At 61.1% G+C, this 112,341-nt stretch carries 110 protein-coding genes and 2 tRNA genes (1 of these 112 only partly in view); 89 read left to right on the forward strand and 23 right to left on the reverse strand.

What is annotated here, in order from left to right; all coding sequences use genetic code 11:
• Positions 1 to 137 precede the first annotated feature (137 nt).
• Positions 138 to 214 (forward strand) — tRNA-Arg (locus ACW4TB_RS08875).
• A 376-nt stretch (positions 215 to 590) separates the two neighbouring features.
• A complete protein-coding gene (gene mgtE, locus ACW4TB_RS08880) occupies positions 591 to 2,033 on the forward strand; it encodes a magnesium transporter (RefSeq protein WP_012315589.1) in 1,443 nt (480 codons plus the stop codon).
• 94 nt (positions 2,034 to 2,127) lie between these two features.
• On the opposite strand, the gene ACW4TB_RS08885 is transcribed toward mgtE, so the two are convergent.
• Positions 2,128 to 2,454, reverse strand: a complete 327-nt coding sequence (locus tag ACW4TB_RS08885; RefSeq protein WP_003254499.1) for an Arc family DNA-binding protein — start codon at positions 2,452 to 2,454, stop codon at positions 2,128 to 2,130.
• 344 nt (positions 2,455 to 2,798) lie between these two features.
• Here ACW4TB_RS08885 and phnN point away from each other — a divergent pair, with 344 nt between their 5' ends.
• Complete coding sequence (gene phnN, locus ACW4TB_RS08890; RefSeq protein WP_279929789.1) at positions 2,799 to 3,386, forward strand: phosphonate metabolism protein/1,5-bisphosphokinase (PRPP-forming) PhnN; 588 nt, start codon at positions 2,799 to 2,801, stop codon at positions 3,384 to 3,386.
• A 113-nt stretch (positions 3,387 to 3,499) separates the two neighbouring features.
• Positions 3,500 to 3,576 (forward strand) — tRNA-Arg (locus ACW4TB_RS08895).
• A gap of 22 nt (positions 3,577 to 3,598) precedes the next feature.
• Here the strand turns inward: ACW4TB_RS08895 and ACW4TB_RS08900 are convergent.
• The 5 genes from ACW4TB_RS08900 to ACW4TB_RS08920 form a co-directional block, all read right to left on the reverse strand.
• Positions 3,599 to 4,570: an endonuclease gene (locus tag ACW4TB_RS08900; RefSeq protein WP_279929792.1), complete on the reverse strand. Its 972-nt coding sequence runs from the start codon at positions 4,568 to 4,570 to the stop codon at positions 3,599 to 3,601.
• A 191-nt stretch (positions 4,571 to 4,761) separates the two neighbouring features.
• Positions 4,762 to 6,141 (reverse strand): dihydrolipoyl dehydrogenase, encoded by a 1,380-nt coding sequence (gene lpdA / locus ACW4TB_RS08905; protein WP_279929793.1) that lies wholly within the window; start codon positions 6,139 to 6,141, stop codon positions 4,762 to 4,764.
• A gap of 2 nt (positions 6,142 to 6,143) precedes the next feature.
• Entirely contained in the window at positions 6,144 to 7,406 is a 1,263-nt protein-coding gene (locus tag ACW4TB_RS08910; RefSeq protein ID WP_279929794.1) for a dihydrolipoamide acetyltransferase family protein, read from the reverse strand.
• Complete coding sequence (locus ACW4TB_RS08915) at positions 7,407 to 8,465, reverse strand: alpha-ketoacid dehydrogenase subunit beta (protein WP_012315573.1); 1,059 nt, start codon at positions 8,463 to 8,465, stop codon at positions 7,407 to 7,409.
• Between the two features lies 1 nt (position 8,466).
• Positions 8,467 to 9,699, reverse strand: a complete 1,233-nt coding sequence (locus ACW4TB_RS08920; RefSeq protein WP_012315572.1) for a 3-methyl-2-oxobutanoate dehydrogenase (2-methylpropanoyl-transferring) subunit alpha — start codon at positions 9,697 to 9,699, stop codon at positions 8,467 to 8,469.
• A 197-nt stretch (positions 9,700 to 9,896) separates the two neighbouring features.
• Here ACW4TB_RS08920 and bkdR point away from each other — a divergent pair, with 197 nt between their 5' ends.
• The 3 genes from bkdR to ACW4TB_RS08935 all read left to right on the forward strand — a co-directional run bounded on the left by bkdR (position 9,897) and on the right by ACW4TB_RS08935 (position 13,285).
• Positions 9,897 to 10,382, forward strand: coding sequence for a Bkd operon transcriptional regulator BkdR (gene bkdR / locus ACW4TB_RS08925; protein WP_012315571.1), 486 nt, complete (start codon positions 9,897 to 9,899; stop codon positions 10,380 to 10,382).
• A 97-nt stretch (positions 10,383 to 10,479) separates the two neighbouring features.
• A complete protein-coding gene (locus tag ACW4TB_RS08930) occupies positions 10,480 to 11,823 on the forward strand; it encodes a glutamine synthetase family protein (RefSeq protein WP_455842953.1) in 1,344 nt (447 codons plus the stop codon).
• A 130-nt stretch (positions 11,824 to 11,953) separates the two neighbouring features.
• The gene (locus ACW4TB_RS08935; RefSeq protein ID WP_012315569.1) at positions 11,954 to 13,285 is read left to right on the forward strand and encodes an MFS transporter; all 1,332 of its coding nucleotides are present in this window, start codon (positions 11,954 to 11,956) and stop codon (positions 13,283 to 13,285) included.
• A gap of 242 nt (positions 13,286 to 13,527) precedes the next feature.
• Here the strand turns inward: ACW4TB_RS08935 and ACW4TB_RS08940 are convergent, their stop codons facing one another.
• The 4 genes from ACW4TB_RS08940 to flgA all read right to left on the reverse strand — a co-directional run bounded on the left by ACW4TB_RS08940 (position 13,528) and on the right by flgA (position 16,083).
• Positions 13,528 to 14,271 carry a flagellar brake protein gene (locus ACW4TB_RS08940; RefSeq protein ID WP_012315568.1) on the reverse strand — a complete coding sequence of 248 codons (744 nt, stop codon included), beginning with the start codon at positions 14,269 to 14,271 and terminating at the stop codon, positions 13,528 to 13,530.
• Between the two features lie 80 nt (positions 14,272 to 14,351).
• A complete protein-coding gene (locus ACW4TB_RS08945; RefSeq protein ID WP_115274169.1) occupies positions 14,352 to 14,819 on the reverse strand; it encodes a flagella synthesis protein FlgN in 468 nt (155 codons plus the stop codon).
• A gap of 49 nt (positions 14,820 to 14,868) precedes the next feature.
• Positions 14,869 to 15,180, reverse strand: a complete 312-nt coding sequence (flgM, locus tag ACW4TB_RS08950; RefSeq protein WP_046785380.1) for a flagellar biosynthesis anti-sigma factor FlgM — start codon at positions 15,178 to 15,180, stop codon at positions 14,869 to 14,871.
• Positions 15,181 to 15,330: 150 nt separating this feature from the next.
• Positions 15,331 to 16,083, reverse strand: a complete 753-nt coding sequence (flgA, locus tag ACW4TB_RS08955) for a flagellar basal body P-ring formation chaperone FlgA (protein WP_012315565.1) — start codon at positions 16,081 to 16,083, stop codon at positions 15,331 to 15,333.
• Positions 16,084 to 16,173: 90 nt separating this feature from the next.
• Here flgA and ACW4TB_RS08960 point away from each other — a divergent pair, with 90 nt between their 5' ends.
• Positions 16,174 to 17,091, forward strand: coding sequence for a chemotaxis protein CheV (locus ACW4TB_RS08960; RefSeq protein WP_455842954.1), 918 nt, complete (start codon positions 16,174 to 16,176; stop codon positions 17,089 to 17,091).
• Positions 17,092 to 17,142: 51 nt separating this feature from the next.
• Entirely contained in the window at positions 17,143 to 17,970 is an 828-nt protein-coding gene (gene cheR, locus ACW4TB_RS08965; protein ID WP_012315563.1) for a protein-glutamate O-methyltransferase CheR, read from the forward strand.
• A 59-nt stretch (positions 17,971 to 18,029) separates the two neighbouring features.
• Here the strand turns inward: cheR and ACW4TB_RS08970 are convergent, their stop codons facing one another.
• The gene (locus ACW4TB_RS08970; protein ID WP_190273313.1) at positions 18,030 to 18,191 is read right to left on the reverse strand and encodes a hypothetical protein; all 162 of its coding nucleotides are present in this window, start codon (positions 18,189 to 18,191) and stop codon (positions 18,030 to 18,032) included.
• Between the two features lie 102 nt (positions 18,192 to 18,293).
• On the opposite strand from ACW4TB_RS08970, the gene flgB reads away from it, so the two are divergent.
• The 47 genes from flgB to flhB all read left to right on the forward strand — a co-directional run bounded on the left by flgB (position 18,294) and on the right by flhB (position 67,059).
• Positions 18,294 to 18,704, forward strand: coding sequence for a flagellar basal body rod protein FlgB (flgB, locus tag ACW4TB_RS08975; RefSeq protein WP_012315562.1), 411 nt, complete (start codon positions 18,294 to 18,296; stop codon positions 18,702 to 18,704).
• A gap of 2 nt (positions 18,705 to 18,706) precedes the next feature.
• Positions 18,707 to 19,150: a flagellar basal body rod protein FlgC gene (flgC, locus tag ACW4TB_RS08980; RefSeq protein WP_012315561.1), complete on the forward strand. Its 444-nt coding sequence runs from the start codon at positions 18,707 to 18,709 to the stop codon at positions 19,148 to 19,150.
• A 15-nt stretch (positions 19,151 to 19,165) separates the two neighbouring features.
• The gene (gene flgD / locus ACW4TB_RS08985) at positions 19,166 to 19,873 is read left to right on the forward strand and encodes a flagellar hook assembly protein FlgD (RefSeq protein ID WP_012315560.1); all 708 of its coding nucleotides are present in this window, start codon (positions 19,166 to 19,168) and stop codon (positions 19,871 to 19,873) included.
• Between the two features lie 30 nt (positions 19,874 to 19,903).
• On the forward strand, positions 19,904 to 21,259 hold the full coding sequence (gene flgE / locus ACW4TB_RS08990; protein WP_254466241.1) for a flagellar hook protein FlgE: 1,356 nt from the start codon (positions 19,904 to 19,906) through the stop codon (positions 21,257 to 21,259).
• 73 nt (positions 21,260 to 21,332) lie between these two features.
• Complete coding sequence (locus ACW4TB_RS08995; protein ID WP_012315558.1) at positions 21,333 to 21,518, forward strand: hypothetical protein; 186 nt, start codon at positions 21,333 to 21,335, stop codon at positions 21,516 to 21,518.
• A gap of 340 nt (positions 21,519 to 21,858) precedes the next feature.
• The gene (flgF, locus tag ACW4TB_RS09000) at positions 21,859 to 22,590 is read left to right on the forward strand and encodes a flagellar basal-body rod protein FlgF (protein WP_277818119.1); all 732 of its coding nucleotides are present in this window, start codon (positions 21,859 to 21,861) and stop codon (positions 22,588 to 22,590) included.
• A 47-nt stretch (positions 22,591 to 22,637) separates the two neighbouring features.
• Entirely contained in the window at positions 22,638 to 23,423 is a 786-nt protein-coding gene (gene flgG, locus ACW4TB_RS09005; RefSeq protein ID WP_012315556.1) for a flagellar basal-body rod protein FlgG, read from the forward strand.
• A gap of 34 nt (positions 23,424 to 23,457) precedes the next feature.
• Positions 23,458 to 24,153, forward strand: a complete 696-nt coding sequence (gene flgH / locus ACW4TB_RS09010) for a flagellar basal body L-ring protein FlgH (RefSeq protein WP_012315555.1) — start codon at positions 23,458 to 23,460, stop codon at positions 24,151 to 24,153.
• Positions 24,154 to 24,165: 12 nt separating this feature from the next.
• Positions 24,166 to 25,275 (forward strand): flagellar basal body P-ring protein FlgI, encoded by a 1,110-nt coding sequence (locus tag ACW4TB_RS09015; RefSeq protein WP_241804600.1) that lies wholly within the window; start codon positions 24,166 to 24,168, stop codon positions 25,273 to 25,275.
• A gap of 11 nt (positions 25,276 to 25,286) precedes the next feature.
• Positions 25,287 to 26,453 carry a flagellar assembly peptidoglycan hydrolase FlgJ gene (flgJ, locus tag ACW4TB_RS09020; RefSeq protein WP_254466240.1) on the forward strand — a complete coding sequence of 389 codons (1,167 nt, stop codon included), beginning with the start codon at positions 25,287 to 25,289 and terminating at the stop codon, positions 26,451 to 26,453.
• A gap of 12 nt (positions 26,454 to 26,465) precedes the next feature.
• Positions 26,466 to 28,511, forward strand: a complete 2,046-nt coding sequence (gene flgK, locus ACW4TB_RS09025; protein WP_279929814.1) for a flagellar hook-associated protein FlgK — start codon at positions 26,466 to 26,468, stop codon at positions 28,509 to 28,511.
• A 13-nt stretch (positions 28,512 to 28,524) separates the two neighbouring features.
• Positions 28,525 to 30,096, forward strand: a complete 1,572-nt coding sequence (locus ACW4TB_RS09030) for a flagellar hook-associated protein 3 (protein ID WP_254466238.1) — start codon at positions 28,525 to 28,527, stop codon at positions 30,094 to 30,096.
• A 74-nt stretch (positions 30,097 to 30,170) separates the two neighbouring features.
• Positions 30,171 to 33,743, forward strand: a complete 3,573-nt coding sequence (locus ACW4TB_RS09035; protein ID WP_254466237.1) for a glycosyltransferase — start codon at positions 30,171 to 30,173, stop codon at positions 33,741 to 33,743.
• 146 nt (positions 33,744 to 33,889) lie between these two features.
• Positions 33,890 to 34,663 carry a glucose-1-phosphate cytidylyltransferase gene (gene rfbF / locus ACW4TB_RS09040; protein ID WP_254466236.1) on the forward strand — a complete coding sequence of 258 codons (774 nt, stop codon included), beginning with the start codon at positions 33,890 to 33,892 and terminating at the stop codon, positions 34,661 to 34,663.
• Positions 34,645 to 35,727 carry a CDP-glucose 4,6-dehydratase gene (rfbG, locus tag ACW4TB_RS09045; protein ID WP_254466235.1) on the forward strand — a complete coding sequence of 361 codons (1,083 nt, stop codon included), beginning with the start codon at positions 34,645 to 34,647 and terminating at the stop codon, positions 35,725 to 35,727. Before rfbF ends, rfbG begins: the two co-directional genes overlap by 19 nt.
• Positions 35,724 to 36,284, forward strand: coding sequence for a dTDP-4-dehydrorhamnose 3,5-epimerase family protein (locus tag ACW4TB_RS09050; protein ID WP_254466234.1), 561 nt, complete (start codon positions 35,724 to 35,726; stop codon positions 36,282 to 36,284). Before rfbG ends, ACW4TB_RS09050 begins: the two co-directional genes overlap by 4 nt.
• Positions 36,281 to 37,507, forward strand: a complete 1,227-nt coding sequence (locus ACW4TB_RS09055; RefSeq protein ID WP_279929820.1) for a class I SAM-dependent methyltransferase — start codon at positions 36,281 to 36,283, stop codon at positions 37,505 to 37,507. Before ACW4TB_RS09050 ends, ACW4TB_RS09055 begins: the two co-directional genes overlap by 4 nt.
• Positions 37,504 to 38,382, forward strand: coding sequence for an NAD-dependent epimerase/dehydratase family protein (locus ACW4TB_RS09060; protein ID WP_254466232.1), 879 nt, complete (start codon positions 37,504 to 37,506; stop codon positions 38,380 to 38,382). The genes ACW4TB_RS09055 and ACW4TB_RS09060 overlap by 4 nt, the downstream gene beginning before the upstream one ends.
• A 33-nt stretch (positions 38,383 to 38,415) precedes the next feature.
• Positions 38,416 to 39,153 (forward strand): cephalosporin hydroxylase family protein, encoded by a 738-nt coding sequence (locus tag ACW4TB_RS09065; RefSeq protein WP_254466231.1) that lies wholly within the window; start codon positions 38,416 to 38,418, stop codon positions 39,151 to 39,153.
• A 36-nt stretch (positions 39,154 to 39,189) separates the two neighbouring features.
• On the forward strand, positions 39,190 to 42,117 hold the full coding sequence (locus ACW4TB_RS09070) for a TIGR00180 family glycosyltransferase (RefSeq protein WP_254466230.1): 2,928 nt from the start codon (positions 39,190 to 39,192) through the stop codon (positions 42,115 to 42,117).
• Between the two features lie 260 nt (positions 42,118 to 42,377).
• A complete protein-coding gene (locus ACW4TB_RS09075; RefSeq protein ID WP_279929826.1) occupies positions 42,378 to 43,313 on the forward strand; it encodes a ketoacyl-ACP synthase III in 936 nt (311 codons plus the stop codon).
• A 248-nt stretch (positions 43,314 to 43,561) separates the two neighbouring features.
• Positions 43,562 to 44,413, forward strand: coding sequence for a flagellin domain-containing protein (locus tag ACW4TB_RS09080; protein ID WP_254466228.1), 852 nt, complete (start codon positions 43,562 to 43,564; stop codon positions 44,411 to 44,413).
• Positions 44,414 to 44,485: 72 nt separating this feature from the next.
• Positions 44,486 to 44,860: a flagellar protein FlaG gene (locus tag ACW4TB_RS09085; RefSeq protein WP_254466227.1), complete on the forward strand. Its 375-nt coding sequence runs from the start codon at positions 44,486 to 44,488 to the stop codon at positions 44,858 to 44,860.
• Positions 44,861 to 44,939: 79 nt separating this feature from the next.
• Complete coding sequence (fliD, locus tag ACW4TB_RS09090; protein ID WP_254466226.1) at positions 44,940 to 46,343, forward strand: flagellar filament capping protein FliD; 1,404 nt, start codon at positions 44,940 to 44,942, stop codon at positions 46,341 to 46,343.
• A 131-nt stretch (positions 46,344 to 46,474) separates the two neighbouring features.
• On the forward strand, positions 46,475 to 46,870 hold the full coding sequence (gene fliS / locus ACW4TB_RS09095; protein ID WP_046785357.1) for a flagellar export chaperone FliS: 396 nt from the start codon (positions 46,475 to 46,477) through the stop codon (positions 46,868 to 46,870).
• A 14-nt stretch (positions 46,871 to 46,884) separates the two neighbouring features.
• On the forward strand, positions 46,885 to 47,181 hold the full coding sequence (gene fliT / locus ACW4TB_RS09100; protein WP_254466225.1) for a flagellar protein FliT: 297 nt from the start codon (positions 46,885 to 46,887) through the stop codon (positions 47,179 to 47,181).
• Between the two features lie 165 nt (positions 47,182 to 47,346).
• The gene (gene fleQ / locus ACW4TB_RS09105) at positions 47,347 to 48,822 is read left to right on the forward strand and encodes a transcriptional regulator FleQ (RefSeq protein WP_012315528.1); all 1,476 of its coding nucleotides are present in this window, start codon (positions 47,347 to 47,349) and stop codon (positions 48,820 to 48,822) included.
• A 251-nt stretch (positions 48,823 to 49,073) separates the two neighbouring features.
• Positions 49,074 to 50,291 carry a sensor histidine kinase gene (locus ACW4TB_RS09110; protein ID WP_254466224.1) on the forward strand — a complete coding sequence of 406 codons (1,218 nt, stop codon included), beginning with the start codon at positions 49,074 to 49,076 and terminating at the stop codon, positions 50,289 to 50,291.
• Positions 50,291 to 51,667 carry a sigma-54-dependent transcriptional regulator gene (locus tag ACW4TB_RS09115; RefSeq protein ID WP_012315526.1) on the forward strand — a complete coding sequence of 459 codons (1,377 nt, stop codon included), beginning with the start codon at positions 50,291 to 50,293 and terminating at the stop codon, positions 51,665 to 51,667. Before ACW4TB_RS09110 ends, ACW4TB_RS09115 begins: the two co-directional genes overlap by 1 nt.
• 142 nt (positions 51,668 to 51,809) lie before the next feature.
• Positions 51,810 to 52,142, forward strand: a complete 333-nt coding sequence (fliE, locus tag ACW4TB_RS09120) for a flagellar hook-basal body complex protein FliE (RefSeq protein WP_012315525.1) — start codon at positions 51,810 to 51,812, stop codon at positions 52,140 to 52,142.
• Positions 52,143 to 52,157: 15 nt separating this feature from the next.
• Positions 52,158 to 53,936, forward strand: a complete 1,779-nt coding sequence (fliF, locus tag ACW4TB_RS09125) for a flagellar basal-body MS-ring/collar protein FliF (protein WP_012315524.1) — start codon at positions 52,158 to 52,160, stop codon at positions 53,934 to 53,936.
• Positions 53,929 to 54,948, forward strand: coding sequence for a flagellar motor switch protein FliG (gene fliG / locus ACW4TB_RS09130; RefSeq protein WP_012315523.1), 1,020 nt, complete (start codon positions 53,929 to 53,931; stop codon positions 54,946 to 54,948). Before fliF ends, fliG begins: the two co-directional genes overlap by 8 nt.
• 118 nt (positions 54,949 to 55,066) lie before the next feature.
• Complete coding sequence (fliH, locus tag ACW4TB_RS09135; RefSeq protein WP_012315522.1) at positions 55,067 to 55,831, forward strand: flagellar assembly protein FliH; 765 nt, start codon at positions 55,067 to 55,069, stop codon at positions 55,829 to 55,831.
• Entirely contained in the window at positions 55,821 to 57,179 is a 1,359-nt protein-coding gene (gene fliI, locus ACW4TB_RS09140) for a flagellar protein export ATPase FliI (protein WP_279929836.1), read from the forward strand. Before fliH ends, fliI begins: the two co-directional genes overlap by 11 nt.
• Before the next feature lie 6 nt (positions 57,180 to 57,185).
• Positions 57,186 to 57,638 carry a flagellar export protein FliJ gene (gene fliJ / locus ACW4TB_RS09145; protein ID WP_012315520.1) on the forward strand — a complete coding sequence of 151 codons (453 nt, stop codon included), beginning with the start codon at positions 57,186 to 57,188 and terminating at the stop codon, positions 57,636 to 57,638.
• A 77-nt stretch (positions 57,639 to 57,715) separates the two neighbouring features.
• A complete protein-coding gene (locus tag ACW4TB_RS09150) occupies positions 57,716 to 58,021 on the forward strand; it encodes an STAS domain-containing protein (RefSeq protein ID WP_012315519.1) in 306 nt (101 codons plus the stop codon).
• A gap of 5 nt (positions 58,022 to 58,026) precedes the next feature.
• Complete coding sequence (locus tag ACW4TB_RS09155) at positions 58,027 to 59,721, forward strand: fused response regulator/phosphatase (protein ID WP_254466223.1); 1,695 nt, start codon at positions 58,027 to 58,029, stop codon at positions 59,719 to 59,721.
• Between the two features lie 57 nt (positions 59,722 to 59,778).
• Positions 59,779 to 60,117, forward strand: coding sequence for an Hpt domain-containing protein (locus tag ACW4TB_RS09160; RefSeq protein WP_012315517.1), 339 nt, complete (start codon positions 59,779 to 59,781; stop codon positions 60,115 to 60,117).
• A 72-nt stretch (positions 60,118 to 60,189) separates the two neighbouring features.
• Positions 60,190 to 61,497, forward strand: a complete 1,308-nt coding sequence (locus ACW4TB_RS09165; RefSeq protein WP_279929841.1) for a flagellar hook-length control protein FliK — start codon at positions 60,190 to 60,192, stop codon at positions 61,495 to 61,497.
• Positions 61,498 to 61,628: 131 nt separating this feature from the next.
• The gene (fliL, locus tag ACW4TB_RS09170) at positions 61,629 to 62,126 is read left to right on the forward strand and encodes a flagellar basal body-associated protein FliL (protein WP_012315515.1); all 498 of its coding nucleotides are present in this window, start codon (positions 61,629 to 61,631) and stop codon (positions 62,124 to 62,126) included.
• Between the two features lie 9 nt (positions 62,127 to 62,135).
• Complete coding sequence (gene fliM, locus ACW4TB_RS09175) at positions 62,136 to 63,104, forward strand: flagellar motor switch protein FliM (protein ID WP_012315514.1); 969 nt, start codon at positions 62,136 to 62,138, stop codon at positions 63,102 to 63,104.
• A 47-nt stretch (positions 63,105 to 63,151) separates the two neighbouring features.
• Entirely contained in the window at positions 63,152 to 63,616 is a 465-nt protein-coding gene (fliN, locus tag ACW4TB_RS09180; protein WP_012315513.1) for a flagellar motor switch protein FliN, read from the forward strand.
• Complete coding sequence (fliO, locus tag ACW4TB_RS09185) at positions 63,617 to 64,072, forward strand: flagellar biosynthetic protein FliO (RefSeq protein ID WP_279929845.1); 456 nt, start codon at positions 63,617 to 63,619, stop codon at positions 64,070 to 64,072.
• A complete protein-coding gene (gene fliP, locus ACW4TB_RS09190) occupies positions 64,072 to 64,839 on the forward strand; it encodes a flagellar type III secretion system pore protein FliP (protein WP_012315511.1) in 768 nt (255 codons plus the stop codon). Before fliO ends, fliP begins: the two co-directional genes overlap by 1 nt.
• A 21-nt stretch (positions 64,840 to 64,860) precedes the next feature.
• Positions 64,861 to 65,130, forward strand: coding sequence for a flagellar biosynthesis protein FliQ (gene fliQ, locus ACW4TB_RS09195; protein ID WP_012315510.1), 270 nt, complete (start codon positions 64,861 to 64,863; stop codon positions 65,128 to 65,130).
• Between the two features lie 7 nt (positions 65,131 to 65,137).
• Complete coding sequence (fliR, locus tag ACW4TB_RS09200) at positions 65,138 to 65,914, forward strand: flagellar biosynthetic protein FliR (protein ID WP_012315509.1); 777 nt, start codon at positions 65,138 to 65,140, stop codon at positions 65,912 to 65,914.
• 2 nt (positions 65,915 to 65,916) lie between these two features.
• On the forward strand, positions 65,917 to 67,059 hold the full coding sequence (gene flhB / locus ACW4TB_RS09205; protein WP_279929849.1) for a flagellar biosynthesis protein FlhB: 1,143 nt from the start codon (positions 65,917 to 65,919) through the stop codon (positions 67,057 to 67,059).
• 155 nt (positions 67,060 to 67,214) lie between these two features.
• Here flhB and ACW4TB_RS09210 read toward each other — a convergent pair whose 3' ends face one another.
• Genes ACW4TB_RS09210 through ACW4TB_RS09230 form a run of 5 tightly spaced genes read right to left on the reverse strand, consistent with a single transcriptional unit; the run spans position 67,215 to position 73,013 of the window.
• Positions 67,215 to 68,129 (reverse strand): D-alanine--D-alanine ligase family protein, encoded by a 915-nt coding sequence (locus tag ACW4TB_RS09210; protein WP_279929851.1) that lies wholly within the window; start codon positions 68,127 to 68,129, stop codon positions 67,215 to 67,217.
• A gap of 1 nt (position 68,130) precedes the next feature.
• Complete coding sequence (locus tag ACW4TB_RS09215; RefSeq protein WP_012315506.1) at positions 68,131 to 69,291, reverse strand: cysteine desulfurase family protein; 1,161 nt, start codon at positions 69,289 to 69,291, stop codon at positions 68,131 to 68,133.
• A gap of 10 nt (positions 69,292 to 69,301) precedes the next feature.
• On the reverse strand, positions 69,302 to 70,180 hold the full coding sequence (locus ACW4TB_RS09220; RefSeq protein ID WP_012315505.1) for an LPD16 domain-containing protein: 879 nt from the start codon (positions 70,178 to 70,180) through the stop codon (positions 69,302 to 69,304).
• A 36-nt stretch (positions 70,181 to 70,216) separates the two neighbouring features.
• Positions 70,217 to 71,392 carry a PLP-dependent transferase gene (locus tag ACW4TB_RS09225; protein ID WP_279929855.1) on the reverse strand — a complete coding sequence of 392 codons (1,176 nt, stop codon included), beginning with the start codon at positions 71,390 to 71,392 and terminating at the stop codon, positions 70,217 to 70,219.
• Entirely contained in the window at positions 71,385 to 73,013 is a 1,629-nt protein-coding gene (locus ACW4TB_RS09230; RefSeq protein ID WP_012315503.1) for a B12-binding domain/radical SAM domain-containing protein, read from the reverse strand. Before ACW4TB_RS09230 ends, ACW4TB_RS09225 begins: the two co-directional genes overlap by 8 nt.
• A 93-nt stretch (positions 73,014 to 73,106) precedes the next feature.
• On the opposite strand from ACW4TB_RS09230, the gene ACW4TB_RS09235 reads away from it, so the two are divergent.
• Complete coding sequence (locus ACW4TB_RS09235) at positions 73,107 to 74,201, forward strand: D-alanine--D-alanine ligase family protein (RefSeq protein ID WP_279929858.1); 1,095 nt, start codon at positions 73,107 to 73,109, stop codon at positions 74,199 to 74,201.
• On the opposite strand, the gene ACW4TB_RS09240 is transcribed toward ACW4TB_RS09235, so the two are convergent.
• Positions 74,161 to 74,853 carry a GntR family transcriptional regulator gene (locus tag ACW4TB_RS09240; RefSeq protein ID WP_455842955.1) on the reverse strand — a complete coding sequence of 231 codons (693 nt, stop codon included), beginning with the start codon at positions 74,851 to 74,853 and terminating at the stop codon, positions 74,161 to 74,163. The genes ACW4TB_RS09235 and ACW4TB_RS09240 overlap by 41 nt on opposite strands.
• Positions 74,854 to 75,266: 413 nt before the next feature.
• Here ACW4TB_RS09240 and flhA point away from each other — a divergent pair, with 413 nt between their 5' ends.
• The 14 genes from flhA to ACW4TB_RS09310 all read left to right on the forward strand — a co-directional run bounded on the left by flhA (position 75,267) and on the right by ACW4TB_RS09310 (position 89,343).
• Positions 75,267 to 77,396, forward strand: coding sequence for a flagellar biosynthesis protein FlhA (flhA, locus tag ACW4TB_RS09245; protein ID WP_012315500.1), 2,130 nt, complete (start codon positions 75,267 to 75,269; stop codon positions 77,394 to 77,396).
• Between the two features lie 11 nt (positions 77,397 to 77,407).
• Positions 77,408 to 78,715, forward strand: a complete 1,308-nt coding sequence (flhF, locus tag ACW4TB_RS09250; RefSeq protein WP_455828325.1) for a flagellar biosynthesis protein FlhF — start codon at positions 77,408 to 77,410, stop codon at positions 78,713 to 78,715.
• Between the two features lie 93 nt (positions 78,716 to 78,808).
• Positions 78,809 to 79,642: a flagellar synthesis regulator FleN gene (gene fleN, locus ACW4TB_RS09255; protein ID WP_011534890.1), complete on the forward strand. Its 834-nt coding sequence runs from the start codon at positions 78,809 to 78,811 to the stop codon at positions 79,640 to 79,642.
• Positions 79,639 to 80,379: an RNA polymerase sigma factor FliA gene (gene fliA, locus ACW4TB_RS09260; RefSeq protein ID WP_012315498.1), complete on the forward strand. Its 741-nt coding sequence runs from the start codon at positions 79,639 to 79,641 to the stop codon at positions 80,377 to 80,379. The genes fleN and fliA overlap by 4 nt, the downstream gene beginning before the upstream one ends.
• Positions 80,380 to 80,483: 104 nt before the next feature.
• Complete coding sequence (locus ACW4TB_RS09265; protein WP_085984883.1) at positions 80,484 to 80,858, forward strand: chemotaxis response regulator CheY; 375 nt, start codon at positions 80,484 to 80,486, stop codon at positions 80,856 to 80,858.
• A gap of 18 nt (positions 80,859 to 80,876) precedes the next feature.
• A complete protein-coding gene (locus ACW4TB_RS09270; RefSeq protein WP_254466221.1) occupies positions 80,877 to 81,665 on the forward strand; it encodes a protein phosphatase CheZ in 789 nt (262 codons plus the stop codon).
• A gap of 12 nt (positions 81,666 to 81,677) precedes the next feature.
• A complete protein-coding gene (locus ACW4TB_RS09275; protein WP_012315495.1) occupies positions 81,678 to 83,897 on the forward strand; it encodes a chemotaxis protein CheA in 2,220 nt (739 codons plus the stop codon).
• A 46-nt stretch (positions 83,898 to 83,943) separates the two neighbouring features.
• Positions 83,944 to 85,068 (forward strand): protein-glutamate methylesterase/protein-glutamine glutaminase, encoded by a 1,125-nt coding sequence (locus ACW4TB_RS09280; protein ID WP_254466220.1) that lies wholly within the window; start codon positions 83,944 to 83,946, stop codon positions 85,066 to 85,068.
• Positions 85,068 to 85,808 (forward strand): flagellar motor protein, encoded by a 741-nt coding sequence (locus tag ACW4TB_RS09285; protein WP_279929871.1) that lies wholly within the window; start codon positions 85,068 to 85,070, stop codon positions 85,806 to 85,808. The genes ACW4TB_RS09280 and ACW4TB_RS09285 overlap by 1 nt, the downstream gene beginning before the upstream one ends.
• A 3-nt stretch (positions 85,809 to 85,811) precedes the next feature.
• A complete protein-coding gene (gene motD, locus ACW4TB_RS09290; RefSeq protein WP_254466219.1) occupies positions 85,812 to 86,669 on the forward strand; it encodes a flagellar motor protein MotD in 858 nt (285 codons plus the stop codon).
• A 91-nt stretch (positions 86,670 to 86,760) separates the two neighbouring features.
• On the forward strand, positions 86,761 to 87,552 hold the full coding sequence (locus tag ACW4TB_RS09295; RefSeq protein WP_012315491.1) for a ParA family protein: 792 nt from the start codon (positions 86,761 to 86,763) through the stop codon (positions 87,550 to 87,552).
• On the forward strand, positions 87,549 to 88,424 hold the full coding sequence (locus ACW4TB_RS09300; RefSeq protein ID WP_254466218.1) for a CheW domain-containing protein: 876 nt from the start codon (positions 87,549 to 87,551) through the stop codon (positions 88,422 to 88,424). Before ACW4TB_RS09295 ends, ACW4TB_RS09300 begins: the two co-directional genes overlap by 4 nt.
• 42 nt (positions 88,425 to 88,466) lie before the next feature.
• A complete protein-coding gene (locus ACW4TB_RS09305; protein ID WP_003254393.1) occupies positions 88,467 to 88,946 on the forward strand; it encodes a chemotaxis protein CheW in 480 nt (159 codons plus the stop codon).
• Position 88,947: 1 nt separating this feature from the next.
• A complete protein-coding gene (locus tag ACW4TB_RS09310; RefSeq protein ID WP_254466217.1) occupies positions 88,948 to 89,343 on the forward strand; it encodes a DUF2802 domain-containing protein in 396 nt (131 codons plus the stop codon).
• A gap of 142 nt (positions 89,344 to 89,485) precedes the next feature.
• Here the strand turns inward: ACW4TB_RS09310 and ACW4TB_RS09315 are convergent, their stop codons facing one another.
• The 3 genes from ACW4TB_RS09315 to fliK all read right to left on the reverse strand — a co-directional run bounded on the left by ACW4TB_RS09315 (position 89,486) and on the right by fliK (position 94,478).
• The gene (locus tag ACW4TB_RS09315) at positions 89,486 to 92,296 is read right to left on the reverse strand and encodes a dermonecrotic toxin domain-containing protein (RefSeq protein ID WP_279929878.1); all 2,811 of its coding nucleotides are present in this window, start codon (positions 92,294 to 92,296) and stop codon (positions 89,486 to 89,488) included.
• 284 nt (positions 92,297 to 92,580) lie between these two features.
• Entirely contained in the window at positions 92,581 to 92,925 is a 345-nt protein-coding gene (locus tag ACW4TB_RS09320) for an EscU/YscU/HrcU family type III secretion system export apparatus switch protein (protein WP_254466215.1), read from the reverse strand.
• Positions 92,922 to 94,478, reverse strand: a complete 1,557-nt coding sequence (gene fliK / locus ACW4TB_RS09325; protein WP_254466214.1) for a flagellar hook-length control protein FliK — start codon at positions 94,476 to 94,478, stop codon at positions 92,922 to 92,924. The genes ACW4TB_RS09320 and fliK overlap by 4 nt, the downstream gene beginning before the upstream one ends.
• Positions 94,479 to 94,611: 133 nt before the next feature.
• On the opposite strand from fliK, the gene ccmA reads away from it, so the two are divergent.
• The 16 genes from ccmA to ACW4TB_RS09405 all read left to right on the forward strand — a co-directional run bounded on the left by ccmA (position 94,612) and on the right by ACW4TB_RS09405 (position 107,002).
• On the forward strand, positions 94,612 to 95,244 hold the full coding sequence (gene ccmA / locus ACW4TB_RS09330) for a cytochrome c biogenesis heme-transporting ATPase CcmA (protein WP_254466213.1): 633 nt from the start codon (positions 94,612 to 94,614) through the stop codon (positions 95,242 to 95,244).
• On the forward strand, positions 95,241 to 95,909 hold the full coding sequence (ccmB, locus tag ACW4TB_RS09335; RefSeq protein WP_039601257.1) for a heme exporter protein CcmB: 669 nt from the start codon (positions 95,241 to 95,243) through the stop codon (positions 95,907 to 95,909). The genes ccmA and ccmB overlap by 4 nt, the downstream gene beginning before the upstream one ends.
• Before the next feature lie 46 nt (positions 95,910 to 95,955).
• The gene (locus ACW4TB_RS09340) at positions 95,956 to 96,720 is read left to right on the forward strand and encodes a heme ABC transporter permease (protein ID WP_046785333.1); all 765 of its coding nucleotides are present in this window, start codon (positions 95,956 to 95,958) and stop codon (positions 96,718 to 96,720) included.
• Positions 96,720 to 96,896 carry a heme exporter protein CcmD gene (gene ccmD, locus ACW4TB_RS09345; protein WP_254466212.1) on the forward strand — a complete coding sequence of 59 codons (177 nt, stop codon included), beginning with the start codon at positions 96,720 to 96,722 and terminating at the stop codon, positions 96,894 to 96,896. Before ACW4TB_RS09340 ends, ccmD begins: the two co-directional genes overlap by 1 nt.
• Positions 96,893 to 97,348 carry a cytochrome c maturation protein CcmE gene (gene ccmE, locus ACW4TB_RS09350; RefSeq protein ID WP_177010796.1) on the forward strand — a complete coding sequence of 152 codons (456 nt, stop codon included), beginning with the start codon at positions 96,893 to 96,895 and terminating at the stop codon, positions 97,346 to 97,348. The genes ccmD and ccmE overlap by 4 nt, the downstream gene beginning before the upstream one ends.
• 11 nt (positions 97,349 to 97,359) lie before the next feature.
• Positions 97,360 to 99,333 (forward strand): heme lyase CcmF/NrfE family subunit, encoded by a 1,974-nt coding sequence (locus ACW4TB_RS09355; RefSeq protein WP_279930021.1) that lies wholly within the window; start codon positions 97,360 to 97,362, stop codon positions 99,331 to 99,333.
• Positions 99,330 to 99,866 carry a DsbE family thiol:disulfide interchange protein gene (locus ACW4TB_RS09360; protein WP_012315479.1) on the forward strand — a complete coding sequence of 179 codons (537 nt, stop codon included), beginning with the start codon at positions 99,330 to 99,332 and terminating at the stop codon, positions 99,864 to 99,866. Before ACW4TB_RS09355 ends, ACW4TB_RS09360 begins: the two co-directional genes overlap by 4 nt.
• Positions 99,863 to 100,339 (forward strand): cytochrome c-type biogenesis protein, encoded by a 477-nt coding sequence (locus ACW4TB_RS09365; RefSeq protein WP_012315478.1) that lies wholly within the window; start codon positions 99,863 to 99,865, stop codon positions 100,337 to 100,339. Before ACW4TB_RS09360 ends, ACW4TB_RS09365 begins: the two co-directional genes overlap by 4 nt.
• Positions 100,332 to 101,522, forward strand: coding sequence for a c-type cytochrome biogenesis protein CcmI (gene ccmI, locus ACW4TB_RS09370; RefSeq protein WP_279929889.1), 1,191 nt, complete (start codon positions 100,332 to 100,334; stop codon positions 101,520 to 101,522). The genes ACW4TB_RS09365 and ccmI overlap by 8 nt, the downstream gene beginning before the upstream one ends.
• 12 nt (positions 101,523 to 101,534) lie before the next feature.
• Entirely contained in the window at positions 101,535 to 101,954 is a 420-nt protein-coding gene (locus ACW4TB_RS09375) for a hypothetical protein (protein WP_012315476.1), read from the forward strand.
• Positions 101,955 to 102,106: 152 nt separating this feature from the next.
• Complete coding sequence (locus ACW4TB_RS09380; RefSeq protein ID WP_279929891.1) at positions 102,107 to 103,045, forward strand: 2-hydroxyacid dehydrogenase; 939 nt, start codon at positions 102,107 to 102,109, stop codon at positions 103,043 to 103,045.
• Between the two features lie 51 nt (positions 103,046 to 103,096).
• Complete coding sequence (locus ACW4TB_RS09385) at positions 103,097 to 103,885, forward strand: PhzF family phenazine biosynthesis protein (RefSeq protein ID WP_279929893.1); 789 nt, start codon at positions 103,097 to 103,099, stop codon at positions 103,883 to 103,885.
• 177 nt (positions 103,886 to 104,062) lie between these two features.
• The gene (locus tag ACW4TB_RS09390) at positions 104,063 to 104,470 is read left to right on the forward strand and encodes a GFA family protein (protein ID WP_012315473.1); all 408 of its coding nucleotides are present in this window, start codon (positions 104,063 to 104,065) and stop codon (positions 104,468 to 104,470) included.
• A gap of 72 nt (positions 104,471 to 104,542) precedes the next feature.
• Positions 104,543 to 104,881: an FKBP-type peptidyl-prolyl cis-trans isomerase gene (locus ACW4TB_RS09395; protein WP_279929896.1), complete on the forward strand. Its 339-nt coding sequence runs from the start codon at positions 104,543 to 104,545 to the stop codon at positions 104,879 to 104,881.
• 219 nt (positions 104,882 to 105,100) lie between these two features.
• Positions 105,101 to 105,763 carry a hypothetical protein gene (locus ACW4TB_RS09400; protein WP_012315471.1) on the forward strand — a complete coding sequence of 221 codons (663 nt, stop codon included), beginning with the start codon at positions 105,101 to 105,103 and terminating at the stop codon, positions 105,761 to 105,763.
• Positions 105,764 to 105,808: 45 nt separating this feature from the next.
• Positions 105,809 to 107,002 carry a D-amino acid dehydrogenase gene (locus ACW4TB_RS09405; protein ID WP_279929900.1) on the forward strand — a complete coding sequence of 398 codons (1,194 nt, stop codon included), beginning with the start codon at positions 105,809 to 105,811 and terminating at the stop codon, positions 107,000 to 107,002.
• A gap of 161 nt (positions 107,003 to 107,163) precedes the next feature.
• Here the strand turns inward: ACW4TB_RS09405 and ACW4TB_RS09410 are convergent, their stop codons facing one another.
• The 3 genes from ACW4TB_RS09410 to ACW4TB_RS09420 all read right to left on the reverse strand — a co-directional run bounded on the left by ACW4TB_RS09410 (position 107,164) and on the right by ACW4TB_RS09420 (position 110,329).
• Positions 107,164 to 107,892, reverse strand: coding sequence for an aspartate/glutamate racemase family protein (locus ACW4TB_RS09410; protein ID WP_012315469.1), 729 nt, complete (start codon positions 107,890 to 107,892; stop codon positions 107,164 to 107,166).
• Positions 107,893 to 107,908: 16 nt separating this feature from the next.
• Positions 107,909 to 109,441: an NCS1 family nucleobase:cation symporter-1 gene (locus ACW4TB_RS09415; RefSeq protein WP_279929904.1), complete on the reverse strand. Its 1,533-nt coding sequence runs from the start codon at positions 109,439 to 109,441 to the stop codon at positions 107,909 to 107,911.
• Positions 109,442 to 109,891: 450 nt separating this feature from the next.
• Positions 109,892 to 110,329: an Lrp/AsnC family transcriptional regulator gene (locus ACW4TB_RS09420; RefSeq protein ID WP_012315467.1), complete on the reverse strand. Its 438-nt coding sequence runs from the start codon at positions 110,327 to 110,329 to the stop codon at positions 109,892 to 109,894.
• A 132-nt stretch (positions 110,330 to 110,461) separates the two neighbouring features.
• On the opposite strand from ACW4TB_RS09420, the gene ACW4TB_RS09425 reads away from it, so the two are divergent.
• A complete protein-coding gene (locus tag ACW4TB_RS09425) occupies positions 110,462 to 111,361 on the forward strand; it encodes a DMT family transporter (RefSeq protein WP_279929908.1) in 900 nt (299 codons plus the stop codon).
• Positions 111,362 to 111,514: 153 nt separating this feature from the next.
• On the forward strand, positions 111,515 to 112,341 hold the 5' portion of the coding sequence (locus ACW4TB_RS09430; protein WP_279929911.1) for a class I SAM-dependent methyltransferase. 109 nt of this gene lie beyond the right edge of the window; 827 of the gene's 936 nt are visible here — the first part of the coding sequence; the start codon lies at positions 111,515 to 111,517; its stop codon lies beyond the right edge, outside the window.

The following is a 112,341-nucleotide window of genomic DNA, read 5'->3' on the forward strand; positions in this document are numbered from 1 at the left end:
CAGCTGGATAGAGTACTCGGCTACGAACCGAGCGGTCGGAGGTTCGAATCCTCCTGAGTCCGCCACTTTTGAAGTGGTTCTGCTTGCAAAGCGACTTCAGTAAGCCAGTGGTAATCTGGCCTAAAACTACCAACTACGGACTCATAGCTCAGCTGGATAGAGTACTCGGCTACGAACCGAGCGGTCGGAGGTTCGAATCCTCCTGAGTCCGCCACATATCAAGAAGCCCGCTCAATTGAGCGGGCTTTTTGTTTTCTGTCGTTCACTGATTTATCAGTGATGCCCGCTAGACTGAAAATAACCCGCCCGACACTTCTTTGCGCGCCGCATGTGTTTTTTCTTTGGCTCGTGCCGTCGCACACATGGCTTCGAGCGTTGTCATAGCTTTATCGCGCAAACGATTGTTCTGGCCAAAAATTTAAGCGATCTGACAGCTTAGGCAGTGTATGATTGCGCCCGTCAGCCCCGCCGGGGCTTGTGGAATACCACCATGGACTTACCCAGTAGTTACTTCTTAACAAGATTCTTACAGCCTGATCTGACCGATTGAATCCCCCGGCGTGCTCCGCTGCTGGGAGTGGAGTTCGCCTATGACTGAAGTAGAAGTAAAGAAAGCGCAAGAGAGCCTGCAGGATCGCCTGGCCCAGGTGGTCGAACTGTTGCAGCGCCAACGCGTGGTTGAGGACCTGACCCACCGTCAGGAAGGTCATCACCACGACCTGGTGGAAAACCTCGTCCACCGTCAAAACCTCGTCGAGTTGCAGCGCAAGCTCGACGACCTGCACCCTGCAGATATCGCCTATATCCTCGAAGCATTGCCCCTGGAAGACCGCCTGACGGTCTGGCAGCTGGTGCGCTCGGATCGTGACGGCGACATCTTGCTTGAAGTTTCCGACTCGGTTCGTCAATCGCTGATCGCCGACATGGACGATCACGAGATTCTCGCTGCGGCCAAGGAAATGGACGCCGATGAGCTGGCGGACCTGGCGGCGGAGCTGCCGCGTGATGTCGTTCACGAGCTGATGGAAAGCCTCGATGCCCAGCAGCGCGAGCGTGTGCGCTCGGCGTTGAGCTACGACGAGGAGCAGGTCGGTGCGCTGATGGACTTCGAGATGGTGACCATCCGTGAAGATGTCAGCCTGGAAGTGGTTCTGCGTTACCTGCGCCGCCTTAAAGAGCTGCCCAACCACACGGACAAACTGTTCGTAGTCGACTACGACGGCATCCTCAAGGGTGTGTTGCCGATCAAGCGTCTGTTGGTCAACGATCCGGACAAGAAGGTCGCGGAGGTCATGGCGATTGATCCGGTTTCCTTCCACCCTGACGAAGATGCCTACGATGCGGCGCAGGCTTTCGAGCGTTATGACCTGGTTTCGGCACCGGTGGTGGACAAGAGCGACCGCCTGATCGGCCGTTTGACCATCGATGAGATGGTCGACCTGATTCGTGAAGAGAGCGAGAGTGAAGTTCTCAACATGGCTGGTCTGCGTGAGGAGGAAGACATCTTCGCCTCAGTCTGGCGTTCATTGCGAAACCGTTGGGCCTGGCTGGCGATCAACCTGATAACCGCGTTTCTGGCCTCGCGTGTGATCGGCCTGTTCGAGGGTTCGATCGAGAAGCTCGTGGCACTGGCGGCGCTGATGCCGATCGTAGCGGGTATTGGCGGCAATTCAGGCAACCAGACCATTACCATGATCGTTCGCGCCATGGCGTTGGACCAAGTGTCGCCGGGTAATACAAGCCGTCTTATGCGCAAGGAGCTGGCGGTGTCGCTGCTCAATGGCCTGATCTGGGGTGGAGTGATCGGTGCTGTGGCGTTCTGGCTGTATGACAGCTGGTCGTTGGGGTTGGTGATGACTGCGGCCATGACCTTGAACCTGCTGCTGGCCGCGCTCATGGGGGTGTTGATCCCGATGACTCTGACGCGCCTGGGGCGCGACCCTGCCATGGGGTCCAGTGTGATGATCACTGCCGTGACCGACAGTGGTGGGTTCTTCATCTTCCTGGGGCTGGCTACGCTGTTCCTGCTTTGATATTGGGAAGTGCACGCCAGAGCGACCAAGGCCTGTGCGCAACCCAACAAAAAAGCCAGCTTACGCTGGCTTTTTTTTGTTCTCGCTACGCGCCTCAGGAGGCGTCGGCTGCCATTTCCACATCGTGAGCGATGAGGGCGACCAGCGCGTTCTGCTGTCGGTGGGACAGCTGGCGGAAGCGTTGCAACAACTCGCGCTCATGCAGCGACAGCTCGGGGCTGTCCAGGCGCATGCTCAGCTCGTCGCCCAGCGCACCTTCCTGGATAAGGCTCTGCTCCAGGCGTGCGATGATCTCGGAGTTCATGCTGCGGTGATGGTTGCGCGCTACCTCGGCAATGCGCTCACGCATTCCGTCTGGCAGGCGGACGACGAACTTGTCAGCGGTGCGGCTCGAATAAATAGCCTGTTTCATTGGGCGCATATAAATTAACCGGTTTTTGGTTCAGGGGAAGCGGTTCACAAATTGGCCGCACGGGATGCTGGTACGACCGTGGCGACGACAAAATGTTCAACCGCCTGGAAAATTTGGTGCTCATCTTGCCTCAAGGTCGCCGTTTCCTTGGCGTCAATTCTGTGACAAATAGTGATCCCGGTAAAGGCTTTTTGCCAGTACCAATTATCAGAAATGAGTACTGGTTGGAAAAGTTTTGCATTTCCAGGCTCGCCTTACCGTCAGCCCTTTGCCGTCAAAAACCCGTAAAACGCGGCAAAGGGTAGAGAAAACCCTTAAAATGCGCAGGTTTCCTTCCATAGAGCATAGTGGCTATGCAACATGACGCAAGCTCCCAAGGTAAAGCCTCAGGTGTCCTGATATATCTGATAGGACCCTCTGGTTCAGGAAAAGATTCCCTGATCGAGGCCGCTCGCGCGCAACTGGCTGGCGCAGGTGTGGAAATTGCCCGGCGAGTCATCACACGTTCTGCAGAGGCCACAGGTGAGGCGGCGCAAAGCGTCACGCCAGAGCGCTTCGAAGCGATGAGTGCGGCAGGCGAATTTGCCATGCATTGGCAAGCCAACGGTCTGGAGTATGGGATACCCAAGCAAGTGGACGTTTGGCTCGCGCAAGGGCGATCAGTGCTGGTCAATGGTTCCCGAGGCTATCTGGACGAGGCGCGTAGGCGCTATCCCGGTCTGCTTGCAGTGCGCCTGGAGGTTAAGCCGGAGGTGCTGCGCGCGCGCCTGCTTGCCAGAGGCAGGGAGGCACCGCAAGAGATCGATCAGCGCCTGGCGCGCAGTGCCAGGCTCCAGGCATGTCCCGATCCCAGCGTGCATGTGTTAGACAACTCCGGCTCCCTGGCCACGGCGGTCTGCACATTGATCGACCTGCTGCGTCAGCAGGGGGTGTCCGTTTGACAAGCATCGGAAAAACCCTACGTGCAAAAAGCCCGATAGATGCATGACAAACGGCTGCCCTCTGGTTAACATGCTCGCCGTCCAGCTGCGCAGCATTCGCTGCCGGTTCTTGTGTCTCAGTAGCTCAATTGGATAGAGCATCCCCCTCCTAAGGGGAAGGTTGGCAGTTCGAACCTGCCCTGGGACGCCATATTTTCTCTCGCTCCATTCGCCTACTTGCAGTTACCCGCCTTGCGGTAACCTGCACTCTGCGCTTCTGCTTCACTGCCAAATGCCACCTGATTTTTCTGAGCGACCTGGCTATACCCTGGGCAACCGCTGGCCAGGTAGTACACGTGACTGTTGCGGTTGCCAATGATCGCACCGCCAGTTGACGCACTCGCCAGGGTCGGCTTGCCGATATCCCTGGCAGCCGTTTTCGGGGTTGCCGAAGCTACCACGTCCATAGCCCCGGCAGGCTTGTAGCCCAGCGTCCATTTCCGCTCGCCGGTGACGAAGGGGTTCGAATGCCCCATGATCGCGGCGATTCGCTGATTGCGCTGCTTTTCCCACGCCGACACCGGGTGCTGCTTATCCCAGGCCATGAGCACCTGCTGCTGCTGTCGCGACATGCTCAATTTGTACCGGTCGAACATGTAGAACGTGGTACGCGCAACCAGGCCTTTCACTTCGTCACGCGGCTCGGCGGTTTTCTGCTGGAAGTCGACCTTGGTGGTGCACTGTCCATACTGGCGCGCAACGCCTGAAACCATGCCGTAGTTGAAATTGCTGCGGTCACCGTTCACTTCACCCACGGACGGATAGAGGTTGAACAGGTCTGCCTCCATGGCGCGGAAGGTCGGGTCTTCATTGACACAATGCTCGCGACCACCGTTCTGCCAGCATTTACGTTGGTGGCCAAAAGTCCAGGCCGGCACGATGTGCTCCCATTCGGTACGTTCGGCGCGGGTCTGTACCTTGCGGGTTTCGTAGCCGCAGGATTTGGGGTCGACCCGGCCACCGGACTTGCCGACCCAGGTCCATTTGCAGCCACAGTACAGTTCGCCCATTGGGCTGTTTGCCTGGTCGAGGAAGATTTTCTGCTTGGCGACAACCTTGGCTTCGGTAAACGTTGCGGGGGGATTGGCGAAGGCGGCAGGGATGACAGAGAGGGCGAGGGTAACGACGTACAGCAGTTTCTTCATGAGAAAACATCATCGGATTTCGGGGGGCAGAATTATACGGCGTGCTGACGTCAATTGAGGAAATGTCCTATCACGTCGCCGTATTGCGCCTATATTCCTCCGTGCTTGGTCTGGTCTTGAGCATGTTAGCGCCTTTGAGATCTAGCGTCGTGAGGGGGTGCTAGATCTCAAAGGCCGCAGCCGCTTCAGTGTCAGATATGCAATGCGTGGCCCAGCGCGCGCAATGCCGCTTCCTGCACCGCTTCGCCCAGGGTCGGGTGAGCGTGGATAGTGCCCGCGATATCCTCCAGTCGCGCGCCCATCTCCAGTGACTGGGCAAACGCTGTGGACAGCTCTGAAACCGCCACGCCCACTGCCTGCCAACCCAGGATCACGTGATTGTCACGCCGCGCCACCACGCGCACGAAGCCGGTTTTCGACTCCAGGCTCATGGCGCGGCCATTGGCGGCGAAGGGGAACTGCGCGACGATGCAGTCCAGCCCTTGCTGGCTGGCCTGTTCCGGGGTCTTGCCGACCACAACGACTTCCGGGTCTGTAAAACACACTGCTGCAATTGCGCAGGGTTCGAACCGTCGTGCCTTGCCGGCAATGATTTCTGCGACCATTTCACCTTGCGCCATTGCTCGGTGTGCCAGCATCGGTTCGCCGGCCACGTCACCGATGGCCCAGACGTTGCGCATGCTGGTCTGACAGCGTGCGTCGATGGCGATGGCCGCACCGTTCATTTTCAGTTCGAGGCTTTCCAGGTTGAAGCCCTGCGTGCGCGGGCGGCGGCCGACGGCCACCAGCACCCGGTCGGCATCCAGGCGCAGCTGTGCACCTTGAGCATCGCGGGCCAGCAAGCAACCGCTGTCGTAACCTTCGACGCTGTGCCCAAGGTGCACAGCGATGCCCAGCTTCTTCAGCGATTCGGCCACCGGCGCGGTCAGCTCGCTGTCGTAGGTCGGCAAGATGCGCTCACGCGCCTCCACCACGCTCACCTGCGCGCCCAGTTTGCGGTAGGCGATGCCTAGCTCCAGGCCGATATAGCCGCCGCCAACCACCACCAGATGCTGGGGCAATGTTCGGGGGGCCAGGGCTTCGGTCGAAGAGATGATCGGCCCGCCCAGCGGCAGCATGGGCAGTTCGACGCTGTTCGAGCCGGTGGCCAGCAGCAGGTGCTCGCACTGGATGCGCTGGCCATCGACGTCGACGTGCTTGCCGTCGAGGATCTTCGCCCAGCCATGGATGACCTTGACCCCGTGTTTTTTCAGGAGTGCAGCGACGCCAGTGGTCAGTCGGTCAACGATGCCGTCCTTCCAGGCCACGCTGCGGCCGATGTCCAGGCGTGGCGTGGAGACGCTGATGCCGAGTTCGGACGGCTCGGTGTAGCGGGATGCCTGATGGAACTGCTCGGCCACATGGATCAGTGCCTTGGACGGGATGCAGCCGATGTTCAGGCAGGTGCCGCCCAGCGCCTGGCCTTCCACCAGCACGGTGGGGATGCCCAGTTGCCCGGCGCGGATGGCGGCCACGTAGCCGCCAGGGCCGCCGCCGATGATCAGCAGGGTGGTGTCGGTAGTCTGTTGCATGCTCACTCCACGAACAGGCAGGCGGGTTGTTCAAGCAGGCCACGTACAGCCTGTATGAACAGCGCGGCATCCATGCCATCGACCACACGGTGGTCGAACGAGCTGGACAGGTTCATCATCTTGCGAATAACGATCTGGCCATCGATCACCATCGGCCGCTCGACGATACGGTTGACCCCGACGATCGCCACTTCCGGCGTGTTGACCACCGGCGTGCTGACGATGCCACCCAGGGCGCCGAGGCTGGTCAGGGTGATGGTGGAGCCGGACAGTTCCTCGCGGCTGGCCTTGTTGTTACGTGCGGCGCTCGCCAGTCGGGAAATCTCGCTGGCGTTGCCCCACAGGCTGCCCGCTTCGGCGTGGCGCAGCACCGGTACCATCAGCCCGTTGTCGCCCTGTGTGGCGATCCCCACATGTACCGCGCCATGGCGGGTGATGACCTGGGCTTCGTCGTCGTAGGTCGCGTTGATCTGCGGGAAGTCGCGCAGTGCCACGACCAGGGCGCGGACCAGGAATGGCAGCAGGGTCAGTTTGCCGCGGCTATCGCCGTGCTTGCTGTTGAGCTGCTGGCGCAGGGCTTCGAGTGCAGTAACATCGATTTCCTCGACATAACTGAAGTGCGCCACACGGCGCTTGGCATCCTGCATGCGCTGGGCGATCTTGCGGCGCAGGCCGATCACTTGCACCTGTTCGCTGTCGGTGCGTTTCGCGTAGCCGCCCGGCGCCTGGCCCGCAGGGCTCTGCGGCTTGCTGATGAATGCATCCAGGTCTTCGTGCAGGATGCGCCCGGCCGGGCCGCTGCCATGCACGTAACGCAGTTCGATGCCGGCATCCAGGGCGCGCTTGCGCACGGCAGGCGAGGCCAGAGGTTTTTCGTCGGCCTGGCGCGCCACGATCGGCGCGGCGGTGTGCGCCGAGACAGCCGGGCTGGCTACCGGTTGCGGTTCGACACGCGGTTCTGCCTTGGCGGCTGCCGGGGCTTCTACCGGCTTGGCCTGCGGCACATCGACATGGTTGCCGCTGCCTTCCACTTCGATGCGGATCAGCTCGCTGCCGACCGCCATCACTTCACCCGGCTGGCCGCCCAGGGCCAGCACCTTGCCGCTGACCGGCGAAGGGATTTCCACGGTGGCCTTGTCAGTCATGACATCGGCCACCACCTGGTCTTCGGCGATCACATCGCCGACCTTGACGAACCATTCGACCAGCTCGACTTGCGCGATGCCTTCGCCAATGTCCGGCATCTTGATGACGTGCGTGCCCATTCAGACCTCCATGACCCGTTTCAATGCCGCGCCTACCCGCGAAGGGCCTGGGAAATACGCCCATTCCTGTGCGTGAGGGTAGGGCGTGTCCCAACCGGTGACGCGCTCGATGGGCGCTTCGAGGTGATGGAAGCAATGCTCCTGCACCAGCGCTACCAGTTCGGCGCCGAAGCCGCAGGTACGGGTGGCTTCATGCACCACCACGCAGCGGCCGGTCTTCTTCACCGACGCGACGATGGTGTCCAGGTCCAGCGGCCAGAGGCTGCGCAGGTCAATCACTTCGGCATCCACGCCGGTTTCCTCGGCGGCCACCTGGGCCACGTAGACCGTGGTGCCGTAGGTCAATACGGTGACGTCGTTGCCCGGGCGGGTGATGGCCGCTTTGTCCAGCGGCACGGTGTAGTAACCGTCCGGCACGGCACTTTGCGGGTGCTTGGACCACGGGGTCACCGGGCGGTCGTGGTGGCCGTCGAACGGGCCGTTGTACAGGCGCTTGGGCTCCAGGAAGATCACCGGGTCATCGCATTCGATCGAGGCGATCAGCAGGCCTTTGGCATCGTACGGGTTGGAGGGCATGACCGTGCGCAGGCCGCACACCTGAGTGAACATCGCTTCGGGGCTCTGGCTGTGGGTCTGGCCACCGTAGATGCCGCCACCGCAGGGCATGCGCAGGGTCAGTGGCGAGATGAATTCGCCGGCCGAGCGATAGCGCAGGCGCGCCATTTCCGAGACGATCTGGTCGGAGGCGGGGTAGAAGTAATCGGCGAACTGGATTTCCACCACCGGTCGCAGGCCATAGGCACCCATGCCCACGGCGGTGCCGACGATACCGCTCTCGGAGATCGGCGCGTCGAACACGCGCGACTTGCCGTACTTGGTCTGCAGGCCCTCGGTGCAGCGGAACACGCCGCCGAAGTAACCCACGTCCTGGCCGTAGATCACCACGTTGTCGTCGCGCTCAAGCATGACATCCATGGCCGAGCGCAGGGCCTGGATCATGGTCATGGTAGTGGTGGCCATGGCGGTTTCCGGTTTGATGCTGTTGTTGTGGTCGTTCATCTCAAACCCCCAGTTCCTGGCGCTGACGGCGCAGGTGATCGGGCATTTCCTTGTACACGTCCTCGAACATCGAGGCTGCACTCGGGATGTGGCCGTTGGCCAGGGTGCCGTATTGTTCGGCTTCCTTTTGCGCGGCGATGACGGCCGCTTCGAACTCGGCGGTGACGGCCTGGTGTTCTTCCTCGGACCAGTGGCCGATCTTGATCAGGTGCTGCTTCAGGCGGGCGATCGGGTCGCCCAGCGGGAAGTGGCTCCAGTCGTCGGCAGGGCGGTACTTGGACGGGTCGTCGGAGGTTGAGTGCGGGCCGGCGCGGTAGGTGACCCACTCGATCAGGCACGGGCCCAAGCCGCGGCGGGCGCGTTCGGCGGCCCAGCGCGAGGCGGCATATACAGCGACGAAATCGTTGCCGTCCACCCGCAGGGAGGCGATACCGCAACCCACGCCACGGCCGGCGAAGGTGGTCGATTCACCGCCGGCGATGGCCTGGAAGGTGGAGATCGCCCATTGGTTGTTGACCACGTTGAGGATCACCGGGGCGCGGTATACGTGGGCGAAGGTCAGCGCGGTGTGGAAGTCCGACTCGGCCGTGGCGCCATCGCCGATCCAGGCCGAGGCGATCTTGGTATCGCCCTTGATCGCCGAGGCCATGGCCCAGCCGACCGCCTGCACGAACTGCGTCGCCAGGTTGCCGCTGATGGTGAAGAAGCCGGCTTCGCGCACCGAATACATGATCGGCAGCTGGCGGCCTTTGAGCGGGTCGCGTTCGTTGGACAACAGCTGGCAGATCATTTCCACCAGAGACACGTCGCGGGCCATCAGGATGCTTTGCTGGCGGTAGGTGGGGAAGCACATGTCGGTGCGGTTCAGCGCCAGCGCCTGGGCGCTGCCGATGGCTTCTTCGCCCAGGCTCTGCATGTAGAAGGACATCTTCTTCTGGCGCTGGGCGACCACCATGCGGCTGTCGAAGATCCGCGTCTTGAGCATGGCGCGCATGCCTTGGCGCAGTAGCTGCGGATCGATGTCTTCGGCCCATGGGCCAAGCGCATCGCCGTGCTCGTCGAGCACGCGGACCAGGCTGTTGGACAGGTCGGCAGTGTCGGCAGCATCGACATCGATGGGCGGTTTACGGACTTGACCCGCGTCGTTCAGGCGCAGGTAGGAAAAATCGGTCTGGCAGCCTGGCCGGCCGGTAGGCTCGGGCACATGCAAACGCAGGGGGGCGTACTCGTTCATGCTTTTTACGCTCGCTCGGATGTTGTTTTTGTGAGCTCTGAAGCGGCCGCCGCTGATCACCGGCTTGTGACTGGCAGGTCAGCGTCAATTACATAGTAGTGACACGCCGGGAGAATTTTTCTCTCAAGTTGATTGCCTTTAGCGAGCGGCGCAGATAAACATTCCGCATAAACACAAAAAACCGGTGATTTTGTCTCATGCGCAAACTCGATCGTACCGATATCGGCATTCTCAACAGCCTTCAGGACAACGCCCGCATCACCAACGCAGAACTTGCGCGGTCGGTGAACCTGTCGCCCACGCCCTGTTTCAACCGGGTCAAGGCCATGGAAGAGCTGGGTGTGATCCGCCAGCAGGTGACCTTGCTGTCGCCAGAGGTGCTGGGGCTGGATGTCAATGTGTTCATCCATGTCAGCCTGGAGAAGCAGGTAGAGCAAGCGCTGCACCGCTTCGAGGAAGAAATCGCCGAGCGGCCGGAGGTGATGGAGTGCTACCTGATGACTGGCGACCCCGACTATTTGTTACGGGTGCTGTTGCCGAGCATCCAGGCGCTGGAGCGGTTTCTCGATTACCTGACACGACTGCCGGGGGTGGCGAACATACGGTCGAGCTTTGCCTTGAAGCAGGTGCGGTATAAAACGGCGCTGCCATTGCCGTCCAATGGCATGACCCTGCGCGAGTGAGGGGGCAAGATCTGCGTCGTTGCGGATGCAGGTGCTTGATATTTTAAACACCCCCAGCCTATGTTGTTGCCAGCCCATAACAACAAGGACAAGCGTCATGACCACCGCAGCCCCGCGCTCGCTCGCCGAGCACCTCCAGGGCATCGACCAGATCGAATGTGTCACTCCCGACCTTAACGGTGTCCCTCGTGGCAAGGTCATGACTGCCGAAGGCTTCCTCGAAGGCAGGCGCCTGCAAATGGCACGTGGCGTCTTGTTGCAATGCATCATGGGGGGCTACCCGCCAGCGAAGTACTACGGCAGCGACGATGGTGATCTGGCCCTGGTGGCGGAGCCTGCGCAGATCCACCGCTTGCCCTGGAGCGAAGAGGGCCTGGCGCTGGCGATCTGCGATGCCAATGAGCTCGATGGCCGGCCGTCAGGGCTGTCCACCCGCGGGCTGCTCAAAGCGGTGATCGCCAGCTACGCCGCTTTGGGCCTGGCGCCGGTCGTTGCGACCGAGCTGGAGTTCTTCGTCTTTGCGCCCAACAGTGACCCTGTACAGCCATTTTCTCCGCCGTTGGGCAAGGACGGCCGTCGCGAGCTCGGCCACTCGGCATTCAGTGTCAGTTCCAACAACGGCCTGCGGCCGTTCTTTCAGGAGGTTTATCAGTGCATGGCGGCGCTGGGCCTGCCGCGCGACACCTTCATGCATGAAATGGGCGTCAGCCAGTTTGAAATCAACCTGCTGCACGGCGACCCCTTGCTGCTGGCCGACCAGACCTTCCTGTTCAAGCACCTGCTCAAGGAAGTCGCGCTCAAGCATGGCCTGACAGTGGTGTGCATGGCCAAGCCCCTGGCGCATACGCCGGGCAGCTCGATGCATATTCATCAGAGCCTGGTGGAGATCGCCACGGGGCGAAACGTGTTCAGCGATGACCAGGGGCGGCCGAGCCAGACCTTCCATCATTTCATAGGCGGCCTGCAGGCGTGCATGGCCGATTTCACTGCGCTGTTCGCGCCCAATGTCAACTCGTACCAGCGGCTGTGCCATCCCTATGCGTCGCCGAACAATGCCTGTTGGTCGGAGGATAATCGCGCTGCGGGGCTGCGTATTCCGGCCAGCGCCCCCGTGGCGCGGCGCGTCGAGAACCGCCTGCCGGGCGCTGATGCAAACCCCTACCTGGCCATTGCCGCCAGCCTGGCAGCCGGCCTGCACGGCATCGAGCAGCACCTGGAGCCTGCACCGGCCATCCAGGGTGAGTTCGAGGTGCCTGAGCACCTGAGCCTGCCATGCACCCTGCATGCGGCGCTGGAGCGCCTGAAGGGCAGCGCCTTGGCCCGGGAACTGTTCGGGGCTGAGTTCATCGAAGGTTACGCTGCCACCAAGGCGCTCGAGTTGACTGATTTCTACAACGAGATCACGCCGTGGGAGCGGCGAGTGTTGGCGGCACAAGCCTGAGCGCGACACGAACGCTACTGCACGCGCCCCTGTTCTGCTATTTCGCAGGCAGGGGACTGCGCCGCGGACGATTTGCTTTTATGCTTGCCAGCAAGCCAACGCCACCTGACCAGGGAGCCCGACGGGACGTATGCGAAACATCTGGAAGCCGTTTCAGTCGTTGTATTTCGCTGCCTTGATGATGCTTATCGGCTCGGGTCTGCTCAGTACTTACCTGGCACTGCGCCTGGCGGCCGATCATGTCGACAGCTTATGGGTCGGTGCCTTGATGGCGGCCAACTATTTCGGCCTGGCTGTTGGCGGCAAGGTTGGCCACCGACTGATCGGCCGGGTAGGGCACATCCGGGCCTATACCACCTGCGCCGGAATCGTCTGCGCGGCAGTGCTGGGCCATGGCATGACCAACTGGCTACCGGCCTGGGTCGGGCTGCGGATGCTCGTTGGCCTGGGCATGATGTGCCAGTACATGGTCATCGAAAGCTGGCTCAACGAGCAGGCCGACGCCAAGCACCGCGGCGCGGTGTTCGGCGGCTACATGATTGCCTCCTACCTGGGGCTGGTGCTCGGTCAGCTGATTCTGGTGGTGCACCCCGAACTTGGCCCTGAACTGCTGATGCTGGTCGCGATGTGCTTCGCCCTGTGCCTGGTACCGGTGGCGATGACCCGGCGCATTCACCCGGCGCCGCTGCGCCCGGCACCGATGGAGCCGAAATTCTTCATCAAGCGCGTGCCGCAGTCGCTGAGCACTGTGCTCGGTTCTGGGTTGATCGTCGGCTCCTTCTACGGCCTGGCGCCGCTATATGCGTCCAGCCAGGGGCTTTCCACCGAGCAGATCGGCTTGTTCATGGGTAGCTGCATCTTTGCCGGGCTGCTGGTGCAGTGGCCGTTGGGCTGGTTGTCCGACCGTTATGACCGGGCCGTGCTGATCCGCAGCGTGGCTGTGGGCCTGGCGCTGGCGGCGGCGCCGCTGGCGATCCTGCCCAATGTGCCACTGGAGTTGCTGTTCGGCATCGGCTTTCTGATTTCGCTGCTGCAGTTCTGCCTTTATCCCCTGGCTGTCGCATTTTCCAATGACCACGTGGAAAGCGAGCGGCGTGTCTCCTTGACCGCCATGCTGCTGGTCACCTACGGCGTGGGTGCGTGCATCGGGCCGCTGGCGGCGGGGGTGCTGATGAAGGTGCTGGGCGCGCAGATGCTGTATGCCTTCTTCGTGTTCTTCGCGCTGGTGCTGGTGTGGCGGATTCGTCCGAAGGCGGTCACCGGGCTGCACCAGGTACAGGATGCACCGTTGGGGCACGTGGCTATGCCGGCGGCGGGTTCGCCATTGTCGGCCGCGCTCGACCCGCGTGTGGATGAACAGACCGTGCAGGAGGTAATGCAGGCGCCGGTGGCGGCTGAGGATACCGAGGCTGAAGAGAGGGCCGAACCGGCTGATCCGGGCGAGGTCAGCAAGCCGGTTTGATCGGGGCCAGAGTAGGCATAAACAAAAATGCCACCTGTAGGTTGATGCCAGTGATTTGGCTTCAATGGGGCTGCTGCGCAGCCCATCGCCGGCAAGCCGGCTCCTACAGGTACAGCGCAGACCTCAAGAGCTGCGCAGACCCTGTGGGAGCCGGCTTGCCGGCGATGGGCCGCAAAGCGGCCCTAAATCGCGTGAAAGACTGGCATTAGTCTTGAGGTGGCGTTTGCGCGTTCGGCAGACGATCAATAATCGTCTTTATCGAACCGCCGCGCTTCGCGCTGCAGCTGGTACACGAAGCTCTCTATCTTGCGCTGCGCCTGGCCATTGAGGTTATGGAAACGCACGCCGGCAAAGGTGGTGTTGATCCGCTCTTCGTAATGCAGATGGCGCAGCTCGACCATGGTGTCCACCAGCCCCAGCGGGTTGCTGGCCTTGAAGCGCTCGTAAACCTGGCCCAGTTGCAGGCGCTCCTCGACATTGCCTTCAAAGCGTAGTTTGCAGCCCGTGGCGGAGATGTCCAGCAGCTTGCCGCGCAAAGCACCATTGCCCTTGAGGTGGGTGCCGTCGAGAATCACATCGACCAGCTGCGACAGCTTCAGCGCGGCGCGGAATGCATTGCGGCGCTGGTGGTAGGTCATTTCGTCCGGCAGGGCACCGCGATAGGATCGATGGCCATCGACCTCGGTGATCCTCAGTTCGTGGTTGCATTCCCACGCAATGCGTACGCCGTCGTGGAAACCTTCGACGCGGAATGGCTCGCCGTTCTCGATGAATTTTTCGCCATCGCGCGGGATCATCTCGTCCAGCGCCAAGGTATTGCTGTCACGGTCCACATGAACCACGTAGCTCTGAAAGCGCTGGCTGCGCTCATGGAAGGTAATGATCAAAGGATCATGGCTCTCCATCAATTGGCGCAGGTTGGCCGCAATCTCCAAAGGAGTGTTCAGCACCTTTGGCGGCTGCGGAGCATCGGTCTCATTGAACACGGGTTATCAATCTCCAGGCAAAAACGACACACGCAAGTAACGGCATTTTGCCAGTATGTTCCGTGCCTTGATAGAACTAATCACACTTGGCTGAGCGCCCGGGGCTTGGCCAATGGCGAGGTGGCGCCACGGCTGTCGTAGAGCGACGGAGAATCGCCGCCCATGAGGATTCTGATCTGGTTGGCCGTGACGTGCTGTTGTACCTGGATGATCCGGCCATTGGTCTCATTGACCTTCTGGCAGGCGTCCATCAACTGGGTCAGCACATTGAGCTGTTGCATGATCACTTCACCGTTTGGCGACTGCGCAGCTACGGCCTGAACCCCGGCGCGGTCGGCGCTGAGGCCGAGGCTGGTGAGCAGGTGATTGCGACGCAGGCCTTGCTGCTCGAGCAGAACGATAAGCGACTGCTTGCGGGCCAGGATGCCCTCCAGCGGCGCCATATCGCGCCCGTGCAGGGCGACTGCCTCCTGCTGAAGCAGGTCGAGCAGCTCCTGGGTAGGGGCGATGTCGTCTTCGATCAGTTGCAGCAATGTGATGTCGTGCATGGCTAACTCTTGGCTTTTTTAGCGTCCGTGAAGTCAGCGCGCCGAACGGTCAGCGCTGGGCTTCGAAATCGAGCAGTTTGCTGGCGACCCGGCCGGCATCGACCTGGTAGCTGCCATCTGCGATCGCCTGTTTCAACTGTGCCACGCGGGCATTGTCGACAACGGGCTGGTCGCGCAGCTTGTCGCTGACCTTTTGCAACTGCTGGGCCTCTTGGCTGAGGTGTACCGCTTCTCCGCTGGCGCTTGCGCTTTTCGGCGCGGTGGTTTCGCCGGACTTGTCGGCGTTGCCGGGCGCGGCATTGCCGCGAACGCCGCCCGTGATGGACGGAGAGTTATTCAAACGACTGAAGTCGATGACCATGATCAGAAACCCCTGGGTATTTGGACGCTTGCCATGTTTTCGGCCATCCCGAAAGAAACTTTAGGCACAAATGCTTAGCCGCCTGTCGGCAAGCCCGCGAACCCGTTCTGACACAGTTTAGGAAAAGCGGTTGTACACCGCCAGCCCAATCTACATGGCGACCTCCACTTGGCCGGGGGCCGTGACACGGGCCTTCACTACCCGCTGCGAATTCAGGTTGCGCACCCGGATCTGTTCGCCCTGGCCACCCTTGCTTAGGGCCTCGCCGGGCATGCGTACGGCGAGGCTGCCGCTGCGGGCGATGATCACCACATGATCACCCTTGCGTATCACTTCGGCCTGCTCCAGGTGCTGCGGGGTCAGGACCTGGTCGATCACTGTGGGGCGCAGCATCTTCATGCCAACCGCCTGGTCGAGATCGGTGAGAAAGCCTTGGGTGAGGGTGCCAACGTCACGTTCGCGCAGGGCCACGTCACCTTCGGCAACGATATTCTGGCGCTTCAGCGGGCGGGTAACCACCACCACATCGCGGAACAGCCGCACTGTTGCCGGTACGAAGACGGTCCACGGCGCGGCGCCGTTGCAGCGTACACGTACCGTTACACGCCCCAGTGGCTGCGCCGGGCTTTCCAGCGAGGCGTCCAGTTGCTGGCTGCACAGGGGCATGCGCAGCCGTGGGTCGAGCGAGTTGACCTGTATCTCATAGCGGCCTGCCGTCTGGGTCGTGGCCAGGTAATCCTCTACGGTGAATTCAAGAAACCCTTGGGTGACACCGATAAGCTGTTCAGGCAAGGTAACCGCGTCCGCCAGCGTGCGAGCGCCGGGTGCCAGCAGGCACAGCGCAGCCAGCGAGCCGCTCAGCAGGTGCGTCAGTCGTCGGAAAATTGTCGTTTTCGTGTACATGACGCTCAAAAAAGCAAAGCCCGTGCCGACTCGCTGTAGGAGTGGCTACGAAATGGCAGAAAGAAAAAGGAGTCAGGCATGGCGGGGGTTATGGATTCAGTCAACCAGCGCACACAGCTGGTTGGGCAGAATCGCCTGGAATTGCTGCTGTTCCGCCTCAACGGCGCGCAGCTTTACGGCATCAACGTATTCAAGGTCCGCGAGGTGCTGCAATGCCCTGAGCTGACCGTGCTGCCCAAGTCCCATCCTGTGGTACGTGGTGTAGCCAACATTCGTGGGGCGACCATTCCGATTCTCGACCTGTCGATGGCCACCGGCTTGCCCGGGCTGAAGGAAGAGACTCGCAACAGCTTCGTGATCATCACCGAGTACAACACCAAGACCCAAGGTTTTCTGGTGCATTCGGTCGAGCGCATCGTCAACATGAACTGGGAAGAGATCCACCCGCCACCCAAGGGCACCGGCCGCGATCACTACCTGACTGCGGTCACCCGGGTGGACAACCGCATGGTTGAAATCATCGACGTGGAAAAGGTGCTGGCCGAGGTGGCGCCGTCGTCCGAGTCGGTGTCAGCCGGTGTGGTCGATGCCGATACGCAGGACAAGGCTGTACTGCTGCGTGTGCTGACCGTCGATGATTCGTCGGTGGCGCGCAAGCAGGTCAGTCGCTGCCTGCAGACGGTCGGTGTCGAGGTGGTGGCGCTCAATGATGGGCGCCAGGCCCTGGACTACCTGCGCAAGCTGGTGGACGAGGGCAAGCGGCCGGAAGAAGAGTTCCTGATGATGATTTCGGACATCGAGATGCCAGAGATGGACGGCTATACGCTGACGGCCGAGATCCGCAGTGACCCGCGCATGCAAAAACTGCATATCTGTCTGCATACTTCGTTGTCCGGGGTGTTCAACCAGGCGATGGTCAAGAAGGTCGGTGCCGATGACTTCCTGGCCAAGTTCAAGCCGGACGACCTGGCCCAGCGCGTGGTCGACCGGATCAAGGCAACGCATTGAAGTAGCCGGGAGGCGACTCCCGGTATCTGTGATTGAAAAGAGGCCGCAGTAGTGTCTACGGGTAATTTGGATTTCGAACAGTTCCGGGTATTCCTGGAGAAGGCCTGTGGCATCCTGCTGGGTGAGAACAAGCAGTACCTGGTCTCCAGCCGTCTGAACAAGCTGATGGAGCAGCAGGGCATCAAGAGCCTGGGTGAGCTGGTGCAGCGCATCCAGGCTCAGCCGCGTGGCGGCTTGCGCGAGCAGGTGGTGGATGCGATGACCACCAACGAAACCTTGTGGTTTCGCGATACCTACCCATTCGAAGTGCTGAAGAACAAGGTCATTCCCGAGTTCATCAAGAACAACCCCGGCCAGCGCCTGCGCATGTGGTCGGCGGCCTGCTCGTCGGGCCAGGAGCCGTACTCCATTTCGATGGCCATCGATGAGTTCGAGCGCAGCAACCTGGGCCAGTTGAAGATGGGTGCGCAGATCGTTGCCACCGACCTGTCCGGTTCGATGCTGAACAACTGCAAGACCGGCGAGTACGACAGCCTGGCGATCGCCCGTGGCCTGTCCCAGGAGCGCTTGCAGCGTTACTTCGACACCAAGGGGCCGGGGCGCTGGGCGGTGAAACCGGCCATTCGCAGCCGGGTCGAGTTCCGCTCGTTCAACCTGCTCGATAGCTATGCCGCGCTGGGCAAGTTCGACATCGTGTTTTGCCGGAATGTGTTGATCTATTTCTCGGCACAGGTGAAGAAAGACATCTTGCTGCGTATTCACAGCACCCTGAAGCCGGGTGGGTATCTTTTCCTCGGTGCCTCCGAGGCGCTCAATGGTTTGCCGGACCATTACCAGATGGTGCAGTGCAGCCCGGGGATCATTTACCAGGCCAAGTGATGGGCTGCGGGCTGTTTTGGGAAGCCTGACATCGAGCGCCGCCAGCGCGGCGTTCGATCTCAAAAAACGCACTCTAAAAGCAGGCCTTTTGCACCCCGTCGCCACTCACGCCGCTTGACGTCAATTTTTTGTTTTGCCGCTTTTGCCGCCCGGCAATTGCCGCTTTCCCTTCTCCAGGCGGAAGCCTTTTGCCGCTTTTCTGGCATCGCGCCATCAGCCATCCCTGCTCCAGCCCAATGTTTCCGGCCTTTCAAAACATTGGCACAGCCCTTGCTATAGCTTGGCCAACGATATTCCGGTCAACCTTCGAAGGTTTCCCCGACATGAGCATCAGTTTCGACAAGGCGCTTGGCATCCATGAAAAGGCCCTGGGCTTCCGCGCCCAGCGCGCCGAAGTGCTGGCCAACAACATCGCCAACGCTGACACGCCCAATTACAAGGCGCGTGACATGGACTTCTCTTCGGTGCTCGCCGCCGAAAGCCAGAAGCAGCAGAGCGGTGGCCGCTTTGCCATGGACCGTACCAACAGCCGCCACATCGAGGCCGAAGGCCTGGCAATGGCCGACGACACACTGCAGTACCGCACGCCGACGCAGCCGTCGATCGACCAGAACACCGTGGACGCCCAGATCGAGCAATCGAACTACACGGAAAACGCCATTGGCTTCCAGGCCAGCTTTACCCTGCTCAACAGTAAATTCAAAGGGCTGGTATCGGCCCTGCGCGGAGAATGACCATGTCCCTGTCCAGTGTTTTCAACATTGCCGGTAGCGGCATGAGTGCGCAGAACACCCGCCTCAACACCGTTGCTTCCAACATCGCCAACGCCGAGACCGTTTCGTCGAGCATCGACCAGACCTACCGCGCGCGGCACCCGGTGTTTGCCACCACCTTCCAGAATGCGCAGGCCGGCGGCAGCCAGTCGCTGTTCGAAGATCAGGGCGAGGCAGGGCAGGGTGTGCAGGTCAAGGGCATCATCGAAGACCAGAGCAACCTCGAAGCACGCTACGAGCCCAACCATCCGGCGGCGAACAAGGACGGTTACGTCTACTACCCGAACGTCAATGTGGTCGAGGAGATGGCTGACATGATCTCCGCCAGCCGGGCGTTCCAGACCAACGCCGAGCTGATGAACACCGCCAAGAACATGATGCAGAAAGTGCTGACCTTGGGTCAGTGATAAGGAATCCAGACCATGGCAGTCGATAGCACCAGCGGTGTGAACCTCAATGATGTCCTGACTGCGTCGGGCGTCGGTGGCACCGCCAAGAAAGCCACCGATACCGCGTCCAAGACCGGTACCGACGCGCTTGGCAAGGACGCGTTCCTGCAGTTGCTGGTTACCCAGATGCAGCACCAGAACCCGCTGGATCCGCAGGAAAATGGCGAGTTCGTGGCCCAGTTGGCGCAGTTCAGCAGCCTTGAAGGCATCACCTCCCTGAACGAATCGGTCAGCAGCATCACCAATGCCATGGCCTCGTCCCAGGCGCTGCAGGCCTCTTCACTGGTCGGCCGTTCGGTGGTAGTGCAGAACGACAAGGCGGTGGTCGATACCACTCAGAGCTTCAATGCGCAGTTCGTTGTGCCGCAGGCAATCAGTGAAGCGAAGATCACCATCAAGGACAAGGACGGCAACACCGTCAAGACCATCGAGTTGGGTGAGCAGGCGGCCGGTTATGCCGACTTCATCTGGGACGGCACCAACGACAGTGGCGAGAAGGTCGACCCGGGCACCTACAGCTTCACCGCCAGCACCACTGTGGATGGCCAGGCGGTGCAGATGAGCACGCTGCTGCCGGCCAAGGTGACCAGCGTCAGCTTCAATGCCACCGGCGAAATGGTGCTCAACCTTGCGGGCGTCGGCAAGGTCTCCCTCTCTGACGTACAAACCATCGGTATCTAAGGCCCGCTAGCGCGGCACAGGAGCGAATTCATGTCTTTCAATATCGGCCTTAGCGGTCTGTACGCAGCCAACAAACAGCTGGACGTTACCGGCAACAACATCGCCAACGTCAACACCACTGGCTTCAAATCCTCGCGTGCCGAGTTCGCCGACGTCTATGCCGGCGCCAATCGCCTGGGTGTGGGCAAGAACCAGGTCGGCAACGGCGTGCGTCTGGCGGCGATCTCGCAGCAGTTCTCCCAGGGTGACGTCAATAACACGGGTAACGTGCTGGACATGGGTATCCAGGGTCAGGGCTTTTTCGTCCTGTCCGACAACGGCTCGCGCGTCTACACCCGTGCCGGTGCTTTCCAGGCCGACAAGAACAACTTCGTGGTCACCTCTGATGGCCTGCGCCTGCAAGGCTACGCTGCCGATGCCAATGGCAAGATCCAGAAGGGTGTGCTGTCTGACCTGCAGATCGACACCTCGGCACTGCAGCCTAAGGCCACTTCGCTGATTGACCAAGGCATCAATCTGAATTCTTCGGCCACCGACATTCCGCTGGAAATCGATGATGGCACCGGTGCCATGGTGCCTAATCTGCCGTTCGACCCTACTGACGAGACGACCTACACCAAATCGTTCCCGACCAAGGTGTACGACAGCCAGGGTAACGAGCACACCATGGAGCAGTTCTACCGCAAGACCGGTACGAACGAATGGACCATGTACACGTTGGTCGACGGTCGAAACCCGTTCGATCCTGCTTCCACCACGCCGCTGACCGGCACCATCAGTTTCAGCAGCGATGGTTCTGTGAGCAGCATGACTGCCGATAATACAGGCCATCCGGCGGGTGCTTCGTTCACCGTGACCAACAACACCTTCACCATGACCGGTTGGGTGCCAGCGGTCGAGGATTCGGCAGGCAACTGGGCGTCCAATGGCGCTGCGGGTAACGCCGATGGCATGAAGCTGTCGATGAACAGCACCACGTCCTACAACACCGAGACCGCGCGCATGTCGCAGTCCCAGGATGGCTACGCCACCGGTATCCTGTCGAGCCTGAGCATCGACTCCACCGGTGTGCTGTTCGCCAGCTTCAGCAACCAGCAGTCGCGCGCCATTGGCCAGGTGGCGCTGGCCAGCTTCGCCAACGAGCAGGGCTTGCAGCAGATCGGCGGGACCCGCTGGACCGAAACCTTCTCTTCTGGCCTTCCCGGCATCGATGAGCCCAAGACCGGTACCCTGGGTAGCGTCGAGTCCAATGCGCTGGAGGCTTCGAACGTCAACCTGACCCAGGAGTTGGTCGAGCTGATCAAGGCGCAGAGCAATTACCAGGCGAACGCCAAGACCATCTCCACCGAAAGCACCATCATGCAGACCATCATTCAGATGACCTGATGGTCGCGGGTTAATGGTGTGAAGACGAACCCCTTTGTCGTGAAGGGGTTTGTCGTTTTTGCGGGAGTGTTTCATGAAAAGGTTGCTCGTCGCGTTGCTCGCTGCCTTCTGCCTGTATCAGGCGCAGGCCGGTACTGCGCCCTGGTGGCGCTGGGAAAGCCAGGTGGATGGGCGTCTGGTGTGCTCGCAATGGTCGCCGGGGGATGGCTGGAAGCGTTTTGCCGGGCCCTACAACAATGGCGGTTGCCGCGATCGGTGATTGCCAGCACCGGCCTCATCGCCGGCAAGCCGGCTCCCACAGGAATTGCGTTAACTTCTAGAAATTGGGTAAGACATTTGCCCCCACAATATCCGCAGCGCTGCAGAACCCTGTGGGCCGGCTTGCCGGCGATGAGGCCGGTGCAGACACCTGCTTTGCCGCTACCGGCAACCCGGCGCCGGATAACCGGCGTTCTCATGGTTGGCAGCTCCCCCCAAAGCCCGTATTTACGGGCTTTTTCATTATTTCAAAAAGTTGGTTCGGAACTTGCTTTAGTGCCTGCACAGCAACGGCGAGCGGCAAGCAATCGCCAGTGCAGCGGAGGATGACTGTGGACAAGATGCTTTACGTGGCCATGACCGGCGCCAGCCAGAACGCGCTGGCGCAGAAGGCCCATGCCAACAACCTGGCGAACATTTCCACCAATGGTTTCCAGCGTGACCTGGAGCAGGCGCGCTCGATGCCGGTGTTTGGTGACAGCTTTCCGTCGCGGGCGTTTGCCATGACCGAGCGTCCTGCCACCGACTTCAGTGAAGGGCCCATGGTCGAGACCGGACGTGACCTGGACGTGGCAGTGGCGGGGCAGGGCTTCATTGCCGTGCAGGCCCCCGATGGCAGCGAAGCCTACGTGCGTACCGGTAGCCTGAACATCGATGCCCTCGGCGTGCTGCGCGCCGGCAATGGCATGCCGGTGATCGGCAACGGCGGGCCGATCGCCATTCCGCCAGAGCAGAAGGTCGAAGTCGGCGCTGACGGCACCATCAGCATCCGCTCCATGGGTGAAGACCCGCGGGTGATGGCTGAAGTCGACCGCATCAAGCTGGTCAACCCGGACACCAAAGGCCTGACCAAGGGCCTGGACGGGCTGATCCACACCACCAGCGGCCAGCCGGCTGCTGCCGACGTCAACGTCAAGGTCGTGTCGGGCTTCCTGGAGGGCAGTAACGTCAATGCCGTCGAAGAAATGACGTCGGTGCTGGCGCTGTCTCGCCAATTCGAACTGCACGTGAAGATGATGAACGCGGCCAAGGAAGGCGACGAAGCCATGGCGCGTGTTTTGCAACTCGGCTAACCACACTTGAACGGGTGCCGTAAAACAGGCGCACGAGGAGAATACTGATGCTTCCGGCTCTTTGGGTCGCTAAAACCGGCCTGTCCGCCCAGGACACCAACCTGACGGTCATTTCCAACAACCTGGCCAACGTTTCGACCACGGGCTTCAAGCGTGACCGCGCCGAATTCCAGGACCTGCTGTACCAGATCAAACGCCAGCCAGGCGCGCAGTCCACCCAGGACAGCGAACTGCCGTCGGGCCTGCAGGTCGGTACCGGTGTGCGCATTGTCGGCACCCAGAAAAACTTCCAGACCGGCAGCCTGCAGACCACCGAAAATCCGCTGGACATGGCGGTCAATGGCCGTGGTTTCTTCCAGGTGCTGCAGCCGGACGGTACGGTTTCGTACACCCGTGACGGTACCTTCCACCTGAACTCCGACGGCCAGATCGTCACCGCCAATGGTTTCGCGCTGGAGCCTGCGGTGGTCGTGCCGAACGACGCCCAGACCTTCACCGTCGGCCAGGACGGCACCGTGTCGATCACCACTGCTGGCAACCCGGCAGCGCAGGTGATCGGCAATATCCAGACCGCCGACTTCATCAACCCGGCCGGCCTGCAGGCAATCGGCGACAACCTGTTCCTGGAAACCGCTGCAAGTGGTGCCCCACAGGTCGGTACCCCAGGCCTGAACGGCTTCGGCACCACCCTGCAGCAGACCCTGGAAAACTCCAACGTCAGCACCGTGGAAGAGCTGGTGAACATGATCACCACTCAGCGCGCCTACGAGATGAACTCTAAGGTCATCTCCACCGCCGACCAGATGCTGTCGTTCGTCACCCAGCAGCTGTAAGCCCAAGTCCCTGTTACACCGTGAGGTAAGCGTCATGAATCGTCTGTTGTCCCTGTTCGCCCTGGGGGGGGCGGTGTTGCTGGCTGGTTGCGTCGCACCGACGGCCAAGCCCAACGACCCGTACTACGCGCCGGTTTTGCCGCGCACCCCTTTGCCGGCAGCGGCCAACAACGGTTCGATCTACCAGGCCGGCTTCGAGCAGAACCTGTACAGCGACCGCAAGGCGTTCCGCGTCGGTGACATCATCACCATCACGCTCAACGAACGCACCTCGGCCAGCAAGAATGCCGGTTCGCAGATCCAGAAGGACAGCAGCGCCAATATCGGCCTGACCTCGCTGTTCGGTGCCACGCCGAGCACCAACAACCCGTTCGGCAGCGGCGATCTGTCGCTGGAAGCGGGCTACAGCGGTGAGCGTGCCACCAAGGGCGACAGTAAGGCCACCCAAGGCAATACGCTGACGGGTTCTATCACCGTCACCGTCGCTGAAGTGCTGCCCAACGGCATCATCGCGGTGCGCGGCGAGAAGTGGATGACCCTGAACACCGGCGAAGAGCTGGTGCGCATTGCCGGCCTGATTCGCGCCGACGACATCGCCACCGACAACACAGTGCCGTCCACCCGTGTGGCCGACGCGCGCATCACCTATTCGGGTACCGGTTCCTTCGCCGACGCCAGCCAGCCTGGTTGGCTGGACCGTTTCTTCCTCAGCCCGCTTTGGCCCTTCTGAGTACGGATGAACATGTTCAACGTCAGGCAACTGATTGCCGCAACCTTGCTTCTGTCCTGTGCGTTCGGCGCCCATGCCGAGCGCCTGAAGGACATCGCCAGTATCTCGGGCGTGCGTTCCAACCAGTTGATCGGTTACGGCCTGGTGGTGGGGCTTAACGGCACGGGTGACCAGACCACCCAGACGCCATTTACCCTGCAGACGTTCAACAACATGCTGTCGCAGTTCGGCATCAAAGTGCCCGCCGGCTCCGGCAACGTGCAGCTGAAAAACGTCGCCGCGGTGTCGGTGCATGCCGACCTGCCGCCATTCGCCAAGCCGGGCCAGGTGGTGGACATTACTGTGTCCTCGATCGGCAACTCCAAGAGCCTGCGCGGCGGCAGCCTGCTGATGACCCCGCTCAAGGGTATCGACGGCAACGTCTATGCGATCGCCCAGGGCAACCTGGTGGTCGGCGGCTTCGATGCCGAAGGCCGCGATGGCTCGAAGATCACCGTCAACGTTCCGTCGGCAGGTCGTATCCCTGGCGGCGCTTCGGTGGAGCGTGCAGTACCGAGCGGTTTCAACCAGGGCAATACCCTGACGCTGAACCTCAACCGGCCTGACTTCACTACCGCCAAACGTATCGTCGACAAGGTCAACGAACTGCTCGGCCCAGGCGTCGCCCAGGCCGTGGATGGCGGTTCGGTGCGCGTCAGCGCGCCGATGGACCCGACCCAGCGTGTGGACTACCTGTCGATCCTTGAAAACCTGGAGATCGACCCGGGCCAGGCCGTTGCCAAGGTCATCATCAATTCGCGTACCGGCACCATCGTAATCGGCCAGAACGTCAAGGTTTCACCGGCGGCGGTGACCCACGGCAGCCTCACCGTGACCATCACCGAAGATCCGATCGTCAGCCAGCCGGGGCCGTTCTCCAATGGCGAGACGGCTGTGGTGCCTCGCTCGCGGGTCAACGCGCAACAGGAAGCAAAGCCGATGTTCAAGTTCGGCCCGGGCACCACGCTGGATGAAATCGTCCGTGCGGTGAACCAGGTCGGCGCAGCGCCCAGCGACCTGATGGCCATCCTCGAAGCCCTGAAACAGGCCGGCGCCTTGCAGGCCGACCTGATCGTGATCTGAGGACGCCACGCATGAACTCGAAAAGCCTGGTTTCCAGCGCGGCCGACAGCGGCGCCTACACCGACCTCAATCGCCTGAGCTCGCTCAAGCACGGTGATCGCGACAGCGACGCCAACGTGCGCAAGGTGGCCCAGGAGTTCGAGTCGCTGTTCATCAGCGAAATGCTCAAGGCCTCGCGCAAGGCCAGTGATGTACTGGCCGATGACAACCCGATGAACAGCGCGACGGTCAAGCAGTACCGTGACATGTACGACCAGCAGCTGGCTGTGAGCATGTCTCGCGAGGGCGGCGGTATCGGCCTGCAGGACGTGCTGGTGCGCCAGCTGTCGAAGAACAAGAGCGCGCCGGTCAACACCAGCCCGTTCCCGCGTATCGAGGGCAGTGCGCCGGCGCTGTGGGGCAACAAGGTGGCCGAGCCGGTACATGCCGCGCAGTCGACTGCCAGCCGCAACGACGTTGCCGCGCTCAATTCACGGCGCCTGGCGTTGCCGGGCAAGCTGACCGACCGCTTGCTGGCCGGTATCGTGCCCTCGGCGGGCAACCCGGCGGCAGCCACCAATACCGCCGCCGTGCCGGTCCGCGATGGGCAGCAGGTGGCGCAGAGCTTTGCCGTGCCCGAACGCGGCCTGCGCATCACCGGGCGTGCCGTGGCGCAGCCTCCTTTGGCGCCGAAGAAAGCGTTCGCCGACAGCGACGCATTCGTCGCCACCATGCTGCCGATGGCCGAACAAGCCGCCAAGCGTATCGGTGTCGACCCGCGTTACCTGGTGGCCCAGGCCGCCCTGGAAACCGGCTGGGGCAAGTCGGTCATGCGCAACAGCGATGGCAGCAGCAGCCACAACCTGTTCGGCATCAAGGCCACGGGCAATTGGGAAGGCGATTCGGCGCGGGCGATCACCAGCGAGTTCCGTGACGGCCAGTTCGTCAAGGAGACCGCAGCGTTCCGCTCCTACGATTCCTATCAGGACAGCTTCCACGACCTGGTGAGCCTGCTGCAGAACAATTCCCGCTATCAAGAAGCGGTGAAGGCGGCCGATAAGCCAGAACAGTTCGTGCAAGAGTTGCAAAAGGCCGGGTACGCCACCGACCCGAATTACGCCAGCAAGATCTCGCAGATCGCAAGACAGATGAAGTCGTACGAGAGCTATGCATCGCTCGGTACCACAACGAAACTTTAAGGGCATGGAACCATGGCGAGTCTGATCAACATTGGTATGTCGGGGCTGGGCGCCGCGCAGTCGGGGATGTACACCCTCGGTAACAACATCGCCAACGCCGACGTCGATAGCTACTCGCGCCAGCAGAACGTGCAGAAGACCAAGGGCGGCCAGCAGGTCGGTCAGGTCTTCATGGGCAACGGCACCACGCTGGCGGATGTGCGCCGGGTGTACAACGCGTTCCTCGAGAACCAGTTGCGCACCACCACCTCGCTGAGCAGCGATGCATCCTCGTACCTGAATCAGATCACGCCGCTGGATACCGCCCTGTCCAGCAGCGACACCGGCATCACCGCTGCCCTGCAGAGCTTCTTCAGCGCCATGCAAGACGCCGCCGCCAAGCCGACCGAAGACGCCTCGCGCCAACTGCTGCTGACCAGCGCGCAGTCCCTGGCCAAGCGCTTCAACACCCTGTCGTCGCAGCTCAATCAGCAGAACAGCAACGTCAACAGCAACATGGCGTCGCTGGCAGATCAGGTGAACAGCCTGAGCAAGACCATCGCCGACCTCAACGACCAGATTTCCCGCGTCAGCTCCATTTCCGGCCAGCCCAACGATCTGCTCGACCAGCGCGACGGTGCGGTGCGTGAGTTGAGTGCATTGATTGGTACCGATGTGGTCGAGCGTGACGGCAACTACGACATCTATCTGAAGAACGGCCAGGCGCTGGTGCTGGGCAAGACCACCCAGACCCTGGGCGTGGAGCCGAGTGCCACCGACCCGACCCGCATGAGCCTGATCCTCAACCGCGGTTCGACCAAGATGGACATCACCAACAGCACCACCGGTGGTGAGATGGGTGGCCTGATCCGCTACCGCAAGGAAACCCTCGACCCGGCGCTCAACGAGCTGGGCCGTGTGGCGCTGGTGGTGGCCGACGCGATCAACAGCCAGCTGGCTCAGGGTATCGACAAGAACGGTGAGTTCGGCAGCAACCTGTTCGCCGATATCAACAGCGCCAAGGCTATCAGCGAGCGCAGCATCGCCAAGTCGGGCAACAGTGCGGGCTCCGGCAACCTCGATGTGACCATCAAAGACACTGGCAAGCTCTCCACCAGCGATTACCAGGTGACCTTCACCAGTGGCACCGGCTACAACGTCCGCAAGCTGCCGGAAGGCACCGACATGGGCAGCTTCGACCTCACCGACAACCCGCCACCGGTGATCGACGGTTTCACCCTGTCGCTCAACGGCGGTGCCTTGAGTGCCGGTGACAGCTTCAAGATCACCCCGACGCGCAATGCAGCGGCTGGCATCGAGGCGACGCTGACCGACCCCAAACGTCTGGCCATGGCCTCGCCACTGACCGGTACCAGCGGTTCGGGCAACAAGGGCACCGGCACCATCACTCAGCCGACCCTGACCTCCCAGCTGGACATCTACGACGCCGCTCAGCGCGCCGACCTGCAGACTGGCCTGAAATATTCCACCCCGGTCAAGCTGGTGTTCGGTGACGACACCGCCTCGCCCCAGGCCTACACCCTGTACGACGCCAAGGGTAACTCCATTGGTAGCGGCACCATCGTGCCCGGCCAAGACAACAAGTTGCAGCTGTCGGTGCCGATGGTCGATGCCAGTGGCAACCCGATCATGGATGGCGCGACCCAGAAGACCTTCACCTTCGAAATGGACGTCTCGGGTGCGCCGAAGAATGGCGACAGCTTTACCGTCGGGTTGACTGCTGCCGGTTCTGCCGACAATCGCAACGCGCAGTCGGTGATTGATCTGCAGACCAAGTCAACTGTCGAAGTCGGTGCCGACGGCAAGGGCATCAGCTTCACGGACGCCTACGCCAAGCTGGTGTCGAATGTGGGTGGCAAGGCCGGCCAGGCACAGATGGACAGCGATGCGACCAATGCGTTGCAAACGTCGGCACTTGACAGTCGCAACGGCTTGTCGGGTGTGTCGATCGACGAAGAGACCGGCAACCTGATCAAGTTTCAGCAGTACTACACCGCGTCGTCGCAGATCATCAAGGCGGCCCAGGAAACTTTCGCCACCCTGATCAACAGTCTTTAAGGAGCCGTAGATCGTGAGCGTACGCATCTCAACTTCGCAGTTCTACAACACCAACAGTGCCAACTATCAGCGCAACTTCGCCAATACGGTGAAGACTCAGCAGGAAGCCACCGATGGTATCCGCGTGCGCACGGCCAAGGACGATCCGGTAGGTGCTGCGCGTCTGCTGCAGCTCGAGCAGCAGCAGAACATGATCGACCAGTACAACAGCAACACCACCAGCGTGCGCAACGCGCTGGGCACGGCCGAGAGCACCCTGAACGCAGTTGGCAACATCCTGCAGCGGGTCAACGAACTGGCGGTCAGTTCCGGCAACGCAAGTTTCACTGACGAAGATCGCAAGGCCAACGCGGCCGAGCTTGATTCGCTGGAGCAGCAGTTGTTCACCTTGATGAACAGCAAGGATGAGAACGGCAAGTACATCTTCTCCGGCTCCAAGGGTGACACCCAGCCTTACGTGCGCAACTCCGATGGTACCTATACCTACCAGGGCGACCAGAGCCAGCTGAAGCTGCAGGTCGGTGACATGCTCAGCCTGGCGGCCAACGAAACCGGTTATGACGCGTTCGAGCAGGCCCTCAACACCAGCCGCAGCGAGACCCGTCTGACCAGCCCGGCTGTCGATGATGGCCGTGTCACCCTGTCCAATGGCCAGGTGTCCGGCAGTTCTACCTACAATGATCGTTTCCGCAGTGGTGAGCCCTACAGCATCGAGTTCACCAGCAGCACTGAATTCAAGATCACCGACGCCAATGGCACTGACGTGACCCTGGAAGCTACCCAGGGCGGCAAGTTCGACCCGAATGGCGAGAACACGTCGATCAGCTTCCGCGGTGTTGACCTGCGCCTGGACATCAGCTTCAAGGCCGGTGACGAAGCCGATCCGGATGCTGCCATCGCCGGCCATACCTTCAGCCTCAGCTCCAAGGCTGATGAGATTTCCGGTACCCGCAGCCCGGGTAACCCCTCGTCGACCCAGGTGACCGGTACGACGATCACCGACCAGGCCGCCTACAAGGCTGCCTTCCCCGAAGGCGCAGTGCTGAAGTTCACCAGTGCCACCGACTTCGAGCTGTATGCTTCGCCGGTCAGCGCCAACAGTCGGCCCATTTCTACCGGTACCCTCAGTGGCACCGCCGCGACTGCGATGGGCGTGGAGTTCGAGCTGTCGGGCGCACCGAGTGCCGGTGATTCGTTCGCTATCAAGGTCGATACGCACCAGACCCAGAACGTCCTCGACACCATCGGCCAGCTGCGTGCCGCGCTCAGCACGCCGATCGATGGTGACCCGGCGGCAGCGCAGGCGTTCAAGTCGGCGCTGGATTCGGCGATTGGCAATATCGGCAGCGCGACCAACCAGGTGACCTCGTCGATCGCCTCGATCGGCGGCCGTGGCCAAGCACTGGATGTTCAGGCCGAAACCAATGCTGCGCTGAGTGCGGAAAACACCAAGACCCAGAGCTCGATCCGCGAAAGCGACCCGGCCGAAGTGATGATCCGCCTGCAGATGCAGACCAACATGCTGCAGGCCTCGCTGCAGGCTTATGCCAAGGTCGCCGGCCTGTCGCTGGTCAATTACATCTGATAACGCACTGTGCGTAGTCAATCGTGCGCCGCCACCGTCAGGTGCGGCGCACTTTTTTTTCCAAGGTCGTCAACGTGAACGAAAAGCCTCTCGTCAGTATCGTCATCCCTGCGTACAACCCTCGCTTCTTCGCCCTGGCGTTGCACAGTGCCTTGAGCCAGACCTGCGAAGACCTCGAAGTGCTGGTCTGCGACGATAGCGCCGGCGATGAGATCGAGGCAATCGTTCGGGCGGCCCAGGCTGAGCAGGGCGCGCAGTTGCGCTATGTGCGTAATGTGCAGCGCAAGGGTTTCATCGACAACCTGTTGCACGGCCTGACGCAGGCAAACGGTACCCTGGTCAAGGTGCTGTGCGATGACGATCGCCTGTTTCCCCAGTGTGTCCAGCGTCAGGCTGAGGTACTGCAGGCGCATGACGAAGTCGGGCTGGTGCTCTCCCAGCGCGTGCTGGCCGACGAGAACAACTTCATCCTGCCGATGCGTCTGGCCAACGCCCGTTTTGCCAACGTCGACAGCCTGTTCAAGGGCGAGGACATGCTCGCCTTGCTTGACGGCCGGCCGATCAATTTCCTCGGAAACTTTTCCGCTGCGCTGATGCGTCGCGAGCAGGCGTTGCAGTGGATGCAGGCGTTGACCGCTGAGGGGCAGAGCTTTGTGGCGCTGCTGGACCTTGCGCTGTTCGCCTGCCTGATGCGCCGTGCCAACATGGTGATGCTGAGCGAGCCAGGCCTGCTCGAACGCCTGCACCCCGAGCGTCTGAGCAAGCAGCCAGCGCAGGTGATGGGGGCACCGCAAGAGTGGCGCTGGCTGTTGGAGATGGTCGCCGCGCGCAGCGGTGAAGCGGCGCCGGCCAGTGGCTGGGTGCGCTATGTGCCGCTGGCTGATGTACAGCAGCAACCGCGGCACTGGCAGGAGCTATGTGTGGCGCGAATCCTCAGCAACTGGGCCACGCGCTTGAGTGGCCGGGTTGGCAGTGACAGTGAAAGCTATGCCGAGTTGTACGAGCAGTGGTTAGCGGCGCGTCAGTTCAGTGCGGTGCAGCGGCGTTTGTTGCCGCAGACCGTGGCCGCCTGGCCGCGCCAGCCGCGCGTCGTACCGGTGGTGCTGGATACCGAAGGTGATGACCAGGCATTGCGCCAGACATTCGACAGTTTGGCCGGGCAGCTGTATCCGGCACACGCCTGCGTACTACTGGGTGATCAGGTGCCGCAGACCGACATCCCGCTGATACATCAGCCGCTGCAGGCGGACTGGTCACGCCAGCTCAACCAACTGCTGGCGTCGCTGCACGATGCCGACTGGATCTACCTGCTGCGCGCGGGCGATCGCTTGAGCGAGTCGGCATTGCTGCTGCTTGCCGAGCGTGTGGCTGTATTCCCGGATGTGGCTTGTGCCTACAGCGATGAAGGGGCCTGGCTAGATGGCAAGCCGGGTGAGCCGGTGTTCAAGCCTGGGTTCAACCTGGACCTATTGCGCAGCTATCCCTATGTCGGCCGCACGCTGGCTTTCGCCCGTGAGGCCATTCTCGACCTTGGTGGGCTGGATTCAACGTTCGCCGAGCTGGCGCCGCACGATCTGCTTTGGCGTCTGGTCGAAAGCCGTGGGCCCCAGGTCATCGAGCATATTGCCGAGATCCAGGTGCAATCGGCTCTGAGCTTTGCCCAGTGGTTGTCATTGCCGCAGGTGATCGCGCAGAGTGAGCCGGTGCTCACCGCGCACTTGAATCGGCTCGGTGTTGCTCACCGGATTCGTCACGATGAGCTGGCACTGCTCAACCGGGTCGACTATGTGCATGACAGCCAGGCGCTGGTGTCGATCATCCTCCCGGTGGGAGAAGACCTTGAGCAGTTGCAGCGCTGTGTCCAAGGGCTGATCGAACGCACTGCCGACAGCCGCTATGAGTTGCTTCTGGTCGCGGGTGCGCGGATTGAGGCTGGCATGGCTCAATGGCTGCAGGCCATGGCCGAGTTGGGCGCGGGCATGCTGCGGGTACTGCGAAAGGGCGGCAGCCAGCGCGCACAACTTATCGATGCGGCGGCGGCACAGGCCCGCGGCGAATACCTGCTGCTGCTCGATGCATCGCTGCAAGTGCTCGACGGCCAGTGGCTCAACGAGCTGTTGCAGCACGCCCAGCGCCCGGAAGTCGCGGTGGTCGGTGCCAAGCTGATCGATGCCCAAGGGCGTGTGGTCGAGGCCGGGCGCGTGCTGGGCGTGTCCAGTGGCGCTGGCCCGGCGTTCGCAGGGGAAGAGGTGCACGCGCGCGGTTACCTGCAGCGTTTGCAGGTGGTGCAGGACTGGAGCGCCGTTGGCGGTGATTGCTTGATGGTGCGCAAGGCTGTGTTCGATGATGTTGGCGGGCTGGCTGCTCAGCCGCTTGGGCAAGGGCTGGCGGAGCTTGACCTGTGCCTGCGGGCCGGCCGTCAGGGCTACCTGGTGGTAGGGACGCCCTATGCGTTGATGCTCAAGGCCCAGGGCGTGCAAGCCCAGACAGAATTCAGCCATGAACAGTTGCTTGAGCAGCAACAGGTGTTCTGTGATCGTTGGTTGAGCAAGGTGATTCGCGACCCGGCCTACAACCCAAGCCTGAGCCTGGCCAGTGCCGACTTCAGCCTCGAGCCTAGCCTGCGGGGTAGCTGGAACCCGTTATGCGCTCGGGCGCTACCTTCGGTACTGGGGCTGCCGTTGAACGACACTGCGGTGGGGCATTACCGGGTCAGCGAGCCGTTCAGTCAGCTGGAAGCTGCCGGGCGGGTGGTCGGGCGCATTGCCTTTGAGTCGCCCAGCGTGGTCCAACTGGCGCGCATGGACCCGGACGTGATCATTTTGCAGTTGCGCCACGCCGAAGACTCGGTGCGTGATATCGAGCGCATCAAGCGTTTCTCCAATGCCCGTCGGGTATTCGAGATCGACGATTACGTACTCAGTGCGCCGAAAAAGAATACCCATGCGCGCAACAAGCCAGCCGATATCGAACAGCACTTGCGCCGTGGCATCGGCTTGTGCGATCGCCTGGTAGTGACCACCCAGGCCTTGGCCAATGCGCTGTCTGACATGCATCACGACATTCGTGTAGTGCCAAACATGCTCGCACCACGCATGTGGGGGAATCTGCCGCAAAGCCGTCGCGGCACGTCCAGCAAACCGCGTGTGGGCTGGGGCGGGGGCACCAGCCACAGCGGTGATCTGGAAATCATTGCCGACGTGGTGCGTGAGCTTGCCAGCGAGGTGGAGTGGGTATTCTTCGGCATGTGTCCGGAAGCCCTCAAACCTTACATTCACGAGTACCATCCTGGCGTCCCGCTGCACCTGTATCCTGCGAAGCTGGCAAGTCTGAACCTTGACCTTGCCCTTGCGCCGCTGGAATTCCATATCTTCAACGACTGCAAGAGCAACCTGCGGCTGCTGGAGTACGGCGCTTGCGGCTACCCGGCTATCTGCACCGACACCGAAGCCTACCGGGGTTACCTGCCGTGCACGCGGGTTTACAGCAACAGCACCGAGGAATGGTTGTCGGCTATCCGATCGCACTTGACCGACCCGGCTGCCAGTTACCGCATGGGTGACCAATTGCGCGAAGCGGTGATGCGTGACTTTGTGCTGCGTGACGACAACCTGCGGCACTGGGAATGGGGTTGGCTGGCGGACTGACGTCAGGTTGTACGTGACAAGGGCCGCTTCGCGGCCTTTGTTTTTTTGGCTTGCACAGATTGGCGCATTTCCTGCAGTGCCCCCAGATATCGCCATAAATCCTTCACCCTGGCGGTTACCGGGGCGCGAAGTACATGAGGAAATCGATGAAGGCAGTCATTCTGGCGGGTGGCCTCGGCACGCGCATCAGCGAAGAGTCGCACCTCAAGCCAAAACCGATGATCGAAATCGGCGGCAAGCCAATTCTTTGGCACATCATGAAGCAGTATTCGGCGCATGGTATCCACGACTTCGTGATCTGCCTGGGCTACAAGGGCTACGCGATCAAGGACTTCTTCGCCAACTACTTCCTGCACACCTCGGACGTGACGTTCGACATGCGCGCCAACCGCATGGACGTGCATCAGAACTACAGCGAGCCCTGGCGTGTCACTTTGGTCGATACCGGTGACGAGAGCATGACCGGCGGCCGCCTGCGCCGTGTCGCCCGCTACCTGGAAGATGACGATGCATTCTGCTTCACCTACGGTGACGGTGTTTCGGACATCAATATCGGTGCGTTGGTCGATTTCCATCTTGGCCACGGCAAGCTGGCCACCGTGACTGCCGTACAACCACCCGGGCGCTACGGCGCCTTGCAGCGCGAAGGCAGCCTGGTGCGTGGCTTCAGCGAAAAACCGCGTGGGGATGGCGGCTGGATCAATGGCGGCTTCTTCGTGCTGTCGCCCAAGGTGATCCCCTACATCGCCAACGATGCTACGCCATGGGAGTCGGAACCACTGACCACCCTGGCCGAGCAAGGGCAGCTGATGTCGTTCGAGCATGACGGCTTCTGGCACCCGATGGATACGCTGCGTGACAAGAACCACCTTGAGCAGCTCTGGGCCAGCGGGGAGGCGCCATGGAAGCAATGGGACTGAGCCCTGCATTCTGGGCCGGTAAGCGGGTACTGGTCACGGGCCACACCGGGTTCAAAGGCAGCTGGCTTGTGCTTTGGCTACAGCAACTGGGCGCCCAGGTCACAGGCTTCGCCCTCGATCCCTCTACCGAGCCCAGCCTGTTCGAACTGGCCCGCGCCGGTGAGGGTATCGATGACCGCCGTGGCGATGTGCGTGACCTGGGTGTGCTGTTGGAACTGATCGCCGAAGTGCAGCCTGAAATTGTTCTGCACCTGGCTGCCCAGCCGCTTGTGCGCGAGGGCTACCGTGACCCATTGGGTACTTACTCGAGCAACGTCATGGGCACGCTCAATCTGCTGGAGGCGGTACGCCTGGTGGGTGGGGTGCGTGCCTGTGTGGTGGTCACCACGGACAAGGTCTATGCCAACCAGGAGTGGGCCTGGCCCTATCGTGAGAATGAAGCACTGGGGGGGCATGACCCGTACAGCAGCAGCAAGGCTTGCTGCGAGATTCTCGCACAATCCTATGCAGCGTCTTTTTTCCCGGCCGAACGCTTTGCCGAACATGGCCTGAGCCTGGCCACGGCACGTGCCGGCAACGTTCTGGGTGGCGGCGACTTTTCGCCGGAGCGCCTGATCCCCGACGTACTCAAGGCATGGTCCGCAGGCGAACCGGTAACCCTGCGTCTGCCCCAGGCCGTACGCCCCTGGCAGCATGCGCTGGAGCCCCTGGCGGGCTACCTGCAACTGGCTGCCGGTTTGTATGAGCAGGGCCAGCGATTTGCCGGCGCCTGGAACTTCGGCCCTGGCGAGGGCGACATGTGCAGCGTCGGTGAAGTGGTGCAGTTGCTCGCCGACCAGTGGCCGCAAGCCCCCGGGGTGGAGTTCCAGAAGAGTGACATGCACGAAGCCGGGCTGTTGCGTCTGGACAGCTCGCGTGCCCGCCATATGCTCGGCTGGCGCCCGCGATGGTCACTGCAGGAGTGTCTGGAGCGGACCTTGGGTTGGCACCTGGCCTGGCGCAAGGGCATGGATATGCGCGCGGTCAGCCTGACGCAGCTGAGCCTGTACCGGGAGTCGCTGTGAGCCAGTATACCTTGCACCCCTTGCCGCTGCCGGGCCTTGCCCGGGTCGAGCACCGTCGCCATGAGGATGCGCGCGGCGCCTTCTCGCGGCTGTATTGCGAAGACAGCCTGACGCGCTTCGGCGCGCCGTTCCACATCCGCCAGATCAATCGGTCGCTGACCCGTGAGCGCGGTAGCGTGCGTGGCCTGCATTACCAGGCCGGGCCGCAGCCGGAAAGCAAGTACATCACTTGCCTGCAGGGTGAGGTGTGGGATGTGGTGGTCGACCTGCGTGCCCATTCTCCGACCTTTCTGCACTGGCACGGCGAACGGCTCAAGGCCGGCGACGGCAGCAGCCTGCTGGTGCCTGCCGGCTTTGCCCATGGCTTCCAGGCGCTGAGTGACGACGCCGAATTGCTCTACCTGCACAGCGCCGACTATGCGCCGGAGCATGAGGGTGGCCTGTTTGTTTGCGATCCGCGCCTGGCAATTGACTGGCCATTGCCTTTGATCAACCTATCGGCCCGGGATGAACAGCATCCTTGGCTGGATGACCGTTTTACCGGAGTGACCCTATGAATTGCCGAGGCTGTGGCAGTGCCGTGCACCTGCCGTTGATCGACCTGGGAACCTCGCCACCCTCCAATGCCTACCTGCTGCCTGCGCAATTGGCCGAGGCCGAGCAGTGGGTGCCGCTGAAGGTTGCGGTGTGCGAGCAGTGCTGGCTGGTGCAGACCGAAGACTACACCCGCGCCGAGCAGCTGTTCGATGCCGACTATGCCTATTTCAGCTCTTACTCCAGCTCTTGGCTGGCACACGCCCAAGCCTATGTGACGAGCATGGTAGAGCGCTTCGGGCTGAGTGCCGACAGCCGAGTGGTGGAGATTGCCGCCAACGACGGCTATCTGCTGCAGTATGTCGCACAGCGTGGCATCCCTTGCCTGGGCATTGAACCGACCCGTAGCACGGCAGCCGCGGCCCGTGCCAAAGGCTTGGACATCCGCGAGGTATTCTTCGGCCGGCAAGTGGCAGCGGGCCTGGTGGCCGAAGGCTGGAGTGCCGACCTGATGGCGGCGAACAACGTGCTCGCCCACGTGCCTGACATCAATGACTTCCTCGGTGGGTTTGCCACCCTGCTCAAGCCGGGCGGCGTCGCTACGTTCGAGTTCCCTCATTTGCTCACCCTGATGGCCGAGCACCAGTTCGACACGCTGTATCACGAGCATTATTCGTACCTGTCGCTGACAGCCGTGCAGATTCTCTGCCAGCGCAACGCCCTGGAGATCTTCGATGTGCAGCAACTGCCGACCCACGGTGGTTCGCTGCGGGTCTTCGTGCAGCGTGCCGACGGCGAGCGCCGCGCGATAAGCCCTTCGGTAGACGAGCTGCTGATCATCGAAAACGATGTTGGCGTGCGCACCGCTGCGTTCTATTCGACCCTGGCCCCTGCCGCCGAGCGCATCAAGCTGCAATTGCTGCGTTTCTTGCTCGAAGCCAAGGCTGCCGGCAAGCGTGTGGTCGGCTACGGCGCAGCCGCCAAGGGCAACACCTTGCTCAACTACGCCGGGGTCAAGGCCGACCTGCTGGCCTGGGTGGCCGATGCCAACCCGCACAAACAAGGCAAGTTTCTCCCGGGCAGCCGCATCCCGGTGGTGGCGCCCGAGCGCCTGGCCACGGAGCAGCCCGACTATGTGCTGGTGTTGCCATGGAACCTGCTGCGCGAGGTCAGCGAACAGCAGGCGGGGATCCGTGAATGGGGCGGGCGGTTCGTCATTGCCGTACCCGAGTTGACCGTACTGTGAGCGCGCCGCATGTGCTGGTGACTGGCGCCACCGGTTTCGTCGGCCGCCACCTAGTGGCCGAACTACTGGCGCGTGGCTGCCGTGTGCGAGCCGTGGCGCGTGATGCGCAGCGGGCTCAAGTAATGCCCTGGTTCGATCAGGTGCAGTTCGTGGCCGCTGACCTGCAGCAGGCCACGCCTGAGCAGGTCGCCGTCTGGGTCGAGGGTATCGATGCATTGGCTCACCTGGCATGGCCAGGGCTGCCCAACTACCAGGCGCTGTTCCATCTGGAGCAAAACCTGATGGCCGACTACCACTTCATCAAGCAGGTGGTGCTGGCGGGGGTGCCCCAGGTGCTGGTGACCGGTACCTGCTTCGAGTACGGCATGCAGAGCGGACCGCTGGGCGAGCAATCCCCGGCACACCCCGCCAACCCCTACGGGTTGGCCAAGCACAGCCTGCATCAGTTTCTCCAGGCACTGCAGCGCCATCATCCGTTTGCGTTGCAATGGGCACGGCTGTTCTACCTGCACGGCGAGGGGCAGAACCCCAACAGCCTGCTGGCGGCGCTCGACCACGCCATCGACAGCGGTGCGGCAACTTTCGACATGTCAGGCGGCGAGCAGTTGCGCGACTTCCAGCCGATCACACAAGCCGCACGCCAGCTTGCCGGGGTGCTGCAGTGCCGGAGTTTCTCGGGCGTGGTCAACTGCGCAAGCGGCCAGCCAGTCGCTGTGCGCAGCCTGGTCGAGCAACGCCTGCGCGAGCGCGGTTCCAGCGTGCAACTGAACCTTGGCCATTACCCTTATCCGACCCACGAGCCCATGGCGTTCTGGGCGGTTACCGACCGTCTGCAACACATACTGCAATCCACTACCGAGCCTGTGCGCCGCTAGGGCGGCCGGGTCAACACTTTCAAGAGGCTTCACATGAGCGACAAGACGCCAGAGCAGGTATTTGCCGAAGAGTGCCAGGCCGAGATCCGCGACCAAGGCAACAATACCGAACTGTGCAATCTGGCCCAGACCTTCTACAACGAGTCGGCCAAGCATAAGTACACCTACCATTTCAGCTGGATGGGCCGCCCGATCATCCAGTTGCCGCAAGACATGGTTGCCATGCAGGAGCTGATCTGGAAGATCAAGCCCGACCTGATCATCGAGTGCGGCATCGCCCATGGCGGTTCGATCATCTACTACGCGTCGATGATGGAGCTTGTAGGGCATGGTGAGGTGCTTGGCATCGACCTGGACATCCGTGCGCACAACCGCGAAGCCATCGAAAGCCATCCGATGTTCAAGCGCATCAGCATGATCCAGGGCTCGAGCATCGACCCCGCGGTGGTCGAGCGTGTGAAGGCGCTGGCCGAAGGCAAGAAAGTCATCGTCGTGCTCGACTCCAACCACACCCATGAGCACGTGCTCGCCGAGCTGCGCGCTTATGCCCCTTTGGTATCGCAGGGCAGCTACTGCGTGGTGATGGACACCGTGGTCGAGGACATGCCCGAGGATGCCTTCCCGGACCGCCCATGGGGTGTCGGCGACAACCCGCGCACTGCGGTCTGGGCTTACCTGAAGGAAACCGAAGACTTCGTCATCGACGCCGAGGTCCACGACAAGCTGCTGATTACCGTGGCCCGTGACGGCTACCTGCGCCGCGTGCGCTGAATCCTAGAACCAGCCGGACAACGGGCAGGAACACATATGCAGGCTCATGCACAGCACCCGGGCGACGCGTCGCTCAAGGACCGCCTCACCCTGGTGGTGATTACTCACAACCGCCCGGCGTTCCTGCGCCGGACCTTGTACTACTACCGCAATTACCCGGCGACCATCCTGGTGCTGGACTCCTCGTTGCAGGCCGACGATGAAATCGTGCGCGACTACCCGCATGTCGATTACCGTCACCTGCCGCAGTTTTCCTATTCAGGGCTGCAGGAGAAGCTTACCTATGGTGTCAACGCGGTACGCACGCCATTCATGACCTTTGCGGCAGTGGATGATTTCTTGCTGTATGACGGCATGACCCAGTCGGTGGAGTTTCTCGAGCAGAACCCCGACTATGGCGTTTGCCACGGCTACGGCATGATGTACCTGGGGCGCGGTACCCAGGTGGACTTCTACAAGCGCGACAATCGGGTGCAGGAAGATTACTGCGCCGAACGACCCGAGCAGCGCCTGATCGAGTTCATGGGGCAGTTCCTTCCGCCATTCTACGCGGTGACCCGCACTGACCTGTTGCAGCAGTGGTATGCCCTGTTACCGCCGGGCACCAACTTCGAGTGGCAGGAAATCGGCCATACCTTCTATCTGCTGGTCAACGCCAAGGCGCGTATCCTGCCGATCCCCTATGCGGTCCGTGAGATCAATTACGGGGGCTCGGAGCACAACACCAACGTACTTACCGTACTGGCCTTGCAGGATGATAAGTCGCGCCAGGACCGTGAAGCCTTTGCCGAATTTCTCGCCTCGATCCCGACCGCCCTGAGCGGGCAGGGTGCCGAAGCGGTCAAGCGCATCGCCCTGGAGAGCTTCAAGGCGATGGCCGAGGGCCTGCTGACCGGTGTGGCGCTGCAGGGGTGCCTGATCGTGCGTTCGCACTGGAAGCTGGCCGAGCGCGAGCCGCGTCGTGTGTTTGGCGAGCAGCAGTTCGTCGAGATGCCGTTCTACAACAAGCCGATGTTCGACTTGCTGGCTGAATGTGAATTCCTCATCCATACCATGCCTGCCGGTCGCCAGCAGCTCATCGAACTCGAGCCGATCCTGTTGCGCCAGGCGCAACTGATGCAGGTTCATGCCAATGACGATGCCCGCACCCAGCGCAGCCGCCTCTGGGAGGCGTTGACCCTTAGCCCCTTCAACCGCACGGTGGTTGAGCGCCTGGTGGCCTCGCTGGAAGAGGCCGGTGACGAGGCCGAGGCCGCGCCGCTGCGTGGCTGGCTGCGCCGCCTGCAATCGGCTCCGTGCTACGACAGCCAGGCGCTGCTCGACAGTTTGCCTTCTGGCCAGTTGATGAAGTGGCTGCAGGCGCGCGAGCCCGATGCTGAACAGGCGCGTCAAGCTGCTGCACGTCTGGCGCGGCATCAGGGTGGCCCGACGTTCGGTATCCTGTTGCTGGACCTTGAAGCCGACATGGCCAAGTTGCAGGCAACCTTCGACAGCCTCATGGGCGGGCACAGCCGCGCCTTCAAGGTCGTGGTGTTGACGACCGGCGAACTGCCAACTGTTACCCGGCCGCAGCAGACTGTGCACTTCGTTCAGGTGACCGCGCAGGATTACATCCAGCGCATGAACGAGGCCGCGCGGCACCTGGACACCGACTGGATCATGCTGGCCGAAAGCGGAGACCGCTTCACTGGTACCGGCTTGCTGCGTGCGAGTCTGGAATTGCTGAACGTGGAGGGCGTGCGGGCGGTGGCGATGGATGAGCTGCAGAGCCAGGCCGATGGTTCTCTGCGCGAAGTGTTGCGTCCGGGCGTCAACCTCGACCTGCTGCAGAGCGTGCCGGGAGCGATGGCGCGGCATTGGTTGGTGCGTCGCGATGTGTGGCTGGAGGCCGGCGGTTTCGATACCAGGTACCCGCAGGCCCTGGAGTTCGATCTTTTGCTGCGCCTGGTCGGTCAGGCCGGGCTGGCCGGTTTGGCTCATCTGGCCGAGCCCTTGCTGATCTGCAATGCGCCGGGTACTGACAGCCATGATCAGGCGCGTGCCGTGCTCGCCCAGCATATAGCCCAGCGTGGCTATGCCGCCTCGGTCGGTTCGGCTCACCCGGGCACGCTGCAGATCGATTATCGCCACCAGGAGCGCCCGGCAGTCTCGATCATCCTGCATTGCCAAGATAACTTCGAAGAGATTCAGGCATGCATGGTCAGTGTGATCCAGCGGACCCGTTACCAGAATCACGAGATACTGATTGCCGACAATGCCAGTCGCTCGTCAGCATTGCGCGATTGGTTAGGCAGCTTGCAGGCCGCTGGCAGCCGGGTGCGAGTGATCCGCAGCGAACAGGTGATTGCGCCCACAGCCATGATCAATCTGGTCAGTCGTGAGGCGCGTGGCGAGTATCTGGTGATGCTCGACAGCTCGGCCGAAGTGCTCAATGCCAACTGGCTGGAAGGGTTGCTCAACCAAGCCCAGCGCCCGGAAGTCGGGGTGGTCGGTGGCAAGCTGCTGTGCGCTGAGGGGAAGGTCGTCGAAGCGGGCTTGGTGCTGACGGCGCGGGCGGGTGTGCGCGCGGCGTTCGCGGGCGAGACCAAGGATGCACCGGGCTACCTGCAGCGTCTGCAGGTGGAGCACGGTGTGTCGGCGGTATCGGGGTGCATCATGCTGCGTGCTGAGCTGTTGCGTGCAGTCGCAGGCCTCGATGAGCAGGCACCGAGCGTGCGTGCGGCCCAGGTCGAGCTGTGCCTGCAGGCAGCTGAAGCCGGCTTGTTGGTGGTGTACACGCCCCAGGCGCAAGCCGTGCGGCATGCACAGGCCAGCGATGATGCGATGGAGGGCGCGGCCCTGAGTGAGCGCTGGGCGCACATGCTGGCCCAAGACCCCTGTTACAACGCGAGCCACAGCTTTGAAGGCAAGCTGTTCAGTCTTGAGCTTGCGCGTGGGGTCGATTGGCAAGCCTTGATCGCCTGAGGATTGCTTGCAGGCTGTCACGAGCCATGACCGCTTCGCGGTGGTCATGGCTTTTTTGTGGGTGATGCGGTGCCCTTTGTCGATTCGACAAAAAGAGCGTGACTTGAGAGTCAGAACGCGCATCTTCACTGTATATTGTCGAAACCGGGAACCGCCGCGTTGCCCCGGACAAGGCGTCAGGGATCGGAAGCTACCGTCGCCTGGCGTTTTGCCGTTTGTGCCGTGGCGGGTATTTCGCTGTTACTGAATTGGGAAGCCATATGATTGGCATTAAAAGCATCGCCAGTTACGTGCCGACTGAAGGCGTGGACAACTACGCACAGGGCGCGAAATTCGGCAAGGACCAGGATTTCATCTTTGGCAAGATCGGTTCGACCTTCTTGCCGCGCAAGGAAGCCACCCAGGAAACCTCCGACCTCTGCGTCGAGGCTGCCAGGAATCTGTTCGCTGCCAATCCATCGCTGGACCCGGCATCCATCGACGCAGTGATCGTCATTACCCAGAACGGTGACGCCGAAGGCTTGCCGCACACTGCGGCGATCGTCCAGCACAAGTTGGGGCTACCCACCGCCATTGCTGCTTTCGATATCTCCCTGGGCTGCTCTGGCTATGTCTACGGCCTGTACGCGATGAAGGGCTTCATGGAAGCCGCTGGTCTGAAGAATGGCCTGCTGATCACTGCTGACCCCTATTCGAAGATCGTCGACCCTGAGGATCGCAACACCACCATGCTGTTTGGTGATGCTGCCACTGCCACCTGGATGGGCGAGGATGCCACCTGGCAGCTGGGCAAGTCGCTGTTCGGCAGTGACGGTGCCGGCGCCGAGCACCTGCGCACCACTGATGGCAAGTTCTTCATGAACGGCCGTCAGGTTTACAACTTCGCCCTGGTCAAGGTACCGGCACACCTGCACCAACTGCTTGAAGCCAGCGAACTGCAGGCGCATGACATTGATTTGTACTGCCTGCATCAGGGCAGCGCGGCAATCGTAGATGCCGTGTCGGCGCGCTTTGTCGAAGGCGAGCACAAGCAGAAGTTCGTCAAAGACATGGTCGAAACCGGCAATACCGTGTCGTCGAGCATTCCGCTGCTGCTGGAAAAGCACGTGCTCGGCTCGCAGCACAAGCGTGTAGCGCTCAGTGGCTTCGGTGTGGGCCTGTCGTGGGGCTCGGCCATCATCGAACGCCGTGACTGACCGTTCATGGCCGTGATAGACGCCGCCTTCAGGCGGCGTTTTCTTTTTTGATCTGCGGGGGAGGGCGCCTGTAATCTGGCGTCAACTCCCTGATTTCATTGGGCTGGCAGGATGCCAGTAATTTTTTTCGAAAATGCCCTAAAGCAACACGCTGTGACGACGATAACTATTACGAAGGTTCTCTGTGCCACACCCGGCGAATTGCCAAGGCCGGAAGCCGTAGTACCCAATCCAACGAGGAATTCGTCATGGCTTTGACCGTTAACACCAACACCACCTCTCTGGGCGTTCAGAAAAACCTGAACCGTGCTTCCGATGCACTGAGCACCTCGATGACTCGTCTGTCCTCCGGCCTGAAAATCAACAGCGCCAAAGACGACGCCGCCGGCCTGCAGATCGCTACCCGCATGACCTCGCAGATCCGTGGTCAGACCATGGCTATCAAAAACGCCAACGACGGTATCTCCATCGCCCAGACCGCTGAAGGTGCGATGCAAGAGCAGACCAACATCCTGCAGCGTATGCGTGAACTGGCAGTCCAGTCGCGAAACGACACCAACAGCACCGAAGACCGTGAAGCGCTGAACAAAGAATTCGCGCAGATGTCCGACGAACTGAGCCGTATCGCCAACTCCACCCAGCTGAACGGCAAAAACCTGCTGGACGGTTCCGCTGGCGTCCTGACCTTCCAGGTCGGCTCCAACTCCGGTGCCAACAACCAGATCAGCATCAGCCTGGACAGCGGTTTCGACGCTGCTACTCTGAGCGTTGACTCGGATACCATCGCCATCACCGGTTCCACCAGTGACGAAGCCGAAGCCAGCATGAACGCTGCGCTGGACGCCATCGACGCCGCTCTGCAGACCATCAACTCCACCCGTGCTGACCTGGGTGCTTCGCAGAACCGTCTGACCAGCACCGTCAACAACCTGCAGAACATCAACGAGAACGCCGAAGCCGCTCGTGGCCGTGTACAGGACACCGACTTCGCTGCTGAAACTGCCCAGCTGACCAAGCAGCAGACCCTGCAGCAAGCTTCGACCTCGGTTCTGGCCCAGGCCAACCAGCTGCCATCCGCTGTACTGAAGCTGCTTCAGTAATCACCGATGGTGACCGGCGGGGGAGTGCATATTGAAGCACTTCCCCGCCTTTTCGTTGCGAGGTGGTAAGTCATGGACATGAGCGTCAAGTTGAACCTGTCCTACCCGACTGCTCGTTCGGCCGAACAGGTCGGCGACAAGCCGGTTGCCCGGTTGGCCGATGCGCCCCGCGGCAGTGATACGCTTGAACCCAAGGCAGTCAGTGCTGCCGAAAAAGGAACCGATGCCGAAAAGGTCAAAAGCGCCGTATCGGAAATCGAGAAGTTCCTCAGTTCGACCCGACGCAACCTGGAGTTCTTTACGGACGAAGAATCCGGCAAGATCGTGGTCAAGGTCATCGCCAGTGAAACGGGTGAGCTGATCCGCCAATTGCCCTCCGAAGAGGCGCTGCGGATTGCCCACAGCCTGAGCGATGTAAACAGTCTTTTGTTCGACGCCAAGGTCTGATCGGCGGCGAATGCTTCAAGGCGAGTTCATGTCAGTCGTGCAGGAGCAGGGCTGACGTTGCGAAGAGAGGGATAACTGTATGGCGAGTACCATTGTCTCCAGTATCGGCCAGGGTACCGGGCTGAACATTACCGAGATGGTCGAGGCGCTGGTGTCAGCCGACACTGCGGCCAAAAAGGCGCAGATTACCCGGCAGACCAGCAATAACTCCGCGATGATCTCCGGGGTGGGCTCGCTGCGCAGTGCCCTGACGGCGTTCCAGGATGCCATGAAAAAGCTCAACGACTCAACCGCGCCGGCGTTCAACGCCTATGCGGCGACGTCTGCGAACGAAGCGGTGGTCAAGGTCACCTCGGGCAATACTGCCGTGGCTGGCAGCTACAGCATCGTGGTCGACAAGCTGGCCACCGGTTCCAAGGTCGCCAGTCAGCCGTTTGTCGGCGGCTCTGCCTCGGCCATCAGTGAAGGTCAGCTGACCGTCAGTCAGGGCGGTAATAACTGGACGCTGGATATTGCCAGTGGCGCCACCCTGGAAAGCGTGCGCGACCAGATCAACCAGGAGCTTGGTGTTCAGGGCGTGTCGGCCAACATCATCAATGGTGAGGGCGGCGCACGCCTGGTACTCAGCTCTACCACCACGGGTGAGGGCAGTGACCTCTCGCTCAGTGGTATCCCTGAGCTGGAGATCGATGGCACCGCGAAGATGTCCGACACGGGCGCCGGCTATATCACAGCCCTGGCCCAGGATGCAGAGCTGACTATCGATGGCCTGAAGGTCACCAGTGCGAACAACACCATAGACAATGCCATCAGTGGCATGAAGCTGGAGTTGACCGGTGTCAGCGCTTCCGCGACCAGCCCTACCCAGATTACTGTGGCGGCGGACAACGACGGCCTGCAGAAGTCCATCCAGTCGTTCGTCGATGCTTACAACACCCTGCAGAGGGCGATCACTTCGCTGACCACCACCAGTCGGGACGCGAATGACAACCTGGTGCTCGGCCCGCTGACCAACGACCCGACCACGCGTTCGTTGCTCAACGATGTGCGCAAGGTGCTCAGCGAGGTGGGGGCGGGCGATCAGCTGACCAGCTTGAGCCAGTTGGGTATCAACACCACCAAGGATGGCACCTTGGAGTTCAACACCACCAAGTTCACTGCCGCCATGAACGACAAGAAGCTCGGCGCCGAGGTGCAGGAGCTGTTTACCGGTACCAACGGTATCTTCGAGCGCATGAACAAGGCGATCGACCCGTACAATGCCACCGACGGCAGCCTGGCTACGCGCAAGGCCAGTCTGGACAAGGTCGCCAAGAACCTGGCCGATCAACAGACTGCCCTGGAGCGTCGCACCGAGTCGCTGACCGAGTCGCTGACCAAGAAGTACGTAGCGATGGATACTGCGGTGGCCAAGCTCAATGCCCAAGCCAACCAGATCAAGGCGGTCTTCGATGCCCTCAACGCTCAGGCCAAGAATTCCTGATCGACCCTGAGTGACAAAAGCCCGGCAGCGTCTTCCGACGCGCCGGGCTTTTTGTTTTGGCCCTAAAGTTTTTTGACGTGCCGGCGATACACAGGTACAAGCAACCTTTTTCGCAGCAACGAGGTAGATCCATGAACCCGATGTTGGCCCTTCGGCAGTATCAGAAAGTCAACGGTGTGGCCCAGACGTCCGAAGCCAGCCCGCACCGCCTGGTACAAATGCTCATGCAGGGCGGTCTTGATCGCATGGCTCAGGCCAAGGGCGCCATTGCGCGCAATGATGTCGCCCAGAAGGGTATCCTCATCGGCAAGGCCATCGACATCATCGGTGGCCTGCGTGAAGGCCTGGACCTTGAAAACCACGCTGACAGCCTGACCGAACTGGACAACCTCTACACCTACATGAGCCGTCGGTTGATCGAGGCCAATGCCAAGAGCGACCCTACCATCATCGATGAAGTGGCGCGCTTGCTGATCACCGTCAAGGAAGGTTGGGACGCGATCGGCGATCCGTCGGCGGCTTCCTGAGAAAGGAGGATGACATGAGCGAAGTAATCACCCGTATCGAGCAAACCCGTGAGTTGCTGCTTTCTGCGCTGGCCAGTCGGGACTGGGATGCGGTGGGGGAGCTGGACCTGGAGTGCCGTCTGCGCATCGGTGACTTGCTCGGCGACGCTCAGGGCAAGGAAGTCGAAGTACGTGACAGCCTGGAGCAGTTGCTGGGCGTTTACCGGCAATTAATCGAGGTTGCAAGTGGTGAACGTCAATCAGTAGTCGACGAGATGGTGCAAATCCGTCAGGCGAAAAACGCCGCTAAGGTATACCATCTGTTCACTTGACCACAGATGTCCTAAAAGCCATGCGCCATTAATTTGACTGCATGCTTTTTTTTGACTTTACTAGTGGCTGTTTTCGAATTTCAGACGTCCGAACACTGACCATTCAGTCTGAATGATGTCGAGCACGCCCTCGGGCGCCGATATGACTAGGGAAGTTGCTATTGCATGTGGCGTGAAACCAAGATTCTCCTGATCGATGACGACAGCGCCCGCCGCCGCGATCTGGCAGTGGTTCTGAACTTCCTCGGCGAAGAAAACCTGCCCTGCTCCAGCCAGGATTGGCAGCAGGTGGTGGGGGCATTGTCTTCCAGCCGTGAAGTGCTCTGCGTGCTCATCGGAACCGTGGATGCTCCAGGCAATGTGCTTGGGTTGCTTAAGACAGTGGCCGGGTGGGATGAGTTCCTTCCGGTATTGCTGATCGGCGAAATTTCTTCTGCGGATTTCCCCGAAGAGCTCCGCCGTCGCGTGCTGGCCAACCTTGAGATGCCGCCCAGCTATAGCCAGCTGCTCGACTCCCTGCACCGTGCCCAGGTCTATCGCGAGATGTACGACCAGGCCCGTGAGCGTGGCCGTCAGCGCGAGCCCAACCTGTTCCGCAGCCTGGTGGGCACCAGCCGCGCCATCCAGCATGTTCGGCAGATGATGCAGCAGGTCGCCGATACCGACGCCAGCGTGCTCATTCTTGGTGAGTCCGGTACTGGCAAGGAGGTGGTCGCGCGCAACCTGCATTACCACTCCAAACGCCGCGAAGCGCCGTTCGTGCCGGTCAATTGCGGGGCGATCCCGGCCGAATTGCTGGAAAGCGAACTGTTCGGCCACGAGAAGGGTGCGTTCACGGGCGCCATCACCAGCCGTGCCGGGCGCTTCGAGCTGGCCAATGGCGGTACGCTGTTCCTTGACGAGATCGGCGACATGCCGCTGCCGATGCAGGTCAAGCTGTTGCGTGTGCTGCAGGAGCGTACCTTCGAGCGGGTGGGCAGCAACAAGACCCAGAGCATCGATGTGCGCATCATCGCCGCAACCCACAAGAACCTCGAGACCATGATCGAGGGTGGGACCTTCCGCGAAGACCTGTACTACCGCCTCAACGTGTTCCCGATCGAGATGGCGCCGTTGCGTGAGCGTGTGGAAGACATTCCGCTGCTGATGAACGAGCTGATTTCGCGCATGGAGCATGAGAAGCGCGGCTCGATACGCTTCAACTCTGCTTCGATCATGTCGCTGTGCCGGCATGGCTGGCCGGGCAACGTCCGCGAGCTGGCCAACCTGGTCGAGCGCATGGCGATCATGCACCCGTACGGCGTGATTGGCGTGTCGGAGCTGCCGAAGAAATTCCGCTACATCGACGATGAAGACGAGCAGTTGGTCGACAGCCTGCGCAGCGACCTCGAAGAGCGCGTGGCGATCAATGGCCACGCGCCGAGCTTCGCCAACCATGCCATGCTGCCGCCTGAGGGCCTGGACCTGAAGGATTACCTGGGCAGCCTGGAGCAGGGTTTGATCCAGCAAGCGCTGGACGATGCCAACGGTATCGTGGCGCGGGCGGCTGAACGTTTGCGTATTCGGCGTACCACCTTGGTGGAGAAGATGCGCAAGTACGGCATGAGCCGCCAGGGCGGTGAGGAGCAGGCTGAAGATTGACTTCGCCTGTACCGCCACAATCGCCGGCAAGCCGGCTCCCACATGGATTGCGCCAACTTTTAGAAGTTGAGCAAGACAGTTGCTCCCACAGGTGCCCCGCAGCCTTTGAATGCTGCGGGGGTCCCTGTGGGACCCGGCTTGCCGGCGATAGGGCACGGCCAGATAGCACAAACCCCTAGTCCCGGCACGGCTATTGCTACACCGCTGGCATCACACCGTTTTTATGACGGTCAGCCACGCGAGAGAGCACGATGCCCCAGGCCGCCCATGTTTCCCGAGTCCCTGATCCGCAGGGGCCTACCCCCGTCGAACAGGAGAGTCGACAGGGGCTTGAGCAGGCGTTTGCCCTGTTCGACCAGGTCTCCACCCAGCTCAACCAGTCCTACAGCATGCTCGAGGCCCGCGTCAGCGAGCTCAAAGGCGAGCTGGCGGTGGTCGGCGCCCAGCGCATGGCCGAGCTGAACGAGAAGGAACGCTTGGCCAATCGCTTGCAGAACCTGCTGGCCCTGCTGCCCGGCGGGGTGATCGTCATTGATGACCAAGGCCTTGTGCGCGAAGCCAACCCGGCGGCCTGCGAACTGTTGGGTGAGCCCTTGCTCGGCCAGTTGTGGCGCCAGGTGATCGCCCGCAGCTTCGCTCCGCGCAAGGATGACGGGCATGAGGTGTCATTGCGCGATGGCCGTCGTTTGTCCATTGCCACCCGTTCGCTGGATGCTGAGCCAGGCCAACTGGTGCTGCTCAATGACCTGACCGAAACCCGTCGTCTGCAAGACCAGTTGGCACGCCATGAGCGCCTGTCGTCGCTGGGGCGCATGGTCGCTTCGCTGGCCCATCAGATACGCACGCCGCTGTCGGCGGCCATGCTCTACGCCAGCCACCTAGCGGAAGATGACCGTGAGCTTGCGCCAGAGACCCGCCGGCGTTTCGCCGGCAGCCTCAAGGAACGTCTGCACGAATTGGAGCACCAGGTGCGCGATATGCTGGTGTTCGCCCGCGGCGAGCTGCCACTGGGTGACCGGTTGAGCCCAAAGGGCCTGTTCCAGGCCTTGCAGCAAGCTGCCCAGCCCCATGTCCAGGGCCATGCCGTGCGTTGGCAATGCGACAGCCACCTGGGTGAGTTGCTGTGCAATCGCGACACCCTGGTCGGTGCCATGCTCAACCTGATAGAGAACGCCCTGCAGGCAAGCGTTGGCGCTGCGCGGCTCAAGGTGCACCTGTATCGGCGCGCACATACCCTGCACCTGTGCGTCAGTGATGCCGGCAGCGGCATCGAGGCCGACCTGTTGGGGCGCCTGGGTGAGCCGTTCCTGACCACCAAAGCTACCGGCACCGGGCTCGGCTTGGCAGTGGTCATGGCCGTGGTGCGGGCGCACCACGGCAAGTTGCAGTTACGCTCCAGGGTAGGGCGTGGCACCTGCGTCAGGGTGGAGTTGCCGTTGATCGGCGGGCAGCCTGCGGAGGTCGCATGATGCTCATCAAGGTGCTGCTGGTCGAGGATGACCGTGCGTTGCGCCAAGCGCTTGGCGATACCCTGGAGATCGGCGGTTTTGCCTATCGTGCTGTCGGCAGTGCGGAAGAAGCGCTGGAGGCGGTGCAACGCGACGCCTATAGCCTGGTAATCAGTGACGTGAACATGCCGGGGATGGATGGGCATCAGTTGCTGGCGCACTTGCGCCGCCAGCACCCGCAACTGCCGGTGCTGCTGATGACCGCTCACGCTGCAGTGGAGCGCGCTGTCGAGGCGATGCGCCAGGGTGCTGTGGATTACCTGGTCAAACCCTTCGAGCCCAAGGCGCTGCTGAGCCTGGTCGAGCGCCATGCCGCCGGGCGCCTGAGTGCGGCTGAGGACGACGGGCCGGTGGCCTGCGAACCTGCCAGCCGCCAATTGCTGGAGCTTGCTGCACGTGTGGCCCGCAGCGATTCGACCGTACTCATCTCCGGTGAGTCGGGCACCGGCAAGGAAGTGCTTGCGCGGTACATCCACCAGCAGTCGCCGCGTGCAGCACAGCCATTTGTTGCGATCAACTGCGCGGCCATACCGGACAACATGCTCGAGGCGACTTTGTTCGGTCACGAGAAAGGAGCCTTCACCGGCGCCATTGCGGCGCAGGCCGGCAAATTCGAGCAGGCCGAGGGTGGCACCTTGCTGCTCGACGAGATTTCCGAAATGCCTCTGGGCCTGCAGGCCAAGCTGTTGCGTGTCTTGCAGGAGCGTGAGGTGGAGCGGGTAGGGGGGCGCAAGCCGATTGCCCTGGACATTCGTGTGCTGGCAACCAGCAATCGCGACATGGCAGGTGAAGTGGCGGCCGGGCGGTTCCGCGAAGACCTGTTCTATCGCCTGTCGGTGTTCCCGTTGGCCTGGCAGCCGCTGCGTGAGCGTGCCGGTGACATCCTGCCGCTGGCCGAACGCTTGCTGGCGCGGCATGTGGCGAAGATGAAGCATGCGCCCGTGCGTCTGTCGGCTGCGGCGCAGGCCTGCCTGCAGGCTCATGGCTGGCCAGGCAATGTGCGCGAACTGGACAACGCCTTGCAGCGGGCGCTGATCCTGCAGCAGGGCGGGGTGATCGAGGCGGCGGATTTTTGTCTGGCCGGCGCCATTCCCTTGTCGGCGGTTGCACCGGTCACAGCGTTGCCTGTGGCGGTCGAGCCGGCAGGGGAGGTCGGTGGCCTGGGCGATGACATGCGCCGCCATGAGTTCCAGATGATCATCGACACCTTGCGCGCCGAGCGCGGTCGCCGCAAGGAGGCTGCCGAGCGGCTTGGCATCAGCCCGCGCACCCTGCGCTACAAGCTCGCGCAAATGCGCGATGCCGGGCTCGACGTGGAAGCCAGCCTTTACGGGTGAGCTGCAAGCTGCAAGCAGGAGCACCGCAGCCTGGCTTGAAGCTTGAAGCTCCGCCGATTTCCAAGGCTGGCACTGTTGTTGCTTAGAGAGGCTATCCGCCGCATGAGTGTCAAAAAAATGCGGCCGCCGGAGAGAGAAGTTCATGAGCCAAGGTGTTGAATTCAATCGTCTGATGCTGGACATGCGTGCCATGCAGGCCGATGCCATGTCGCTGCCAAAAGCCACTGCCGCCCCCGAATTGGCAGAAGGCCAGAGCAGCTTCGCCGATATGCTTGGCCAGGCCATCGGCAAAGTGCACCAGACCCAGCAGGCGTCGACCCAGCTCGCCAATGCTTTCGAGATCGGCAAGAGCGGCGTCGACCTGACTGACGTGATGATCGCCTCGCAGAAAGCCAGCGTTTCCATGCAGGCGCTGACCCAGGTACGCAACAAGCTGGTCCAGGCGTACCAAGACATCATGCAGATGCCGGTTTGAGGACGGAAGTAAGTCATGGCTGAAGCAGTCGTCGATAACGCCCCCGCCAAAAGTGGCCCGCCAGCGTCCAAACCGCCGCTGTTCGGCATGGCGTTTCTGGAAAACATTTCGCAGATGCCCATGCTGCGTCAGGTCGGCCTGCTGGTCGGGTTGGCGGCGAGCGTGGCGATCGGCTTCGCCGTGGTGCTGTGGTCGCAGCAGCCGGACTACCGCCCGCTGTATGGCAGCCTGGCGGGTATGGACACCAAGCAGGTCATGGATACCCTGGCCGCTGCAGACATTCCCTACAATGTCGAGCCCAATTCCGGTGCTCTGCTGGTCAAGGCCGACGACCTCTCCCGTGCGCGCCTGAAACTGGCAGCTGCCGGCGTTGCGCCAAGCGACGGCAACGTCGGCTTCGAACTGCTCGACAAGGAGCAGGGCCTGGGTACCAGCCAGTTCATGGAAGCCACCCGTTACCGCCGCAGCCTGGAAGGCGAGTTGGCGCGTACGGTCTCCAGCCTGAACAACGTCAAAGCAGCGCGCGTGCACCTGGCGATCCCGAAAAGCTCGGTGTTCGTGCGCGATGAGCGCAAGCCAAGCGCCTCGGTCCTGGTCGAACTGTACCCGGGCCGTTCGCTGGAAGCCGGCCAGGTGATGGCGATCGTCAACCTGGTCGCCACCAGTGTGCCCGAGCTGGACAAGTCGCAGGTCACCGTGGTCGACCAGAAAGGCAACCTGCTCTCCGACCAGTTGCAGGACACGGCGTTGACCATGGCTGGCAAGCAGTTCGACTACAGCCGCCGCATGGAAGGCATGCTCACCCAGCGTGTGCATAACATCCTGCAACCGGTACTGGGCAACGATCGCTACAAGGCCGAGGTGTCGGCGGACCTTGACTTCAGTGCAGTGGAATCCACTTCCGAGCAATTCAACCCGGACCAGCCGGCGCTGCGCAGCGAGCAGTCGGTCAACGAGCAGCGCGCCAGCAGTTCGGGGCCGCAAGGTGTGCCAGGCGCGCTGAGCAACCAGCCGCCGGCAGGTGCAGCAGCGCCTGAAAACGCCACCGCCGCAGCCCCTGCTGCCGGTGCCATCCAGCCTGGCCAGCCGCTGGTGGATGCCAATGGTCAGCAGATCATGGACCCGGCCACCGGCCAGCCAATGCTCGCGCCATACCCGGCCGACAAGCGTCTGCAGACCACCAAGAACTTCGAACTGGACCGCTCGATCAGCCACACCCGCCAGCAGCAGGGTCGCCTGACCCGTCTGTCGGTGGCGGTAGTGGTCGATGACCAGGTCAAGGTCGACGCCGCTGGAGAGACCACCCGCGCGCCGTGGGGCGCCGAAGACCTGGCGCGCTTCACCCGCCTGGTACAGGACGCCGTTGGCTTCGATGCCAGCCGTGGCGACAGCGTGACGGTGATCAACGTGCCGTTCGCCGCCGATCGCGGCGAAGAAATCGCCGACATCGCGTTCTATCAGCAGCCGTGGTTCTGGGACATCGTCAAGCAGGTGTTGGGCGTGGTGTTCATCCTGGTACTGGTGTTCGGCGTGCTGCGCCCGGTACTCAACAACATCACTGGCGGCGGCAAGCAGGCTGCTGCAACGGACAGCGACATGGAGCTGGGCGGCATGATCGGTCTGGATGGCGAACTGGCCAACGACCGCGTCAGCCTGGGTGGCCCGACAAGCATTCTGTTGCCAAGCCCGAGCGAGGGTTACGAGGCACAGCTCAACGCAATCAAAGGCCTCGTGGCCGAAGACCCGGGCCGTGTCGCCCAGGTCGTGAAAGAGTGGATCAACGCCGATGAGTGATAACCGAGCCGTTACCGCCAAGCTGAGCCGCACCGACAAGGCGGCAATCCTTTTGCTCTCGCTGGGTGAGACCGATGCCGCCCAGGTACTGCGGCACATGGGCCCCAAAGAAGTGCAGCGGGTCGGTGTGGCCATGGCTCAGATGGGCAACGTGCACCGCGAGCAGGTCCAGCAGGTGATGAGCGAGTTCGTCGAGATCGTCGGCGACCAGACCAGCCTGGGCGTAGGTTCCGACGGTTATATCCGCAAAATGCTCAACCAGGCCCTGGGTGAGGACAAGGCCAACGGCCTGATCGACCGCATCCTGCTGGGTGGCAACACCAGTGGCCTGGACAGCCTCAAGTGGATGGAGCCACGGGCGGTGGCGGATGTGATCCGTTTCGAGCACCCGCAGATCCAGGCCATCGTGGTCGCCTACCTCGACCCTGATCAGGCTGGCGAAGTGCTGAGCAACTTCGACCACAAGGTGCGCCTGGACATCATCCTGCGCGTGTCGTCGCTCAACACCGTTCAGCCTGCGGCGCTCAAGGAACTGAACCAGATTCTCGAGAAGCAGTTCTCGGGGAACTCCAATGCCGCACGCACCACCCTGGGTGGCATCAAGCGCGCCGCCGACATCATGAACTTCCTCGACAGCTCCGTGGAAGGTGCACTGATGGACTCGATCCGCGAGGTCGACAACGACCTGTCGGAGCAGATCGAAGACCTGATGTTCGTCTTCAACAACCTGGCCGATGTCGACGACCGCGGCATCCAGGCGCTGTTGCGCGAAGTATCGTCGGATGTACTGGTGGTGTCGCTCAAAGGTGCCGACGAGCGGGTCAAGGACAAGATTTTCAAAAACATGTCCAAGCGTGCTTCGGAACTGCTGCGCGACGACCTCGAGGCCAAGGGCCCGGTGCGCGTCAGCGACGTGGAAACGGCGCAGAAGGAAATCCTCACCATTGCCCGACGCATGGCCGAGGCCGGCGAGATCGTACTCGGCGGCAAGGGTGCCGAGGAAATGATTTAAGCGGCACGCCACAAGCTGCAAGCTACAAGAGAAAGCCAGACGCTGCACGGCCTGCTTCTTCTTGCAGCTAGCAGCTTGTAGCTTGCAGCTCATCCCGCTTTCAACACCAGGCATGCCAATGTCCAGCAAAGAAACTCACCCCAGCGACCTGATTCGTGCACGTGACCTGGAAGGCGTCGATGTATGGGCACTGCCCAGCTTCGACCCTGAGCCGGAACCGGAGCCGGAACCGGAACCCGAAATCATCGAGGAAGAGGTCGAGGAAGTGCCGCTGGAGGAAGTCCAGCCCCTGACCCTTGAAGAGCTCGAAGCGATCCGGCAGGAGGCCTACAACGAAGGTTTCGCCACCGGCGAGCGCGAGGGTTTTCACAGCACCCAGTTGAAGGTGCGACAGGAGGCTGAGGAGGCGCTCAATGCCCGGCTGGCTGACCTGGAACAACTGATGGCACACCTGCTCGAGCCTATTGCCGAGCAGGACACACAGATCGAGAAGACCCTCGTTCACCTGGTGGCGCACATGGCGCGCCAGGTGATCGGTCGCGAACTGCGCAGCGACTCCAGTCAGATCACCCAAGTACTGCGTGAAGCGTTGAAGCTGCTGCCCATGGGTGCGGACAATATCCGCATTCACCTCAATCCTCAGGATTTCGAGCTGGCCAAGGCCCTGCGCGAACGCCATGAGGAGAGCTGGAAGCTGCTTGAGGATGACGCCCTGTTGCCAGGGGGGTGCCGCATCGAAACCGCGCACAGCCGCATCGACGCAACCATGGAAACCCGTATCGAAAAGGCCGTGGCCCAGCTGTTCGACCAGTTGCACGACCAGTCCCTGCACCCGGCGGCGCCGGATGTATCGATCGAGCTGGGCGCCAACGATGCGCCTTGACCGCACCAGCTTCGGCAAACGCCTGGGTGGCTACGCCGAGACGATCAAGCTGCCCGTGCAGCCGGTGGTCGAAGGCCGCCTGCTGCGCATGGTCGGCCTTACCCTGGAGGCCGAGGGGCTGCGCGCCGCAGTGGGCGCACGCTGCCTGGTGATCAATGACGACTCGTACCACCCGGTGCAGGTCGAAGCCGAAGTCATGGGCTTTGCGGGCAGCAAGATCTTCCTCATGCCGGTCGGCAGCATCGCCGGTATCGCGCCCGGGGCGCGGGTGGTGCCGCTGGACGACAGCGGCCGTTTGCCGATGGGCATGAGTATGCTTGGCCGTGTGCTCGATGGCGCCGGTCGCGCCCTGGACGGCAAGGGTGGTATGAAGGCCGAGGATTGGGTGCCGATGGACGGCCCGATCATCAACCCGCTCAACCGCGACCCGATCAGCCAGCCACTGGACGTGGGTATTCGCAGCATCAACGGCCTGCTCACCGTCGGCCGTGGCCAGCGCCTGGGCCTGTTCGCCGGTACCGGTGTCGGTAAATCGGTGTTGCTCGGCATGATGACTCGCTTCACCGAAGCCGAAATCATCGTGGTCGGCCTGATTGGCGAGCGGGGCCGCGAGGTGAAGGAGTTCATCGAGCATATTCTGGGTGAAGAGGGGCTCAAGCGATCGGTGGTGGTCGCATCCCCGGCCGACGACGCGCCGTTGATGCGTTTGCGCGCGGCCATGTATTGCACGCGCATTGCCGAGTACTTCCGCGACAAAGGCAAGAACGTCCTGTTGCTGATGGACTCGCTGACCCGTTTTGCCCAGGCCCAGCGTGAAATTGCCTTGGCAATCGGCGAGCCGCCCGCTACCCGTGGTTATCCGCCATCAGTGTTCGCCAAGCTCCCCAGGCTGGTGGAGCGCGCCGGTAACGGTGAGCCGGGTGGTGGCTCGATCACGGCCTTCTATACCGTATTGTCCGAAGGTGACGACCAGCAGGATCCGATTGCCGACTCGGCGCGGGGCGTGCTCGATGGCCACTTCGTCTTGTCCCGGCGGCTGGCCGAGGAAGGCCATTACCCCGCTATCGACATCGAAGCCTCGATCAGCCGGGTAATGCCCCAGGTGGTCGATGCCAATCACCTGCGCCAGGCGCAAAAATTCAAGCAGCTGTGGTCACGCCTGTCGCAAAGCCGCGACCTGATCAGTGTTGGCGCCTATGTGGCAGGCGGCGATCCGGAAACCGACCTGGCCATTGCCCTGCAGCCAAAACTGGTGGACTTCCTGCGCCAAGGGCTGGACGAAAATGTCGGTATGGACCAGAGCCGACAGCAGTTGGGGGCGATCTTCACGCCTCCGGCGAACGGTTGATAGGCCATGAGTACGCCTAGCCGTGCCGCGCGCCTGGCACCAGTGGTGCAGATGGCCGAGGAGGCCGAACGCAAGGCAGCCCAGCGACTGGGGCACTTTCAGCAGTTGGTGGCTCAGGCCCAGGCCAAGCTGGCCGAACTCGAGTCGTTTCGTGAGGGCTATCAGGCGCAATGGATCGACCGCGGTGGCCAGGGCGTCAATGGCAGCTGGCTGGTCAACTACCAGCGCTTTCTGGGGCAGCTTGAAACGGCCATGACCCAGCAGCGCCAAAGCCTGACATGGCACCAGAACAACCTGAAGAACGCCAGGGGCACCTGGCAGCAAGCCTATGCCCGGGTAGAGGGCCTGCGCAAACTGGTGCAGCGCTACCTGGAAGAGGCGCGGCGCGCCGAGGACAAGCGCGAGCAGCGTTTGCTGGATGAATTGTCACAGCGGTTGCCAAGGCAAGGCCACATCTAGCTTGCAGCTTGCAGCTCTGCCCCCCGCCTGCTAAACATTGAACTGTTGCATTCGCCATCATCGAAGGAATCGCTAGCATGGCAGTCGAGACTGATTTTTCGCAGGACGAGAAAAAGCTGACGATCAAGATCAAAGGCCGCTTCGATTTCGGTAAGCATCAGGAGTTTCGCGATGCCTACGAGCGCCAGCCCAAGCGCCCGGATTCGGTGGTGGTCGACCTCAAAGACACAACGTACCTGGACAGTTCGGCCCTCGGCATGTTGCTGCTGCTGCGCGATCACGCCGGTGGCGATGAATCGGATGTGCGCGTGGTACATGCCAGTTCAGATGTGCGCAAGATCCTTGCCATCTCCAATTTCGACAAACTGTTCGCTATCAGTTGAGCGTCATGACGCCGGCCGAACAGCCGTTGACCGTGCTGGTGGCCGAAGACGGGGCCACGGATAGGCTGTTGCTGGCCCAAATCGTCCGGCGCCAGGGGCATCACGTGTATACCGCCGAAAACGGCCAGCAGGCCGTCGAACTCTTCGCCGAAAAGCGCCCGCAACTGGTCCTGCTCGATGCCCTGATGCCGGTCATGGACGGCTTCGAAGCTGCGCGGCAGATCAAGGCACTGGCCGGCGAGGCCCTGGTACCGATCATCTTTCTTACCTCGCTCAACGAGGAAGAGGCCTTGGTGCGCTGCCTGGAGGCCGGTGGTGACGACTTCATGGCCAAGCCCTACAGTGCGGTGATCCTTGGTGCCAAGATCCGCGCCATGGACCGCCTGCGCAGGTTGCAGGCCACGGTGCTGGAGCAGCGTGACCTGATCACCCGGCATCACCATCACCTGCTCAACGAGCAGCGGGTGGCCAAGGCAGTGTTCGACAAGGTTGCCCATTCTGGCTGCATCACGGCGCCGAACATTCGGTACCTGCAGTCGCCTTACGCGTTATTCAACGGCGACTTGCTGCTGGCCGCGTTCACTCCATCCGGCGACATGCATGTACTGCTGGGTGACTTTACCGGGCATGGGCTACCCGCCGCAGTCGGTGCCATGCCCCTGGCAGAAGTGTTTTATGGCATGACTGCCAAGGGCTACGGCCTGGCGCAGATGCTGCGCGAGATGAACGCCAAGCTCAAGCGCATCCTGCCGGTAGACATGTTCTGTTGCGCGCAGCTCCTCAGCCTGAGCGTGCAGCGCGGCTCGGTGGAGGTCTGGAACGGTGGCATGCCGGATGGTTACCGGCTGTCGGCCGGCGGCGAGGTGCTTTCCATGCTGCGTTCGCGCCACCTTCCGCTGGGCATCCTGGCGCCGGAGCGCTTCGATGACAGTACCGAGGTGTTGCCGCTGGCGCCGGGGGAGCGGCTGCTACTGCTCTCCGACGGCGTTGTGGATACAGCCGACGAGGCGCAGACGTTGTTCGGTGTCGAGCGCTTGCGCGCGGTGCTGGCGGCCAATCGTGAACCGGCGCGGCTTTTCGACGAGGTGATGGAGGCGCTGGAGCGCTTCGGCGGGCGTCCCAGAGATGACATCAGCCTGTGCGATATCCGCATGTTCACTGCGCAGGAGCGGGTGCCGGCCCCAACCATCTATTCTGATAGTGGGCGCTCCAGCCCGCTGGACTGGTCGCTGGGTTTCGAGTTGCGCGGTGAGAGCCTCAAGCGTTTCAACCCGGTGCCGTACCTTGTGCAGTTGCTGCAGGAAATTCACGGTTTGCGGCCCCGCACCGGCGCCCTGCACAGCGTGCTAAGCGAGCTGTATTCCAATGCGCTGGAGCACGGTGTGCTGGGCCTGGATTCACGGCTCAAGCGCGATGTGCATGGGTTTGCCGACTACTATCAGGAACGCACCCGCAGGCTCGGTGCGTTGACCGACGGCAGCGTGCGCATTGATCTGAAGGTGGAACCGATGGCCGCAGGCGGTCGTCTGATGATCGAAGTCCGTGACAGTGGTGCGGGGTTCGATGTGCAGCGGGTGCTGGCGCGTCCCTCCCGTGAGCACGGATTGAGTGGTCGAGGGTTGCACCTGGTACGGCGCCTTGGTAGTAGTGCCGGGTGGCGGGACGGTGGCCGTTGCGCATGGGTGCAGTTCGATTGGTGAGCTGTTTGGCGCTTGAGGCATAATTCTGCTTGATCAAGGAGTGAGCAAGTGACTGACATGCATATTGATCACAAGGTGCTCAGTGAGCTGCAGGAGGTCATGGAAGATGGCTACCTGCAACTGCTGGAAACCTTTCTGGAAGATTCCGGGCGGCGTCTTGATGAACTTCACGGCGCCAGGAGCGCTGATGAGCTTGGCGTGGCCGCGCATAGTTTCAAGGGCAGCAGCAGTAACATGGGTGCGGTCGGGCTGGCGCAGCTTTGCCATCAGCTGGAGGAGCGGGTCAAACAGCGCTCGTTGTATGGCATAGAAGAACTGATCAACCGCATCGACCAGGAGTACCTGGAGGTGCAGCGTTTCTATCAGGGCGAGCGCAAGCGCGTTTCCGCAGGCTGATAGGCCAGTTGGCTCGACTTTTGCCTGTATGTGCCTGAACGATACCTTTGTTTCTGGCGCGGAGACCCTTCAATGCCTGTCGCACCTAATCCTTTGTTGCAAACCAGTACGCTCAGCAAGCCGTCGCGTGCGGGTTCCTCGCAGGCGGACAAGCCGCTGCAGGCGTCGGGCGGGCAGGGCGGCGGCTTCGATCAGGTCATGGCCAGGCAGGGCAATGACAAAGCGCCGGTACGCGATGACAAGGTTGCCCAGGCCAAGCCTCAAGACAAACCCGAAATCGCCCAAGGCGGCAAGAACGAGGCGGCCGACAAAACGGCGGTTGCCGATGACGGCAATAAATTGCCAACTGACGATCAGACGCAAGCCAGTGCCGATAGCGCGCCTGGCAGTGAATCGACCTCGCTGGACGCCAGCTTGGTGGCGGGCCAGGTGACCGATGCGCAGCCGGGGGCGCAGTTGCTGCAAGCCCAGGCTGAAGCTGTGGCGCCGGTGCTTCAGGCAGCGGTTCAGTTACCGCAAGCCCCGATAACCGAAGAGCTGCCCGAGGATCCGGCAGCGCAGGCCTTCGACCCAGATGCCGACCCATTGGCTAACTTGCCGACCCTGCGCCTGGCTCTGGAGCAAACTGCCCAGGCCAAGGGCACGACTTCGGCCCACGCCGCCGATCCCTCCCAGGCCGGCGCCGAGGATGGTCAGCCAGCCGTCAATCCCTTGGCGACCTTGATGGACAAGGTCGAGGCCGAGGCAGGGCAATCGGAGAGTGGGGACAAGGCCTTTGGTGCGTTGCTCGAAGATGGCCTCAAAGACACCAAGAGCGCCTCCAGCGACACCCGAATCGACGATTTCGCCAACCGCTTGGCGAGCCTGACCCAGGCTGCCACGGCCAAGACGGCCAATGCCGTGCCGGTGACCGGCAACCCGTTGCATCAGCCGTTGCCTATGAACCAGAACGCCTGGGCCGAAGGTTTGGTCAACCGCGTCATGTACCTGTCCAGCCAGAACCTGAAGTCGGCGGACATCCAGTTGGAGCCGGCCGAGCTTGGCCGCCTGGATATCCGCGTCAACGTGGCGGCCGACCAGGCCACCCAGGTGACCTTCATCAGCGGCCATGCGGGCGTGCGTGATGCGCTGGACAGCCAGGTGCATCGCCTGCGTGAATTGTTTGCCCAGCAGGGGCTGGCGCAGCCGGACGTCAACGTGGCTGACCAGTCGCGCGGGCAGCAACAGCAAGCGCAGCAGGACGGTTCACAGCTGTCCGGCGTTGCTGCACGGCGGGCGCAGAATGGCGGTGGTACCGAGCAAGGTGAGCTTGCTGATGCCTCACGGCCGGTCGAGCAGCAGGTGGTCGTTGGCGACAGTGCGGTCGATTTCTACGCGTGAGTTCGTGTTCTCTGTCATGGCCCCATCGCAGGTGATAGGGCCGGTACAGGCAAAAATTCCCAATCTGGCATAACACTTGCTCAAGCCACGTCATCCTCATTTGAAACCCCGATGGACGACGGATTATTGGCATGGCGAAGAGCGACGCAGTGAAAGACCCCGCCACTAAAGGCAAACTCAAGCTGATCCTGCTGTTGGTGCTGGCCCTTCTGCTGGCGGTCGGCCTGTCGGTCGGCGCGACCTGGTTCTTCATGCACAAGAGCGAGTCGGCACCCGCGGCCGATCCGGCAGCGGCCAACGTCAAACCGGCGGCAATCTACGAGCCCCTGGCGCCGGCCTTCGTGGTCAACTTCAACCAGAACGGCCGCCAGCGCTACATGCAGGTGAGTATCACCCTGCAGGGCCGCAACCAGGCCGACCTTGATGCCCTCAAGGTGCATATGCCGGTGATCCGCAACAACCTGGTGATGATGTTCTCCGGGCAGGGCTTCGACACCTTGGCCGCCAGTTCCGTGGGCCAGGAGATGCTGCGCCAGAAGGCCACCGCAGTGGTTCAGGAAGTGGCGCAAAAGGAAGTCGGCAAGCCGGTGGTAGACCAGCTGCTGTTCACCAATTTCGTATTGCAGTAGGAGTCCGCAATGGCCGTACAGGACCTGCTGTCCCAGGATGAGATCGACGCCCTGTTGCACGGCGTCGATGATGGGCTGGTACAGACCGAGAGCGCTGCCGAACCCGGCAGCATCAAAAGCTACGACCTGACCAGCCAGGATCGGATCGTGCGGGGGCGCATGCCGACCCTCGAAATGATCAATGAACGTTTCGCCCGTTACACCCGTATCAGCATGTTCAACCTCCTGCGTCGCTCCGCCGACGTTGCGGTTGGGGGTGTGCAGGTGATGAAGTTCGGTGAGTACGTGCATTCGCTGTACGTGCCGACCAGCCTCAACCTGGTCAAGATCAAGCCGCTGCGCGGCACTTCGTTATTCATTCTGGACGCCAAGCTGGTGTTCAAGCTGGTGGACAACTTCTTCGGTGGTGACGGTCGTCACGCCAAGATTGAAGGCCGCGAGTTCACCCCCACTGAGCTGCGGGTGGTGCGCATGGTGCTGGACCAGTGCTTCATCGACCTCAAGGAAGCCTGGCAGGCGATCATGCCGGTCAACTTCGAGTACATGAACTCCGAAGTCAACCCGGCCATGGCCAACATCGTCGGGCCGAGCGAAGCGGTGGTGGTGTCGACCTTCCATATCGAACTGGACGGCGGCGGCGGCGACCTGCACGTGACCATGCCCTACTCGATGATCGAGCCGGTGCGCGAAATGCTCGATGCCGGTTTCCAGTCCGACCTGGACGACCAGGACGAGCGCTGGGTGAAGGCCCTGCGCGAAGACGTGCTGGACGTTTCCGTACCGCTCAGTGCCACGGTTGCCCGCCGCCAACTCAAATTGCGCGATGTGCTGCACATGCAACCGGGTGACGTGATCCCGGTCGAGCTGCCGGAGCACCTTGTGCTGCGTGCCAATGGCGTACCGTCGTTCAAGGCGCGCCTGGGTTCGCACAAGGGCAACCTGGCGCTGCAGATCATCGACCCGATCGAACGCCGCTGACGGCGTGCCGGTCGCTCACTACGAATTGAATGCCTGTCGAGGACATCATGGCTAACGAAAACGAGATCACCTCCCCGGAAGACCAGGCCCTGGCCGATGAATGGGCGGCGGCGCTGGAAGAAACCGGTGATGCCGGCCAGGCTGACATCGATGCGCTGCTCGGTGGCGACGGCGGTAGCGCCGGTGCCGGCCGGTTGCCGATGGAAGAGTTCGCAAGCTCGCCACGGCCGAAAGAAAACGTCAGCCTGGAAGGCCCGAACCTGGACGTGATCCTGGACATCCCGGTGAACATCTCCATGGAAGTGGGCAGCACCGAGATCAACATCCGCAACCTGCTGCAGCTCAACCAGGGCTCGGTGATCGAGCTCGACCGCCTGGCCGGTGAGCCGCTGGATGTGCTGGTCAACGGCACTTTGATCGCCCACGGCGAAGTGGTTGTGGTCAACGAGAAGTTCGGCATCCGCCTGACTGACGTGATCAGCCCCAGCGAACGTATCAAGAAGCTGCGCTGAGTGAAGGGCACGATACGGGCCGTCACGGCCCTTGCCGCGCTGTTTGCCAGCGAAGTGGTGATCGCCGCTGCCGCACCGGCCGTGGTGGCCACGCCGCCAGCCGCGGCGCCCGGCAGCCTGGGTGGGCAGCTGGCGCAAATGGTGCTGGGCTTGCTGCTGGTGGTGGGCCTGATCTTTTTCCTGGCTTGGTTGCTGCGCCGTATGCAGGGCGCGGTACCCAAGGGTGGCCAGGTGATCGAAGTGATCGGCAGCCGTGCCATCGGCCCGCGTGACCGGCTGTTGCTGGTGCAGGTCGGCAAAGAGCAGATCCTCATCGGCCATACCCCAGGCAGCATCGAGGCCTTGCATGTGCTGGCCGAGCCCGTGGAAGTGCCTGCCAGCGCCCGCCAGGCGACGCCGGAGTTTGCCCAGCGCCTTATGGAGCTGATGGGCAAGGATCATAAGGACAAGAAGTGATGAGCGGCGCGCTACGTACCCTGTCGGGCCTGTTGTTGATGCTGGCGCTGCTGTTGGCCGCGCCGCTGGCCTTGGCCGCCGACCCGCTGTCGATCCCGGCCATTACCTTGTCCAACGGCCCGGACGGGCAGCAGGAATACTCGGTCAGCCTGCAGATCCTGTTGATCATGACGGCGCTGAGTTTCATACCTGCGTTCGTCATCCTGATGACCAGCTTCACCCGAATCATCATCGTGTTCTCGATCCTGCGCCAGGCCCTGGGCTTGCAGCAGACACCGTCGAACCAGGTGCTGACCGGCATGGCGCTGTTCCTGACGATGTTCATCATGGCCCCGGTGTTCGACCGGGTGAACCAGGATGCACTGCAGCCGTACCTTAAGGAGCAGATGACCGCCCAGCAGGCGATCGACAAGGCCCAGGGGCCGCTCAAGGACTTCATGCTGGCGCAGACCCGGCAGAGCGACCTTGACCTGTTCATGCGCCTGTCCAAGCGCACCGATATCGCCGGGCCTGATCAGGTACCTTTGACCATCCTGGTGCCAGCGTTCGTCACCTCGGAGCTCAAGACGGCGTTCCAGATCGGTTTCATGATCTTCATTCCGTTCCTGATCATCGATATGGTGGTCGCCAGCGTGCTGATGGCCATGGGTATGATGATGCTGTCGCCGTTGATCATCTCGCTGCCGTTCAAGATCATGCTGTTCGTTCTGGTCGATGGCTGGGCGCTGATCATGGGCACCCTGGCCGGCAGTTTCGGCGGCGTCTGACGCCGTCAAGGAGAGCCTTGCATGACCCCTGAAGTTGCCGTCGACCTGTTCCGCGACGCCCTGTGGCTGACCACGCTGATGGTAGCCATCCTGGTGGTGCCGAGCCTGCTGGTCGGCCTGGTGGTGGCGATGTTCCAGGCCGCTACGCAGATCAACGAACAGACCCTGAGCTTCCTGCCGCGCCTGCTGGTGATGCTGGTGACACTGATCGTCGCCGGGCCGTGGCTTACGCAGAAGTTCATGGAATACATCACGGGCCTGTACACCAGCATCCCGCAGCTGATCGGTTGAGGCGGCCATGCTGGAGCTGACCGACGCACAGATCGGCACCTGGGTCGCCACCTTCATCCTGCCGCTGTTCCGGGTGACGGCGGTGCTGATGACCATGCCTATCTTCGGTACCCGCATGCTGCCGGCGCGCATTCGCCTGTACGCGGCAGTGGCCATTACCGTGGTGATCGTGCCGGCGTTACCGCCGTTGCCTGAATTCGACCCACTGAGTTTGCGTGGCTTGTTGTTGTGCGGTGAGCAGATCATCGTCGGAGCGTTGTTCGGTTTTTCGCTGCAGTTGCTGTTCCAGGCGTTCGTCATTGCCGGGCAGATCATCGCGATACAGATGGGTATGGCTTTCGCATCGATGGTCGACCCGGCCAACGGCGTCAACGTGGCGGTGGTCAGCCAGTTCATGACCATGCTGGTGAGCGTGCTGTTCCTGGTGATGAACGGCCATCTGGTCGTGTTTGAAGTGCTGACCGAAAGCTTTACCACCTTGCCGGTAGGCAACGCACTTGTGGTCAACCACTTTTGGGAGATGGCTGGGCGCCTTAGCTGGGTATTTGGTGCCGGCCTGCTACTTATCCTGCCGGCAATCGCCGCGCTACTGGTGGTGAACATTGCGTTTGGCGTGATGACCCGCGCCGCGCCGCAGTTGAACATCTTCTCTATCGGTTTCCCGCTGACACTGGTGCTGGGTATGGGCATCTTCTGGGTGGGCCTGGCCGATGTTCTTTCCCACTACCAGGCATTGGCCAGCGAAGCGCTGCAATGGCTGCGTGAACTGGCGAGGGCGCGCTGAGCATGGCTGAGAGCGAGAGTGGTCAGGACAAGACAGAAGACCCCACCGACAAACGCAAGCGCGACGCGCGCGAAAAAGGTGAGATCGCCCGGTCCAAGGAACTGAACACGGTGGCGGTGACCCTAGCGGGTGCCGGCGGTTTGCTCGCGTTTGGCGGGCACCTGGCCGAGACGCTGCTGGAAATGATGCGCCTCAACTTCAGCCTGACCCGTGAAGTGATCGTCGACGAGGGTGCCATGGGCGCCTTCTTGCTGGCCTCGGGCAAGATGGCGATCTGGGCAGTGCAGCCGGTGCTTATCTTGCTGTTCGTGGTGGCGTTCATTGCGCCGATTGCGTTGGGCGGCTTTCTGTTCTCCGGCAGCCTGCTGCAGCCAAAATTCAGCCGCATGAACCCGCTGGCGGGGATCAAGCGCATGTTCTCTATGAATGCCCTGACCGAGCTGCTCAAGGCCGTTGCCAAGTTCGTCGTCATCCTGGTGGTGGCGTTGGTGGTGCTGGCCAACGACCGCCAGGCGTTGCTGGCGATCGCCAACGAGCCGCTGGACCAGGCGATCATCCATAGCGTCCAGGTGGTAGGGTGGAGTGCATTGTGGATGTCGGCGGGGCTGTTGCTGATTGCCGCAGCAGACGTGCCGTTCCAGCTTTGGCAGACGCACAAGAAGCTGAAGATGACCAAGCAGGAGGTCAAGGACGAGTACAAGGACAGCGAAGGCAAGCCTGAGGTCAAGCAACGGATTCGCCAGTTGCAGCGCGAGGTGTCGCAGCGGCGCATGATGGCTGCCGTACCCGATGCGGATGTGATCATCACCAACCCGACCCACTATGCCGTGGCGCTGCAGTATGACCCCGAGAAGGGTGGGGTGGCACCGCTGCTGCTGGCCAAGGGTACGGATTTCATTGCTTTGAAAATTCGCGAGATCGGGGTCGAGCACAAGGTGCAGATTCTAGAGTCGCCTGCGCTGGCGCGTGCGATCTACTACTCCACCGAAGTCGAGCAGGAGATTCCCGCAGGGTTGTACCTCGCGGTGGCGCAGGTGCTGGCGTATGTGTTCCAGATCCGTCAGTACCGGTCCGGCAAGGGCAAGCGGCCGGAGCCGTTGAAGGAAGATTTGCCGATACCGCCGGATTTGCGGCGTGATAGCTGATTGCGGGGACTGTACGCCGTTGAGTTTTGAGGTTGTCGAGATCGAACGCCGCCTGCGCGGCGCTTAATCTCAACCACATGATTAATAGATTCCCACCTGAAAAGATCACCAACAACACCGCGGAGCCGACGGGACGAAGTTTTCTTGGCCTCAGGTCAGCAGTATTGGCTAGGTTCCAAGTTATTTAAGAGAAGTACTAATTTATCAAATTCGATGCCATGCTGCTGGCATGCCTTAGGAAAAAGACTGTGGCTTGTCAGTCCGGGGAGCGTGTTGAGTTCAATAAGGTATGGCTCGGTGTTGTGGATGATGAAGTCTGCCCGAAAGTAATCAAGCTCAAGTGCCTCGGCGATAGCAAAGCAATAGTTGTTGAGTTGTTGGTGGGTAGTCCTGTCCAAGGTGGTGAGGGTGGCAGTCGTCTTGCTGGATATGAATTTTGCTTCATAAGAGAAGAATTCACTTTCGAATGCAAGTGAATAGATAGGTAGCGTGGCTTTGTTGAAATAGCACACAGATAGCTCCGGCCCACTTATGAATTCTTCTACTAAAACTCCGGTGTGGAATTGTGCTGCTGCGTTGATCGCATCCTGGAGGTCTGTTTCGAGATCGCGGACCAGCGATACGCCGAAGCTACATCCCTCACGGTTCGGTTTGACAATGCAGGGTGTCCCTAGTTGCTCATTGATTTTCTCAACACAGAGGTCGTCACCCCTCCTCGAATAGAGATAGTTTGCGACATTGATTCCTAGACCCATTGCAATATGTTTTGTTAGAAGCTTGTTCATGCAAATTGCGCTGGTTTGTGGGGAGGGCCCATTATATGGGATGCCTTGCCCTTCTAAATATGCTTGTGCCATCCCGTTTTCGCCGAAGCCGCCATGAAGCGCCAAGAAGACTCTAGTAAATTTGGCAAGGTCTAAACGAAGCAATTCTCTATAGTCCGATATGGTGAAGATCTCATGGCGGATTTGAGAAATTTCTAACGATTGTGAGACAGTTTGGGAAGTTTGAAGAGAAACCTCCCGCTCCGAGGAGTCTCCGCCCGTTATAATTGCGATATACTCATTCATTTTATTTGTTCCTATTGTTTAGCTGGGTAAGCTGCAGCACTGTTTGTGAAAGCGACTCTGCGCCTTTTCGAACGGTTTTGATGTCCATGTCGCTGGTAAAGGAAAAGCGGATCGCGCTATTGGCTCTTATTGCGTCGTGCCCAATGCCAGTGATGACGTAAGAGGGGGCAAGATTGTTAGAGTTGCAGGCGGAGCCGGAAGAGATGCAGACGTTTCTCAAGCAGCTGATCAAGGTTTCTGAGCGGATCGCGGGAAGGGAAATATTCAAGATGTGAGGTGTTGATACGTTGTCTGGAGAGTTAATTACGTAAGAGATCTGATGCTTGTTTAGTGTTTCAAGGATTGCATCTCTCAGTTGTTTCGCTGCAGCCCATGAGGCAGGGTAATCCTTGCTCTTTAATCGGCGTGCCGCAGCACCGAATCCGGCGATCAGTTGAGTGGGAAGTGTTCCACTGCGGAGTGAAGATTGACCGCCGCCAAATGTTAGAGGGCGCAAACGAGACATACAAGATGAAGAAACATAGAGCGCACCTATGCCCTTGGGGCCTTCAATTTTATGGGCTGAAATCGAAGCGCAATCCACGCCAAGTTGTTTCACGTTTATAGGAAGTTTGCCGAGAGCTTGAGCGGCATCGATATGGAACAATGCATTTGATTTTTCTAATGCCTTTTTTATTTCTACAAGGTTTTGAAATGTACCTATTTCAGAGTTTACGTAGGATATGGAAAGTAGTGATGTATTGGTATCCAGCAGACTGTGTAGGTGGGGTAAATTGACACGGCCGTTTGAATCGACTTTCATTCGTCGTATTTCTACGTTGCGCTTTTCCAATTCTTCGGCGGCTAAAAGGCTGGATTTATGGTCAATGGGGCAGATGATTATATTGCTGTTTGAGTCGGGTGGGGCGCTCCCAAGAATCGCGATGTTATTGCTTTCTGTGGCGCCTGATGTGAAAATTATTTCAGCTGATGTGCAGCCTATTAGCTCAGAAATATGTGAAGCGCTTTCAAGGATGGCGCTCCGTGCAAGTCTGCCTAAAATGTGTGTGGAGGAGGGATTTCCGTAGTTAGATTTATTGAATTTGATCATTTCTTTTATGACATCATCGGCGCACGGAGTAGTGGCTGCTGCATCTAAATAGATTAATGAGTTCGATGGCATGACTGGTCTCTCAAGTTCTATAGGTGGCGATATGGATGCCTTTGCTATATATATAATCGGTCGTAAGCTCCCCACTACCTCCCAGATCTGCCACCAATACGCTTAACGGTTCGAAGTCGTAAAGTGAAAGGGCGATTTCGACGCCTTTTCTTATGGGGGCGTGGCATTCATTTGGGGCGAGAAGAATCAAAAGTCGAGCGCCTGCTCTGTAGGCTTCGGAAATCATCTCAGTTATTTCACCTGCGCAGCCAGTCATCCCGCAACTGACCAGCGGTAAAGAGGTACCAGAAGCGTCAGTGAATGAGATTTCGGACATGTCTGGTTGCTCTGGAATATATCGTTTCGCGAGTTTTCCTTGCTTTACCAGTCGTGAGGCCTCATTTTGAAAACGGTTCTTCAACCAGGTCTCAGGGAAGCAAAGTGCGTGTCTGCGGCTGCATGTAATATTTTGGGTGGTGACGATTGAGGAAGAGTTAAGATGCGCAAGGTAGCTTCTTGGAAGTTCCTTGAAGCTATTGTAAAATTCGGTCCTGTAGTCGCAAGCCGAATCGCCGCTTGGGACGTATTGCCAGTCGTTAATTAAAAGGAGCAGTTTCGCGTTTTTGTTGTTGCTCACTATATGGTGTTCTGCGAGCTCTATTGCTAATTTCCAAGAGTAGGTGGGAAATATGCCCACCCGTTGTTTGACTTGTGATTTCAATATGGGGTCTTGTATGTCTTCGAAAACGCCGGGCGCTAGTCGATCACTCTGCTTGTCATAAAATAGCATGAAGTGGCCGGCCATAATGTGAACGGAATCTGAGGGGGAGGCATTCATGAAGCTGAAAATGTTGTTTTTAAGCTCATCTTCGCTGAATGCGAAGTTTTCATGTGTTGTTATTTTGTGCATGACTTATCCTTGCAGGCGATGCTGCGGTTGGAATGACTAGTGGGTGAATGCGTTAGAAAGGTCGCGAATTAACTCATCTGGATCTTCAAGGCCGAGGTATATCCTTGCGCATTCACTGTTAATACCTAGTCGTTTTGCTGATGGCATGTTTTGAGTATCAATGATATTAATGATGCTTATTGCACCGCCCCATCCGTAGCCTATCTTTATTACGTTTAGGCGGTTTAGGCGAGATATCAGTTCGTCACGAGAGCATGAAAACTCAGCGGTGAGTAGGCTGTTGAATCCAGTGATCATGGAGTTTTGTAGGTGGAGCTCAGTGTTCTGGAGAATGGGATGTATCACTTGTTTTAAAAGGGGCATTGGCTGGAGGCTTCGAAGCACCTTGCGAGTTGTGCTCATTTGGAACGATAGGCGAGCGCCCAGTGTGCTAATTGCTCGAATTGCTGCTGAGCAGGCTTGTGAGCTCACATGGTTGCCCATTAGTGCGGATGTGATTTTCAAGTTTAAATACAAATCTTTTCGCTTAGTTGTTAGTGCTCCGAGAGATATGCCCTCTATCGCCCCGTGGTATTTGCTCATTGATATCAAGCTGATATCCGCGCCGAGTGATAAGGGATGGTGAAATACTGATGCTGCCCATGTGTTGTCGGCGACAATTAACGCTGGATGATCGTGTCGTGATTTGACAATTGCTCGAATATCCATGACCTCATACATGAATGCGCCGGGGTTTTCAAAAATGATTAATTTTGTCTTTAGGGTTAATTTGTTCTTTAGAGTGGCGGCGTCGTTGGGTGTGAAGTATTCAATTTTTACGCCTATCTTTTCAAAGTAAGTCAGCAGCCACTGTGTGGAGTAAACGGTGGTGTCTCCAGCAAGTACGTGATCACCTGGTTTTACAAATGTTGATAGCAGTAGGTTGAAGGCGGATTGCCCGGAGGGTGTTAAGACTGCGAATTTGCCCTTTTCAATGTTGGCCACCCGCTGAGAGAGTTGGCGGGTCGTTGGAGTATCAACGCCGCCATAGTACAGGCCATTGAAAAGATCGTTGTCTGTATCTGCCAGGCTTTCCTCATTGATAGGTGGCAGCTGATCAAAGCTGTCAACTAAATAGCTGGTGCACTCCATAGCTGGCGTTTGTGTTGATTGGATTTCTCCTACAGGGAATAGGCCAACCTGTGCCAGTTTGCTAAGCGTCATCTCAGACATCGATTGCCTCGAACTCATTGAGGAGATGGATTATTTCTTTAACTTCGCTAGTCTGAGGTGGAGAGACATTGGGTAAAGGGTACTCGTGGGAGGCTTCACCGAATCTGTGGAAATATTCAAGCAGTTCACCTTCGGGAGTGCCCCAGCGTAAGTAATTTTCATTTTCGCTTTCGCGGCAACTCCGCAGGGGGTGCTGGACTGCCCAGTTTGCGCTTAGGGCAACAGGCTGTCCGGTCTCCCGCTTAAGCGCTATGAGACCATTCAGTAAACTTCGGCGGCTGGTATGCGCTTCACCCAAGCCAAACAGTAATGCGCACCCGCAATCGATGTGGTTTGCTGCCATAAAGTCCAGAGCTTGTATGAATCGGTCTTTCCACGTTCGTTTTTTGCCGTCAACGTCTTTGCTCATACCTCCAATTTCTTGTGGTTCAAGCGTTTCGAGCCCGATGAAGACATACCTCAGACCACATTTGGCTAGCCGTTGAATTAAGTCCTTTTTTCTAAGAATCTGATCAATCGTGAATTGGCCACCAAAAATGATTTCTAGCGGGTCTTTCTCAAGCAATTGACATAATTGAGTAATTGCGACTGGGCTGCCGCTAAGGAGTATCGAATCTTCGACGAATGCACTTGCTCCCTTGTTGGGATGATCTTGCTTTACTGCGCTAATTGTCTCTTTGAGTTGGTTGTACAGTCGTCGTGGGGCGCCTTGAATTTCTTGAATGTTTCCAACAATGCTCCGGCGTTCACTGCAGAAAGTGCAGTCATAGATGCACCCAGGACCAGTATCGCTAAAAATATGTGAGGTCATGCGTCCTTGGAAAACATCAAACGAAGCGGTAACCCCAAACGTACCGACTACCGAGGGCAGTTCGTCGTGCTGCAGGGGGTTGCCATCACTTACAAGTGTTTTATCGATACGCGGGAAGTCAGCGATCCATCGCCCTTCGGTTTTCGTATCCAGATTTTCTGCAATGAACGTCGTAGGGTTATGATTGGAGCGACTAAAAAGCTCTCCGATCTCTGCAATCAACTTTTCCGCTTCGCCGGAAATTATGACGTCGAAAAGTGGGGGGATCTCAAGCTCTCTAATAAGGCGCCCCGGCGAGGCTCGATGGTGTTTGACAACGGAAGGTGATCTTCTTCTTTCGTCAGAAAGGTAGATCGTTTCATTTATATGTCGCCCACCCAGTATGATGAGTGCTCTATCGCCGAGCATCTTTCTTGCGAGTTTTGCACATTTCACTGCACCAGGCATGCAGAGCGTCATGGCACCAATGAACAGAATATTGGGAAGAGATACTTGTATTAAATTTTCGAGACGATGCATGTCATCCAGTGAGTACATGAGCAAAAAGTGTTCTCTCAGCTTTTTGTCAGGTCGCCCCCAATTGCTGTTTGCCCAAGCGCCTTTCCTTTCTTGCGCAAGGCTTGCCGCGCAGCGGCATGCGTTAAATAGGCTGACAGGGTCGGTGCTGTTCAAGGCCCTGCCTGATTTGTAGCCGCTGATGCATTCTGGTGCTGAGATCGCGATCGCTCTGATCTGGAGATCCGGCGCGGCGTTTAGGGACTCGCAAGAACGCTCGCCCAGGCTCCCCCCGTTGGTGATTTCTAAAGCCATGGTCTTCCTTTCCTGGATATCGGCAATAGCCGTTGTTATATTTGTTGGATATTGGATACAGTAGCCAAAATTTCCAGGCCGAGGTCTATCGAAATGAAACAAAATGTGATCGCATTGGTTTTTGGGGGGAGGAGCTCAGAGCACTCAGTGGCGCTCCGCTCCGCCTCTATGATTCACGCGGCGCTAATGGCCCTCGGTCACCGTGTGCACTGTGTGGGGATAGATCGTGAGGGGAGCTGGAGATATCAGGGGGAGCCGTGCCAGTTTCCAGGCGAGGTTGATCGGTCGGCGCCTTTGATTTCAATACGTCCAGGTCATCCCTCGCTCTCGTACACAACTCAAGGGAGCGACACGGTGGAGATTGCGATCGATCTGCTCTTTCCGGCACTGCATGGTCGGTGGGGGGAGGATGGGACGATTCAAGGATTGGCAGCGATGTGCGGTTTGCCTTGTGTGGGCTCCGGGGTGCTGGGTTCAGCAATGTCCATGGATAAGGATGTTACGAAGAGAATGCTCCAGTCTTCTGGGCTAGTTGTGGGGCCATGGAGGGCCATGAATTTCATGCGCCCCTGGGAAGAACTGGTCGAGTGCCTGGGTAGCAGCACGCTCTTCGTGAAGCCCGCTAATTCGGGGTCATCGATTGGTGTATCTAAGGTATCCAATGCCTTGGAGTATGCTGAGGCATTTGCTATTGCAGCATGTCAAGACGCAAAGGTGCTTGTGGAGGCTGAAATCTGTGGAAGAGAGATAGAGTGTGGTGTGCTCGAACTTGAGGAAGGCTTGATCGCCTCGGTGGTGGGTGAAATACTTAAAAAGGAAGGGCAGGCATATTACGATTATCAGGCGAAATATGATTCTAAAAGCGGAGCAGATATTCGTGTGCCAAGCTTATTGGCACCGGACATTGTCGAACGCATTCAGGATTTATCCGTTCAAGCATTCAGATGCCTTGAACTGATGGGATACGCCAGGGTGGATTTTTTCTTGACAGAGGATGGTGCAATTATTCTCAATGAGGTCAATACGTTACCCGGATTTACAGGTTCCAGTATGTACCCGAAAATGTTTGAGTGCTCCGGCTATCCCCCTGAGAAGCTAGTAGGAGCGCTGGTGGAATATGCGCTCTCGTCAGCATCGAAGGACCGTTTTAAGGCGCGTCCTGTCGACGCCGTGTCTCCAGAAACGTAACGATTGAATCTCGTCCCTCGGCAAGGTGCTCGGCCAAATATTGCTTGGCGGCTTCGCGATCACCCTGAGCGCACGCTTTCACAATTCGTTTGTGATCCTGTTGCGATTTCTTGTGGTAGTCGAGATTTGTCAACAAAAAACGAAGATGGCGATCCACCGAGTCATGAAGGGACTTAATCAATGCAAGTAGCCTGGGGCGTTTGGCTTTTGAATAAAGAAGGTGATGAAACCTTTCATTTAGTTCGCTAAGCTGGTGCGGATCTGTTGCCTGCTCCATTGTAGACACGAGGTCATGCATCTGCGCCAGATCATTCGCTACAATATTGGAAAAACCAAAATCCAGGGCTGTGCATTCTGCCATGATCCGCATGTCATAGATCTCGACAATATCTTCAATCGTCATGATCGCTACAGATGCGCCTTTATGGACTTCATAGGTAACAAGCCCTTCGGCCTCCAATTGCCTTATGGCGTCCCTTACCGGCATTCGACTCAAACCGAATTTTGAGGCGAGCTCTTCTTGGCGCAAAGCCGTGCCTTCGGCTATTGCGCCAGAAAGTATGCCTTCCCGTAGCGACTCGACTACATAATCCATCGCGGTTTTATGGCGATGTTTGTCAGGAACGATAAAGCTATCGAGAGAGTTTGCCACCATGTTCTCCGGGTCAAGCGATGCAGTCAAAAACGCTGGCGAAGGTATCACAGACTCACTAGGGCTACCAATCGAGTCATTGACTGATGTTCAGTGCCTTATTAGCTGTCATTTGCCCCTGCATGCGCATAGGAGCCACGCGCTTTGGCATGTTCAAATCAGTGTGAGTTTTTGCAGCGGATCAGCCTCTCTGTGGTTTTCCGAGAGGTGAAGCTTTGGGTCACTGCCATTGAAGCGAGTGGGTAGGAGGTCTTGTTTCTCTTGTTGATTGCCCGCTGATGAGCCACCAGTCAACGCGATGGGGCCCGCCCGGTTCACGTTTCACGTGGGATCGGTCAAAGTTGGAAAGCTTCTTGCAAAGCCACGCCCAAACGCCCCTTGGGCGTCAAAGTTTTGCTTGAAGAGGGCTCTCGGTGGATCGCAGTCAGTTAATCAACAACGCACGCCACAACCTGGCCGGCCTGGGCCGGGGCAACCTGGGTGTGCCGCTGTTGCTGCTGGTGATGTTGGCAATGATGATGTTGCCGATACCGCCGTTCCTGCTCGACGTGTTCTTCACCTTCAACATCGCGTTGTCGATCGTGGTCCTGCTGGTCTGCGTGTATGCCTTGCGGCCACTTGATTTTGCCGCCTTCCCCACCATTTTGCTGGTCGCGACGCTGCTGCGACTGGCGTTGAACGTCGCCTCCACGCGCGTGGTCATGCTCCATGGCCAGGAGGGTCATGGCGCTGCCGGTAAGGTGATCCAGGCCTTCGGTGAGGTGGTGATCGGCGGCAACTATGTGGTCGGTGCTGTGGTGTTTGCCATCCTCATGATCATCAACTTCGTGGTGGTGACCAAGGGTGCCGGGCGTATCTCTGAAGTGAGCGCGCGTTTCACCCTCGACGCCATGCCCGGCAAGCAGATGGCTATCGACGCCGACCTCAATGCCGGCCTCATTGACCAGGCCCAAGCCAAGGCGCGGCGCTCCGAGGTTGCCCAGGAGGCCGAGTTCTACGGTTCGATGGACGGTGCCAGCAAATTCGTGCGTGGTGACGCCATCGCCGGTTTGCTGATCCTGTTCATCAACCTCATCGGCGGCATGCTCATCGGCATGCTGCAGCACAACATGTCGTTCAGCGATGCCGGCAAGGTCTACGCTCTGCTGACCATCGGTGACGGTTTGGTGGCGCAATTGCCATCACTGTTACTGTCTACCGCTGCCGCGATCATGGTGACCCGTGCCTCTGGCTCCGAGGACATGGGCAAGCTGATCAACCGGCAGATGTTCGATTCGCCCAAAGCGCTGGCGGTGTCGGCAGGCTTGATGATTGTCATGGGCCTGGTGCCGGGCATGCCGCACTTCGCTTTCATCAGCCTTGGCCTGTTGGCCGGCGGTGGTGCCTATCTGGTGTGGAAGAAGCAGCAGAAGGCCAAGGTCGCAGCGCAACAAGAGGTGCAGCGCCAGCAGGACCTGTTGCCGTCGCCGCAGCGGGCGATGGAAACCAAGGAGCTTGGCTGGGATGACGTGACGCCGATCGACATGATCGGCCTGGAGGTCGGCTACCGCCTGATCCCGCTGGTCGATCGCAACCAGGGTGGGCAACTGCTGGCACGGATCAAGGGGGTGCGCAAAAAGCTCTCCCAGGACCTGGGCTTCCTCATGCCCACCGTGCACATCCGCGACAACCTCGACCTGCAGCCCAGCGCCTACCGCCTGACGCTGATGGGCGTGATTCTGGCCGAGGCCGAGATCTACCCGGACCGCGAGCTTGCCATCAACCCCGGCCAGGTGTTTGGCACCCTCAACGGCATCGCCGCCCGTGACCCGGCCTTCGGGCTGGAAGCGGTCTGGATCGATATTGGCCAGCGTGCCCAAGCGCAGTCGCTGGGCTACACCGTGGTCGATGCCAGTACCGTGGTTGCCACGCACCTCAACCAGATCCTGCAGAAGCATTGCCATGAACTGATCGGCCACGAGGAAGTGCAGCAACTGCTGCAGGTGCTGGCCAAGGCTTCGCCTAAACTTGCAGAAGAACTGGTGCCGGGTGTCATTTCCTTGTCGGGGCTGCTCAAGGTACTGCAGGCATTGCTCGCCGAGCAGGTGCCGGTGCGTGACATCCGTAGCATTGCCGAGGCCATCGCCAATAATGCTGGCAAGAGTCAAGATACCGCCGCGCTGGTGGCGGCAGTGCGCGTCGGATTGTGTCGCGCCATCGTGCAAAGCATTGTCGGCGTTGAGTCCGAGCTACCTGTGATCACCCTTGAGCCAAGGTTGGAACAGATTTTGCTCAATAGTCTGCAAAGGGCCGGGCAAGGTCAGGAAGATGGTGTTCTTCTGGAGCCGAGCATGGCCGAAAAGCTGCAGCGTTCGTTGATCGAAGCGGCCCAGCGTCAGGAGATGCAAGGCCAGCCGGCCATCCTTCTGGTTGCCGGCCCGATCCGTGCCATGCTGTCGCGCTTCGGCCGCCTGGCTGTACCGAATTTGCATGTTCTGGCGTATCAGGAAATACCGGATAACAAGCAAGTCACCATCGTTGCCACCGTGGGCCCCAACGGCTGAGGTAGTGGGTTATGCAAGTTAAGCGTTTTTTCGCCGCCGATATGCGCCAGGCCATGAAGCTGGTCCGTGATGAGCTGGGCTCCGACGCCGCCATCATTGGTAACCGGCGCATCGCTGGTGGTGTCGAACTGACGGCCGCGCTGGACTACAAACTGTCCGCGTTGGCCCCGCGCGTGCCCAATGCCGAGCTCGAGCAAGAGCTGCGCAAGACCCAGACGCGCATCGCCACTGCCCAGGCTGAGCTGGACAACCGCAGTGATGCCACTGAAGGCAGCCGCCAATTGTTCGCCGGGCAGTCGCTGACCGCTTCGCAGCCGTTGATCGAACCGCATGTGGATGTACCTGCCCCTGCAGCACCTGCTGCACCGGCATCGGTCGACCCGCGCCTGTTCGATGCCATGCGCTCTGAGCTGTCGGGCCTGCGCGAGCTGCTTGAAGTGCAGCTCGGCTCGCTGGCCTGGAGCCAGCTGCAAGGCAGCAAGCCGGCGCAGGCCAACCTCTGGCGCCGGCTGCAGCGCATTGGCCTGTCCGGGCCGATCGCCCGCGAGTTGCTTGACCTCACCGCCGAAATCGAGGAGCCGCGCCAGGCTTGGCGCATGCTGCTGGCCCACTTGGCACGCATGATCGAAGTGCCTGAGATCGAGCCGATCGAAGAAGGTGGTGTGATCGCCATGGTCGGCCCCGCCGGCATGGGCAAGACCACCACCCTGGCCAAGCTGGCGGCGCGCTATGTGCTCAAGTACGGCCCGCAGAACCTGGCCCTGGTCAGCATGGACAGTTTCCGCATTGGTGCCCAGGAGCAGCTCAAGACCCTGGGGCGCATTCTCAACGTGCCGGTGACTTATGTAGACCCCGGCCAGTCGCTGGCCCAGGCCTTGGAGCCGCTGCTGCGCAAGCGCGTGGTGCTGATCGATACCGCCGGCCTGCAGGCCAGCGACCCGGCCTTGCGCATGCAGCTGGAAAGCCTCGCCAGCCGCGGCATCGCCTCGAAGAATTACCTGGTGCTGGCCACCACCAGCCAGAAGCAGGTGCTGACGGCCGCCTATCACAGCTACAAACGCTGTGGGCTGGCCGGCTGCATTCTGACCAAACTCGATGAAACGGCGAGCCTCGGCGATGTGCTGAGCCTGGCCATCAGTCATGAACTGCCCGTTGCCTATCTTACCGATGGCCCGCGCATTCCTGACGACCTGCACTTGCCGCGGGCGCACCAGCTGGTTACCCGCGCGGTCAATGTGCAGTTGCAGGACGAGCCCAGCGAAGAGGCCATGGCCGACATGTTCGCTGATCTCTATCACAACCCAAGGAGAGCGGGTTGATGATCAAGCGTATGCAAAATACCTACACCAAGGGGGCCGCAGTGATGCCCCGCGTGTGGCTTGGGTCCAAGCGAGACAAGGTGAACAACGAACATGGGTAGCATGCATCCCGTACAGGTGATCGCCGTAACCGGTGGCAAAGGTGGCGTCGGCAAGACTAACGTTTCAGTGAACCTGTCCCTGGCGCTGGCCGAGCTCGGCCGCCGGGTCATGCTGCTGGACGCCGACCTGGGCCTTGCCAACGTCGACGTATTGCTGGGCCTGACCCCCAAACACACCCTGGCCGATGTCATTGAAGGGCGCTGTGAGCTGCGCGATGTGCTGTTGCAGGGGCCGGGCGGGGTGCGCATCGTGCCGGCGGCCTCTGGCACCCAGAGCATGGTGCACCTGGCCCCGGCACAGCATGCCGGGTTGATCCAGGCCTTCAGCGAGATCGGCGACAACCTCGACGTGCTGGTGATCGACACCGCTGCAGGGATTGGTGACTCGGTAGTCAGCTTCGTCCGTGCGGCCCAGGAAGTGCTGCTGGTGGTGTGCGACGAGCCGACCTCGATCACCGATGCCTACGCGCTGATCAAGCTGCTCAATCGCGATTATGGGATGAACCGTTTCCGCGTGCTGGCCAACATGGCGCAGAGCCCGCAGGAAGGGCGCAACCTGTTTGCCAAGTTGACCAAGGTCACCGATCGCTTCCTCGACGTTGCCCTGCAATACGTCGGCGCCGTGCCTTACGACGAGTGTGTGCGCAAGGCGGTGCAGAAGCAGCGGGCAGTCTACGAAGCCTTCCCTCGTTCCAAGTGTGCGCTGGCCTTCAAGGCTATTGCGCAGAAGGTCGACAGCTGGCCGTTGCCGGCCAACCCGCGCGGGCATCTGGAGTTCTTCGTCGAGCGCTTGGTGCAGCCCACCAGCGCAGGGCCGGTCCTATGAGTGCGAGCGGGTTCAAGATGTACAGCAAGGCGTCCAAGGACGCCCAGTACGATCTGGTTGAACGCTACGCGCCGCTGGTCAAGCGCATTGCCTACCACCTGCTGGCGCGCCTGCCTGCCAACGTGCAGGTGGAAGACCTGATCCAGGCCGGCATGATCGGCTTGCTTGAGGTGGCCAATAAATACGACGCCAGCAAGGGTGCCAGCTTTGAAACCTACGCCGGCATCCGCATCCGCGGCGCCATGCTCGACGAGGTACGCAAAGGTGATTGGGCACCGCGTTCGGTGCACCGCAACACGCGCATGGTCAGCGATGCGATGCGCGCTGTGGAAGCAAGAACCGGCCGCGACGCTAAAGATCATGAAGTTGCGGCCGAACTCAAGTTGAGTCTCGATGATTACTACGGGATTTTGAACGATACCCTGGGTAGCCGCCTGTTCAGCTTTGACGACCTGTTGCAGGACGGCGAGCACGAAGGGTTGCACGAGGAGGGCGCCAGTGGCCAGGTCGAGCCGTCGCGCGACCTGGAAGACGAGCGCTTCCAGGCTGCCCTGACCGATGCCATTGCCAACCTGCCGGAGCGCGAGCGGCTGGTGCTGGCGCTGTACTACGACGAAGAGCTGAACCTCAAGGAAATCGGTGAGGTACTGGGGGTCAGCGAATCGCGTGTCAGCCAGCTGCACAGCCAGTGCGCCGCGCGTTTGCGCAGCCGTCTTGGGGAATGGCGGGCGCGTTGAGCCCGGGGTCGTTGCAGTCGTTTTCACGTTGTACCGAATTGATTGAATGCGCGCTCGGGGCCGAGCGCGTTTGAGACTGCTTGGAGGTCTAATTGAACAAAGACATGAAAATCCTCATCGTTGACGACTTTTCGACGATGCGGCGGATCATCAAGAACCTGTTGCGTGATCTGGGCTTCACCAATACCGAAGAAGCCGACGACGGCACCACGGCATTGCCGATGCTCGAAAGCGGCCATTACGACTTCCTGGTGACCGACTGGAACATGCCCGGCATGTCCGGCATCGACCTGCTGCGCAAGGTACGTGCCCACGACCGCCTGAAGGCCATGCCGGTACTGATGGTGACGGCCGAAGCCAAGCGCGACCAGATCATCGAAGCGGCTCAGGCCGGCGTGAATGGGTATGTGGTCAAGCCGTTCACCGCCCAGGTGCTCAAAGAAAAGATCGAGAAGATCTTCGAACGCGTCAACGGCTGAACAAAGTCAGGGGGCGCCATGGAATCAACACAAACGTCTTTGGGGGAGTTTGAGTCAACCCTGAAGAAGCATGCCCAGGAACTGGTCGAAAGCCTGGAACGGGGGCGGTTCGGCGAGGCGGTGCAGCTGATTCATCAGCTCAACCAGACCCGCGACCGCGGCTTGTATCAGGAAGTCGGCAAGCTCACCCGCGAGCTGCACAGTGCGATCGTCAGCTTCCAGATCGACCCGCGCATGCCGCAGGCCGAGGAAGTCTCGCAGATCACCGACGCCACCGAACGTTTGTCCTATGTGGTCAAGCTTACCGAAGGCGCCGCCAACCGCACCATGGACCTGGTGGAGGAGAGCACGCCCGTGCTCAACGACCTGGCCACTGAGGCGCAGAATCTGAGTGTCGACTGGCAGCGCTTCATGCGCCGCGAAGTCGCTGCGCCGGAATTCCGCGATCTGGTCAAGCGTGTCGACAGTTTCCTGACGCACAGCGCTGAAGGTAACCGCAAGGTAGCTGGCCACCTCAATGACATTCTGCTGGCTCAGGACTATCAGGACCTGACCGGCCAGGTGATCAAGCGGGTGACCGCGCTGGTGACCGAAGTCGAAAGCAATCTGCTCAAACTCGTGCTGATGGCCAGTCAGGTCGACCGTTTTGCCGGTATCGAACATGACCACCAACAGCTGCGCGCTGAAAAAGATGAAGAAAAATATCCGGCTCGGGGTGAAGGTCCGCAGATTCATGCCGATAAGCGTGAAGACGTTGTGTCCGGTCAGGACGATGTCGATGATCTGCTGTCCAGCCTGGGTTTTTAAGGAGCACGTTTAATGAGCTTCGGCGCCGATGAAGAAATCCTTCAGGATTTTCTGGTAGAAGCCGGCGAAATTCTTGAGCAACTGTCCGAGCAACTGGTCGAGCTGGAAAGCCGGCCCGATGATGCCGACCTGCTCAATGCGATCTTTCGCGGTTTCCACACTGTAAAAGGGGGCGCCGGCTTCCTCCAGCTCAATGAGCTGGTGGAGTGCTGCCATATCGCCGAGAACGTGTTCGACATCCTGCGCAAAGGTGAGCGCCGGGTCGACGCGGAACTGATGGACGTGGTGCTCGAAGCGCTGGATACGGTCAACAGCATGTTCGGCCAGGTGCGCGAGCGCAGTGAAGTGACCCCGGCTACGCCCGAATTGCTGGCGGCCTTGGCGCGCCTGGCCGAGCCGGGTAGCGCCGAAGCTGCTGCGCCGGTGGCCGAGGCTGCGCCTGCGCAGGCCGAGCCTGCCGCTGAGGCAGACATCACCGACACCGAATTCGAGCAGTTGCTCGATTCGCTCGATGCGGTCAAAGCCCAAGCAGCGGCTGCCGAACAGCAGCTGCAGGGCGAAACGTTGGCCGGCTCCGGTGACGAGATCACCGACGACGAATTCGAGTCGTTGCTTGACCAGTTGCACGGCAAGGGCCAGTTCTCGGCCGAAGTCGTTGCCACAGAGCCCGTGGCCGCTGCAGCCAGCGCGCCAGCCAGCGACGAAATCACCGACGAAGAGTTCGAGTCGCTGCTGGATCAGCTGCACGGCAAGGGCACGTTCCAGGCGGACGCGCTGCCTGCTGCCGTTGCTCCGGTGGCCAGCGAAGTACCAGCTGCAGGTAGCGGCGACGAAATCAGCGAGCACGAGTTCGAGGCATTGCTCGATCAGTTGCATGGCAAAGGCAAGTTCACCGGCGATGCCGTGACCGCTGAAGCGCCCGCCGCCGTTGCCACCCCTGTCGCAGCCAAGCCGCAAACCCAGCCTGTGGCCAAGCCGGCACCGGCACCTGCTGCTGCGGCCAAGCCTGCCGCGCCGGCCCGCGCGCCCGCACCGGCCGCCGAGAAGCACGCAGTCAGTGAAGCGGAAACCACCGTGCGCGTCGATACTGCGCGCCTGGACGAGATCATGAACATGGTCGGCGAGCTGGTGCTGGTGCGTAACCGCCTGGTGCGCCTGGGCCTGAACAGCGGTGACGAGGCCATGTCCAAGGCCGTGTCGAACCTCGATGTGGTCACTGCCGACTTGCAGACTGCGGTGATGAAGACCCGCATGCAGCCGATCAAGAAGGTCTTCGGCCGCTTCCCGCGCCTGGTCCGTGACCTGGCCCGCCAGTTGAAGAAAGAGATCAACCTGGAACTGGTCGGTGAAGAGACCGACCTGGACAAGAACCTGGTCGAGGCATTGGCCGACCCGCTGGTGCACTTGGTGCGCAATGCGGTTGACCACGGTGTCGAAATGCCTGAAGAGCGTGAAGCTTCGGGCAAGGCGCGTACCGGCCGCGTGGTGCTGTCGGCCGAGCAGGAAGGCGACCACATCCTGCTGTCTATTTCCGACGACGGCAAAGGCATGGACCCTAACATTCTGCGTGCCAAGGCCGTGGAAAAGGGCTTGATGGACAAGGATGCCGCCGACCGTCTGAGCGAGTCGGACTGCTACAACCTGATCTTCGCTCCGGGGTTCTCGACCAAGACGGAAATCTCCGATGTGTCCGGCCGTGGTGTCGGTATGGATGTGGTCAAGACCAAGATTTCCCAGCTCAACGGCTCGATCAACATCTTCTCGGCCAAAGGCCAGGGTTCGAAGATCGTCATCAAGGTGCCGCTGACCCTGGCGATCATGCCGACCCTGATGGTGATGCTGGGCAACCAGGCGTTCGCCTTCCCGCTGGTCAACGTCAACGAGATTTTCCACCTGGACCTGTCGCGCACCAACGTGGTCGACGGCCAGGAGGTGGTGATCGTACGCGACAAGGCGCTGCCGCTGTTCTACCTCAAGCGCTGGCTGGTCCAGGGCCAGGTGCATGAGGAGCAGCGCGAGGGCCATGTGGTGATTCTGTCTGTGGGTACCCAGCGCATCGGCTTTGTGGTCGACCAACTGGTGGGCCAGGAAGAGGTAGTGATCAAGCCGCTGGGCAAGATGCTGCAGGGCACCCCGGGCATGTCCGGCGCCACCATCACCGGCGACGGTCGCATTGCGCTGATCCTCGACGTACCGAGCATGCTCAAGCGTTACGCGGCGCGGCGTATTTGATTTCGGTGGCGCGCCCTTGCGGGCTGCGCCACCTAATGGAGTGTTTATGGCAGTCAAGGTCCTGGTGGTGGATGATTCGGGTTTCTTCCGCCGCCGCGTCTCGGAAATCCTCTCGGCGGACCCTACGATCCAGGTCGTCGGTACCGCGACCAACGGCAGGGAAGCGATCGACCAGGCGCTGGCGCTCAAGCCCGATGTCATCACCATGGACTACGAAATGCCCATGATGGACGGCATCACCGCAGTGCGGCACATCATGCAGCGCTGCCCGACGCCAGTGTTGATGTTCTCCTCGCTTACCCACGAAGGCGCCCGGGTGACCCTCGACGCGCTGGATGCCGGTGCGGTGGATTACCTGCCGAAGAACTTCGAAGACATCTCGCGCAACCCGGAGAAGGTCAAGCAGATGCTGTGCGAGAAGGTTCACACCCTTTCGCGCAGCAACCGTCGTTTCGGTGGTTACGCAAGCACCGCTGTGGCCGCCGCGCCGGCACCTGCCAGCGTTGCCCACGCCCCCGCCAGCAGCCTGGCCAGCCCGGCGCAGCCGCGTAGCGTGGCGCCGGCCCGTACGGCACCGGCCCCAGCCCATTCGCCAGCGCCCAAACGCAAGCCCTACAAACTGGTGGCCATCGGTACTTCGACCGGCGGCCCGGTTGCCCTGCAGCGGGTGCTGACGCAACTGCCTGCCGCGTTCCCGGCACCTATCGTGCTCATCCAGCACATGCCGGCGGCGTTTACCAAGGCCTTTGCCGAGCGCCTGGACAAACTGTGCAAGATCAGCGTCAAGGAAGCCGAGGACGGGGACTTGCTGCGCCCAGGCCTCGCCCTGTTGGCCCCCGGTGGCAAGCAGATGATGATCGATGGCCGGGGCACGGTGAAGATCCTGCCCGGTGACGAGCGCCTGAACTACAAGCCCTGCGTGGACATTACCTTCGGTTCGGCAGCCAAGTCTTACGGTGACAAGGTGCTGTCGGTGGTGCTTACCGGCATGGGCGCCGACGGCCGTGAGGGCGCGCGCCTGCTCAAGCAGGGCGGCAGCACCGTGTGGGCCCAGGATGAAGCCAGTTGCGTGATCTACGGCATGCCCATGGCCATCGTCAAAGCCAACCTGGCCGATGCGGTGTACAGCCTGGATGAGATCGGCAAGCACCTGGTCGAGGCGTGTGTCTGATGGATGTCCTTAGCCTGATCGGTCTGATCCTGGCCTTTGTCGCCATCGTCGGTGGCAACTTCCTCGAAGGGGGCCATGTCGGGGCGCTGCTCAATGGACCGGCAGCCCTGATCGTACTGGGCGGTACCCTGGCGGCGGCGCTTTTGCAGTCACCGTTGTCATCGTTCAAGCGTGCCTTGCAGATCTTGCGCTGGATCATCTTTCCGCCAAGGGTTGACCTGGCTGGCGGTATCGACCGGGTGGTGAACTGGAGCCTGACCGCACGCAAGGAAGGCCTGCTGGGCCTGGAAGGTGTGGCCGATGGCGAGCCCGACCCGTATGCCCGCAAGGGCTTGCAGCTGCTGGTTGACGGTGCCGAGCCCGAGGCCATCCGCAGCATCCTCGAAGTCGATTTTCTCACCCAGGAAGGCCGCGACATCCAGGCTGCCAAGGTGTTCGAAAGCATGGGCGGCTATGCGCCCACCATCGGCATCATCGGTGCGGTGATGGGCCTGATCCATGTGATGGGCAACCTGGCCGACCCGTCCCAGTTGGGCAACGGCATCGCAGTGGCGTTCGTTGCCACCATCTATGGCGTGGCCAGTGCCAACCTGATCCTGCTGCCGGTTGCGAGCAAGCTCAAGGCCATCGTCATGCGCCAGTCGCGCTACCGCGAAATGCTGCTCGAAGGCCTGTTGTCGATTGCCGAGGGTGAGAACCCGCGTTCGATCGAGTTGAAGCTGCAAGGCTTCACGGAGTAACCCATGCGTCGCCGTCGCCATACCGAAGAACACGAAAATCATGAGCGCTGGCTGGTGTCGTACGCCGACTTCATTACCTTGCTGTTCGCTTTTTTCGTGGTCATGTACTCGATTTCCTCGATCAACGAGGGCAAGTACAAGGTCATTTCGCAAGCGCTGCTCGGGGTGTTCAACGACCCTGAGCGGAGCATGAAGCCAATCCCCATCGGCGATGAGCAACCGCTCAGCGTCAAGCCGGCCGAGCCGTTGATCAAGGACAGCGAGCAGACCGACGCAGGCCTTGCGCAGAACAGCGTCGATCCACTCAAAACCATCAGTGACGACGTACGCGATGCCTTCGGTGACCTGATCAAGTCCGACCAGATGACCATCCGCGGAAACGAGCTGTGGGTGGAAATCGAGCTGAATTCCTCGCTCCTGTTCGGCAGTGGCGATGCCATGCCCAGCGACAAGGCCTTCGACATCATCGAGAAGGTGGCGAACATTCTCAAGCCGTTCGCCAACCCGGTGCACGTCGAAGGCTTTACCGACAACCTGCCGATCCGTACCGCGCAATACCCGACCAACTGGGAGCTGTCTTCGGCGCGGGCGGCGAGCATCGTCCGCCTGCTGGCGATGGAGGGCGTCAACCCGGCGCGCATGGCCTCGGTGGGGTATGGCGAATATCAGCCTGTGGCAGGCAATGACACTGCTGAGGGCAGGGCGCGAAACCGCCGTGTGGTGCTGGTGATCTCCCGCAATCTTGAAGTACGCCGCAGCCTGACCGGCTCCGGCAGTGCCAACGCCACACCGGACGCTGCCTTGCGCCGCGCTGGCACACAAAGTGCACCGGCAACCCCAGCAGCGATGGCGGGGCAGTGACTCGTCAATTCTCTGTCACCGTAAACCCTTTGCGGTCCGGAAAACCGGATAGCACAGGGGTCAGCGGCCTCCATGAATCAAGAGTTGTCCTATGAGAGTCTGGGCAGTAGCCAATCAGAAAGGCGGGGTCGGCAAGACCACCACCACTATCGCCCTGGCCGGTTTGCTGGCCGAGGCGGGCAAGCGCGTGGTCGTCGTCGACCTCGACCCGCATGGTTCGATGACCAGCTATTTCGGGCACAACCCCGATGCGTTGGAGCACAGCTGTTACGACCTGTTCCTGCACAAGGGCCAGGTGCCGGATGGCTTGCCCGGGCAACTGCTGCTGCCCACCAGCGACCAGCGCATCTCTCTGCTGCCCTCGAGTACCGCGCTGGCGGTGCTGGAGCGTCAGTCGCCGGGGCAGAGTGGCTTGGGCCTGGTGATCGCCAAGAGTCTGGCGCAGCTGTGGCAGGACTTCGACTTTGCCCTGATCGACAGCCCGCCGCTGCTTGGGGTGCTGATGGTCAACGCGCTGGCCGCCAGCCAGCAACTGGTGATTCCGGTGCAGACCGAGTTCCTCGCGGTCAAGGGCCTGGAGCGCATGATCGGCACGCTGGCCATGATCAACCGTTCGCGCAAGCAGGCCTTGCCATACCAGATCGTGCCGACCCTGTTCGACCGCCGTACCCAGGCTTCACTGGGTACGCTGAAAGTATTGCGTGATGCCTATGAACATCAGGTATGGCAGGGCTACATTCCGGTCGATACGCGCCTGCGCGATGCCAGCCGCAACGGCGTCACACCGTCACAGTTCGATGGCAAGAGCCGCGGCGTGATCGCTTACCGGGCACTGCTCAAGCACCTGCTCACCTATAAGAATGCAGTACAGGTGGCTTCATGACGGTGAAGACCGGTACCCGGCCGCAACTGGCCCTGCAATCCTATCTGGATGGCCTGCTGCAGGAAGCCACCGAGGCTGAGGGTATTCTCGACCTGCCGCCTGCGAGTGACGAATTTGCCGCCGCCGTGCGCGAAGAACAGGCCCGAGATGCGCAGCCGCAGGTCCAAAGCCCTGCAGTCAGCGTCCCGGCAAGGCCTTTTGCCGAGCCGCAGGCGAAGGTGCTTGCGACCGTCTTGCCGGTCGAAGCGCCGGTGGTGACGGTGGTCGAGACCAAGGTGGTGGCCGAAGCCGCCATTCCTGTGCTGACCCAGGTTCAGTCGCCCGAGCCCGTCGCGCCGCTGGTTGAAGTCAACCTGCCCGCGCCGAGTGCGCCCGTGCCTCCGGCCACGGTCGATGGTCGCCCGGCCTGGGCGGCTGAGCCTTTCGAGTGCCTGCTGTTCGACGTCGCCGGGCTGACGCTGGCCGTGCCGCTGGTGTGCCTGGGCTCGATCTACAGCCTGGAGGGCCAGGAACTGACGCCGTTGTTCGGCCAGCCGGACTGGTTCCTTGGCATCCTTACCTGTCAGGCGGGCAACCTGAAGGTGCTGGACACTGCGCGCTGGGTCATGCCAGACCGCTACCGGGACGATTTCCGCCAGGGCCTGCACTACGTCATTTCCGTTCAGGGCTACGAATGGGGGCTGGCGGTGCATCAGGTCAGCCGTTCGCTGCGCCTGGACCCGTCCGAGATCAAATGGCGCAGCCAACGTGGCCAGCGACCGTGGCTGGCCGGCACGGTGATCGAACACATGTGTGCGCTGCTGGACGTCGCCGAACTGGCCGAGCTGATCGCCAGTGGCGCGGTCAAGCAGCTGCATGCCAAACACAAATAACTGCGAACACACCGCCATCGGCGGATTTTGAGGGCTAGGGGAATGAAAAAGTCGTCTGCACAAGGTTCGGAAGATCCGATTCTGCAATGGGTAACCTTCCGTCTGGACAACGAGTCCTACGGCATCAACGTCATGCAGGTGCAGGAAGTCCTGCGTTACACCGAAATCGCCCCGGTACCGGGTGCGCCTAGCTACGTGCTGGGTATCATCAACCTGCGCGGCAACGTTGTGACGGTGATCGATACCCGCCAGCGCTTCGGCCTGATGCCTACCGAGGTGACCGACAACACCCGTATCGTCATTATCGAGGCTGACAAGCAAGTGGTCGGCATCCTGGTCGATAGCGTGGCCGAGGTGGTCTACCTGCGTCAGTCGGAGATCGAGACTGCGCCGAACGTAGGTAACGAAGAGTCGGCCAAGTTCATCCAGGGTGTATGCAACAAGAATGGAGAACTGTTGATTCTGGTCGAGCTGGACAAGATGATGACCGAGGAAGAGTGGTCCGAGCTGGAGAACATCTGAGTTGATTTTCGAGGTTGCTGTCATCTTCCTGGCGCTGTTGTGGGCGCTGAGCCTGTGGTTCTTCCTCAACTACAGCAAGCGCCAGCGCGAGCTCGCCGCCCAGCAGGCTCTGGGCGATGCCGTGCGTGACCAGCGCATCAAGGACCTGGCCAAGCGCCTGGATGACTACCAGAACGGTACCGTGCGCATGGGGGAAGCCATCCATGAACTGCGCGCGGTGGTGGCTACCTTGCCCGACCGGCTGGAGCGGCTGGAGCAACGCGACCCGAGCAATGTCACCTTCAGCCAGGCAGCCAAACTGGTCGGGATGGGGGCGAGTGTGTCGGAGTTGACCGAAACCTGCGGATTGACGCAGGCCGAGGCCGAACTGATGAGCAAGTTGCATCGCAACGAGTGAGTTGAACAGGCGACCTGGGGCTGATTTCAGTCAGTTACGCAATTTGGGGCTGAAGGTGCCCCTCATGGCGGGTTCAGCGCCCGTGAGATCGAGCACAATTCGCGATGCACCGTGCGGGCGGCGCTCGATCTCACGGGCGATGTCAAACAGGTGCCCCTACGCTGGGCCTGACCCAAGAGCTGTATCCTCCAATCTTGGCTATTCGGTTGAGCGGGAGCATCTGCTTTTGCACGGCTTGAAGGTCGGAAAGATTCACGAAACGCCATGAATTGGTGCGGGGGAACGCGTACAGATTGACGATCTGGCGTATCACGCCGAGCTCAGGCAAGTGTCGATCGACCATATCGGTGAGCAGCCCGGGCCCAGTGAGGCGGCAAAGCGTCTGGGCGTAACGAGAGAACGCTTGCGGATCGGTTTCCTTGGAGGGTTTGCTGTCGTAAAAGCCCGGCTCCTCCAGAAAACGCGCCTGCATTTCTTCACGGATCGCCCTCAGCGTCGGATTGCCTGGGTGGCTGCCTATCAGGCTGCTGTTGTACAGATTGTTCATGCTCATTTCTTCATTGGACACGGGGGGATGAAGCAGCAGGCCGTTTTTGCGGGTGGCGAGTTCTACGTCATCCAGCCGCTCTCCAGGTAGTCCCATGGGGACGCCGTCGATCACTGCGGGGTGCTCACCAGGCGCCAACAGGGTGTCGTCGATGTCCATGTACAGGCCACCTTCCTCTTCAAGCAGTGCAAAGCGCAATACATCGGCAGCCGAGGCATAGTTGCTGGCGACCCCGCCGTTGCCGTCGATCGCTGCCTGGTACTGGGCGTAGTTGCCGCTTTCCCTGAAACTGGCGTAGAATGGCTGGTCCTCAAGTGGCAGTACTTCCACTGCCGGGGCATGCTCTGCCAAGAGGCGCAGGTTCTCCTGGAAGACTGCGGGCTCGGCGTTGGTCAGGTAAAGACGCAGCGCATACTCAGAGCCCTGCAGGTTTCGGGTATTGCTGGCGATATTGTCGATCAACTCCTGCGGGATGACGTTGTTGCCAACCCACAGGTTCATGATCTGTTTCGGGATTGGCCTCAGGTCTTCGGTATTCACTGCCGGCAGATCGATTGGCAGCGTCAGGTCCACGCCCAGCGCACGCAGGGTCGCCATGCGCATGTCATCCGTGACCTGGCGCGTTTGCACATCCACCTCGACCACGTTGCGCGAGCCCGATGTTGCGATGTAGTACCTTGGCTCGACCTCATTGAAATCGCTCATCAGGCAAAAGGCATCAGCCTCCATGTCGTAGAGCATGTCCGAGTGGTAGCCGCCGATCATCGCCGAAAGCAAGTCAGGCGAACCGTCGTAGCGGGGAGTCCTGACAATTGCGCCGGCAGTGGCGGTATCGGCGCCAGGCAGCGGCGCGATAGAGTCGGGGCTGTGGAAGTAATCAGCCACCTCTGCTATCGGCAGTTGAGGAGGCGTGACGGGGCTCAAAGGATAGCCCAGTTGCTCGTTGACCCTGCTGGGCATCACAAAGCCACTTTTCTTGAAGCTGAACAGTTCGGGGGCCTTGGCCACACCGGCAGTGATCAGCGGCGCAGCGTTGAGCAGCCCGAAGACCGACTCGCTAACGCCTTCGGCTTTCTCCTGTGCGTTCTTGCCCTGTATGGCCTGGTCCAGGCCCAGACCAAACTGGGCGATGCCGCCGAGGGCGAACAGCGGGGCGAGCTCTGGTACCACCAGGGCCAGGGGCGCCAATACGTTGATTGCCGAGTTCAGGTAGCCGCGCCACTTGGCCTTGGTCACTTCACTGTCGCTGGTGATGATGAAATGCGCATCCTGGTAGCTGCGCTGTTTCTGGCGTTTGGCCAGGGTCAGGAACACGTCGCCTTCGATCAGGGGGCTGTAGTCCTTCGCCTTGTAATTGATGTAGTCCCGCGGCGGCCAGATACCCTCTGCCGTAAATCCTGGGCGGTTGCTGTCCAGGTGATAGGGCTGCGGGTAGCTGCCCAGGCCGCACAGGGCCGTGTGAAGGCCGCTGTAGCTAAGGCCGTCTTCGCGATCGGCCAATGCGAAGTGGCTTTGCAGCGCGTCGCGTGTGTCGGGCGCACGGCACTGTTCGGCGAACCAGTCCATCAGTGCCTGTTTGTCGCTGAACTCATGCAGGGGTGAGGCGTTACCTGGAATGTAGAGTAAAACCAGGCCGCTGACGGCGTCGCGCAGGCACAGCAGGTCAGTGGCTGTATAACCGTACACATTCAGTAACCTGGCTCGTATCCTCGGTTTGCCGCTGCTCGTGCCGTCACCGGGCATCGCTGCAGGCGTGGCTTCCAGGCCGCTCGCCTGCCAGGCCAGCCGCCTGCCGGCGTCACTGAGGCTGCCTTCGGTTACCTGCTTGTTACAGGCAGCAATGAAGTTGATTTTTGCCCCGATACGGTATTTTTCCAGGTTGGCGTCCCAGTAGGTGTCGAGCATGGACTTGTAGTGCCCGTGGAAGTCCAGGCTCCAGATAAAGGACTGGAAGTCTTCGGCCGCCAACGGTACATGGGTGTTGGTGTTGTACTGCGTCGTGTCGCTTTGCCTGAAAAGCCCGTTGTAGACGCTGTACGGTGCGTGATAGTCAAGCAGCCCTTGCCCACGCAGACTGTCGGTGAGGGTCAGACCGTCTGGCAATTCACCGGCCCAAGGTTCGCCGATCGCCGCCCCCAGCCAGTTGTTGGCCGATTCTCCCTGCCAGTTCGAGAGCACCGCTTGGGTCAGGGTCATCTTCTGTGCGATTACCGCAACCCAGCCGTGCTCGGGGTTGAACTGGCAATGCAGGGTGACAGCATCGACGCGGTCCGGGTCCAGGTCCATGGAGCGTTCGCTGGCCCACTGGCGTATGGCATCGGCTGCCGCTCGGTCCGGGCGCGGAAAGTCGGCGAGGCTGTCGCGCACAAACTGCACGCCCTTGGCATTTACGTATTGGTTGGTCATGGAGGTCACTTTTTGCGGTGGGTAAGGAGGGCAAGGGTGACCTGCGCACAGGGGGCGGGGGGGCTAATTATTTAGCGTGTGGATTCGCGGCCGCCTCAGACGAAACTCAGGTGCACGGCGAGCTTGGCCGGCCACTGCTTCAGCAATGCCCGGCACTGTTGCTCGGGGTGGGGAAAGTCCATCAAGGTCTGGCGCACGCTGGTCAGGCTCTGGTACGCAATGGGGGCATCGGGTAACCCCGTCGATCGACGAAAGGGCAAAGAGGGCGCACGCGACAAGCTGCGTCAGGTAACGCTACCGCCCGATGGCAGGCGCGCCTGCGTGGGAGTGATATCACGAGACTGCGCCGGCTCGTCAGCGAAGCCTGCAGGAACGCGGCCGCGCAATTGCCAGGCGAAGGCAATGATCTCGGCGATGGTCAGGTACAGCGCTTCGGGAATCTGTTCGCCCAGCTCCAGGCGGGCCAGCAGGCGCACCAGCTCGGCGTTCTCGTAGATCGGCACTTCATGTTCACGGGCCAGCGCCAGGATGGCCTCGGCCAGTTCATCGTCGCCTTTGGCACTCAGGGTGGGGGCTTGCTGGCCATCGTAGCTCAGGGCGATGGCCTGGCGCGGTTGCTTGCTGCTCATGCGGTTTCGTCCACCCAGCGTTGTTCCACACGTGTGCGCGGCCCTTGAGGCGGGATGCCGGGATGGCATTCGAGGTCGCCAACGTCCAACCCTCGGGCCAGAAGGCGTTCACGCAGCGCGCCGAGCTGGCTGTCGATCAGGCGGGCGGTTTGTTCACGTTCAGCCCACAGCTGGCCGGACAGCCGGCCCTGGCTCAGTTGCGCCTGAACCTGCAGGGGGCCGAGCGGTGCCAGGTCGAAGGCCAGGTCAATGCGCCACAGCGCCTGCAGCGGGTCCTGTTGTTCACGCTCCCGGTCGGCGTGTTGCTGCGCAGTTTCCTCGCGCTGCAGCTTGACCTGAAGCGGGATGAAATCCAGGCCGTGGCGCACTGGTATCTCGGTTTGCCAGGTAGTTTGCAGGTTGCCGTTTTCCAGATTGCCGGATTGTTGCAGGCTGCTCAGGGCGTGGCTTTGCAGACGCGAGATGGCTGCGGCGGCGAGGCGCAGCAGCTGCTGAAGATCGTCTTCGTGCTCCATAGCCTGCAGCAACCGGGAGGGCAGCGGGAATCCACCTGGCTGTTGCTTCGGGCTGGCCCGCTCGAGCATACCCAGGGCGCCGCGTGCCATGGTTGGCAAGGCCTGGGCCAGGGTGGTCGAGGCGATGGCAGGGCTTGCCGGTGCGTACGCCGAGGCCTGGGCCACCAGCCTGATCAGATGGGCCTTCAGGTCGGTTGCCACTTGTGTGCTCTGGCCGCCAAGCAGTTTCGCTTCAAGGAATGCCCCGCTGTTGCTCAAGGCTTGGGCAAGCGCCTTGCCATCGCTCAACTGGCGGGCGTCGGGCAGGCTGGTCAGCACGCGTTCAGCGCTGGTGCGCAGCTCGCCGCTGCCGCTCGGGTCGCTGGCCATTTGCTGCAAGGCGTTGAGCAGGCCCGGCAAGGAGGCTTGGCGGCCCTGTTGCGTGAGCAACTGCTGGGCGATGTTCAATTGCTCCTGACGGCCGCTGAGCGGCACGAAGCGGAGCGACTGGTCGCCTTGCACCACCGCGCTGAGCAGGCTACCGACCGGCAACGGGCGCGGACTGTCGATGGTCAGGACGGCGCCTGCCTGTGCGCTGTTGAGCAAGCTCACCAGAGCGCGAAAGCTGGTGGCGGCGCCAGGGCCAAGGGCAAGTGCCTGGTTGGTCAGGACTTTGCCTTGCAGGAGGGTACCTACAGGCACCTTGCTGGTATCCAGTTGAGTGAGGAGGGTGACGTTGCTGGCGCTGGCCTGTTGCATCATTACCGCGAGGCGGTTGCTCTCTGGCTGGCTGACGGTGATCTGGCTGCCTTGGGGGAGGGGTTGGCTGGTGGTGACCTGCAGCTGGTTCTGGTTGCCGTTGGCCTGGATCAGTTTGAGCACCATTTGAAACTCGCCACCTGACTGGCGCAGCGTGAGTACCTCGGCCTGGGCGGTCTCGCCAGGCTTGAGCAGCCCGGGTTGCGCCTGGGTCAGGTTCAGCAGCGCACCAGTCAGCGCCGCCTTGATCGCCTGCGGGTTGACGACGTTTTGTGCGCCGAGACTATTGATTTCAGTCATGATTGTATACAACCTGTCGAGCCCGCCCTCTTGGCAGCGGGGCAGCGCATGTAATAATGCCGGCCGTCCGCCACTGCCAGTATAACGGCAGCCAGGGGGGCGACTTGAGCCGTAAACTGGATAAGGCGAAACCGTGACCCTTCACCTCCAAGCCGTGGGCCTGGCCTGCGAGCGCGACTGGCGCCTGCTGTTCGAGCACCTGGATTTCGAGCTGCGGCCAGGCGACATGCTGCAGATCAGCGGCCCCAACGGCAGCGGCAAGACCAGCCTGCTGCGCCTGCTGGCCGGGCTGATGCAGCCGACTGCCGGGCAGATCCTGCTGGGCGGCAAGCCGTTGGCCGAACAACACCATGCGCTGGCCAGCATCCTGCTGTGGATCGGCCATGCTGCCGGCATCAAAGACTTGCTCAGCGCTGAAGAAAACCTGGCCTGGCTGTGTGCCTTGCACCAGCCTGCCACAGCCGAAGCGATCTGGACTGCTCTGGAAGCGGTCGGCTTGCGCGGTTTCGAAGATGTTCCCTGCCATACCCTGTCTGCCGGGCAGCAGCGTCGTGTAGCGCTGGCCCGGCTGTACCTGCACAGCCCGCCGTTGTGGATCCTCGATGAACCCTTCACCGCGCTGGACAAGCAAGGGGTCGCGCAGTTGGAGGCCCATCTGGCACGCCATTGCGAGCGCGGCGGCACGGTGGTGCTGACCACCCACCACACGCTTGACCAAAAGCCCTCCGGCTATCGCGAACTGAACCTGGGGCAATGGGCGGCATGAGCGTATTCATTCTGTTATTGCGCCGTGAAGCGCGCCTGTTGTTCCGCCGCCCGGCGGAACTGGCCAACCCTTTGGTGTTCTTCGCTATCGTGGTGGCGCTGTTCCCGCTGGCGGTTGGGCCGGAAAGTCAATTGTTGCAAACCTTGTCGCCCGGTTTGGTCTGGGTGGCGGCCCTGCTGGCAGTGCTGCTGTCGCTCGATGGCCTGTTTCGCAGCGATTTCGAAGACGGCTCGCTGGAGCAGTGGGTGCTGTCGCCGCACCCTCTGGCAGTGCTGGTGCTGGCCAAGGTGCTGGCGCACTGGATCTTTTCCGGGCTGGCGCTGGTATTGTTGGCGCCACTGCTGGCACTGATGCTGGGGCTGCCCAGCCATTGCCTGCCGGTGCTGCTGGGCTCGCTGTTGCTGGGTACGCCGGTACTGAGCCTGCTGGGTGCAGTAGGTGCTGCGCTGACGGTTGGCCTCAAGCGCGGCGGGTTGCTGCTGGCATTGCTGATTCTGCCGTTGTATATCCCTGTATTGATCCTGGGCAGTGGTGCGTTGCAGGCGGCGTTGCAGAATATGCCGGCGACCGGCCATCTGCTCTGGCTGGCCAGCCTTACTGCCCTGGCGGTGACACTGGCACCCTTTGCGATAGCGGCCGGCCTGAAGATCAGCGTCGGTGAATAACGAGTCCCGGGCTCTCAAGCCCGGCTAATACCCTGGATGTACCCTGATGAAAATTAGCTGGACGTGGTTCCACAAGCTTGGCTCCCCAAAATGGTTCTATGCCATCAGCGGCCGCATGCTGCCGTGGCTGACCGTATCGGCCATCCTGCTGCTGGTGACGGGGGTGATCTGGGGCCTGGCCTTTGCCCCCCAGGACTACCAGCAGGGCAACAGTTTCCGCATCATTTATATCCACGTGCCGGCGGCGATGCTCGCACAGTCGTGTTACGTGTTGCTGGCGGTGGCCGGTGTGGTGGGGCTCGTATGGAAGATGAAGCTGGCGGATGTCGCCCTGCAGTGCGCAGCGCCAATAGGCGCCTGGATGACAGCCGTGGCGCTGGTTACCGGGGCCATCTGGGGCAAGCCGACCTGGGGCAGCTGGTGGGTCTGGGATGCGCGGCTCACGTCGATGCTGATTCTGCTGTTCTTGTACTTCGGCATCATCGCCCTGGGCCAGGCAATCAGTAACCGTGACAGCGCAGCCAAGGCCTGCGCGGTACTGGCCATCGTCGGGGTGATCAATATCCCGATCATCAAGTATTCGGTGGAATGGTGGAACACGTTGCATCAGGGCGCCACCTTCACTCTGACCGAAAAACCGGCCATGCCCGCCGAGATGTGGCTGCCGCTGCTGTGCACGGCGCTGGGCTTCTACTGCTTCTTCGGCGCCGTGCTGTTGCTGCGCATGCGCCTTGAAGTACTAAAGCGTGAAGCGCGGGCCAGTTGGGTCAGGGAAGAAGTATTGAACAGCCTGGGCCGGAGGGCCGTGTGATGAGCTTTTCTTCATTCGGCGATTTCCTCGCCATGGGCCACCATGGCCTGTATGTCTGGTCGGCCTACGCCATCTGCATGGCAGTGCTGGCGGTCAATGTCGCTGCGCCGTTGCTGGCCCGCCGTCGCTATCTGCAAGAAGAGGCGCGCCGTCTGCGCCGGGAGAACAACCAGTGAATCCGCAGCGCAAGAAACGCCTGTTCCTGATACTCGGCCTGCTGGTCGGGGTGGCGGTTGCCGTTGGCTTTGCCCTGAGCGCCTTGCAACAGAACATCAACCTGTTCTACACACCGACGCAGATCGCCAATGGCGAGGCGCCGCTGGACACCCGCATCCGCGCAGGCGGCATGGTCGAGAAGGGCTCGCTGCAGCGCTCGGGTGACTCCCTTGATGTGCGTTTCGTGGTCACCGACTTCAACAAGTCGGTGCCGATTACTTACCGCGGCATTCTCCCCGACCTGTTCCGCGAAGGGCAGGGCATCGTCGCGTTGGGCAAGCTCAATGCCGAGGGTGTGGTGGTCGCCGATGAAGTGCTGGCCAAACACGATGAGAAATACATGCCGCCAGAAGTCACCAAGGCCCTGAAGGAAAGCGGCCAAGCCGCCAGCGGCGCGGAGGCCAAACCATGAATGCGGCGTTGGTGATCCCTGAACTTGGCCAATTGGCTATGATCCTGGCGATCTGTTTCGCCGTTGTGCAGGCGACCCTGCCGTTGCTCGGCGCCTGGCGCGGCGACAGTCTGTGGATGAGCCTGGCACGCCCGGCGGCCTGGGGCCAATTTGCCTTCCTGGCCTTTGCCTTCGCTTGCCTGACCCACGCCTTCATGACCGACAACTTCTCGGTTGCGTACGTGGCCAGCAACTCCAACAGCGCCTTGCCCTGGTACTACAAGTTCAGTGCCGTGTGGGGCGCGCATGAAGGCTCGTTGCTGCTGTGGGCACTGATTCTCGGTGGCTGGACCTTCGCCGTGTCGGTCTTCTCGCGCCAGTTGCCGCAAGTGATGCTGGCGCGGGTGCTGGCGGTGATGGGCATGATCAGTGTGGGCTTCCTGAGCTTTTTGATCATCACCTCCAACCCGTTCCAACGTTTGCTGCCGCAAGTGCCGACCGATGGCCGTGACCTCAACCCGCTGCTGCAGGACTTTGGCCTGATCGTTCACCCGCCGATGCTATACATGGGCTATGTGGGCTTTTCGGTGGCCTTCGCCTTCGCCATCGCTGCGCTGCTGGGCGGGCGCCTGGATGCAGCGTGGGCGCGCTGGTCGCGGCCCTGGACCATCATTGCCTGGGCGTTCCTCGGCGTGGGCATCACCTTGGGCTCCTGGTGGGCCTATTACGAACTGGGCTGGGGCGGCTGGTGGTTCTGGGACCCGGTGGAAAACGCCTCTTTCATGCCCTGGCTGGTGGGCACGGCACTGATCCACTCGCTGGCGGTGACGGAAAAACGTGGCGTGTTCAAGAGCTGGACTGTGCTGCTGGCGATTGCCGCGTTCTCGCTTAGCCTGCTGGGGACGTTCCTTGTGCGCTCCGGCGTGCTGACCTCGGTGCATGCGTTCGCCTCCGACCCGTCACGTGGCGTGTTCATCCTGATCTTCCTGCTGTTCGTGGTCGGTGGTTCGCTGACCCTGTTCGCTCTGCGTGCCCCGGTGGTCAAAAGCCAGGTGGGCTTTGCCCTGTGGTCGCGCGAAACGCTGCTGCTGGCCAACAACCTGGTGCTGGTGGTGGCGGCTTCGATGATCCTGCTCGGCACCCTCTACCCGTTGGTACTCGATGCCCTGACCGGGGCCAAGCTGTCGGTAGGCCCGCCATATTTCGATGCCTTGTTCCTGCCGCTGATGGCACTGCTGATGGTGGTGCTCGGCATCGGTGTGGTGGTGCGCTGGAAGGACACTCCTGGCAAGTGGCTGGCGAGCATGATGACGCCGGTACTGATCGCGAGCGCAGTGCTGGCGCCAGTGGCCGGTTTCATCGTCGACGACTTCGACTGGCCGACCCTGACCGCCTTTGCACTGGCTGCCTGGGTGGTGCTCAGCGGGTTGCGCGACATTTTTGACAAAACCCGCCACAAGGGCTTGGCCAAAGGCGTGCGTGGCCTGACGCGCAGCTACTGGGGCATGCAGCTGGCGCACTTGGGGCTTGCGGTGTGCGCCCTTGGCGTGGTGCTGTCGAGCAACAACAGTGCCGAGCGTGACCTGCGCCTGGCCCCGGGTGAAAGCGTGGAGCTGGGTGGTTATCAGTTCCTGTTCCAAGGCGCCAAGCACTTCGAAGGGCCGAACTTCATTTCCGACAAGGGCACCGTCGTCGTCAGCCGCGATGGCCGTGAAGTGACCACGTTGCACCCCGAGAAGCGGCTCTATACGGTGCAGCAGTCGATGATGACCGAGGCCGGCATCGATGCCGGTTTCACCCGCGACCTGTACGTTGCCTTGGGCGAGCCGCTGGACAACGGCGCCTGGGCCGTGCGCGTGCACATCAAGCCTTACGTCCGCTGGATCTGGCTGGGCGGTCTTTTGACCGGCCTGGGCGGTTTGCTGGCGGCCCTCGACCGACGCTACCGCGTCAAGGTCAAGACCCGGGTGCGTGATGTCCTGGGCGTGTCTGGAGCAGCTGCATGAAGCGTTGGATCATGGTGGTGCCACTGGCGGTATTCCTGCTGTTGGCCGTTTTCCTCTACAAGGGCCTGTTCCTCAAGCCCGACGAGCTGCCCTCGGCAATGATCGGTAAGCCGTTCCCGGCGTTTTCCCTGGCCTCGACCCAAGGCGATCGCACCCTGACCCAGGCCGACCTGCAAGGCCGCCCGGCGTTGGTCAACGTATGGGCCACCTGGTGCCCGTCGTGCAAGGTCGAGCACCCTTACCTCAACCAGCTTGCCGGGCAGGGCGTGGTGATCTACGGCATTAACTACAAGGACGACAATGCTGCCGCCTTGAAGTGGCTGGCCGAGTTCCACAACCCGTACCAGCTGGATATTCGTGACGAGCAGGGTAGCCTGGGCCTGGACCTGGGCGTTTACGGCGCGCCGGAAACCTTCCTGATCGACGCCAAGGGCATCATCCGCTACAAGCATGTGGGCGTCGTCGATGCCACCGTGTGGCGCGAGCAACTGGCACCGCTGTATCAGGGCCTGGTCGACGAGGCCAAGCCATGAGGCGCTGGCTTGCGGCCGTAGTACTGGGTTTGTGTGTGGCCGGCATGGCCAGGGCGGCCATCGATACCTACCAGTTCCGCGACGACGCCGAGCGTGAGCGTTATCAGCAACTGACCAAGGAACTGCGCTGCCCCAAGTGCCAGAACCAGGACATCGCCGACTCCAACGCACCGATTGCCGCCGACTTGCGGCGCGAGATTTTCCGCATGCTTGGCGAAGGCAAGAGCAATCAGCAGATCGTCGACTTCATGGTCGACCGCTATGGCGACTTTGTGCGCTACAAGCCAGCCCTCACTGGGCGTACCTGGCTGCTCTGGTTCGGCCCGGGCATTCTGCTGGTCGGTGGCTTTGCGGTGCTGGTGGTGATTGTCCGCCGGCGCCGTGTGCCGGCTAGCCTGGGCTCGCACGAGCTGTCCGTCGAAGAACGCGAACGTCTCGCCAAACTGCTGGAAAAAGAACAGAACCATGACTGAATTCTGGCTTGGTGCGGGCCTGCTGCTGCTCGCCGCCCTCAGCTTTCTGCTGATCCCGACCCTGCGTGGCCGTCGCCAGCTGCAGGAAGAAGACCGTACTGCGCTGAACGTGGCGCTGTATCAGGAACGTGTCGCCGAACTGGCTGCCCAACAGGCCGCCGGTGTGCTGGATGACGCGCAACTGGCCAACGGCCGCGATGAGGCCGCCCGTGAACTGCTGGCGGACACCGAAGGCGCCGAAGCGCCTCGCCAGGGGCACCTGGGCAAGGTGCTGCCACTGCTGGCCGCAGTACTGGTGCCGGTGATGGCGCTTGGTCTGTATCTGCACTTTGGTGCTGCGGACAAAGTGGAGCTGACTCAGGAGTTCGCTGCCGCGCCCAAGTCGATGGAAGAGATGACAACGCGCCTGGAGCGCGCCGTCCAGGCCCAGCCGGACTCTGCCGAAGGCCTGTATTTCCTCGGCCGCGCCTACATGGCCGAACAGCGTCCGGCAGATGCCGCCAAGGCCTACGAGCGCGCCGTGGCCCTGGCCGGTCGCCAGCCGGAACTGTTGGGCCAGTGGGCCCAGGCCCTGTATTTCGCTGCCAACAAGCAGTGGAACGCACAGGTGCAGGCGCTGACCGACGAGGCGCTCAAGGCCGACCCGAATGAAGTGACCAGCCTTGGCCTGCGCGGCATTGCGGCCTTCGAAGGCGAGCGCTACCAGGAAGCCATCGACTACTGGAATCGTCTGCTGGCGCAACTGCCTGAAGGCGACACCTCGCGCGCGGCCTTGCAAGGCGGCATCGACCGTGCTGCAGAGCGCCTGGGCGGCAGCACCGGCAAGCCTGCGACCCCGGTGACAGCACGCCTGAAGGTGCGGGTCGAGCTGGCCCCGGCGCTCAAGAACAAGGTCAAGCCCGACGACACGGTGTTCATCTTCGCCCGTGCTACCAACGGCCCGCCCATGCCGCTGGCGGCCAAACGGGTGACCGTGGCCCAATTGCCGCTGGAGGTAGAATTGTCTGACGCCGATGCGATGATGCCGCAGATGAAACTGTCCGACTTTGCCGAAGTCCAACTGGTTGCAAGGGTATCGCGCGCTGGCCAGCCCACCCATGGTGAGTGGATCGGCCAAGGCGCACCGCTGCCCAGCAAGACCCAGGCCACCCAGCTCCTGACCATCGACAGCCCCGATCCGTAAGAGAACCCTGCCATGCGAAACGCCGTCCGCCTGACCCTGATCACCCTGGCCCTGGGTTTGTCTGCGTGTACGGTGCGCGAACCTTACGAACAGCCGGCCCCACCGATCGAAACGGTGCCGCCGCACAAGGGGCCGGTGGTCAAGCCACTGCCTGGCGGCCAGCCGTCCACGCAGCCGAGCAAACCGGCGGCGGCCCCCAAACCGATGCCGCGCACGTCCGCAAGCTTTGCACCACCACCAGGGGGCGCCAGCCATTGGGACCCGAAACTGGGTGTTTATGTGTTGGAGAAGAAGCCCAATACGTTCTATCGGCAGCGCACCTACTACCGCTATGACAATGGCTGGAGCTGGTCTCTGAGCCCGGATGGCCCGTGGCAGGAGACCGACAGCAGTGGTGTACCCGGCGGGCTGGGTCGGGCTTTCGCTCAGTAATTGTTTTGTCTTTTCTGGCCCTGTGGTCGGCAAGCCGGCAACAGGGCCGGTTGAGCCAACCGATACAGTACAGTTGACCCGCGATTTACAGATTGACTGTACCGCCCGCCGACTCCGCATAATGCCCCTTCGAATTTGAGCCGGAGGGGTGCATGAGCAAGACAGTCTTGGTGTTGGTGGAAACCGTCGATGATTACCTGCACCTGCTCGAACAGGCCGGCTACCGGCTGATCCGCGCACCTTCCGCGCCACTGCGTGCCGATGCCATCCAGCGCCATGGCACTGAAATAGATGCGGTGCTAACCCGCGGCCCGCTGGGCCTGACCGCTGCTGAAATCCAAGCGTTGCCCAGCTTGCAGATCATCTGCGTGATCGGCGCCGGTTACGAACACGTCGACCTGGCCGCCGCCGCTGCCCGTGGCATTACCGTCACCAATGGCGCGGGTGCCAATGCCGCCGCCGTGGCCGACCACACCTTGGCGATGCTGCTGGCGCTGCTGCGCGACATTCCCCGCGCCGATGCCGGTATCCGCCTAGGCGAGTGGAACCGGGTCATCAGCCCCTCGGTAAGTGGCAAGCGCCTCGGCATCCTCGGCCTGGGCGCGGTTGGGCTGGCTATCGCCAGGCGTGCCAATCTCGGCTTCGACATGAACATCAGCTACCACAGCCGCACACCGCGCCAGGACGTGCCTTACACCTGGTACGACAGCCCGTTGCACCTGGCCGATGCCGTCGACATTCTGGTTGTGGCGACCCCGGGTGGCGCCAGTACGCACCATCTGGTCGATGCTCAGGTGCTCGAGGCTTTGGGCCCCGAGGGCTACCTGGTGAACATCGCCCGTGCCAGCGTGGTGGATACCAAGGCCCTGGTCGGCGCGCTGCAGCGCGGGCAACTTGCAGGTGCAGCACTTGATGTGTTCGATGACGAACCGGCCGTGCCCGATGCGCTGAAGGCCCTCGGCAATACGGTGCTCACCCCGCATGTAGCCGGTCAATCCCCTGAAGCGGCGCGCGACACGGTGGCCTTGGTCCTGCGCAATCTACAGGCCTTCTTTGCCGGCGAACCGGTACTCACACCAGTCCATCCGTAACGTTCGTTTTCGATTCCGCCCGGCGCTGCCCGGGCCACAAGGAGTGTTCGTATGCAACTCGAGATCTTTCAGGTCGATGCCTTTTCCGCCGAACCGTTCGGTGGCAACCCGGCAGCAGTTATTGCGCTTGAAAGTTGGCTGCCTGATGACGTGCTGCAACGTATCGCCGAAGAGAACAACCTCTCCGAAACCGCCTATTTCGTGCGCAATGGCGAAACCTTCGACCTGCGCTGGTTCACTCCGGCGGTGGAGGTCGACCTGTGCGGCCATGCCACCTTGGCGTCGGCCTATGTGCTTTTCGAGCAGTTAGGCGAGCAGCTAGAAGTACTGCGCTTCAACACCCGCAGCGGTGAATTGCGGGTTAGCCGAGGCGCTGACGGCTTGCTGGCCATGGACTTCCCGGCCAAGCAGCCAGTGGCCGTCGAGGCGCCCACAGGTTTGCTGAAGGCGCTGGGGTTGAGCGGGGCGAGTGCGGTGTATCAGTCCGACGACTATGTAGTGATGATCGATGACGCCTCGCTTTTGGACCCGCTGCAGCCTGACTTCGTCGCCTTGTCGGCCTTCGATGTGCGTGGTATCGCCGTGACCGCTCCCGGGCGCGGATACGATTTTGTCACACGCTGGTTCGGCCCGCGGGTCGGTGTCAACGAAGACCCGGTTACAGGTTCTGCGCACACATCGCTTGCGCCTTTGTGGGCGCAGCGGTTGGGCAAGAGCATCCTGACCTGCGAGCAGGGCGGCGCGCGCAAGGGCCAGCTGCACTGTGAGGTGCCAGGCAATGGCCGAGTGATCATCAGCGGGCGGGCGGCGTTGTACCTGCGCGGTACTGCCTACATCTAGAAGTTTGTGTAGTCCACTGTAGGAGCGGCCTTGTGTCGCGATCAGGCCGCAACGCGGCCTCTCGAGTTACGCAATCATCATTAAACCAGGGGGCTGCTTTGCAGCCCATCGCGACACAAGGCCGCTCCTACCTGGCATCTATAATTGCTGGCCCAATCCTCGCAAATGGAGCACCCCATGGTCATGGAGAAACAAGGCGCCTGCCTGTGCGGCGCCACGAAGCTCACGGTCACCCTCGATAACACCCATGTCAGTGCCTGCCATTGCAGCATGTGCCGCAAGTGGACCGGTGGGCCGTTGCTGGTCGTGCACTGCAGCCAGCCGCCGGTCATCGAAGGGCGTTCGCCCGGCGTCTACGATTCATCCGACTGGGCCCAGCGCGGCTTCTGCGGGCGCTGCGGCACTCACCTGTATTACCGGCTCAAGGCCAACGATTTCTACGCGGTGCCGGTGGGCCTGCTGGACGGCGATGAGGCTTGGGATTTCGACCTGCAGATCTTCGTCGAGCAGAAACCTGCCTGGTACTGCTTTGCCAACCAGACTACCGAGCTGACGGGCCAGCAAGCGTTCGAGCAACTGGGTTAAGGGCACCTGCTTGCCAAACCCGTGCATTCCTGAGAAAAGGGCGGCCTTGAATTTCCGCGTTGGAGCATGGCCATGAGCAGCGAACTGCAAATCACCGACCTCGTCGAAGGCGACGGCAAGGCGGCCGTCAAAGGCGCCCTGATCACCACCCAGTACACCGGCTGGCTGGTCGATGGCAGCGAGTTCGACTCGTCCTGGTCCCGTGGCAAACCGTTCCAGTGCGTGATCGGCACGGGCCGCGTGATCAAGGGCTGGGACCAGGGCCTGATGGGCATGCGCGTGGGGGGCAAACGCAAGCTGCAAGTGCCTGCGCACCTGGGTTATGGAGAGCGCAGCGTAGGCGCGATCCCGCCAAATTCGGATCTGACGTTCGAGATCGAATTACTCGAAGTGTTGACGCGGGATGATTGAGGGCGGGGGACTGGTATCTAAGGGCAGGCATTAAACAATTCGGCAACACCTTTGCTTTAACATCAGCCCTGCCCAGGGAGGAACCAAACGCGTTGAGGGCACTCTGAACCCTACTCGTTGGCCAAGGATGGCACTCACTACAGGGTTGCCCTGCGGCTTGGGCCCCCGGGCAATGTGGCGAGTTGACCTGAAACTGCCTGCCACAAGAGTCATGCCTACATGAAGTTGCCACCGTTTCTTCGCCGTCGTCGCCTCCTGCTGCTGAGCCTCGCACTCGTCGCTGCGGCGGTGCCCTTGGCACTGGAAGTGGTCGAAAGCCGCGCTCAACCGGTCGACGGCACCCAGACCCTGGTGTTCCTGCGCCATGCCGAAAAACCCGGCGAAGGCTTGGGGCAGTTGAACTGTCAAGGCCTCAACCGTGCACTGGACCTGGCCACACTGCTGCCCGAGCGCTTCGGCAACGCCGATTTCGTCTTCGCAGCCAACCCGACACGAGAGGTCGAGGAAGGCAGCAGTGATCAGAGTTACAGCTACATCCGGCCACTGATGACCATCACCCCGAGTGCCATACGTCTGGGCCTGCCGGTGAATATCGATTACGGTGCGAACGACACCGATGAGCTCGCCGATGAATTGCTCAGCGGCAAGTACCGCAACGCCACCGTCTACACTGCCTGGTCCCATGGTTACCTGCCGGAGCTGATCAATACTGTCGCCGGCAAGGCGCTGGGTGAGGACCGGGTGATCACCGAAGACTGGCAGGGCGATGACTTCGACACCCTGTATGTACTGACCTTGACCTGGCGCGACGGCAAGGCCAGCCTGCTCAGCCGCAACGTACGCCAGGGCCTGGATGGTGGTGCGCATAGCTGCCCGACCTGATCCGCTGTTACTGTCTTGGCAAGGAAGCTGAACCAGGGGTAATGCATGAAGCGGGACGTGACGGTCATTGGCGGTGGGGTGATCGGCCTGGCGACAGCCTATGCGCTGGTCCGTGAGGGCCTTTCGGTAGACCTCGTCGAGGCGCGTGACAGCCTGGCCTCTGCCACCAGTTTTGCCAACGGCGGGCAGCTGTCTTACCGCTACGTGGCGCCCTTGGCTGATGCCGGCGTGCTTTGGCAGGCGCTGGGCTGGATGCTGCAGGGCGATTCGCCGTTGCGTTTGCGGCTGCGCCTGGACCTGGCACAGTGGCGCTGGTTGATGGCGTTCATGCTGGCTTGCCGCAGCAACGTCAACCGCCGCAACGGTGCACAGCTGCTGGAGCTGGCCCTGCACAGTCAGGCCACCCTGGCGCGCTGGCGCGAGGACGATGGGCTGGCTGATTTTGCCTGGCGGCGCAACGGCAAAGTGGTTGCTTTTCGCAGTGAGCGGGCCTTCGCCCATGGGCGGGGCCACCTGCTCGACCCGGTCAATCAACAGGTACTCGATGGGGGCGAGCTGAGGGCGCTTGAGCCGGCATTGGCCGAGGCAGCGTTCATTGGCGGGGTACTGACGCCCGATGAGGAGGTTGCCGACTGCCACCGTTTCTGTGAACGCCTGGCCGAGCGCTTGCGTGCCTCCGGGCAGTGCCGTTTTCTGCTGGGCAGGACAGTGACGCGGTTGCACATGCATCAGGATCAGGTCGTGGCGCTGCAAGTGGGGGACGAGCAGGTCGATGTACAGCGCCTGGTGCTGTGCGCCGGTCATCGCAGTGCGGCGTTGGCGCTGCCGGGTTTGAAACTGCCGGTCTATCCGCTCAAAGGCTACAGCCTGACGGCGCCAATCGGCTCGACGCATCGTGCGCCTGAGGTCAGCATTACCGATTACGAGCGCAAGATCGTTTATGCGCGCCTTGACCGGCAACTGCGGGTGGCGGCGATGGTGGATATCGTCGGCTACGACGAATCGGTGGATGCGCGCCGGCTCCAAAGCATGCACCGGCTGGCGCTCGATACGTTGCCCAATGCGGCGGATTATACGCAGGCGGTGGAGTGGGCGGGTATGCGGCCGGCGACGCCTACAGGGGTGCCGATCATTGGCGGTACTGCTTACCGGAACCTATGGCTGAACCTGGGGCATGGGGCCTTGGGGTTCACCCTGGCCTGTGGCAGTGCGCAGCGCTTGGCCCGGATGATTGGGTGACTGGGCTGGCCCTATCGCCGGCAAGCCGGCTCCTACACAGTGGACTGCCCCAACAAACTGGATTGGTGTCCAACTTCCTGGGGCAGTCCACAAGTGCAGCACCACCGAACCCTGTGGGAGCCGGCTTGCCGGCGATAGGGCCGGTGAAGACACCTGAGGCTTTACCGCCCGAACCGCATCGGCCAGCCCACCACTTTCTTCGCCCGCGGGGTGGCATAGGTGCGCACCTTGGACGTGCTCAGCCCCATCCGCACCAACGACTCGGCAATGGTCACCGCCGCGCTCACGCCATCGACCACCGGTACCCCGGTGCGCTGGCGAATCTGCTCGTCCAGCCCTGCCATGCCGCCACAGCCCAGGCAGATCACCTCGGCCTTGTCATCGCGCACCGCCCGTTCGGCCTGTTCGACGATGGCCTGCACTGCACGCTGCGGGTCTGCCTCCAGTTCCAGTACCGCCAAGCCACTGGCGCGCACCGAGGCGCAGCGGTCGTACAACCCGGAAAGCTTCAGGCGGTCCTCGATCAGTGGCACGGTACGGTCCAGGGTCGTGACCACCGAATAGGCGTGGCCCAGGTACATCGCAGTGCTGGCGGCGGCGTCGGTGATGTCCACCACCGGTACGTTCAGCAGTTCCTGCAGACCTTCGCGGCCATGTTCGCCGTAACCTGCCTGGATCACGGCATCGTACGGGCCCTCGTAGGCCAGCACGCGGTCCATCACGGCGATGGCGGCCAGGTAGCTCTCGAAATTGCCCTCCACCGACTCGGCACCGAACCATGGAGTGAGGCCGATGATCTGCGTGCCGGGCGAGGCCACGCTGCGGGCCTGCTCGGCGATGGCCTCGGTGATGGCTTCGGTGGTGTTGACGTTGGCGATCAGAATACGCATGAACACTGCTCCTTGATCAGTGGCTGCTATGGTCGACGGCGATGCATTCGCCGCTGACATCAGCGTATTGGCGGTTGCGCGGGGCGATCAGCAGGTACAGCGCGGCGGCGATACCGGCACCGATCAGCCAGGAAAACGGCGCGATGGCATGGAAGTTGGGCACCAGCGCCAGGACGATGGCCAGCAGCGCGGCCGGCAGGAACGCGGCGACCGCACGCAGGTTGATGCCCTTGCTGTAGTGGTAGGCCCCGGCCGGGTGTTCGCTGTACAGCTCCGGCACGTTGATGCAGCCTTTGCGCAGCAGCCAGTAGTCGGCCATGATCACCCCGTACAGTGGGCCCAGCAGGGCGCCCAGGCCGGACAGGAAGTAGACGATCACCAGCGGGCTGTTGTAGAGGTTCCATGGCAGGATCAACACGGCCAGGGTGGCGCTGATCAACCCCGCGCGGCGAAAGTTCAGGTGCCGCGGCGCCAGGTTGCTCAGCACGAAGGCCGGGGCGACGAAGTTGGCCATGATGTTCACCGCCACGGTGACGATCAGGAAGGCCAGGCAACCGAGGACCAGGAAGGCAGTGTTGGGGATGCTGGCAACGATCTGGGTCGGGCTGTCGATTATCTGGCCGTTGATCTGGAACTGTGCGCCGCACAGCACCACGGTGATCATTGCGAAGATCAGGATGTTCACCGGCAGGCCCCAGAAGTTGCCTACGCGGATGGTCTTGCGGCACGGCGAGGAGCGGGCGAAGTCGCAGAAGTTGAGCACCAGTGTGCCGTAGATCGCCAGCCACAGCGCGCCGCCGGCGAAGATGTTGCGCCACATCTCGTAACCGGTCAGCGGCTCGGCCACCGACCAGGCGATGCGCGCATCGGCCTTGAAGTACATGAACACCGCCAGGCTGGCCACGGTCAGCAAGATCACCGGGCCGGCGAATGCCTCGTAGCGGCGCACCATCTCCATGCCGTACGCCAGGATCACCAACTGCACCAGCCAGATCGCCACGAAGCACACCCAGCCCAGGCTCGACAGGCCGAGGATGCTGTCTTGGTCATGGCTGGCGAGTTGCGGCCACACGGCGGTGAGCAGCACCCTCAGCACCACAGACGCCAGATAGGTCTGGATGCCGAACCAGGCGATGGCAATCACTGCACGGATCAGCGCAGGGATCTGCGCGCCATGGATGCCGAAGGCGATGCGGCTGATCACCGGGAACGGCACGCCGGTCTTCTGCCCCATGTAGCCGGACAGGTTCATGAAGAAGTACACCAGCGCGGCGCCGATCGCCAATGACAAGAGTATCTGCCAGCCGCCCAGGCCCAGGGCGAACAAGCCCATGGCGAAGGAGTAGTTGGCAATGTTGTGCACATCGTTGGTCCACAGCGCGAAGATGCTGTAGCGCCCCCAGCGGCGGCCCTCTATGCGCGTCGGGGCAAGGTCGCGGTTATGCAGGCGCGGGCTCAGTTCAAGTTGTGGCGCATGGCCGGCCAGCGAGGAAGAGGGGTTGGTGCTGGCGACGGATAGTTCAGGGGCAAGGTCGAGGCTGGTACTCATTCCGGCAGGCTCCTGATGCACATGGACTGCGATGAGCGGGCATGCGCACGGGCTCGCCATCTCGTCAGTGCAGCGTTGGCATCACTGGGTTCTGGGCGCGGCGGCCGGGTAGGGGCGGCGTCGCGGGTTCTTGTGTATTTATGTTTTGTTTAACTTGTATACAAAACACGAACACACAAAAGCGAGTTCCATGCCAGGCGAAAACCGTACATGAAGTTGCCACTGTTTTGAAACTACCTATGTGACAGCTAACTAGATGAATTGAAGGAAATATAAGTTGACCAATTGAACAGATTTAATTTTTTATTCAGATAATTAGTTGATCATTTGGTCAGATTTAGTTGTGAAATGCATGTAACGTATTGGGGCATTGCTAGCACTTATGCACACAAAAATGGCACCTAAGGTGACATTCGTGTGTACAGAGGCGGGTCAGGTTTTCCAGCCGCCTTAGTCCATAGGCGGCAAGCGCCGCTTTACCGGGCTCTTCTTGATGATCGCCGTGTTGGTGTCAGCTAGCACATTGATACGGTCAAGCAGGGCGTCGAGCTGTTCCATCGACCGCACGTGCAGTCGAGCAATAAAGCAATCCTCGCCCGTTACCTTGTCGCACTCGGTGAACTCTGGAATCGCGACAATCTGCCGTTCTACCTCCTGCAACTGCCCCGGTAGCGGACGAATGCGCACGATGGCCTGCAATTGGTAACCAAAGCTGCGCGCATCCACATCCACGGTGTAACCCCGCAGCACGCCGCGCTCTTCCAGACGGCGCAGGCGCTCGCTGACGCTGGGGGCGGAAAGCCCAGTGATCTGCGCCAGCGCTTTCAGTGAGCGGCGGGAATCCTCCATCAGGGCGTTGATCAGGAGCTGGTCGATGGCATCGGTCATATGCGCCTCTTAAGGGTAATCAGGGTTTTTGCCTTGATAGTAAAGGCTGATTTGCCATATTTCCTTAGTTATCAGCTGGATGGTCAACCATCAGCCTCTGCATACTGTCGTCATCGTCAAGGGAGGTGTTAGATGGACAGTTCGTTGCGCCGTGGCTCGCTGGAGATGGTCGCTGCCATGCTGATTTCCGGAACCATCGGCTGGTTCGTGCTGGTGTCCGGGCAGTCGGTGCTGGACGTGGTGTTCTGGCGTTGCGTGTTCGGTACTGGCACGTTGTTGGTGATCTGCGCGGCGTTCGGGTTCCTCAAGCCCGGTGTGATCACCCGCACGGCCTTTCTCTTGGCAATTGCCAGCGGTGTGGCCATCGTCGGCAACTGGGTGTTGCTGTTCGCTTCCTATTCGCGGGCGTCGATCGCCATCGGCACAGCGGTGTACAACGTCCAGCCGTTCCTGCTGGTGGGGCTGGCGGTAGTGTTTCTGGGCGAGAAGATCACTGTGGCCAAGGTCACCTGGCTGAGCGTGGCGTTCCTTGGCATGCTGGCCATCGTCAGCGCCCATGGCGCAGGGCAGGGCAGTGGTGAAGAGTACTTGGTGGGCATTGCGCTGGCGCTGGGAGCGGCGTTTCTGTATGCCACTGCCGCGTTGATCATCAAGCGCCTGAACGGCACGCCGCCGCACCTCATTGCCTTGATCCAGGTAGCGACCGGCGTAATGCTGCTGGCGCCGTGGGTCAAGCTGGGTGGGTTGCCTGGCGAGCCTTCGGCGTTGGCCAGCCTGGTGACCTTGGGCATGGTGCACACGGGGCTGATGTACGTGCTGCTGTACAGCGCCATCCAGCGCCTGCCCACGGCATTGACCGGTGCCCTTTCATTCATCTACCCGATTGCCGCGATCCTGGTCGACTGGGTGGCCTTCGGGCACCGCCTGGCGCCGCTGCAATGGCTCGGTGTCGCGCTGATCTTGCTGGCGGCGGCGGGCATGCAGCAAGGGTGGTGGTTCCGTTCGGCGCCGATCATTGTCAAAGGCCAGTGAAAACGTTGTATGGCCTATCGCCGGCAAGCCGGCTCCTACAGGTGAAGCGCAGTCTTCAGCAACGGCGTGGTAGTGGGAGCCGGCTTGCCGGCGATAGGGCGCGCAGCGGCCTCGCGGGGTAGAATGCTTCCTTTTATCTGCTTGCGACCCGCCATGACTTCGCCGATCCACACCCTCGAACAGCATCTGCTCACCGCCCTCGTCCCCGCCCCGCAGGAAACCCGCCGCCTGTTCCATGGCCGCGGCCGTTGCTGGCCGGGGCTGGAGCAGGTCACCGTCGACTGGTTGCAGGGTGTGCTGTCGGTAGCTCTGTTCCGTGAGCCACCCGAAGGCCAGCTGGCAGAACTAGAGGCCATGCTGCGCAACCTCGCCGAGCACCCACAGTGGGCCGGCCAAGCGATCCTCATCCAGCACCGTTACCTGCCGGACAGCCCGGGCCAGTGGCTGTGGGGCGAGCCGTGCCAGCAGCGCGAAGTGATCGAAGATGGCCTGACCTATTTGCTCGACCTGGGCGTGCGGCAGAACAACGGCCTGTTTCTCGACATGCGCTACGGCCGACGCTGGGTGCGTGAGCAGGCGGCGGGCAAGCGCGTGCTGAACCTGTTCGCCTACACCTGCGGCTTCTCGGTCGCGGCTATCGCCGGTGGCGCCGAGCAGGTGGTGAACCTGGACATGGCCAAGTCGGCGCTTTCGCGTGGCCGCGACAATCACCGGCTCAATGGCCACGATGCGTCGCGGGTGGCGTACTTGGGGCATGAGTTGTTCAAGTCGTGGGGCAAGGTGCGCAAGTACGGACCCTACGATTTGATCATCATCGACCCGCCCACCTTCCAGAAAGGCAGTTTCGTGCTGACCCAGGATTACGCGAAGATATTGCGGCGCTTGCCAGAGTTGCTGACCGAGGGTGGGACTGTGCTGGCGTGCGTGAATGATCCGGCGATCGGGCCGGAGTTTCTGATCGAGGGCATGGCTGAGCAGGC

It is taken from the genome of Lelliottia jeotgali (assembly GCF_977070485.1).

Coding starts and splice junctions, on each gene's coding strand:
- mgtE (WP_012315589.1), top strand. CDS start 591: ATGACTGAAGTAGAAGTAAAGAAAGCGCAAGAGAGCCTGCAGGATCGC.
- ACW4TB_RS08885 (WP_003254499.1), bottom strand. CDS start 2,454: ATGCGCCCAATGAAACAGGCTATTTATTCGAGCCGCACCGCTGACAAG.
- phnN (WP_279929789.1), top strand. CDS start 2,799: ATGCAACATGACGCAAGCTCCCAAGGTAAAGCCTCAGGTGTCCTGATA.
- ACW4TB_RS08900 (WP_279929792.1), bottom strand. CDS start 4,570: ATGAAGAAACTGCTGTACGTCGTTACCCTCGCCCTCTCTGTCATCCCT.
- lpdA (WP_279929793.1), bottom strand. CDS start 6,141: ATGCAACAGACTACCGACACCACCCTGCTGATCATCGGCGGCGGCCCT.
- ACW4TB_RS08910 (WP_279929794.1), bottom strand. CDS start 7,406: ATGGGCACGCACGTCATCAAGATGCCGGACATTGGCGAAGGCATCGCG.
- ACW4TB_RS08915 (WP_012315573.1), bottom strand. CDS start 8,465: ATGAACGACCACAACAACAGCATCAAACCGGAAACCGCCATGGCCACC.
- ACW4TB_RS08920 (WP_012315572.1), bottom strand. CDS start 9,699: ATGAACGAGTACGCCCCCCTGCGTTTGCATGTGCCCGAGCCTACCGGC.
- bkdR (WP_012315571.1), top strand. CDS start 9,897: ATGCGCAAACTCGATCGTACCGATATCGGCATTCTCAACAGCCTTCAG.
- ACW4TB_RS08930 (WP_455842953.1), top strand. CDS start 10,480: ATGACCACCGCAGCCCCGCGCTCGCTCGCCGAGCACCTCCAGGGCATC.
- ACW4TB_RS08935 (WP_012315569.1), top strand. CDS start 11,954: ATGCGAAACATCTGGAAGCCGTTTCAGTCGTTGTATTTCGCTGCCTTG.
- ACW4TB_RS08945 (WP_115274169.1), bottom strand. CDS start 14,819: ATGCACGACATCACATTGCTGCAACTGATCGAAGACGACATCGCCCCT.
- flgM (WP_046785380.1), bottom strand. CDS start 15,180: ATGGTCATCGACTTCAGTCGTTTGAATAACTCTCCGTCCATCACGGGC.
- flgA (WP_012315565.1), bottom strand. CDS start 16,083: ATGTACACGAAAACGACAATTTTCCGACGACTGACGCACCTGCTGAGC.
- ACW4TB_RS08960 (WP_455842954.1), top strand. CDS start 16,174: ATGGATTCAGTCAACCAGCGCACACAGCTGGTTGGGCAGAATCGCCTG.
- ACW4TB_RS08970 (WP_190273313.1), bottom strand. CDS start 18,191: ATGGCTGATGGCGCGATGCCAGAAAAGCGGCAAAAGGCTTCCGCCTGG.
- flgB (WP_012315562.1), top strand. CDS start 18,294: ATGAGCATCAGTTTCGACAAGGCGCTTGGCATCCATGAAAAGGCCCTG.
- flgC (WP_012315561.1), top strand. CDS start 18,707: ATGTCCCTGTCCAGTGTTTTCAACATTGCCGGTAGCGGCATGAGTGCG.
- flgD (WP_012315560.1), top strand. CDS start 19,166: ATGGCAGTCGATAGCACCAGCGGTGTGAACCTCAATGATGTCCTGACT.
- flgE (WP_254466241.1), top strand. CDS start 19,904: ATGTCTTTCAATATCGGCCTTAGCGGTCTGTACGCAGCCAACAAACAG.
- ACW4TB_RS08995 (WP_012315558.1), top strand. CDS start 21,333: ATGAAAAGGTTGCTCGTCGCGTTGCTCGCTGCCTTCTGCCTGTATCAG.
- flgF (WP_277818119.1), top strand. CDS start 21,859: ATGCTTTACGTGGCCATGACCGGCGCCAGCCAGAACGCGCTGGCGCAG.
- flgG (WP_012315556.1), top strand. CDS start 22,638: ATGCTTCCGGCTCTTTGGGTCGCTAAAACCGGCCTGTCCGCCCAGGAC.
- flgH (WP_012315555.1), top strand. CDS start 23,458: ATGAATCGTCTGTTGTCCCTGTTCGCCCTGGGGGGGGCGGTGTTGCTG.
- ACW4TB_RS09015 (WP_241804600.1), top strand. CDS start 24,166: ATGTTCAACGTCAGGCAACTGATTGCCGCAACCTTGCTTCTGTCCTGT.
- flgJ (WP_254466240.1), top strand. CDS start 25,287: ATGAACTCGAAAAGCCTGGTTTCCAGCGCGGCCGACAGCGGCGCCTAC.
- flgK (WP_279929814.1), top strand. CDS start 26,466: ATGGCGAGTCTGATCAACATTGGTATGTCGGGGCTGGGCGCCGCGCAG.
- rfbF (WP_254466236.1), top strand. CDS start 33,890: ATGAAGGCAGTCATTCTGGCGGGTGGCCTCGGCACGCGCATCAGCGAA.
- rfbG (WP_254466235.1), top strand. CDS start 34,645: ATGGAAGCAATGGGACTGAGCCCTGCATTCTGGGCCGGTAAGCGGGTA.
- ACW4TB_RS09055 (WP_279929820.1), top strand. CDS start 36,281: ATGAATTGCCGAGGCTGTGGCAGTGCCGTGCACCTGCCGTTGATCGAC.
- ACW4TB_RS09065 (WP_254466231.1), top strand. CDS start 38,416: ATGAGCGACAAGACGCCAGAGCAGGTATTTGCCGAAGAGTGCCAGGCC.
- ACW4TB_RS09070 (WP_254466230.1), top strand. CDS start 39,190: ATGCAGGCTCATGCACAGCACCCGGGCGACGCGTCGCTCAAGGACCGC.
- ACW4TB_RS09075 (WP_279929826.1), top strand. CDS start 42,378: ATGATTGGCATTAAAAGCATCGCCAGTTACGTGCCGACTGAAGGCGTG.
- ACW4TB_RS09080 (WP_254466228.1), top strand. CDS start 43,562: ATGGCTTTGACCGTTAACACCAACACCACCTCTCTGGGCGTTCAGAAA.
- ACW4TB_RS09085 (WP_254466227.1), top strand. CDS start 44,486: ATGGACATGAGCGTCAAGTTGAACCTGTCCTACCCGACTGCTCGTTCG.
- fliD (WP_254466226.1), top strand. CDS start 44,940: ATGGCGAGTACCATTGTCTCCAGTATCGGCCAGGGTACCGGGCTGAAC.
- fliS (WP_046785357.1), top strand. CDS start 46,475: ATGAACCCGATGTTGGCCCTTCGGCAGTATCAGAAAGTCAACGGTGTG.
- fliT (WP_254466225.1), top strand. CDS start 46,885: ATGAGCGAAGTAATCACCCGTATCGAGCAAACCCGTGAGTTGCTGCTT.
- fleQ (WP_012315528.1), top strand. CDS start 47,347: ATGTGGCGTGAAACCAAGATTCTCCTGATCGATGACGACAGCGCCCGC.
- ACW4TB_RS09110 (WP_254466224.1), top strand. CDS start 49,074: ATGCCCCAGGCCGCCCATGTTTCCCGAGTCCCTGATCCGCAGGGGCCT.
- ACW4TB_RS09115 (WP_012315526.1), top strand. CDS start 50,291: ATGCTCATCAAGGTGCTGCTGGTCGAGGATGACCGTGCGTTGCGCCAA.
- fliE (WP_012315525.1), top strand. CDS start 51,810: ATGAGCCAAGGTGTTGAATTCAATCGTCTGATGCTGGACATGCGTGCC.
- fliF (WP_012315524.1), top strand. CDS start 52,158: ATGGCTGAAGCAGTCGTCGATAACGCCCCCGCCAAAAGTGGCCCGCCA.
- fliG (WP_012315523.1), top strand. CDS start 53,929: ATGAGTGATAACCGAGCCGTTACCGCCAAGCTGAGCCGCACCGACAAG.
- fliH (WP_012315522.1), top strand. CDS start 55,067: ATGTCCAGCAAAGAAACTCACCCCAGCGACCTGATTCGTGCACGTGAC.
- fliI (WP_279929836.1), top strand. CDS start 55,821: ATGCGCCTTGACCGCACCAGCTTCGGCAAACGCCTGGGTGGCTACGCC.
- fliJ (WP_012315520.1), top strand. CDS start 57,186: ATGAGTACGCCTAGCCGTGCCGCGCGCCTGGCACCAGTGGTGCAGATG.
- ACW4TB_RS09150 (WP_012315519.1), top strand. CDS start 57,716: ATGGCAGTCGAGACTGATTTTTCGCAGGACGAGAAAAAGCTGACGATC.
- ACW4TB_RS09155 (WP_254466223.1), top strand. CDS start 58,027: ATGACGCCGGCCGAACAGCCGTTGACCGTGCTGGTGGCCGAAGACGGG.
- ACW4TB_RS09160 (WP_012315517.1), top strand. CDS start 59,779: ATGCATATTGATCACAAGGTGCTCAGTGAGCTGCAGGAGGTCATGGAA.
- ACW4TB_RS09165 (WP_279929841.1), top strand. CDS start 60,190: ATGCCTGTCGCACCTAATCCTTTGTTGCAAACCAGTACGCTCAGCAAG.
- fliL (WP_012315515.1), top strand. CDS start 61,629: ATGGCGAAGAGCGACGCAGTGAAAGACCCCGCCACTAAAGGCAAACTC.
- fliM (WP_012315514.1), top strand. CDS start 62,136: ATGGCCGTACAGGACCTGCTGTCCCAGGATGAGATCGACGCCCTGTTG.
- fliN (WP_012315513.1), top strand. CDS start 63,152: ATGGCTAACGAAAACGAGATCACCTCCCCGGAAGACCAGGCCCTGGCC.
- fliP (WP_012315511.1), top strand. CDS start 64,072: ATGAGCGGCGCGCTACGTACCCTGTCGGGCCTGTTGTTGATGCTGGCG.
- fliQ (WP_012315510.1), top strand. CDS start 64,861: ATGACCCCTGAAGTTGCCGTCGACCTGTTCCGCGACGCCCTGTGGCTG.
- fliR (WP_012315509.1), top strand. CDS start 65,138: ATGCTGGAGCTGACCGACGCACAGATCGGCACCTGGGTCGCCACCTTC.
- flhB (WP_279929849.1), top strand. CDS start 65,917: ATGGCTGAGAGCGAGAGTGGTCAGGACAAGACAGAAGACCCCACCGAC.
- ACW4TB_RS09210 (WP_279929851.1), bottom strand. CDS start 68,129: ATGAATGAGTATATCGCAATTATAACGGGCGGAGACTCCTCGGAGCGG.
- ACW4TB_RS09215 (WP_012315506.1), bottom strand. CDS start 69,291: ATGCCATCGAACTCATTAATCTATTTAGATGCAGCAGCCACTACTCCG.
- ACW4TB_RS09220 (WP_012315505.1), bottom strand. CDS start 70,180: ATGCACAAAATAACAACACATGAAAACTTCGCATTCAGCGAAGATGAG.
- ACW4TB_RS09225 (WP_279929855.1), bottom strand. CDS start 71,392: ATGTCTGAGATGACGCTTAGCAAACTGGCACAGGTTGGCCTATTCCCT.
- ACW4TB_RS09230 (WP_012315503.1), bottom strand. CDS start 73,013: ATGGCTTTAGAAATCACCAACGGGGGGAGCCTGGGCGAGCGTTCTTGC.
- ACW4TB_RS09235 (WP_279929858.1), top strand. CDS start 73,107: ATGAAACAAAATGTGATCGCATTGGTTTTTGGGGGGAGGAGCTCAGAG.
- flhF (WP_455828325.1), top strand. CDS start 77,408: ATGCAAGTTAAGCGTTTTTTCGCCGCCGATATGCGCCAGGCCATGAAG.
- fleN (WP_011534890.1), top strand. CDS start 78,809: ATGGGTAGCATGCATCCCGTACAGGTGATCGCCGTAACCGGTGGCAAA.
- fliA (WP_012315498.1), top strand. CDS start 79,639: ATGAGTGCGAGCGGGTTCAAGATGTACAGCAAGGCGTCCAAGGACGCC.
- ACW4TB_RS09265 (WP_085984883.1), top strand. CDS start 80,484: ATGAAAATCCTCATCGTTGACGACTTTTCGACGATGCGGCGGATCATC.
- ACW4TB_RS09270 (WP_254466221.1), top strand. CDS start 80,877: ATGGAATCAACACAAACGTCTTTGGGGGAGTTTGAGTCAACCCTGAAG.
- ACW4TB_RS09275 (WP_012315495.1), top strand. CDS start 81,678: ATGAGCTTCGGCGCCGATGAAGAAATCCTTCAGGATTTTCTGGTAGAA.
- ACW4TB_RS09280 (WP_254466220.1), top strand. CDS start 83,944: ATGGCAGTCAAGGTCCTGGTGGTGGATGATTCGGGTTTCTTCCGCCGC.
- ACW4TB_RS09285 (WP_279929871.1), top strand. CDS start 85,068: ATGGATGTCCTTAGCCTGATCGGTCTGATCCTGGCCTTTGTCGCCATC.
- motD (WP_254466219.1), top strand. CDS start 85,812: ATGCGTCGCCGTCGCCATACCGAAGAACACGAAAATCATGAGCGCTGG.
- ACW4TB_RS09295 (WP_012315491.1), top strand. CDS start 86,761: ATGAGAGTCTGGGCAGTAGCCAATCAGAAAGGCGGGGTCGGCAAGACC.
- ACW4TB_RS09300 (WP_254466218.1), top strand. CDS start 87,549: ATGACGGTGAAGACCGGTACCCGGCCGCAACTGGCCCTGCAATCCTAT.
- ACW4TB_RS09305 (WP_003254393.1), top strand. CDS start 88,467: ATGAAAAAGTCGTCTGCACAAGGTTCGGAAGATCCGATTCTGCAATGG.
- ACW4TB_RS09315 (WP_279929878.1), bottom strand. CDS start 92,296: ATGACCAACCAATACGTAAATGCCAAGGGCGTGCAGTTTGTGCGCGAC.
- ACW4TB_RS09320 (WP_254466215.1), bottom strand. CDS start 92,925: ATGAGCAGCAAGCAACCGCGCCAGGCCATCGCCCTGAGCTACGATGGC.
- fliK (WP_254466214.1), bottom strand. CDS start 94,478: ATGACTGAAATCAATAGTCTCGGCGCACAAAACGTCGTCAACCCGCAG.
- ccmB (WP_039601257.1), top strand. CDS start 95,241: ATGAGCGTATTCATTCTGTTATTGCGCCGTGAAGCGCGCCTGTTGTTC.
- ACW4TB_RS09340 (WP_046785333.1), top strand. CDS start 95,956: ATGAAAATTAGCTGGACGTGGTTCCACAAGCTTGGCTCCCCAAAATGG.
- ccmD (WP_254466212.1), top strand. CDS start 96,720: ATGAGCTTTTCTTCATTCGGCGATTTCCTCGCCATGGGCCACCATGGC.
- ACW4TB_RS09360 (WP_012315479.1), top strand. CDS start 99,330: ATGAAGCGTTGGATCATGGTGGTGCCACTGGCGGTATTCCTGCTGTTG.
- ACW4TB_RS09365 (WP_012315478.1), top strand. CDS start 99,863: ATGAGGCGCTGGCTTGCGGCCGTAGTACTGGGTTTGTGTGTGGCCGGC.
- ccmI (WP_279929889.1), top strand. CDS start 100,332: ATGACTGAATTCTGGCTTGGTGCGGGCCTGCTGCTGCTCGCCGCCCTC.
- ACW4TB_RS09375 (WP_012315476.1), top strand. CDS start 101,535: ATGCGAAACGCCGTCCGCCTGACCCTGATCACCCTGGCCCTGGGTTTG.
- ACW4TB_RS09380 (WP_279929891.1), top strand. CDS start 102,107: ATGAGCAAGACAGTCTTGGTGTTGGTGGAAACCGTCGATGATTACCTG.
- ACW4TB_RS09385 (WP_279929893.1), top strand. CDS start 103,097: ATGCAACTCGAGATCTTTCAGGTCGATGCCTTTTCCGCCGAACCGTTC.
- ACW4TB_RS09390 (WP_012315473.1), top strand. CDS start 104,063: ATGGTCATGGAGAAACAAGGCGCCTGCCTGTGCGGCGCCACGAAGCTC.
- ACW4TB_RS09395 (WP_279929896.1), top strand. CDS start 104,543: ATGAGCAGCGAACTGCAAATCACCGACCTCGTCGAAGGCGACGGCAAG.
- ACW4TB_RS09400 (WP_012315471.1), top strand. CDS start 105,101: ATGAAGTTGCCACCGTTTCTTCGCCGTCGTCGCCTCCTGCTGCTGAGC.
- ACW4TB_RS09405 (WP_279929900.1), top strand. CDS start 105,809: ATGAAGCGGGACGTGACGGTCATTGGCGGTGGGGTGATCGGCCTGGCG.
- ACW4TB_RS09410 (WP_012315469.1), bottom strand. CDS start 107,892: ATGCGTATTCTGATCGCCAACGTCAACACCACCGAAGCCATCACCGAG.
- ACW4TB_RS09415 (WP_279929904.1), bottom strand. CDS start 109,441: ATGAGTACCAGCCTCGACCTTGCCCCTGAACTATCCGTCGCCAGCACC.
- ACW4TB_RS09420 (WP_012315467.1), bottom strand. CDS start 110,329: ATGACCGATGCCATCGACCAGCTCCTGATCAACGCCCTGATGGAGGAT.
- ACW4TB_RS09425 (WP_279929908.1), top strand. CDS start 110,462: ATGGACAGTTCGTTGCGCCGTGGCTCGCTGGAGATGGTCGCTGCCATG.